Raw genomic sequence first — 106,338 nt, forward strand, 5'->3', positions numbered from 1 at the left:
ACAAAAATGTTGCAGCTTATGGACACTTTGGTAGAACTGATTTAGATTTACCATGGGAAAGAACTAATAAAGCTGAAGCTTTAAGAGAGCAAGCTGGATTATAATAAATATTTATATTAGTAAGTAAGAAGACTGTAGATTTACAGTCTTCTATTTTTTTTATATAAATTTAGCTGTATAATAATAGTAAATTATGTAAACGCTAAAATTAGCATTTTTATGCTTAAGGAAATTATATATAGGAAAGAATTATTAATGATTCAGTGAGATTACTTAAATCAATATATTATTTTTGAGAGCAAAAACTTACATACATACATAGTTGTTAAAGAGAATCGAATTTTTATAGGAGATTATTTATGGAAAAGATTGAAGGAATGGTAAGTGATATTATATTTAAAAATGAAGATAATGGATATGTTATAGCTCATTTATCAAATGAAAATAACGATATAGTTATAGTTGGATGTATGCCTACTTTAACAGTTGGAGAGAGTATAGAAGTTGAAGGTAAGTGGATAAATCATAAAACTTATGGAACTCAATTTGAGGTTAACTCATTTCTGCCAGTGACACCATCATCTATAGAAGGTATATATGTATACTTATCCTCTGGAGTAATAAAAGGGATAGGAGAAAAGATGGCAAAGAGGATAATAGAAAAGTTTGGAGTAGATACCTTGGATATTATTCAAAATTCTCCACATAGGCTTTCAGAAGTTGAGGGTATAGGGAGCAAAAAAATTGAGCAGATAGCTAAAAGTTATGAAGAAAATAGAGAATTAAGAAATATAATAATGCATTTATCTCCTTATGGAATAACTCCTAATTTTTGTTTAAAGATATATAAAAGATATAAGAATAAAGCAATAGATATAATAACTAAAAACCCATATAAGTTAGCAGAAGATATAAGAGGAGTAGGATTTAAAGTAGCAGATAAAATAGCGTCAAATTTAGGAATAGATAAATTTTCTAAAGATAGAATAATGCAAGGTATCTTATACACATTAAATCAATCTTTAGGAAGTGGTCATACATATTTACCCAAGGATATCTTAATAGATGAAGCTAGCAAGTTGTTAGGGGTAGATAATGAATATATTTCAGATTCAATTTTAAGCTTAGCTTATGATCAAAAAATTCATATTGAAAGAAATTTTGGAGATGAAGAGCACATATATCTAATACCATATTATCTATCTGAGAATGGAGTTTGTAAGCAAATCATAAAATTATCTCAATCTCAATTTAAAGAATTAAATATAGATATAGATGAAGAAATAGAAAAAATAGAAAAAGAAACTGATATAAAGTTAGCCACAAATCAAGTATTAGCAGTAAAAGAAGCTGTTGAAGGTGGATTAGTAGTTATTACTGGAGGTCCCGGAACAGGAAAGACGACGACTATAAATACTATAATAAAAGTATTTGAAAATAATAAACAAGAAGTTCTTTTAGCCGCACCTACAGGGAGAGCAGCAAAGAGGATGAGTGAGACTTCTAATAAAGATGCGAAAACAATTCATAGGCTTTTAGAAATGGGATATGCAACAGATTCAGAAGAACTGGTTTTTTTAAAAGATGAAGAAGACCCTATAAAAGCAGATGTAGTTATTGTTGATGAAGTTTCAATGGTAGATATTGTTTTAATGTATAGCTTATTAAAAGCAATAAAACCAGGAACTAGATTAATTTTAGTTGGAGATAGTGATCAGTTGCCATCTGTTGGAGCTGGAAATGTTTTAAAAGACATTATTGATTCAGATGTTATAAATGTTGTTAGATTGAATGAGATTTTTAGACAAGCTCAGGAAAGTATGATAGTTGTAAATGCACATAGAATAAACAAAGGATTGCCACTTCACCTAAATGTTAAAGGTAAAGATTTTTTCTTTATAAAAAAAGATACAAATGAAGCAATTTTAGAAGAAATAGTTGGCTTAGTTAGCCAAAGGCTACCTAAATTTTATAACTTAGACAAGCTACAAGATATACAAGTTCTTGCACCTATGAGAAAGGGTGATTTAGGTGTTACAAATTTAAATATAGAGTTACAAAAATATTTAAATAAAGAAGAAAAGTTTAAAGTTGAAGAAACACTACAAAAAAGGATTTTTAGAGTTGGCGATAAAGTTATGCAAATAAAAAATAATTATACTAAAAAATGGGAAAATGAAGATAAGAGTGAAAGTGGAGAAGGTATATACAATGGAGATATAGGTTATATTTATCATATAGATAAGGAAAACAAAATTATATATGTTCTATTTGATAAAACTAAAATAGTGTCTTATGAATACTCTGAGTTAGATGAACTGGATCACAGTTTTTGTACGACAATACACAAAAGTCAGGGAAGTGAATTTCCAGCTATTGTAATTCCAGTAACTTGGGCTCCGCCTATGCTATTAAATAGAAATCTACTTTACACAGCAGTAACTAGAGCTAAACAATTAGTAGTTTTAGTCGGAGATGTTAAATACTTAGAATTTATGATAAAAAACAATAGGATAAATGATAGACACTCTAATTTAAGTAAAAAATTGAATAGATTAAAAAAAGAAGGGGTGCTGATAAAAAATTAAATCAATTTTTTATAAAATTTTAGATATAATATATCCTGAAAATATTAAATGTATTATATGTAATAAATCTATTAGTAAAAATAATACATACTCATTATGTAAAGATTGTTTCAATGAACTAAATTTTATAAATGATGGATGTATAAAATGTGGAAAAACTATATTAAATGAAACTATAGAAACATTAAAGCCTGAAGACTTATTAAATGGATGCCCGTCTTGTATAAATAAAACGTATTATTTTGAAAAAGCTATAGGATGTATAGAATATAGTGAAACTAGTAAAAAGATAGTATTTGGGTTTAAATATAATGATAAAACATTTATGGCAAATATTATATCTAAGATAATGAAAGAAAAGTTAGATACTCAAAATATAAATTATGATTACATACTATATGTTCCATTACATAAGAAAAGGGAAAGAAAAAGAGGGTTTAACCAATCAAAACTTATTGCAAAAAAGCTTGGTAAAATAGAAAATATAAAGGTTTTAGATTCTATATACAGGAATAAGAATACTACTAAATTATTTAAATTAACAAATGAAGAAAGATCGAGAGAGGTAAAAAATGCATTTGGTTTTTATAAGAGCATAAATTTATGTAAAAATAAAAATGTATTACTTATAGATGATATATTTACTACGGGAAGTACTGTAAATGAAATATCAAAAATATTGAAACTTAAAGGTGTTAAAAAAATTTATATATGTACATTTTTAACTAGAATAAATTGTTATTGACATATTAGTCTTAAGATATTAAAATGTATTAGTAATGTGTTAGGTCTGTGGTTGAAAGTTCATGCCAGTTGCAGGCGAAAGGACCCACGTAAGTTAACCCTAAAAATGGGGTTAATGATCATGGTGCAGCTTAGAAGTAAGACCTGCCGATATTAAAATCGAGAGAGTCAGTAGTGCGGCGAACCCAAGCGAAATCTCCAGCAGGCGAGTGTGGGGGCAAAGACCAGGTCAGCTAAAATATTACTAAAGTACCTTTAGAGGTGCTTTTTTTTTGCTTAAATACAATTTTTTTGTAATTTATTCGAAAATATGACAACAATAAACAAATTAATAACAAATAAACATTAGTTCTGTGGATAGAAATTGAGTAAAGAATGTGTAAAAATAAATAAATACAGACTTATTAACATTTTTATCCACATTATCCACAGGTTATAATGATAAATCAATCCACATGTTGGTCAAGGTTTACGATTAATCGACAAAAATAAATTTATTTACTTTGCATATTATGATTCCAAGAAGCTAACAATAAAAATAAAGGAAATTGAATTTAAACATAGAAATTATAAGTATAAGTTATTGTACTTATATATACCTGAAGGGAGATGTTCTTATGAATATAACAATATCTGGGAAACAAATGGATTTAACAGATGCAATAAAGGATTCAGTAGCAGAAAAATTAGAAAGATTAGACTACTACCTTCACCCAGAAACAGAAGTAAAAGTTACAGTAAGTGCTAAAAAGGCAAGACAAAAAGTAGAAGTAACTATAATACCAATAAGTGGTCCTATAATAAGAGCAGAAGATACAGAGGAAAATTTATATGCTGCTATAGATGTAGTATATGATAAGTTAAACACTCAGTTAAGAAAGTATAAAAAAAGAGTACAAGATAAACATCAATCAAATGAAAGTATAAGATTTAGCCATATAGAAGATTTATCAGAAGAAGAGTTAAATGATGAAAATGAAAATTCTATAAATATTTCAATAGAAAGAAATAAGAAATTTAATATGAAGCCAATGAGTCCAGAAGAAGCAGTTTTACAAATGGATTTATTAGGACATGACTTTTTCATATTTACAAACACTCAAACTGATGATATATCAATAGTGTACAAAAGAAAAAATGGCGGTTATGGAATGATAGAACAAGCGTAGAATTTAAATTAGTTATTAAAGCTATCGATAAAAATAATAATCGATAGCTTTTTAAATATAAAATGCAAAGATTTTATGGTAGAATGTATATTATACATATAATGGACGAGGAGAGATAAGTATATGGGTTTTTTAGATAATATATTTAATATGGCTGATAAAAGAGAAATGAAAAAATTCAGCAAAACAGTTGATGAGATAGATGCTTTAGAATCGAAGTTTCAAGGAATGTCAGATAGTGAATTAAAAAATATGACTAATGTTTTTAAAGATAGACTTAATAATGGGGAAACAGTAGATGACGTATTAGCAGAAGCATTCGCGGTTGTAAGGGAAGCTTCAAAAAGAGTACTTGGGATGAGACAATATAGAGTTCAGCTTATAGGTGGAATAGTTCTTCACCAAGGAAGAATAGCTGAGATGAAAACTGGAGAAGGTAAAACTTTAGTTGCAACAGCTCCAGTTTATTTAAATGCGTTAACTGGTAAAGGTGTACATGTTGTAACAGTAAATGATTACTTAGCAAAACGTGATAAAGAGCAAATGGGTAAAATATATGAGTTTTTAGGAATGACAGTTGGGGTTATAGTACATGGACAAAATCCTCAAGAAAGAAAAGAACAGTATGAATGTGATATAACTTATGGAACAAACAATGAATATGGATTTGATTATCTAAAAGATAATATGGTTATACATAAAGAGCAAAAGGTTCAAAGAGAATTAAACTATGCAATAGTCGATGAGGTCGACTCTATATTAGTCGATGAAGCTAGAACACCTCTTATAATATCAGGACCTGGAGATAAATCAACACATCTATACGGTGATGCAAATACATTTGTACATACTTTAAAAGAAGATAATTATGAGATAGATGAAAAACAAAAATCAGTTTCTTTAACTGAAAGTGGTATACAAAAAGCAGAAGTTTATTTTAATGTTGAAAATATAACAGATATAGCTCATATAGAGTTATACCATCATATAAATCAAGCATTAAAAGCTCATAAAATAATGAAGTTAGATGTAGATTATGTTGTAAGAGATGGCGAAATAGTTATTGTTGATGAATTTACTGGAAGACTTATGTTCGGTAGAAGATATTCTGAAGGATTACATCAAGCAATTGAAGCTAAAGAAGGATTAAGAATACAAAGAGAATCTAAAACTTTAGCAACTATAACATTCCAAAACTACTTTAGAATGTACAATAAGTTATCAGGAATGACAGGTACAGCTAAAACAGAAGAAGAAGAATTTAAAGCAATATATAAAATGGATGTTGTACAAATTCCAACTAATAAGCCTATACTAAGAGAAGATTTAGCAGATTGTGTTTATAAGAGCGAACTAGGAAAGTTCAATGCAGTCGTTGAAGATATTATAGAAAGACATAAGAATAATCAACCAGTACTTGTTGGTACAGTATCTATAGAAAAATCTGAAGTTCTATCTATGCTTTTAAAGAGAAAAGGTGTAAAGCATGAAGTATTAAATGCTAAAAACCATCATAAAGAAGCAGAGATAGTAGCGCAAGCAGGTAGATTAGGTGCAGTAACTATCGCCACTAACATGGCGGGTCGTGGTACCGATATAGTTTTAGGAGGGAACCCTGTATTCTTAACTAAAAAAGAAATGAAGAAGATAGGATATCCTGAAGATATAATAAACAAAGTAGATGCTGATATAGAGAGTTTAGGCATAGAGTTAACTGATGAAATAGTGAAAGCTAAGTCTGATTTTGATAAAATACTTAAAAAATATAAATTACAAACTGAAGAAGAGCAGAATAAAGTTAGAGAAGCTGGCGGATTAGCTATAATAGGTACAGAAAGACATGAGTCTCGAAGAATTGATAATCAGTTACGTGGTCGTGCTGGGCGTCAAGGGGACCCAGGAAGTTCAAGATTCTATATAAGTTTAGAAGATGAGCTTATGAGACTATTCGGAAGTGATAGAATTTCTGGAATGGTTGAAAAAATAGGATTAGATGAAGAAACACCTATAGAAGCTAAGATGTTAACTAAATCAATAGAAAATGCTCAAAAGAAAGTTGAAGGAAGAAACTTTGGTATAAGAAAGCACGTTCTTCAGTATGATGATGTTATGAATAAACAAAGAGAGATAATATACGAACAAAGAGGACGTGTATTAGAAGGAGAAGACTTAGAAGAGCAAGTGCAAACAATGATAATGGCTATAATATCAGATGGATATGATATATATGTGACAGACCAAGGATTTGATTTACATGCATACAAAGATTATTTATATCATATGTTTATGCCTAAAGGCAGCTTAGAAGCTGAAAATCTTGAAAACATGAAAAAAGAAGAAGTTATAGACGCAGTATATAACTTAGCTAAAAAAATATATGAAGAAAAAGAAAATATGGTTGGATCTGAAAGAATGAGAGAAATCGAGAGAGTTATACTTTTACAAGCTGTTGACTCTTATTGGATAGACCATATAGATGCCATGGATCAATTACGTCAAGGTATCGGACTTAGAGCTATAGGTCAGCAAGACCCGGTTGTAGCTTATAAGTTAGAAGGATTTGATATGTTTGATAATATGACAAAAGCTATACAAGAAGATACTGTAAGATATTTATATAACTTTACAATAGAAGAACCGATACAAAGAAAACAAGTAGTAGATGTGGAAAAAATATCTTCAAATGCAGAAGAAGGTCAAGGAAATAAACCTGTTAAGAAAGATGAAGAAACAGGAAGAAATGATGAATGTCCTTGTGGAAGTGGTAAAAAATATAAAAAGTGTTGCGGTAGATAGTTTGGAGGTTGTATATGCTTAATGTACAAGAATATAGACATAGAATAGAAGAGATGTCTAATAATATAGAAGAATTGAGGGCTTCTCTTTGACATAGAAAGCCTGAATGAAAGAATTATTAGAAGTGAAAAAATAATGAGTGAACAAGACTTCTGGAATGATAATGAAAAAGCACAGCGTGTACTTCAAGAAAATAAAAATCTAAAAGATATTTTAGATGAGTACAATCATCTACAATCATCTGTAGAAGATGCAGAAGTGCTTCTTGAGTTAGCTCAAGAAGAAGCTGATGATTCATTAGAGAAAGAAGTTGAAAGTACAATAACTTCACTTGAGAAAGAGATTGATAAAGTTAAAATAAAAACTTTATTGAGTGGAGAATATGATAGAAACAATGCGATTTTATCTATAAATGCAGGTACAGGTGGATTAGATGCTCAAGATTGGGCCGAAATGTTACTGAGAATGTATGATAGATGGGCTAATTCTAAAGGATTTAAAGTTAAAACATTAGATTTACAATCAGACACAGAAGCTGGTATAAAAAGTGCAACTATACAAATTGAAGGACTTAATGCATATGGATATTTAAAAAGTGAAAAAGGAGTGCATAGAATTGTAAGAATATCTCCTTTTGATCCATCTGGAAAAAGACATACTTCTTTTGCATCAATTGATGTAATTCCAGAATTAGATGAAAGTATAGAAATTGATATAAACCCTTCAGATTTGAAAATAGATACATATAGAGCATCTGGTGCTGGAGGACAGCATATAAACACTACTGATTCAGCAGTAAGAATAACTCATATACCAACAGGTGTAGTTGTTCAATGTCAAAATCAAAGATCTCAGCACAGCAATAAAGATACTGCTATGAGAATGTTAATGGCTAAACTTATAGAGTTAAAAGAATTAGAACAAAAGGAAACTATAGAAGATTTACAAGGTAAATATTCTCAAATAACTTGGGGAAGCCAAATAAGATCTTATGTATTCCAACCATACAAGTTGGTAAAAGATCACAGAACAAATGCTGAGATAGGAAATGTTGACAGTGTTATGGATGGTAATATAGATTTATTTATAAATGAATATTTAAAAATGACTAAAGTAAATAATGTATAGAACATAAGGGTGTGTTTCAAAATAGTATGAAAAATGCATAAGTTTTGCTTCCAAAGCTTTAATGGTTGCAAAAGCTTATGTATTTATTCTTATCTATTTATTTTGAGGCACGCCCCTTTTTAGGAGGGATTTAAATTGGATATAAATAAAATTTTAAAAGAAGAGTTTAACTTAAGAGATTCTCAAGTTGAAAATACTATAAAGCTTATAGATGAAGGTAATACCATACCATTTATAGCCAGATATAGAAAAGAAATGACTGGTGAAATGAGTGATGTTATACTTAGAGCTTTTTATGATAAATTAGTTTATTTAAGAAATTTACAAAGTAGAAAAGATGATGTACAAAGGATAATAGATGAACAAGGTAAGTTAACGGATGAAATATTAAAAAATATAAAGCTAGCTAAAACGCTTCAAGAAGTTGAAGATATTTATGCTCCATATAAACAAAAGAAAAGAACAAGAGCAACTATTGCAAAAGAAAAAGGTTTAGAAAATTTAGCTATAGCTATATTAAATGATAAAGTAGATATAAATTTAGAATGTAAGAAATATATAAATAAAGATAAAGATGTAAACTCTGAAGAAGATGCATTAAAAGGAGCTAAAGATATAATAGCAGAATTAGTTTCAGAAGATGCCAAGCTAAGAAAGTATATAAGAGAGTTAGCTTTAAGAGAAGGCGTTATATCAAGCAAAAACTCAAAAGATGAAAAATCGGTATATGATATGTATTACGAATTTAGTGAATCTGTAAAAACTATAGCTCCACATAGAGTGTTGGCTATAAATAGAGGAGAAAAAGAAGAATATTTAAAAGTTAAATTAGAAATTAATAATGAAAAAGTAATAAGCCATATAGTTGATGTATATGTTAATAAAAACAACCAAGTAAATAAAGAAGAAATAATTTCTGCTATAGAAGATTCATACAAAAGGCTTATATTCCCTTCAATAGAAAGAGAAATAAGAAATCATCTAACTGATTTAGCGCATGAAAGAGCAATAAGTGTTTTTGGACAAAATGTTAAGAGCTTATTACTTCAACCTCCTGTAAAGGATAAAGTAGTTATGGGGTTTGATCCAGCATATAGAACTGGATGTAAGATAGCTGTTGTAGATAAGAATGGTAAGTTATTAGATTATACAACTGTATATCCAACTAAACCTCAAAATGATGTAGATGGATCTAAGAAGACTTTAAAAGGACTTATAGAAAAATATAATATAGATATAATTTCTATAGGTAATGGTACAGCATCAAGAGAATCAGAACAATTTGTATCTGAAATGATAGGCGAAATAAATAGTAATGTTCAATACACTATAGTAAGTGAAGCTGGTGCATCTGTATATTCAGCATCAGAGCTTGCTAATGAAGAACATCCAGATATAAATGTATCTATAAGAGGAGCTATATCTATAGCAAGGAGATTACAAGATCCTTTAGCTGAGTTAGTAAAAATTGATCCTAAAAGTATTGGAGTAGGACAATATCAACATGATCTTAATAAAAAAAGATTAGAAGAAGTTTTAAGTGGAGTTGTAGAAGATGCAGTAAACTCTGTAGGTGTAGATTTAAATACAGCCTCATATTCATTACTTGAACATGTAGCTGGAATCAGCAAAACGATAGCGAAAAATATAATTGAGTATAGAGAAGAAAATGGAGATTTTACATCAAGAGCTCAAATTAAAAAAGTTAAAAGATTAGGGCCACAAGCATTTACTCAATGTGCAGGGTTTATGAGAATAACAAATTCAAAAAATCCTTTAGACAATACTGGTGTACATCCTGAAAGTTATGATACTTGTAAAAGTTTACTGAAGATACTAGGATACTCATTAAATGATTTGAAAAATAGAAATGTAGATGAAATAGATTCTAAGATAGCAGATATCGGAATAAACAAATTAAGTGAAGAATTAGAAGTAGGAATTGTTACTTTAAAGGATATTATATCTGAAATAAAAAAACCAGGAAGAGATCCAAGAGAAGAAGGGATTAAACCTGTACTTAGAACAGATGTATTAAAAATTGAAGATATAAAAGAAGGTATGGTTTTAAAAGGAACTGTAAGAAATGTTGTAGATTTTGGAGCATTCGTTGATATTGGAATAAAAAATGATGGCTTAGTTCATAAATCACAAATGAGCAATAAATTTGTAAAAGATCCTATGACAGTAGTAACTGTAGGGGATGTAATAGATGTAAAAGTAATAGGGATAGATTTAAAAACACAAAAGGTTTCTTTAACTATGAAAGATATAAAAGAAGTATAGGAGGAATAAATGCTTTTTATAAAAAATGGAATTATAAACACAGTCACTAATGGAATTATACAGGGTGACATACTTATTGAAAATGGGAAAATAATAGAAATTGGAGCAGATATAGTTGCACCATTAGATGTAGAAGTTATAGATGCAAATGGAAGTTTAATTTTTCCTGGATTTATAGATGCTCATACACATTTAGGCTTATGGGAAGATGGTATGGGATTTGAGGGAGCTGATGGAAATGAAGAAACAGATCCAATAACACCACATTTAAATCCTATAGATGGAATAAATCCTATGGAAAGAAGTTTTGAAGAAGCTAGAAACGGTGGAATTACATCTGCATGTAGTACACCAGGAAGTGCAAATGTTATGGGAGGACAATGTATCGCTATAAAGACTGTTGGTAGAAGAATAGATAAGATGATAATAAAAAATCCTGTGGCATCAAAAATAGCTTTTGGTGAAAATCCAAAAAGTTGTTATGGACAAGAAGAAAAAGCTCCACAAACTAGAATGGCAATTGCTGCAATGTTAAGAGAAACATTAAAAGAAGCTGAGCAGTATCTAGAAGATATAAGATTACATGAAGAAGATGATGAAAATGAAAAGCCTGATTATGATATGAAAATGGAAAGTTTACTTCCAGTATTAAATAGAGAAATTCCATTTAAAGTACATGCACATAGAGCTGATGACATGTTTACAGCGATAAGAATTGCAAAAGAATTCAATTTAAAGTTAACATTAGATCATTGTACAGAAGGACATTTAATAGTTGAAGATTTAGTAGAAGAAGCGTACCCAGTTATAGTAGGACCTTCGCTTTCTGAAAGATCAAAAATAGAATTAAGAAATTTAACTTTTGATACAGCTGGGGTTTTATCAAATGCAGGAATGCAAGTTTCACTAACTACAGATCATCCTGTAGTTCCTCTACACTACTTACCTGTATGTGCAGGAATAGCAGTTAAACATGGAATGGATTCTAAAAAAGCTATAGAAGCAATAACTATAAATCCTGCAAAAACATTAGGTATAGACAATAGGGTAGGTTCTATAGAAGTTGGTAAAGATGCAGATATAGTTATATGGGATAATAATCCTTTAGAAATTCAAAGTAATGTACTGTATACTATAATTGATGGAAAAGTTGTATATAGAAAACAAGCTTAATTAATATTGACATATTTAAATTTTATTAATAATATATAGATATAAGGAAAATTAAATAGCACGTAAGATCTTCGGGGCAGGGTGAAATTCCCTACCGGCGGTATAGCCCGCGAGCTACATTTGTAGCATGACTTGGTGAAATTCCAAGGCCGACAGTAAAGTCTGGATGAGAGAGGATTAGTATATATGTATAAGAAAGATATTATTGCTTTAATATACTTAAAAAACTAAGCTCGAAGAGATTCTTTGGGCTTTTTCTTTTTCCTAAAATTAAAATTAGGAGGTTTTTTAAATGGATAATATATTCAGCAATAAAAAAACTATGAGTACAAATACAATGACAAAGGTAGCTATTTTATCAGCAATTTCTTATATTTTAATGTTTATAGCAATACCTATTCCAGGTATATTTCCTGATTTCTTAAAACTAGATATATCAGATGTTCCTGCTATATTTGGAGGTATGGCATTAGGGCCAGTGGCAGGTTTTACAATAGTCCTTATTAAAAATTTATTTCAAGCTATGACTGCATCAACAACAGCTTGGATAGGTGAAACATCAAACTTACTAATTGGGGGTTCTTATGTAGTGATTTTATCATTAGCATATAGACACAAAAGAAATATAAAGGGATTATTTTTAGGATTTTTCTTAGGAACAATAGTTATGATAGTAATAGGGTGTTTAACTAACTATTACATGATACTACCTTTTTATGGGAAAGTAATGCCTATGGAAGCTATAGTAAATATGGGACATGTAATAAATCCTAATGTTGTAGATTTAAAGAGTTTTGTTATTTGGATGATAGCTCCATTTAACTTAGTTAAAGCAATACTAATGTCAGTAATTACATTACCTCTTTATAAAAAGATGGAGGTAATATTAAAAAAATAAATTAATTAAAGAGATATACCAAAAACTAGGGTGTTCATAGATAAATATATAAGTTTCGCTCCATGAAAGCTTAAAAGATGCTTTCAAAATGTCGCTAAAACTTATATATTTATCATTCACTACCTATTTTGATATATCTCCTTTTTTATGAGCAACGGACGAAGTCGCTCAAGCGAAGCGAATTTTATTTTTCATCGTAAACATAATAGACACAATCATTTTTAAAATTAGACATTGATTCAAAATTATTTTCTTTAAGCTGATTTATAAGATTATCATATGGATTTGTTATATAAATTTCAGCCTCTTTTGATTTATATTTCAGCAAAGAATAATTAGTAGCATCATTAATTCCTTCAAATGTGTTATCTATGCATATAATAGATGGACATCCTTTCATTTTTATAATACATTTATGACCATTAACTATTAATAAAGAATCACTTTTAACTAAATCAATAAAAATATTTTCGCAAATATTTAAAAATGTAAATCCATAAGTTAATTTACTATTACAAGTTTTAAAATAATCGAGATTTTTAAATTCTTCATAAGAAATATTCCATTTTTCAACTTTAAAATCTGATAAATTTAAGTTAGATTTTTTTATGAAATCATAATCTTTAAAAACTATTAAGCAACTTTGAGCTAAATAAAAATTCTTAGCTTCCATCATTTTTATACTAGCTTGAGTGTCTATATGAGTACACATTGCTATATTAGTTATTTTATTATTTCTTAAATCTTCTCTTGCTAAATTAAATAGCATATCAGAAATAGCATGGGCAAGTTGCTGTCCCCTATAATCTATATGTACTCTAAGTCCTTCAAGCCATCCTTGTCTATCTGGTAAAACTGTATACTTACCAACTGCTACAACTTTACCTTCTTTAACTAATCCAATAAAACAACCTTCTTTATCATCAACCCATTTGTGAAAGACTTTGGGTAAATAGTCATGTCCATCCCAAATGTTTCGAGATATATCTACTATATCATCGAAATCATCGTGTGTTAGAACTTTATAATTCAAAAATATCACCCCTTTTAATAAATAATATTACCATAAGTTGTAAAATATATGGTATATAATAAAAACTTTGTGAATGTAAGGCTTTATAATAGTAATTTGTTATAATATAATAATATCTGTTACGTTAACAATTTAGATAAACAAGTCTTACTTATGGAGATGATATAGATGATTAAAATATATTTAGAAAATGAAGAGCAAACAAGAGCTATAGGATTTAAATTAGGTAAACTTTTAACACCAAGAAGTGTAGTATGCTTAATAGGTGATTTAGGTGCAGGAAAAACTACTATGACTCAAAGCTTAGCACAATCTTTAGAAGTAGATGATTATATAACTAGTCCTACTTTTACAATAGTAAATGAATATGAAGGGAAAATGCCTTTATACCATTTTGATGTGTATAGAATTGGAAGTAGTGATGAAATGTATGATATAGGATTTGATGAGTATATAAATGGAGATGGAGTTTGTATAATTGAATGGGCAAACTTAATCGAGGATATACTACCAGACGAATATTTATATATAGAAATGAACTATAAAGAAAATGGAAGAGAAATGATACTAACTCCAAAAGGAGAAAAGTATGAAGAAATAGTTAAGGAGCTGACTAAGTAATGAAAATTTTAGGGATAGATACAGCTACACACTCAACAAGTGTATGTATTGTAGAAGATGATAAGTTAATATGTGAATACACAGTGAATACTAAAAAAACACATTCACAAAAACTAATGGTTATGATTGAATCAATGATAAAAGAAAGTGATTTAAATATAAAAGATATTGATGCAATAGCTATATGCATAGGCCCAGGATCATTTACAGGATTAAGAATTTCTATGGCTACAGCTAAGGCTATATCACAAGTTAGAAACCTACCAATAATATCTGTTGATTCACTAGAATCTTTAGCCTTCAACATGAATCTTTGTGAGAGAGTAATTTGTCCTATACTAGATGCGCAAAGAAACCAAGTGTACACAGGAAAATATAGATTTGAAAATGGAGAATTCAAAACATTAGAAGCTGTAAAAGTAGTTACAATAGATGAATTAGTAGATGAACTATCTAAATCAAATGAAGAGTTTATTATTGTTGGAGAAGCTACAAATTTATATAAAGAAAAACTTGATGAAGTTAAAAATTGTTATATAGCAGCTGTATCTAACAATGTAAGTAAAGCTAGTAGTTTATGTGCTGTAGCTGGAATTAAATTTAAAAAAGATGTAGATGTACATAATTGCTATACTATAAATCCGATGTACATAAGAAAGTCTCAAGCGGAAGTTCAGTATGAGGAAAAAATGAAGAGGCTAGAAAATGATAAATAATAATTTAATAATAAGAGATATGATAAGCAGTGATGTAGATGGAGTTTTTGAAGTTGAAAAGAATTGCTTTGAACATTACTGGTCTAAAGGTGAATTTGAAAAAGAGATGAAAAATGATGTTGCTAATTATTTAGTAGCAGAAATTGATAAAAAGATTGTGGGTTACGTAGGTATATGGTTTATAGCTGGAGAAGGTCATATAACAAATGTAGCTGTACATAGTGATTTTAGAGGACAAAAGATAGGTGATGAACTTATCAAGCATCTTGTTAAAAAATGCAAAGAAAATCACATATTTGCAATGACATTAGAAGTTAGAGTATCTAATGGAGTAGCTCAAAATTTATATAAAAAATATGGATTTAAATTAGCAGGGATAAGAAAAGAGTATTATAGTGACAATAAAGAAGATGCAATGATAATGTGGAGCCAATTAAAAGAGGTGTAATATGAAAAAAGATATAATAACATTAGCTATAGAATCTAGCTGTGATGAAACAGCATGTGCAATTTTAAAAAATGGAAGAGAAGTTTTAAGTAATATAATTTCTACGCAAATAGAATTACATAAAAAATTTGGAGGAGTTGTTCCTGAAGTAGCATCTAGAAAACATATAGAAAATATACCAATGGTAGTACAACAAGCATTGGATGAAGCAAATGTAACTTTTGATGATATAGATCATATCGCGGTTACTCATGGACCAGGATTAGTAGGAGCTGTTTTAGTAGGACTTTCATATGCTAAGGCATTAGCTTATACTTTAGATATTCCTTTAGTTGGAGTTAATCATATTGAAGGACACGTAAGTGCAAATTATATAGAAGATAAAAATTTAAAACCACCGTTTATAACTTTAATAGTTTCAGGTGGACATACGCACTTAGTAGAAGTTAAAGACTATGGTAAGTATGAAATTTTAGGAAAGACTAAAGATGATGCATCAGGAGAAGCCTTTGACAAAATTGCAAGAGCTATGAATCTAGGTTATCCAGGTGGACCTATAATAGATAAATTAGCTAAAAAAGGAAATAAAAAAGCAATAGACTTCCCAAGAGCTTGTATGGATGAAGGATATGATTTTAGTTTTAGTGGATTAAAATCAGCAGTTTTAAATTACTTAAATGCTAAGAAAATGAAGAATGAAGAAATAATAGTTGAAGATGTTGCAGCATCATTCCAAGAAGCCGTAGTAGAAGTTTTAGCAACAAAAGCTATAAAGGCAACTAAAGAAAAAGGATATAACACAGTTGCATTAGCGGGAGGGGTTGCTGCAAACTCTGCATTAAGAGAAAAGTTAACTTTAATGGCAAAGAAACAAAATATACAAGTTAAGTATCCATCAATTATATTATGTACAGATAATGCGGCTATGATTGGTTGTGCTGGATATTATAATTTTATAAACGGAAAAATTAATGATATGAGTTTAAATGCTGTTCCTAATTTAAAAATAGGTCAGTAGTAAAATCGGAGTGATTCAAAACTTTAGGCGCTCAGATACAATTATAAATTTTACTACCAAAGCTAAAATGAAGCTTTAAAGGTATTTAAAATTTACAATTGTATCTTTTGGGTAAATAATGTTTTGGATTAACTCCGATTTTTTTGTATACACAATTTGGGAAAATGTTTTCTTTGGTTTATAAAAATGTATATTTTTGTAATTATATATACAAAAAAGGATTAATAGATTGAATGATGTAAATTTGTAGCTATCATCGTCTAAATTTTTAGAACAATACTTTTTATAATAAAGTAAAAGTTAATATATAATTAAAAATAAGCGAGTAATCGGTTTTAAAATACATTTAATATATGCTTAAAGATGGGGGATTTTATGTTGAAGAAATATGAGGATATAATTAACAGCTATAATATAAATTTATTTAAAGAGGGGAAACATTTTAGAAGTTATGAATTTATGGGAGCGCATAAAGTACAAAAGGGAAAAGAAAAAGGAGTTACTTTTACAGTATGGGCGCCAAATGCAAATCAAGTATATTTATCTGGAGAATTTAATGATTGGAATAAAACCTCCCATCCTATGAAAAATTTAGATAAGAGTGGAATATGGAATATATTTATACCTAAAATGGATTTTAGGGATTTATATAAATTTAATGTTGTAGATAAAAACGGTAATAGTAAGTTAAAATCTGATCCTTTTGCATTTTATTCGCAAATGAGACCTGAAACAGCTTCAATTGTATTTGATATAGACAATTATTCTTGGAAGGATAAAAAGTGGATAGAAAAAAGAGAAAAGACAACATACAAGGATTTACCTATGAATATATATGAAGTTCACTTGGGATCATGGAAAAGAAAATGGGATGGAGAATTTTTTAGTTATGAAGAACTATATGAATTAATAGACTATGTATGTGAAATGGGATATACACATATAGAGATTTTACCAATAACAGAACATCCATTAGATGAATCATGGGGTTATCAAACCATAGGATATTATAGTCCTACTAGTAGATATGGGGATTGTACTAGTTTAATGAAATTTATTGATAGATGCCATAAAAAAGATATTGGAGTAATTCTAGATTTTGCATATAGTCATTTTTGTAAAGATGATCATGGATTATATAAATTTGATGGAACACCTCAATTTGAATATGAAGATAAGTTGAAAGCTGAAAATATTGGTTGGGGAACAGCTCATTTTGATTTAGGAAAACCTGAAGTGCAAAGTTTCTTAATATCTAATGCAATTTATTGGCTAGAAAAGTTTCATGTAGATGGTATTAGAATGGATGCGGTTGCAAGCATGCTTTACTTAGATTACGATATAGGTCCTTGGAAACCTAATAAATACGGTGGTAGAGAAAATATAGAAGCTATTGAGTTTTTAAGAATGTTTAATGAAGTTATTCATAAGGAGATAAAAAATCCAATTATAGTTGCGGAAGAATCCACATCTTGGCCAATGGTATCGGGACCTTCGTACAAAGGTGGATTAGCATTTGATAGTAAGTGGAATATGGGATGGATGAATGACACGTTAAAATATATGGAAATGGATTCTATATATAGAAAGCATCATCATGAGTTAATAACTTTTTCCTTTATGTATGCTTTTTCTGAAAACTTTATACTTCCATTATCTCATGATGAAGTTGTGCATGGGAAAAAATCTCTTTTAGATAAAATGCCTGGAGATCCATGGCAAAAATTTGCAGGAGTAAGATTACTTTATGCTTATATGATGTTGCATCCAGGAAAAAAATTATTATTTATGGGATGTGAATTTGCACAAGGATTAGAATGGAGATTTGCATATGGATTAGAATGGGAACTATTAATGAATGAACCACATAAATTAATGCAAACGTATACACGAGATTTGAATTTACTATACAAAAATGAAAAAGCTATGTATGAAATAGATGAACATAACTCAGGATTTGATTTTATAGATCCTCATAATATAGATCAAAGTGTAATTGTTATTATGAGAAAAGGTAAGAAGAAAGAAGATTTTATAATAGGAGTATTAAATTTCACACCAGTATTTCATCCTGAATATAGGATAGGAGTGCCATATGAGGGTGTTTATGAAGAAGTTTTAAGTAGTGATGATAAAGAATATTGGGGATCAGGACAAACTATGAAGGGTATAGATTTAGAATCAGAAAATATAGCATGGCATAATAAACAGTATTCTATAAATATAAAGGTTCCACCTATGGGAGCTACTTTTATAAAAGGTAAAAATATAAATATATTATAAATTTTATTAATTTAGTAGGGGGATTAGGAGTAAATTATGAAAAAAGAAATGATAGCAATGATATTAGCAGGGGGACAAGGATCAAGATTAGGAGTGTTTACTAAAAACATAGCAAAACCAGCAGTTTCATTTGGAGGTAAATATAGGATAATAGATTTTGTTTTGAGCAATTGCTCAAATTCAGGTATAGATACAGTTGGAGTATTAACGCAATATAGACCTTTATTATTAAATTCGCATATAGGGATAGGAAGTCACTGGGATTTAGATAGAAGAAATGGAGGATTATCAATACTTCAACCATATATGAATGAAAAAGAAGGAAACTGGTATAAAGGTACAGCAGATGCTATATACCAAAATATGAATTATATAGATAGCTATGATCCAGAATATGTTTTAGTTTTATCGGGAGATCATATTTATAAAATGGACTATAGCGATATGTTAGAAGAACATAAATCAAAAAATGCAGATGTAACAATTGCGGTAATGGAAGTTGACTGGGATGAAGCTAGTAGATTTGGAATAATGAATGCAAATGAAGATGGAAGTATATATGAATTTGAAGAAAAACCTGAAAATCCTAAGAGTAATTTAGCATCAATGGGAATTTACATATTCAACTGGGCAAAGATGAAAAGCTATTTTAAATCAGAAAAAGAGTACGTAGACTTTGGTAAAAATTTAATTCCTAAAATGTTAGATGATAAAGCTAGTATGTATGCATATGAATTTAATGGATACTGGAGAGATGTAGGAACTATAGAAAGTTTGTGGCAAGCAAATATGGATTTAATTAATCCGGGTAATGGGTTTAATTTAAACGATTCTAATTGGAGAATTTATACAGACACAATGGCTATGCCTCCACAATACCTAGGAAAAAATTCTAATGTAAAACAATCTATTGTTGTAGATGGATGCAGAGTTTTTGGAACTGTTGAAAATTCAGTTGTATCTCATGGAGTTAGTATAGGAGAGGGAAGTATAGTGAAAGATTCAGTAATAATGTCAAATGCAAAAATAGGTAAAAATGTGATCATAGAAAAGGCTATGATAGGAGAAGGTGCGGTAATAGAGGACGATTGTAAGATTTCTAGTGATGACGATAGTATAAGTATAGTATCTGAATTTGATGTTGTTTCTATGGAATTAGTATAGGGGGATTAAAAAATGAATAAAGAGTGTATGGGAATAATTAATTTAAATAGAAAAGGTGATAACTTAAAAGAACTAAGTGATTCAAGGGTAGTAGCATCAATACCTATAGGAGGAAGATATAGAATAATAGATTTTGCTCTTTCTAATATGGTTAATGCAGGTATGAAAAATATAGGTATTTTTTCAGACCAAAAATATAGATCTTTGACAGATCATTTAGGAAATGGTAGCCATTGGGATTTATCAGCAAAGAATGATGGATTATTTGTATTTAGTCCTGAAAATACTAAAAAACAAATTTGTAGAGCAATAAAAAAAGGAGACGTTCATAATGTTTTTTCTAATATAGACTATATAGAAAAAAGTAAGCAAGAATATGTACTTATATCTCCTAGTTATATGATTTGCAATATAGATTATAAAAAAGCACTAAACTATCATAAGTTGTCAGGCAACAACATAACTGTTATTTATAAAACTATAGATAATGCAGATGAAGATTTTTTAGGAACTACAAAATTAAATATAAATGATAAAAATCAAATTACTAGCATGGGAATAAATATAGGAAGAGAAAAGAACGCAGATATATCGATGGATATGTATATCATGAAAAAAAGCTTATTTATAGATATGATATATGATGCAGTATCACGAGGTGAATATGCACATATAGAAGATTGTATAAATGAAAATACAGAAGAGATAAGAATAGGAGCATATGAATATAAAGGATATTTAAAATGTATAAATTCTACTAAAAACTATTTTGAAGCTAATAAAGACTTATTAGATGTAGATGTAGCAAATGAATTATTTTATTCAGATAGAAAGATATATACAAAAGAAAAAAATGAGCAGCCTACACTGTACACAGAAACATCTAATGTGAAAAATTCATTTGTAGCTACGGGTTGTGTAATAGAAGGAGAAGTTCAAGATAGTATTATATTTAGAAAAGTTCATGTAAAAAAAGGAGCAGTTATAAAAAATTCTGTAGTTATGCAAAGTGGAAATATACAAGAAAATGTGAAACTAGATAATGTAATACTAGATAAAAATGTATTTATATCAAAAGATAAAGAATTAAAAGGAGATATTAAACTACCATTAGTAGTAGAAAAAAATGTGATTTTATAGAGGGGGATAAGTTTTGAGAGTTCTTTTTGTAACGGCAGAGTGTTGGCCTTTTGTAAAGACTGGGGGATTGGGAGATGTTTCTTATGCACTTCCAAAGGCTTTAAAAAGAGAAGGAGTTGATATAAGGGTTATAATGCCCAAGTATGTCAATATTCCTAAATATTTAAAAGATCAAATGAAAACAGTAGCAGTATTCAATGTAAACGTAGCATGGAGAAATCAATATTGTGGATTAATGGAACTAGATCTAGATGGAGTTAAATTTTACTTTATAGATAATGAATTCTACTTCAAAAGAGATGGAGAATATGCATATTTATATGGATATGACGATGATGTAGAAAGATTTACTTTCTTTAGTAATGCGGTACTAGAATCTTTAAAAAGAATAGATTTTTTCCCAGATGTAATAAATTTAAATGATTGGCACACTGGTATGATACCTTTATTTTTAAAAGAAAATTATAGTCAAGATGAAAGATATTCTGAAATAAAAACTATATATACTATACACAACCTTCAATACCAAGGTGTATTTTCAAATAAAAATATAGAAGATGTATTATCTATACCAAGACATTATTTAGATGATGGGAATATAGAGTATTACGGTGGTATCAACTTTATGAAATCCGGAATAGTATATTCAGATAAAGTAAGCACAGTAAGTCCTACTTACGCTAATGAAATACAAACAAAGTTTTATGGAGAAAGCTTAGATGGATTAATCAAATCTAACTCACATAAGTTAAAGGGAATTGTAAATGGAATTGATTATGAAATAAATAACCCTGAGACAGATAAAAATATAGTATGCAATTATAATATAAATTCAATAGGTGATAAAGTTAAAAATAAATTAGAATTACAAAAAATTCTTGGATTAGAAGTTAATCCAGATATTCCTATGATAGGCATAGTTTCTAGACTGGTATCTCAAAAAGGATTGGACTTAATATCATATATGATGCCAGAAATAGTAGGAGAAAATTTACAATTAGTAGTTTTAGGTACTGGAGAAGAACAATATCAATCTATGTTAAATTACTATTCAGGTAAATATCCAAATAAAGTAGTGGCTATATTAACATTTGATGCTGCACTTGCGCAACAAATTTATGCATCATCAGATATGTTTTTAATGCCATCTTTATTTGAGCCGTGTGGAATTGGGCAGATGATAGCAATGAGATATGGATCTATACCTATAGTAAGAGAAACAGGAGGATTAAAAGATACTGTAAAACCTTTCAATAAATATACAGGAGAAGGAAATGGATTTAGTTTTGCAAATTACAATGCACATGAAATGTTTTACTGTATTAAAAGCGCAATAGATACTTATAAAAATGATAAAAGTGCATGGTTAAAAATAGTTAAAAGTGCTATGAGTACTGATAGTAGTTGGGCTAAGTCCGCAAATGAATATATAAAAACGTATAATGAAATAGTTTGGCAAAGGAGTTGGTAATATTGACTCTCATAAATAGGGAGGAATTTAAGCTAGAATTTAAAAATCAAATGGATTTTTTATATAAACAAAGTATTGAAGAAGCTAACAATGAGCAGTTACTAAATACATTAGTAACTGTTCTTAAATCTAAAATAGCAAATACATGGAAAGAAAATAGATTAAAAGAGGAAAAGGAAGTTTACTATTTTTGCATAGAGTTTTTATTAGGAAGACAACTACAGTCAAATCTTTTAAACTTAGGAGTAATGGAGGAAGTAAGAGCTATATTAGCTACTATGAACATAAATCTGGATGATTTAATAGATGCAGAATCTGACCCTGCATTAGGAAATGGTGGATTAGGTAGATTGGCTGCATGCTTTCTAGATTCGATGGCATCTACTAAAATAAGTGGGCATGGTTATGGTATTAGATATGAATATGGATTGTTTGAACAAAAGTTTGTAAATGGTCACCAAGTTGAGGTCCCTGATAATTGGCTAAAAGAAGAATCCTATATTTGGGAAACTGTAAGACCAAATAAAGCGGTTATCGTTAAATTTGGAGGAGAAGTAGAACTTGTAAGTAATAATGGAAAGCTAAAGGCTATTCATAAAAATTATATACCTGTAATGGCTCTACCTTATGATATACCTATTATAGGGTATGAAAATAAGTATATAAATACATTGAGGCTATTTAAATCAGATATACCTAGAAAAGATTTTGAACCAATATTAAAAGATTCAAAAAACAGCTATGGTAGCTATCATGATGCACTCCAATATAGATATTACGTAGACGAGATATCACAAGTATTATATCCAAATGATTCTAATGATGCAGGCAAAATGCTAAGATTAAAACAGGAGTATTTTTTAGTTAGTGCAGGATTGCAGGATATATTAAGAAAGTGTAAAAAAAATAAAATCAATATTAATACGTTAAATAAAAAAATAGCTATTCATATAAATGATACTCATCCATCATTATGTATACCTGAATTAATGAGAATACTTATGGATGAAGAAGCTCTTGGATGGGATGAAGCTTGGGAAATTACAAAAAAATGCACTTCATATACGAATCACACCATAATGACAGAAGCCATGGAAAAATGGCAAATATCAATGATAAAAGAATTACTTCCAAGAATTTATATGATTATAGAAGAAATAAATAAAAGATATTTAAATAAGTTAAAAACTAAATATTCAAATGACAGTGAAAAAATAAATAAGATGGCTATTATTTATAATAATAATGTAAATATGGCTAATTTAAGTATAGTTGGAAGTAGCAGTGTAAATGGAGTTGCAGACCTTCATACTAAAATTTTGAAAAAAGAAGTATTGAAAGAATTTTATGAGGATGAGCCATATAAATTTAATAACAAAACAAATGGAATTGCTCATAGAAGATGGCTAATTTTATCAAACCCTCAGTTATCTAGTTTAATAACTAGTCTTATAGGTAGCGACTGGGAAAAGGACACTATGAAACTAAAGCAACTTGAAAAATATAAGAATGAAAAAAATGTATTACAGGAACTAGAAAAAATAAAATATAACAATAAGATAAACTTATCAAAAATTATAAAAGAAAGAAATAATATATCAATAGATCCAAATTCTATATTTGATATACAAATAAAAAGGCTACATGCATACAAACGACAACTTATGAATGCACTTCACATACTTCATTTATATCATGAATTATTAGATAATCCAAACCTAGACATAAAGCCAAGAACATTTATATTTGGAGCAAAGGCTGCTCCTGGATACTACTTTGCCAAATGCGTTATTAAATTTATAAATGAATTAGCTCAAAAAATTAATAATGATAAAAGAGTTAATGAAAAATTAAAAGTAGTATTTATAGAAAATTACGGGGTTTCATTAGCAGAAAAAATAATACCAGCTGCAAATGTAAGTGAACAAATATCAACAACTACAAAGGAAGCTTCAGGAACTAGTAATATGAAATTTATGATGAATGGAGCTATAACTTTAGCTACTTTAGATGGAGCAAATATAGAAATACATGAACAAGTAGGCGATGAAAACATAATAATTTTTGGGTTATCAGCAAATCAGGTGCTAGAATACAATAAGTTTGGAGGATATTCAGCAGCAGATATTTATTCTAATAATTTCTATATAAAGAGGGTTGTAGATGATTTAGTTAATGGATTCATACCAAATATAGGTGAAGAAGGTAGAGAAATATATAATTCTTTAATAACATATAATGATGAATTTTTTGTATTAAGAGACTTTGAGAACTATATAGAAGCACAGAAAAAAATAAATAATTTATATAAAGATAGATATAAGTGGAATGAAATTTCTTTAACAAATATAGCAAATTCAGGAATATTTTCAAGTGATAGAACTATAAATGAATATGCTAAGGATATATGGTATAAAAAATAAACAGTTCAAAAGATAAAAGGTGGGAGATCAAAATGAGTATAACATATAATTCTTGGTTAGAAAGTTATAAAAAGCCTTTCGGAGCTTTGGAATTAGGAGAAAAATTAAGTTTAAGTGTAAAAGCTACAGAAAATGTAAAAGAAGTATATTTAATTATAGAAAGAGATGGAAAAAATTTAGAAGAAATAAAAATGACAAAAGCATCCGATTGTATGTTTAACATATATAAATATGAATTTCAACAAGCAGATGTTTATTTTTACTTTTTTAAAACGATAGAAAGTATAAATGGAAATAACGAATTAAAGTACTATGGTAAGAGTAAAAGAAATGGTATATGCGAAGAAAATTTTGATATTGATAGTTTAAGTAAGTATCAAATTACAGTTAGTAAGAATACTAAATCTCCAGATTGGTTTAAAGAGGGAGTTTTATACCATATATTTGTAGATAGATTTAATAAAAGTGGTAAAATAAATAACCCTAAAAAGAATAGTTTTGTATATGCAAATTGGGAAGATACTCCTATGTATATAAAAAATAGTGAAAATGAAATATTTAGATGGGATTTTCATGGAGGAAATCTAAAAGGAATAATAAGTAAATTAAGTTATTTAAAAAATTTAGGGGTTAGCATAATATACTTAAGCCCTATATTTGAATCACAGAGTAACCACAAGTATGACACAGGAGACTATAAAAATATTGATCCGATGTTTGGAAATGAAGAAATATTTAAAGAGTTAATAAGTGAAGCAAATAAAAAGGGAATAAATATTATATTAGATGGTGTATTTAGTCATACAGGAGATGATAGCGTATATTTTAATAAGTATGGAAATTATGATTCTGTAGGCGCATATCAATCACAAGATTCACCGTATATTTCTTGGTACAAATTTGAAAACTATCCGCAAAAATATGATTGTTGGTGGGGGGTTAAATCTTTACCAAATGTAAACGAAACTGAAACTTCATATATTGACTATATTATAAAAGGTGATAACAGTGTAATAAAAAAATGGATGGGATATGGAGTTAAAGGATGGAGACTTGATGTAGCTGATGAATTACCTTCTAAATTTATAGAGGAGTTAAAGAATGAGACTTTAAAACTAGATAAAGAATCTATTCTTATAGGTGAAGTTTGGGAAGATGCATCTAATAAAATTAGTTATGATGAAAGAAGAAAATATCTTTTAGGTGACCAACTAAATGGGGTTACAGGGTATGTGTTTAAGAATATATTTGTAGATTTTTTAAATTATAAAATTGATTCAAATGATGTATACAATAGCCTTATGACTATAAAAGAAAATTATCCAAAAGAATCTTTTAAATCTAATTTAAATATATTAGGTACGCATGATACAAGAAGAATACTTACAGAATTAAATGAAGATAAAGAACTTCTTAAATTAGCGGTTGCTATACAAATGACTTTTGAAGGAGTGCCATATATATATTATGGTGATGAAGCAGGACTTTTAGGTGAAACAGATCCAGATAATAGAAGAACTTATCCATGGAAAAATGAAGATAAAGAAATTTTGAATTTCTATAAAAATATTATTAAGGATAGAAATAAAAATAAAGTGTTAACTTGTGGAGAGACTAAATTTTTAGAATTAGAAAATCCTAATGTATTTGGTTATGTAAGATATATTGAAGGTATAAATGATGATAATATTTTAGTTTTAGTAAATAGGTCAGAACGAGAAGAAGTTATAAAAATAGATATGAAAGAATGTCTTAATAGTAAATATACAAATCTAGTTGATGGGCTTATCCAGGTAAATTATGATAATGTTGAATTTAAACTAGAGCCTAAATCACATAAGTTAGTTAAATTAGAAAAAGCTAATAATTAATCTAAATCACAATAAAGAAAATTTCTTTATTGTGATTTTTTAGTTGGTTATATGAGTGTGCTAGATATAAATATATAAATTTTACTCCCAAAGCAAAGAGATGCTTTAAAGGTCGTTAAAACTTATATATTTATATCTTGATAGGGCATCATAAAATCACTAGTAAAATATGAATAATAAAAGAGGTACTATTATAAAATTATTTTATAATAGTACCTTTTTATTTACTTAAAAATATCGAAGTTGGAAAATATTATTGTTGAAGTAGCGTTAAAGGCTACGTTTTATCGGTCTTTCAGCGAATGAAACAATGATATTTTCCAATGAGCACTACCTAATCAATTTCTTTTACAATATTAGCAACCCATCTTTTAGATAGAGCCCTAGGAACACCAAATATGAACTTAACAATCTCTTCAGAGTAAGTAAGAAGGACAAGTACATAAATAGGAGCTCCTTTAATTGCAAATATAAAAGTAAGAGGAAGCGATACTAACCACATACATCCCAATTCTAAAAATAAAGAATACTTAGTATCTCCACCACTTCTTAAAATACCTATAATTAAAAGCGTATTAAAAGATTTTAGGCCCATTAATAATCCCATAATAGCAAATATTTTAATAATATCAGGTGCTAGATTATCTGAAACACTAAACATTTTAAGTAGAGTCGGTATGTTTAGTATAAGAAGTATACCAAATAGAGTTCCTACTATAAAAACTATTTTAGAAAACTTTTTAGCATAATCAATAGCAACTTCTTTATTATCAGCACCAAGTTCATTACCTAGCATAATAGATGCGCCGATAGCAACGCAAACAGCTGTCATAATAAAGAAATTTCCAGTACTAGTAGCTATTTGACTAGCTGCAATTGCAGAAGTACCAGCTTTTGCATAAGCAACAGAATATAAAACTGTACCTATTGCCCATCCACTATCATTTAATAATATAGGTGTACTTTTTTCAAAGAAAGCATTTATAAACTGTTTATCTATAGACTTTAAATTTTTAATAGTAAACTTTAAAACATAATCTTTCTTTATGATATATACATATCCTATTAAAAGTGAAAACTCTATAAATCTAGCTATAACAGTTGCTATGGCAGCTCCACGAACTCCTAATGCAGGTAATCCTAAATTTCCAAAGATTAATCCGTAATTTAATACAATGTTACTTATAAGTGCAATTGCACTACAAATCATTCCAAGCTTAGGATTTCGAATACTTCTAGACCCCATACTAAATACAGTACTAACTGCTATTAAAGGATAACAAAAAGCGATAATGCTAAAGTATTGAATACAAAGCTTAACTACCTCAGTATCATAAGAGAAAAAATGAATTATGAACTTAGGAAATATAAAAGCAGGCATAAAAAATAATAGACCTAATATTATTCCAAGTAAAACATTTAATCCGGTAACCTTTTTTATATTATTTGCATCATTTTTCCCAAAAAACTGAGATATAAATAAACCAGCTCCACCTGTTAATCCAGATAAAGTCATATTAAATAAGAAAAAGTATTGGTTAGCAACTCCTATTGATGCTACGGATGCTTCTCCTAAGCTACTTATCATTACTGTATCTATAATGTTTACAGAAGTTGATATAAGGTTTTGTATTATTATAGGAATACAAAGTGAAACTAGTAATTTATAAAATTTCTTATTTTCATCATTTAAATTAAAAATATTTGTCAATCAGACACCCCCTTAAATTTAACATCTATAATATGTTAATATAAAAAGCATATATATATCAACTAATTTATTATATAAATTTCAGAATTATCAAAAATAAAGAACAGCCTACATTAGCTGTTCCCATTCTTCATATAAATTATTTAATCTATCTTCTAAAGAAGACTTACTTTGACTAACTTCTTTAGATTTTTCAGGATTAGAATATATTTCTTCTTGGCACATAAGAACATTAAGTTCTTCGATTTCAAGTTCTATTTCTTCAATTTCCTTTTCTATGTTCTGCCTCTTGACTCTAGCTTTTTTCTCTAACTCTCTTTGTTCTCTTTCTTTTCGTTTTTCATCTTTTAATTGAGTCTTCGTTTTTTCCTCAGTTGTTTCTATAGAGCTCATCTCTAAAGTTTGCTTTTTCTTATCCATATAATAATTATAATTACCTAGATATTCTGTTATTCCATCAGAATCAAGAACAAGTATTTTATCAACAACTGTGTTTAAGAAATATCTATCATGAGATATTGTAAATAAAGTTCCTGTATAATTTAATAAAGCTTCTTCAAGAACTTCTTTAGAGTCTATATCAAGGTGATTTGTAGGCTCATCTAGTAATAAAAAGTTAGAATTAGATAAAATTAATTTCAATATAGCAACTCTAGCTCTTTCTCCACCACTTAGTGTAGATATTTTTTTAAAGACTTCTTCATCTTCAAATAAAAAAGATCCTAACATATTTCTAAGGGTGGTTTGATTTAGACTAGGGTGATCATTCCAAATTTCATCAATAATAGTATTATCTAGGTTAAGAGTTTTTTGCTCTTGGTGGAAGTAGTCTACATGAACATTTGCACCAAGTTTAGCAGTACCAGTTAACGGTATTATTTCATTCATTATTATTTTAAATAAAGTAGACTTTCCTATTCCGTTAGCTCCTATTAAAGCAACTTTTTCTCCTCTGTATATATTAAAGTTTATGTCCTTAAATAGGATTCTTTCACCATAACCCATAGAAAGATCTTCTACTTGTAAGACATCATTACCACTAGATACAGAAGGACTAAATTGAATACTAGCTTTTTTTCTGAACACATCAGGTTTATCTAATACATCAACTTTATCTAACATCTTCTCTTTACTTCTAGCCCTTTTTAAATGTTTTTCTCTTCCGTAAGCTTTTAATCTATCAATTGATTCTTCTTGTTTTTTAATTTCTTTTTGTTGGTCTTCATATTTTTTAACTTCTAATTCTTTTTCTACTTTAGATAACTCTATAAATTTAGAGTAATTTCCATTATATGTTTTAAGTCTTTTATTATGAATTTCAAATACTCTATTTACAACTTGATCTAGGAAATATCTATCATGAGATATGATAATTACTGTTCCTTTATATTGCTTTAAGAATACCTCTAACCATTCGATGGCATCTGAGTCAAGATGGTTAGTTGGTTCATCTAGAAGTAGAAGTGAAGGGTTTTTTAGTAGTAGCTTAGAAAGTAAGACTCTGGTTTTCTCTCCTCCAGATAATATATTTATTGGAGTTTCCATATCAGAATCAGAAAAACCTAGCCCTTTTAAAATACCTTTTACTTCTGATTTATAACCATAACCATTTAGTTCAGAGAAAAGTTCTAGCTTTTGAGAATACTCATTCATAAGTTTATCTAGAATCTTTGAGTTAGGGTTAGAACCTTCTTCTGCTATTTTAATTTCTAAATCTCTTATATAGTTTTCCATATCCATTAAATCAGAAAAAACTTCTAAAACTTCTTCATAGATAGTTTTTTCCGATTGGAAATTTGTATTTTGTTCAAGATATCCTATTTCTACACCTTTACCAAGATATATATCTCCGCTATCATACCCATAAATACCAGAAAGTACTTTAAATAAAGTAGTTTTACCCGTTCCATTTACGCCTATAATACCAACCTTATCGCCTTCATTTACAGTGAAGCTAATATTTTCTAATATAGTATCTATTCCAAAACTTTTATTTAAGTTATTACACGACAAAACAATCATAAAATTATACCTCCTTTAAACTATCTAAAATTATAATGTTTTGGTATAATATAATCAAGGATATATGCATTTTGTTAAAAAAATAGCATATTATATAAAACAGGGATAATGAATATATAGGAGGTGATGAGATGAGTAATAAAAATATTTCTATGGCTGTAATAAGAAGATTACCTAAATATCACAGATACTTAGGAGATTTGTTAGATAGAGATATACAAAGAATATCTTCTAAAGAATTAAGCGATATAATTGGCTTTACAGCATCTCAAATAAGACAAGATTTAAACAACTTTGGTGGATTTGGACAGCAGGGATACGGATATAATGTCGAAGAATTATATAATGAAATAGGTAAAATATTAGGTTTATCTAGAACTTATAATTCTATAATAATTGGGGCTGGAAACTTAGGACAAGCAATAGCTAATTATTCAGGTTTTACTAAAGCAGGGTTTAAGATAAAAGCTTTATTTGATGCAAACCCAAGAATGATAGGATTAAAAATTAGAGATTTTGAAATATTAGATTCTGATGACATCGAGGAGTTCGTAGCTGAAAATGATATCGATATAGCGATATTATGTATACCAAAAAATGGGGCGCAAGAAGTTGTCGATAGATTAGTTAAATCAGGTATAAAAGGAGTTTGGAACTTTGCACCGTTAGATTTAGAAGTACCAAATGATGTTATAGTTGAAAATGTAAACTTAACTGAAAGTTTATTTACTTTATCATATCTTATGAACGAAGATAAATAAATTAAAATAAAAAAGCTACCTACAAAATAGGTAGCTTTTTTATTTTAATTTATTATTATTCTGGTTGTGGAGCATCTACTGGACAAACTCCGTTACAAGCACCACACTCTATACAAGTATCTGCATCTATAACATATTTGTCATCTCCAGCTGATATACAGCTAACTGGGCACTCAGCTTCACAAGCACCACAGCTTATACAAGCATCATTAATTTTGTAAGCCATTTTCAATCTCCTCCTAAAATATGTAAAATTATGTTCATTAGTATTATAACAAAAAAAAATATATATAACAATAATTAGAATACATACAAAAAAACAAACATATTACATAAACCGATTTATTTTGACAAATGTATAAGTTATAATATGTTTAGGGCTTATTACTTTTATGGAGGTAGATAGATGAAAAAAAAGATTAATAAAAAGAAGCTAGCACTATTGATATCTGGAACAATCATTTTAGTGGTAGCTATTTGTATGCTTATTTTTAAAATTGTTGTAGGAAGTAATAAAATTAAAGATATTAATGAACAATCAAAGAAAGTTGATGAAGTAACAGAGGTAAAAAAGGAAAGCATAACTATTAATTTTGTAGGGGATATAACTATGGGGAATTATAAAGGAGCTTCATATTATGGGTCTTTTGATAATGAGTTTGAAAATCAAGGGCAAGATTATGGATACTTTTTGAAAAATGTTAAGAAAATTTTTGAAGAGGATGATTTAACGGTAGCAAATTTAGAAGGTCCTTTAACTAGTGCGAGTAATGCAAAAGTTAAAAAATTTGCATTTAAAGGAGATCCTTCTTATGTAAATATACTTAAAGAAGGTGGAATAGATGCTGTAACATTAGCAAATAATCACTCGGAGGATTATTTTGACGAGGGTATGAAACAAACTAAATTTATATTAAAAGAAAATAATATAGATTATTTTGGTTTAGGAGAGAAAAGTATAGTAGATGTTAAAGGTGTAAAGGTCGGATTATTAGGTTACAATGGTTGGCCTGAAAATTATAATGAAGAATTTTTAAATAACATGAAAAAAGATATACAAAGTATGAAAAAAGAATCGAATGTAGTATTTGTATATTTCCATTGGGGAACAGAGCGACAATATTATCCTGATCAAGTTCAAAAAGATTTCGCACATTTTGCTATAAATAATGGAGCTGATGGGGTGTTAGGAAGTCATCCTCATGTTATGCAAGGAATAGAAGAGTATAAAGGAAAGTATATTGCATATAGTCTAAGTAATTTCTGTTTTGGAGGTAATAAAAACCCTCAAGATAAAGATACTTTTATATACAAACAAACATTTAATTTTGAAGACAGCAAACTGATAAGTATAAACAAACCTGAAATTATACCTTGTTCTATATCATCTGAAAGTAATGTTAATAATTATCAACCAACACCACTAAACGGAGCAGAAGCAGATAGAGTAAAAAATAAATTGAAAAATATAAGCGAAGGCTTAAACAAATAGATTATAAAAAACTTATTTAATTATTGGATCTTTTCAAAATTGAATAAGTTTTTTTAATTAGGAAAACTTTTTCAAAAAATATGTTTAACTATTAACAATGTATGGTATATATAAAAAGAATTACCATAAAAATAAATTTAGGGGGAAGTAATTTATGTCTTGTGTTAGTTGTAAAATGTGCGAAAGTGCAGATAAAAGGTTAGAAAGTTTTGTAGCGTCGAAGGATGTTGAAACGGCATTCCATAGAACTGAAGATCAAAAAATTAAATGTGGTTTTGGACTTCAAGGTGTATGTTGTAGATTATGTGCAAATGGACCATGTAGAATAACGCCTAAATCTCCAAGGGGAATTTGTGGAGCAGATGCTGATACAATAGTTGCTAGAAACTTTTTAAGAGCAGTTGCAAGTGGAGCTGCATGTTATCTGCATGTTGTTGAAAATACAGCTAGAAACTTGAAAAAATTAGGTGAAGATAAAGGAATAATAAAGGGAGAAAAGACAATAGATGAATTAGCTGAAATATTTGGGGTTGAAGCTAATGATAGACATGAAAAATGTATAAAAGTTGCACAAAAAGTTTTAGATGATTTATATAAATCTAGAGATGAGAAAATGGAGTTAGTAGAGAAAATAGCTTATGCTCCAAGAGTTAACAAGTGGAAAGAAATAGGAATAATGCCAGGAGGAGCTAAGTCAGAAGTTTTTGATGCGATAGTTAAGTCATCTACAAATTTAAATAGTGACCCTGTTGATATGCTTATAAACTGCTTAAATTTAGGAATATCTACAGGATTATATGGACTTACACTAACTAATCTTTTAAACGATGTTATTTTAGGAGAGCCAGTTATAAGAACTGCACCTGTAGGATTTAGAGTTATAGATAAAGATTATATAAATATAATGATAACAGGACATCAACATTCAACATTTGCTCACTTCCAAGATAGATTGAAAGATGAGGATGCTGTTAAATTAGCAAAAGAAGCAGGAGCAAAAGGGTTTAGATTAGTTGGATGTACTTGTGTAGGGCAAGATTTACAGTTAAGAGGTGAGCACTATCAAGAGGTATTTGCGGGTCATGCTGGAAATAACTTTACAAGTGAGGCTGTACTTTCTACAGGAGCAATAGATATGATTGCATCTGAATTTAACTGTACTATACCAGGGATAGAGCCTATAGCAGATAAATATAAAGTTAAAATGGTTTGTTTAGATGATGTAGCTAAAAAAGTTAATGCAGAATATGTACCATTCGATAGAGAGAATATAGAATCAATTTCAGAAAAATTAATAAATGAAGCCTTAACAAGCTATAAATCAAGAAGAGGGGAAGTTGAAATAGACATACCTAGTGACCACGGACATGATGTTTCATTAACAGGTGTAAGTGAGAAGAACTTAAAGGCATTTTTAGGGGACTCATGGAAACCTCTTATAAACTTAATTGCAGAAGGTAAAATAAAAGGAATAGCAGCAGTTGTTGGATGTTCAAATATGACAGCAAAAGGACACGATGTATTTACTGTAGAATTAACTAAAGAGCTTATAAAAAGAGATATAATCGTTTTATCTGCAGGATGTTCAACTGGAGGCTTAGAAAATGTTGGATTAATGTCTCCTGGAGCTGAAGAATTAGCAGGTGAAAATTTAAAAGAAGTTTGCAAATCTTTAGGAATACCACCAGTATTGAACTTTGGACCATGTTTAGCTATAGGAAGACTTGAAATAGTTGCTACTGAAATCGCTAAAGAATTAGGAATAGATATACCTCAGCTTCCACTAATTTTATCTGCACCTCAATGGTTAGAAGAACAAGCTTTAGCAGATGGAGCATTTGGATTAGCTTTAGGGTTGCCTCTTCATTTAGCATTACCGCCATTTATAACAGGTGGCAAATTAGTTACACAAGTTTTAACTGAAGGGTTAAAGGACATAACTGGAGGTCATGTTATAGTTGATTCAGAGGTTGTATCTTCAGCTGATACATTAGAAAAGATAATTATAGATAGAAGAGAAAAATTAGGCTTAAAGGATGTGGAATGTTATGCATAGGATTCTAATTAATAAAGAATTATGTACCGGATGTAAGAGTTGTGTTTTAGCATGCATGTTAAGAAACGATTTACAAAAAGATATGTACTCTTTAGATTTAGAAGACCTAGATAACGAAAGTAGAAACCACATAGAGTTAAATAAATTTAATAATCCGATTCCTATTATTTGTAGGCATTGTGAAACTCCAGAGTGTGTACTTACATGTATGAGTGGAGCTATGACAAAAAATAAAGAAACTGGAATAGTAAGTTATGACAAAGATAAGTGTGGAGTTTGTTATATGTGCGTTATGGCATGTCCATATGGACTTTTAAAGCCTGACGATAAAACAAAACAAACTATTTTAAAATGTGATATGTGTGAAAGTATAGGATATCCCAAGTGTGTAGCTAATTGTCCAACTGGAGCAATAACGCTACAAGAGGAGGTAAAAAATGAATTATGTAGTTCTGGGTGCTAGTGCAGCAGGCATTAACGCTATAAAAGTATTAAGGGAGTTAGATGAAAAAGCTAATATAACATTAATATCAAAAGATGAACACATTTACTCAAGATGTATGTTGCATCATATTATATCTGAACATAGAACATTAGATAGCTTAAACTTTGTAGAAACTAAATTTGATGAAAAATATAATATAAGTTGGAAAAAGTCATGCACTGTAAATAATATAGATATAGAAAATAAAGAAGTATCTATACTAGAGACTGGTGAAAAAGTTAAATATGATAAACTATTAATTGCAACAGGCGCATCATCAGCTATGCCTCCTATAAAAAACTTAAAAAAAGCAAAACATGTGTATGGACTTAGAAATATAGAAGATGCTTATGAAATAAAAGAAAAAGCAAAGGATTGTAAAAAAATAGCCATATTAGGAGCTGGGCTTGTAGGAATAGATGCTCTTATAGGGTTATTAGAATATAAAAATTTAGATATATCTGTAATATATAGAGAACCTTTTATACTAAATAGGCAGTTAGATGAATACTCTGCATCAGTATATGAAAATAAATTTAAAGAATTAGGTGTGAAATTCTTTAAGGGTGCAAGTGTTAATGAAATTTGCATGGATAATAATGAAAATATAATTGGAGTCGTATTAGATGATGAAACTTATATAGAATGTGATATGGCAATTGTAGCAACAGGGGTTATTCCAAATGCTGAATTTATAAATAAAGAGTTTATAAGTTATGAGAGAGGAATAATCATAGATGAGAATTGCAAAACTACTGCAAAAGACATATTTGCGGCAGGTGATGTTGTTGGTAAAAATGCAATTTGGCCTTTAGCTGTGAAGCAAGGAATAGTAGCTGCCTACAATATGGCTGGAAGAGAAGAAAAAATAGATGATTCATTTGTATACAGAAACACAATGAATTTTTTAGGTATACCTACAGTTTCGCTAGGTATAGTTGATATGGAAGAAGACTGTATCGTAAATGTTAGAAAAGATGAAATAGGGTATAAAAAGTTTATAATAAAAGATAATGTTATTAAAGGAGTGATAGTTCAAGGAGATATATCTTATGTAGGGGCTCTTACTCATTTGATAAAAAATAATATAGAAATACCAGATTTAGAAAAAAGAATTTTTGAAATAGGATATGCAGATTTCTTTTCTGTTAAAGGAAATGGAGAGTTTTGCTATAATATATAATTAAGGGAGTGTCTCAAAATAGTATAGTGTGAAAGAATGAATATAAGTTTTGCTCCTAAAGCTGAAAAGATGCTTTGAAAGTCGCTAAAACTTATACTTATTCTATCCCTACTTATTTTGAGACACTCCTTTTTAAATATATATTATAGGAGTGTAAATATGAAGGTTTATGCATTAGTAGGAGAGAGTGGTTCTGGAAAAAGTTATAAAGCATTAGAGTTAGCCTATGAAAAAAATATAAACTATATAATAGATGATGGAATTTTAATTTTTAAGAATAAAATAATTGCTGGAATATCAGCAAAACAAGCAAGTACCAAAATTCAGGCAGTTAAAAGAGCTATATTTCACGATGAAAACCATAGAAATGAAGTGAAATTTAAAATAGTGGAAGAAAATATAGAGTCTATTTTAATAATAGGAACATCAGATAAAATGGTAAATCAGATAGCTAGTAAATTGAATTTAGGTAAAATATATAAAACTGTTTATATAAATGAAATATCGACACAAGAAGAAATAGATATTGCGAAAGAGTGGAGAAGTAAAGGAAATCACATAATACCTCTTCCGACATTAGAGGTTAAATCTATTGCTAGTGGACTTAGTATAAATCCGATCAAAAAATTATTTAAAAGAGAAAATAAAGAATCTATATTAGTTGAAAAAACTATTATTAGACCGACATTTAGCTATATGGGAAATTTTTATATTAAAAAAAATGCAATAAATCAAATAATATTTTTTGAACTATCAAAATTTGATTACATAAGCAAAATTAATTCAGTAAAATTTAACAATAAAAAAGGAAATTTAGAAATATTTATTATTTTAGAATTGGATTTATTTAACTGTATTGAAACTATTTTTAAGCTTCAAGAACATATAATAAAGGCATTGTATGATGTTACTTTAATAAATGTAAGTAGGCTAGATATAAGAGTAAACAAGATAAAAAGTGTTAAATAAAAAACTAATATAAATTTTATACAAATACATAAAAAACTGTGCTATAATCAAACTGTAAGTGGAGGAAATCATTTTCCGACAAATAACAAAGGGGATTTAAAAAATTAAAATATTTTTAAGGGGGCTTTTAAAATGGCTGAAAAAACTTTAAATGTTCTAGAGATAGCAAGATCTCAAGTAAAAACTGCTTGCGATAAATTAGGGGCAGATCCAGCAGTATATGAAATATTAAAAAATCCAATGAGAGTGTTAGAAGTATCATTCCCAGTTAAAATGGATGATGGGACTGTAAGAACATTTACAGGATATAGATCACAACATAATAATGCTTGTGGACCATTTAAAGGAGGATTAAGATTCCATCCAGCAGTTTGTATGGACGAGGTTAAAGCTTTATCTACTTGGATGACTTTCAAGTGTTCAGTAGTAGGAATACCTTATGGTGGAGGTAAAGGTGGTATGGCCATCGATCCTACAGAATTCTCTCAAGCTGAGTTAGAAAGAATATCTAGAGGATTTGCTAAGTCAATAGCTCCAATAATAGGAGAAAAAGAAGATATACCAGCTCCAGATGTTAATACAAATGGACAAATAATGGCTTGGATGGTTGATGAATATGCAAATGTTACAGGAGAATTCCAACCAGGAGTATTTACTGGAAAACCAGTTGATTTCTATGGATCTTTAGCTAGAAATGAAGCTACAGGATATGGAGTTGCTACAATTGCAATGGAAGCAGCTAAGAAAAAAGGAATAGATGTATCAAATGTTACTGTAGGACTTCAAGGATTTGGTAATGTTGGAAGCTTCGCTGGTATGTACATAGATGAAGCAGGAGCTAAAGTAATATATGTAGAAGATCATACAGGAACTATATATAATAAAGATGGAATAGATATGAAAGCTTTAATGGCTTACAATAAAGAACATAGATGTATAAAAGGATTCCCAGGTGCAGAAGCTGTTGACCAAAGTGTAATAACTGCAGAAGTTGACGTATTAATGCCTTGTGCACTAGAAAATCAAATAACTTCAGCAAATGCTGGAGATATAAAAGCTAAAATAGTATGTGAAGGAGCTAATGGACCAACTACTCCAGAAGCAGATAAAATACTATTTGAAAAAGGAATAACTTTAGTACCAGATATATTAGCTAATAGTGGTGGAGTTACAGTTTCTTACTTTGAATGGGTTCAAAACTTAATGAGATACAACTGGAGCTTTGACGAAGTTCAAGAAAAACAGAGAGCTTTAATGAAAAAAGCATTTGAAGAAATATGGGCATTAGCAGGAGACCACAATGTTGAAATGAGAACAGCTGCATACATGATGTCAATTAAGAGAATAGCTGATGCTATGAAATTAAGAGGATGGTATACAGAAGCTCCTGTTAAAGAAGATGCTAAGAAAGAAGCTACATCTTTAGCTTAATAAATAATATTAAAATAAATAAAATTTAGAATAAAAAAAGTGTACATTTAATCAGTCTTATACTGATTAAATGTACACTTTTATTTTTATACAAAAAATAAAAAAAGCATATAAAAAAAATTATATACTAGATATAAAAAATTCCATGCTAATATCTGCTAAAATATCCAAATTTATTTACTTTTTGAAAAAAATAGTATATAATTAATATAAAAATGTATATTAAAAGTTATTTTTGGATAAAATAATAAATTTTTAAATATTATATACAAGATATAAGTTAAATATTGTTAATATAAGAATACTATATAACTTGTAACAATTATTTACAAAACAGTTACAAAGTTGTGACATATAAATACAAAAATGAAAATATCTTGTGTATTAGTATTTTATCCTACATAGGTTTCAGCTATGAAAATAACACGTAAGAATACTTATGGTGAATTTTTGGAGGGAAAAACATTATGAAGAGAAAAATATTAGTACCAGTATTTGCATCATTTATGGCATTATCAATGAACGGGATAGCGCATGCAGACGATGCAAAAGTTGAGAAGGCAACAGATAAAAAAGACGTTAATGAAAAGAATGTAATAAATTTAAAAGACTATAAAGATGTAGATTTTAAAGTTGCAGAAGTTAAAGATGGAGTTGCTGTAAAAGTAAGAAAGCAAGGATCAGTTCAAACTATAGCATACACAGGTGACCAATTTAAAATAGTTGGAGAGCAAGATGGATGGTATAAAGTTCAATTAGATGATGAAACTGAAGGATGGATAGCATCTAGATACGTTGATGTTAAAGCAGCTAATGCTTATATAACAGCAGATAAAGTAAACTTAAGAAAAGATGCTCATGTAGAGTCTGATGTAAAAGATAATTTACCAGCTTCTACAAAAGTTCAAGTTTTAGGAACTGAAGGTAACTGGGTAAAAGTTAAAAATGGAGAAAATGAAGGATTTGTAAGAGATTTATACGTATCTGATAAAGCTCCAGTAGTAGAAGAAGAAAAGACTCAATCAGATGTTAAAGATCAAAATGATGGACAAGTATCTGATAACAATCAAACAACAAACAATGATGCTACTAATGAAAATGAAAGCAACAATGTTGAAAACAACAATAACAACAATAATGATGCTGTTGAAGACAACAATGATAACAGTACAACTAACAATGACAATAATAACAACAGCAACAATAATGTAGATAATGACGAAAATAATAATGATAACAACAGTAATGTAGATAATAACGATAATACAAATAACAATAATAATAACAATAATAATAACAATAATAATAATAACAATAATAATAATAACAATAATAATAACAACAATAACTCAACTGAAGAAGAAAAGCCAGCACCACCAGTTAATAACTCAAATGCTGCATCAGCTGTAGTTGACTTAGCTTATGCTAAGTTAGGATCTCCTTATGTATGGGGAGCTGAAGGACCTAACAGCTTTGACTGTTCAGGACTTACTTCATACGTATTTAGAAATGCTGCAGGAGTATCTTTACCAAGAACTTCATCTTCTCAATACGGAGTTGGTAGATCTGTAAGTAAAGCTAATTTACAAGCAGGAGACTTAGTATTCTTCGCAACTGGTGGCGGAGGAATAAGCCACGTTGGTATATATGTTGGTGGAGGAAACATGGTTCATGCACCAAACTCAGGAGATGTTGTTAAAGTTAGTAACATAAACTCATCTTACTGGCAAAAAGCTTACGTAGGAGCTAAGAGAGTATTATAATATAGGATTTAAAAGGATATATTTAAATAAATATATCCTTTTTTTTTGCTTAAGTAAGGCCGATTTTTTATAAACTCATATTGACATCGTTTCTTAAAGGTGATAATATTCTATAAAAGAAAAAAATTAAAATACTTTTAAATTTAGTCCAGAGAGGCTAAAAAAGGAGGAACATATATGAAATTACAGGGAAGAAATTTAATCCAACCAGAAGACTTTTCGATAAATGAAATAGATGAAATTCTATCTTTATCTCAAAATATAATTGACAATCCGTCAAAATACTCACGAGTTTGTGAAGGTAATTTACTAGCAACTTTATTTTATGAACCATCAACAAGAACAAGATTTAGCTTCGAAGCTGCAATGAACAGATTAGGTGGAAAGGTAATTGGCTTTTCAGAACCAAATTCTTCATCAACAGCAAAAGGAGAAACATTAGAAGACACTATGGAAACAGTATCTTGTTATGCTGATGCTATAGTCATGAGACACCCAAGAGCCGGTTCAGCTTTAGAGGCGTCAAGGTTTGCTAGAGTACCATTTATAAATGCAGGAGACGGAGGAAATCAACATCCAACTCAAACACTTACAGATATTCTTACAATAAAATCACTTAAAGGAAATTTAGAAAATCACACTATCGGATTATGTGGAGATTTAAAAAACGGAAGAACAGTACATTCACTAGTTAAAGCTATGGCAAGATATAAAAATACTAAATTTGTATTTATATCACCTAAAGAGTTAGAAATGCCTCAATATATAAAAGAAGTTATAGCTGGACACGAATATGTGGAAACTAATAGTTTAGATGAGGTTATAGAAGACTTAGATGTTCTTTATATGACTAGAGTCCAAAGAGAAAGATTTGAAGATCAAGAACAATATGAAAGACTTAAAGATTGTTATATATTAACAACAGAAAAAATGAAAAAAGCTAAACCAGATATGTTAGTTATGCATCCATTACCAAGAGTAAATGAAATTGATACAGAGGTAGATAAAGATGATAGAGCGGTATACTTCGATCAAGCAAAATATGGAATGTACGTTAGAATGGCATTAATAATGAAACTTCTGGGGGTAGATGCAAATGAGTAAACTTCTTATAAAAAACGTAAAAATGATTGATTCTAGTATGAACTTTAAAGGAGATTTACTTATTGAAAATGGTAAGATTTCTAAAATAGACTCGAATATAAATCCTACTGATATTGAAGGTTTAAAAATTATAGATGGAAAAAATAAGATTTTAATGCCGGCATTTATAGATTTGCACACACACTTAAGAGATCCAGGGTTAACACATAAAGAAGATTTAGAAACAGGACAAAAGGCAGCATTAAAAGGTGGATTCACAGTGCTTTGTCCAATGGCAAATACTAAGCCAGTTTGTGACAACGAACAGGTTATGGAATATGTGTTAAGCAAAGCTAAGGAATTAGATTTATGTGATATAAAGCAAGTTTGTGCTATAACAGAAAACCTTGAAGGTGAAGAAATTATAGATATAGAAAAAATGAGAACGTATACAGACTTATTCTCTGATGATGGATACACCCTTCACAATGAAAAAATAATGAGAGATGCACTTAGTTTATCTAAAAAATTAGATTTTAAAGTTCTAACTCATTGTCAGCCGGAGTTTGAAATAGTAAAAAGAGATTTGAACATGCTTAAAGAGGTTGGAGGAAACCTGCATATCTGTCATATAAGTTTAAAAGATACTTTAGATGAAATTAAAAAGTATAAAAATGATGGATATAAGTTCACTTGTGAGGTAGGACCTCATCATATATTCGGATATGGATTAGAATATAGAGTTAACCCAGCTTTTGCAGAGGAAGAAGACATGAAACACTTAATTCAAGGAATAAAAGATGGATATATAGATATGATAGGAACGGATCATGCCCCTCATACAAAAGAAGACAAAAAAAAGGGAGCTCCTGGAATATCTAATATAGAAGTTGCATTCCAAATGGTAAACAAAGTATTTAATGAAAATAATATATCTTTAAATAAATTAAGTGAGATGATGAGTGCAAATCCTGCTAAATTACTAGGGTTAAACCAAGGATTAATAAAAGAAGGTTTAAGAGCAGACTTAGTTATAGTAGATTCGGAACAAGAAGAAGTTATAGATGTATCTAAGTTTATATCTAAAGGAAAAAACAATCCATTTGATGGTCAAAAAGTTAGAGGGAAAATAATAATGACTATAAAAGATGGAAGAGTTATGTATGACGTAAAGGGGGATATGCAATAATGTACAAAATTTTAGAAAATAAATATATAGGCGAAGATATGTATTTTATGAAGGTAGAGGGTAAATTTGAAGCTAAGATGGGTCAATTTTACATGCTTAGAGCCTGGGATACATACCCATTACTTTCAAGACCGATAAGTGTTCATGATGTAAATGAAGATAGTATATCTTTTTTATATAAAGTTGTGGGAGAAGGAACTAAAATATTAAGTAATTTAAGAGTAAATGATGAAATTAAATTAGAAGGCCCTTATGGAAATGGGTATGAAAATGTAAAAGGGAAGGTTGCGTTAGTAGGAGGAGGCATAGGTATAGCTCCACTATACCTAGTAGCTAAAAATATTGAAAACTGTGATGCATATCTAGGATTCAGAAAAGAAGCTATATTAGAAGAAGAATACAATGAAGTGTGTAATGAAGTAAACATAGCTATAGGAGACACTTTTGTTACAGATACATTAGATGTAGAAAAATATGATTATATATTAACTTGTGGGCCTACACCTATGATGGAAAAGTTAGTAAAGATGACAGAAGGAACTAATACAAAAATAATGGTATCTTTAGAAAATCATATGGCATGTGGGGTAGGAGCTTGCTTAGTTTGTACTTGTAAAACTAAATTTGGAAATAAAAAAACATGCAAAGATGGTCCAGTGTTCTGGGGAGAGGACGTGATATTCAATGGCTAATTTAAATGTTAAATTCGGAAATATAGAATTTAAAAATCCTTTAGTTATGGCATCGGGGACTTTTGGATTTGGAAAAGAATATGCAGAAATTTATGATATAGAAAAATTGGGTGGAATAAGTAGCAAAGGGCTTACATTGGAAAAAAGAGATGGAAATAAAGGTATGAGAGTTCACGAAACTCCATCAGGGATGATGAATAGCGTAGGACTTGAAAATCCTGGAGTAAGAGGTTTCATAAAAAATGAACTTCAGTTTTTTAAAGAACTAGATACGGTTAGAATTGCAAATTTAGGTGGAGGAACATTAGATGACTATATAAGAGGTGTAGAGTTACTAAACGACCAACCTATAGATATGATAGAATTAAATATTTCTTGTCCAAATGTTAAGGCAGGAGGTATGGCCTTTGGGATAAAAAACGAGGTTGCAAGGGAAGTTGTAAGAGCTGTAAGAGCAAAAACTAAACTACCATTAGTTGTAAAGTTATCACCTAATGCTGAAGATATAGTTGGGATGGCAAAGGTATGTGAGGAAGAAGGCGCAGATGGAATCTCATTAGTTAATACTTTCAAAGCTATGGCTATAGATATAAATAAGAAAAAGCCGGTATTTGAAAATATATATGCTGGGTTATCTGGACCTGCAATAAAGCCTATAGCTTTAAGAATGGTTCATGAAGTTTGTAAAGCAGTAAACATACCAGTAATGGGAATGGGTGGAATAACTAATTGGCAAGACGCTATAGAGTTTATAATGGCTGGAGCTACTTGCGTACAAGTTGGAACTGCTAACTTTATAAATCCTAGAATTGGATTAGATATAATCAAAGGAATAGAAGATTATATGGATAGAGAAGGAATAAAAAGATTAGATGAAATTAGAGGTATAGTTTAGGTAATTTTAAATAGGTTGCTTCGGATGATAAATAGTTTACCTCAGTCGCTAAAGACTGGGAAAAATAGTCTTTAACGCTTCTTCACCAAACTATTTATCATCCTTCGCAGAGCTTAAGTTAAAATTACTGTGGATGAGGAAAAAGAAAAATTAACTATAAGGGAGAATATAATTATGAGTAATGTAAATGTTGTTGAAATATTAAAAGAATGTGATGCTTTATTAGAAGGGCACTTTTTATTATCTTCAGGAAAGCATAGTAATAGATATGTACAATGTGCTAAAGTTTTAAGATTTCCAAATCAAGCTGAGAAAGTCTTAAGTACTGTAGTTGATCAAATAAAAGATTTAGGAATAGACTTAGTTGTTGGACCAGCTATGGGAGGCGTTATAGTTTCATATGAATTAGGTAGACAATTAGGAAAAGAATCTGTATTCACAGAGAGAAAAGATGGAGAAATGCAATTAAGAAGAGGATTTGAAGTTAAGCCAGGGGCTAAGATAATAATAGCTGAAGATGTTGTTACTACTGGAAAGTCTACAATAGAGACAAAGAAAGCATTAGAAGCTTTAGGGGGAGAAGTTATAGGGGTTGCATGTATAGCAGATAGAACTAATCATGATATAGGAATGCCTATATACAGTGCAATAAAATTAGATATACAAGTTTATGAAGCTGATGGATGTCCTTTATGTGAAGCTGGAGAGATAGATTTAATAAAACCAGGAAGTAGAGAATTTAAAGAACTAGGTATGTAATATAATTAGTGGGGTTAATTGGAGTATTAATTATCTCAGTCGCTAAAGACCTGAAAATACAGTCTTTAACGCTCATTCAATAATAAATACTCCAATTAAAACATAACCATATCTGCATTTGGTGAGGAAAAAAGTAGGTAATAAATGATTAGTCATTTATTACCTACTTTTTTGCGCAACGGATGAAGTCGTTGGCGACATGAAGTGGTTCGCAGACGTAGTCGCTTAAGCAAAGCGAATTTTATTCGGAACGATTATCCTTATTTACGCATATAGATAAAAGTATATCTTGCCTACAAGATTATACTTTAAAGAGCATAAGGAGGCACTATGAAGAAGAGACATCCTAAGTTTTTGATTTTTACTTTAGCTTTAGCTTTGGTTTTAACTAATTTAACATTCATTTCATTTGCAAATACTCAACCACCTAGTTCTAGTAATATTCCAGGTGATATAAACGCTATGCCTTTCCATATAGGTCAAAAGATTAAGCACGATACTAAGGAAAATCAGTTCAAGAAAGATTTAAATGTTGAGCCTTTAGGAAAGCAAGATACAGACACAACACTTAAGTCAGGTAAGTCTGCAAAGCTAAGTAAGTCTGCTACCTATACCTATAATGACCTTAATAAATTAAGTTATAAGGAATTAACAGATTTACTAGTTACGATAGATTGGTTTCAAATAAAAGATATTTTTGTTTATAATGAAGATGCTTACAAATTTTATAATGATGAAGCTCGTGTTAATGCAATTATTAAGGAGTTAGAAGATAGAGGAGCAACTTATACTGCTACTGATGATAAAGGAATACCTACTTTGGTAGAAGTTTTAAGATCTGGTTTTTACTTAGCTTACTATAACGATTCACTTAGTCATTTATACGATAGAGCTTATAGAGAAAAGTGTATTCCTGCCATGATTTCAATTCAGAAAAATCCTAATTTCAAGATTGGGGAGTCTGGTCAAAATAATGTTATTCAGTCTTTGGGTATGTTAATTGGAAATAGTGCTTGCAATGTTGATATTGTGAACAATTGTATGCCTATTTTAAATCAGTTTAATAGCAGTTTAGATGCTAATTTAAAAGATTACTCAAAAACAAATGCTGTATTCCAAATCACTAAGGGGATAGAATATGATTTAAATTCTTATTTGTACAATTCTAATACAACTGCAGACAAATCACCTTGGTTTTCTAAAGTTGATGGATATATAGATGCTGTTACAAACTTTGCTATATTAACAAATGTAACTGATGATAATGATTGGTTAATTAATGCAGGAATGTATTATTGCGCTAAATTATCGAATTTCCATTCAAATTCAAGAAGTATTCAAAAGAAACTTGATAGCTGCTTAGAAATTTATCCATATTTATCTCTTCAATATTTTGATGCAGTTGACTTTATTTCATATTATTTCAATGGAAAATTAGCTGATGGAACTATTCTAGATATTAATAAAATAAGAGAAGAAGGAAAATCACACTATTTACCTAATGTTTATACTTTTGAAGATTCTTCTATGGTAATACGCACTGGAGATAAGGTTACGAAGGAAAAAGTTCAAAGATTATATTGGGCATCTAAAGAAGTAAAAGCTCAATTCCATAGAGTTATAGGGAATGATAATGAACTAGAAAAAGGAAATCCAGATGATGTTTTAACTATGGTTTTATATAATAGCCCTAAAGAATACAAACTTAACCAACCTCTATACGGATATAGTACTGATAATGGTGGTATGTATATAGAAGGTGATGGCACATTTTTTACTTATGAGAGAACTCCTGAGGAGAGTATATTTAGTTTAGAAGAGTTATTTAGACATGAGTACTGTCACTATTTACAAGGTCGTTACATGGTTCCTGGTATGTGGGGAACTGGTGATTTTTATCAGGGGAAAGATTGGAGATTGACTTGGTTTGAAGAAGGTAGTGCAGAATTTTTTGCAGGGTCTACTAGAGATAATGATGTACTTCCTAGAAAATCTCAAGTTTCTGGTTTAGCAACTGATCCAGCGGAAAGATTTTCTACAGATAAATTACTTCATTCTAAGTATGGATCTTGGGATTTCTATTATTATGGTTTTGCATTTTGTGATTATATGTACAATAATAGATTAGATATATTTAATAATTTAGTTGATAACATTATATCTAATAATGTATCTGGATATGATTCTTATATAGAAACTTTAAGTAAAAGTACTGCAGTAGATCAAGGTTATCAAACTCATATGCAAAACTTAGTTGATAAGTATGATTCTTTGACAGTTCCACTTGTTTCTGATGATTATTTGGCTACTCATGATGCTATTGATTTAAGTAAAATTTCTTCTGATATTAAAAATATAGTTCCATTAAAAAATGTAAATATAGTTAGAGAAAAAGGCGAGTTTTTTGATACATTTACTTTAACAGGAACTTATACAGGAGATACTTCTAGAGGAGAAGCTAAAGATTGGGAAGCTATGAATAACAAATCTAATGAATTTTTAAATTCCTTAGAAAAACTTCCTTGGTCTGGTTATAAGACTGTTACTAATTACTTTGTTGACTATAAGGTTAATAATAATAAATATGAATTTGAAGTTGTGTTTACCGGTATTTTACCAAAAGGTGAAGTTGTAGAAGGTGATATTAAAGAAATTGAGCCAAATGATAGTTTTGAAACTGCTAATAAAATATCTTTAGGAAGTGAAGTAAAAGGTTCTTTAAGCAAAGATGATACTAATGACGTTTTTTATTTTGAAATTAAAGATCCTAAAACTATAGATATAGTTTTAGATAATTTAGATGGTCATGGTATTAACTGGATACTATATAAGTCTACTGATTTAAATAATTATGTTGCTTACCCTAGCATTGAAAACAATTTATTAAAAAATACTTATAATGCAGATGCTGGTTTATATTATTTATATGTCTATAGTTATGACTCTTTAGATAGTAACTATACAATTAATATCAAATAAGTTATAAAATTTGAAAATAGATTAAAAGTGATAGTGTATATTAATTAAATAATAGACCTCGGAAGTGTGTTAGTTATAAGACATTTCCGAGGTATTTGATTTTCTTCTATTTTTCAAAATTTGAAAATTTATTTAACTCATCTATAAATAAAGTTGTTGTACTTGATGGTTTTATATCTTTTGGTGTTATAAAAGAGAAGTATCTATTGTAAGTATCATTTAAACTAACAGTTGCTAAAGAATCTCCTTCTGAGTCTGTTACCAATTTAGATATAATTGAAACTCCAAGATTGCTTTTTACAGCTTCTTTTACAGCATGATTGCTTCCTAATACCATTATTTGTCTAGGTGTTATTTTATTATTACTTAAGAATATGTTTAAATATTCTCTTGTTCCAGAACCTTCTTCTCTTACTATCCATTTTTTATTTTTTATTGAATCTATATTAAAGTTTAATGGATCAATCTCTAAATCTGGAGAAAATGTCAAAATCATACTATCTTCAAAGAAGAATTTTTGATTGAAATCAAATGAAGTAAGGCTTCCTTCAACCAACCCAATATCTAGGTTTGAACTTTTTACTTTTTCACAAATTTTATGTGTATTTTCAACAAGCATTTCAACTTCTATATCTGGATATTTTTCAGAAAATACAGCTAAGAAGTTAGGTAAAAAGTATTCGGCAATAGTTAAACTAGCACCTATCTTTATATGACCTTTGATTGAACTAGAAATACTGTTTAGTTCATCCTTTACCGACTCTATAGATGTTATTATTTCTCTAGCTCTTTTATATAATAAGTATCCATTATCAGTTATAGATATGTTTTTCTGCTTAATAGATCTGTTTATTAGAGTTGTATTAAAATAATTCTCTAAATTTTTTATATGAGTACTTACTGTTGGTTGAGATAAATTTATACTTTCACCTGCTTTAGTAAAATTTTGATGTTCAACAACTGCTATAAATGTTTTAAACTCTTCTATCATTAAAAATTCCTCCTTGGATTAAATCATCAAAAAAAGTAATGGTTCATGAAATATATATCTATTTTACCAATAATCATAAGTTTCATATACTGTTTTAAGTAAAAAAATAAAAAAATAATAAAAAAGATAGAAATACAATTTTAAAAATTTAATAAATTATATTTCTATCCTAGTTAATTCACTATTTTAAATTTTATATATTTAATAAGCTTTTTATTTCATTACATAAAGCATCTAAGTGTTCTGGGTTATTTTTCAAGTCAATTTCATTTATATTTACATAAAGAACAGGGGACTGGTCGTACTCAGCAATCCATTTTTTATATCTGTTGTGAAGATTAGTCCAGTAATCTAAATCAACAGACTTCTCCATCTCTCTACCTCTCATATTGATCCTATTTACGATAGTATCTATAGATCCATCTAGATAGATCATTAAATCGGGTCTTCTTAAGTGAGGAACCATATCATTAAATAAATCTCTATAAGTTATATAATCTCTTTTACTCATCTTTCCGTTATCATATAAGTTTCTAGCAAATATTTCAACATCTTCATATATACTTCTATCTTGAATATTATTAAGTCCGTTACTGTCTATTTCTTTTTGTTGTTTGAATCTTTGAGCTAAAAAATATAATTGTAAGTGAAATCCCCAAGTATTTTGATCTTTATAAAAATCTTCTAGGTATGGATTTCCATTAACTTTTTCGAAATGAGTTTCAAAACCTAATTTTTCACCAACTAATTTAGTAAGTGTAGATTTACCCGCACCAACATTTCCTGCAACAGTTATAAATAAATCTCTATTTAACGGTTTATTACACTGATTTACCAATTTAAACATTTTCATGTCCTCCTAAGCTGTTAATAGCATCTTCTACTTTTTTTATTATAAATTTTCTATCATTGTCATTATTTAGAAAATCTAAATTAGAGTTATCTATTTCTAATATAAGAGGTTCTTTACCTACAAAATTATGTTTTATAGATAATGGATTAAAGTAATATTTATACTCTGTACTTAATTCTTGTATATAGTTTCTATCCATTTGTCTTTCAAAGCTTCTATCCCTCATAGCTATTCTATTCATTAATACATCTGTATTTGAGTTAAGATAGATTATTATATCTGGTTGAGGCAGGTCATTAATAAAAATATTATACATTTGTTTATATTTATAAAACTGCATATTATCAAGAGTTATTCCTGCGAATATAAGATTTTTAATAATGTGATAATCACTAACAACACTTGTGCCTTGACTCAATAAATTTTTCTCAGTATCTTCTAATTGTTTGATTCTATTAAATAAAAAAAATGATTCCGTTTGTAATGCGTATTCTTTAATATCTGTATAAAATTTTGATAAAAATGGATTTTCTTCTACTATTTCCCTTAGCAAAGTACAGTTAAAATGATTGTTTAAAATATTAGCTAATGTTGTTTTACCAACTCCGATAGGACCTTCTATAGCTATAAATATACCTCTACTATTCATATAATCACCCTCTAAAAATAATGTCTTATGTATTTTAGCAAAAAAGAATCACTAATTCTACTCTAGACTTTTTAAATTAAATTTGTATTAAAAATAAATAGTTAATTTAAATTTAACGAAATATGGGTAGAATTAAAACTATAAGTTTATATAAAAAGGAGCGAAATTTATGAAAGTTTATGAAAAAGAAAATTCAGTGGTTATAGAAGGGGCATTAGATTTTGATCCTAAGCATATATTTGAATGTGGACAATGTTTTAGGTGGAAAGCAGAAGATGATGGTTCATATACAGGGGTAGCTAAAGGTAGAGTAATAAATGTATCTAGAGAAGGAAATACAGTTTATTTAAAGAATACTAATTTAGAAGATTTCAATAAAATATGGAAATCTTACTTTGATTTAGATACAGATTATGCAAAAATAAAAAATGAACTAAAAAGTATGGATGAGTATTTAGAAAAGGCAACAGAATTTGGATGGGGAATAAGAATTCTACGTCAAGATCCATGGGAGATGTTAATTTCATTTATAATATCATCTAATAATAGAATTCCTATGATTCAAAAAGCTATATCTAATTTATCAAGGGAGTATGGCACTTATATTGGAAAGTTCAATGGAGTAGACTATTACGATTTTCCAACACCAGAGCAATTAAGTAAAGCCAGTATAGCGGATATAAGAGCTTGTTCTACAGGGTTTAGAGATAAATATATAAAGGCAACTACAGAAAGAGTTATAAGTGAAAATGAGGATGTACACAGCTATGAGAATTTAGGAACAGAAGATTGCAGAAAAAAACTTATGGAATTTAATGGAGTAGGTCCAAAAGTGTGCGATTGTATAGCGTTATTCGGTATGCAAAAGTATGATACATTCCCTGTTGATGTATGGGTAAAAAGAGTTATGCAAGAATTTTATGTAGAAGATGATATGAGTTTGCCTAAAATAAGAAAGTATGCGATAGATAAATTTGAAGATTTATCAGGATTTGCACAACAATATCTATTCTATTATGCTAGAGAATTGGGAATAGGAAGATAAAAATAAGGAGGATATATGAGTGCTTTAGACATACTAGTTTTAAGTTATGTAGGAATATCTTATCTAGCTAGTATTGTGGTTGCTATAAATATAATACTCGAAAATCGAGATCCAGCTAAGACTATGGCATGGTTACTAATATTTATGGTACTTCCTGGGATTGGGCTAGTTATATATGGGGTGCTAGGCCGAAATATAAGAAAGAGAAAAATATTTAAAACTCAGAAACTAGCCACAGATATAAAAGAAAATAATTTATTTCAAAATTTGAGGTCAATAGAAGAGTTAGTAGACCTTGAACAAGAAGCTATAAAAAATAAAGAGTTATCAAAATTAGATGATTCTGAAGGATTAAAAAAGAAAGTTATAAGTTTGCTTTTAAATACAGGAAAGTTCCCATTTACAGCTAATAATAAAGTAGAAATATTTATTGATGGGAATGAAAAGTTTGAAAGGCTAATAAAAGATATAGAAGAAGCTAAAGAACATATCCATTTAGAGTACTTCATAATAAAAGATAGTGAAATTGGAAGAAAGATTAAGGATTTGTTGATAAAAAAAGCTCGAGAAGGTCTGAGTATAAAAATTGTATATGATGATGTAGGATGTTGGAGGTTTTGGTTTCATAGAAAATTCTTTAAAGAGATGAAAAGAGAGGGCATAGAAATAGTTCCTTTTTTACCTGCAAAATTCCCTCTAATGGGAGGTAAAATTAACTATAGAAATCATAGAAAGATTGTTATAATCGATGGATGCATAGGATATACAGGTGGTATAAATATAGGTGATGAGTATATGGGTAAAAACAAAAAATTTGGATATTGGCGTGATACTCATATAAGAATTGAAGGAAGTTCTGTTTATATGCTACAAATGGTATTTTTAATAGACTGGTATTATACAACTCAAAAGTCAGTTTTTGATGAAAAATATTTCCCTAAACTAGATTACAAAGGAAATAGCATGATACAGGTGGTAGCAACAGGTCCTGATAGTGACTGGGAAGCTATACACTATGCATATTTTTCAGCTATCTGTAATGCTAAAGAAAGAGTTTATATAGAAACTCCATACTTTATACCAGATGAAAGTTTATTAAGAGCATTAAAGAGTGCAGCATTAAGAGGCGTTGATGTAAGAATTATATTCCCTGGTATAGCTGATCATAAAATAGTACATCAAGCATCATATTCATATTTTGATGATATTTTAAGGTCTGGGGGAAAAGTTTACTTATATAAAAAAGGATTTATACACGCTAAAGTAGTAATTATAGATGATAAGATTGCATCAACAGGTTCTGCAAATATGGACTTAAGAAGTTTTATGTTAAACTTTGAAATTAATGCATTTATGTATGATGAACAGATAGTAAAAAAAATAACTGAAGACTTCTATGAGGATTTAAAAAATAGTAAAGAAATACACCTTAAAGATTTTGAAAAAAGACCTTTAATAAAAAAATGGGTTGAATCAGTAGCAAGATTATTTTCACCAATTTTATAAGTTTATAATATGCGAGGATGTTTGTCGATAACAGTAAAATTTCCTCGCATAAAAATTGCATAAAATTAATTAAGGGTATTGAAAAATAAGTAAATATAATATATTATAAAATTGTTAGCACTCTAAGCAATAGAGTGATAAAATACATAAATTTCATTAGGAGGGATAATTATGAAAATAAGACCATTAGCTGACAGAGTAGTAATAAAGAAAGTAGAAGCAGAAGAAAAAACTGCAAGTGGTATAGTTTTACCTGGAACAGCTAAAGAACAACCTCAGATAGCAGAGGTTGTAGAAGTTGGACCTGGTGGAATAGTAGATGGTAAAGAAATTAAAATGGAATTAAATATTGGAGATAAAGTTATATATTCTAAATATGCAGGAACAGAAATTAAGTTAGAAGGACAAGAATATACTATATTAAAACAAAGTGAAATATTAGCGGTAGTTGAATAAGTATAAAGGGAGGATTATGAGATATGGCTAAAGAAATAAAATTCGCACAAGATTCAAGAACAGCTTTAGAAGCTGGTGTAAACAAATTAGCAGATACAGTTAAGGTAACATTAGGGCCAAAAGGAAGAAATGTTATATTAGATAAAAAATTTGGGGCTCCACTTATAACAAATGATGGAGTTACTATAGCAAAAGAAATAGAATTAGAAGATAGATTTGAAAATATGGGAGCTCAATTAGTTAAAGAAGTTGCAACTAAGACTAATGATGTAGCTGGAGATGGAACTACAACTGCTACAGTTTTAGCTCAAGCTATAATAAGAGAAGGGTTAAAAAATGTAACTGCTGGATCTAACCCAGTACTTTTAAGAAAAGGAATTCAAAAAGCTGTAGAAGTAGCTGTTGCAGAACTAAAGAAACAATCAAGAACTATAGAGACTAAAGAATCTATATCTCAAGTTGCATCTATATCTGCAGGAGATGAAGAAGTAGGTAATTTAATAGCTGAAGCTATGGAGATAGTAGGTAAAGATGGAGTTATAACAGTTGAAGAGTCTAAAACTATGCATACAGAGCTAGATGCAGTTGAAGGTATGCAATTTGATAGAGGATTTGTTTCAGCATACATGGTAACAGATGTTGATAAAATGGAAGCTGTTTTAAATGATCCATATATATTAATAACAGATAGAAAAATAAATAATATACAAGATATATTACCTGTACTTGAGCAAATAGTACAACAAGGTAAAAAATTATTAATAATAGCTGAAGATGTAGAAGGGGAAGCTTTATCTACATTAGTAATAAACAAATTAAAAGGTGTATTTGATGTTGTTGCAGTTAAGGCTCCTGGATTTGGAGATAGAAGAAAAGCTATGTTAGAAGATATAGCTATACTTACTGGAGGAACTGTCATATCTGAAGAATTAGGATATGACTTAAAAGATGCTGATATATCTATGTTAGGTAGAGCTGGATCTGTAAAAATAACTAAAGATAACACTACAATAGTAGATGGATCTGGAGATAAAAAAGCTATAGAAGACAGAGTAAGTCAAATCAAACATCAAGTAGATCAAACTACTTCTGATTTTGATAAAGAAAAATTAATGGAAAGATTAGCTAAACTTGCAGGTGGTGTTGCTGTAATAAAAGTTGGAGCAGCTACAGAGGTTGAGCTTAAAGAAAGAAAATTGAGAATAGAAGATGCATTAAATGCTACAAGAGCAGCTGTTGAAGAAGGTATAGTTGCAGGTGGTGGTACTGCATTAGTTAGTGTAATACCAGTTGTAGATAAGTTAATAGAAGAACTTGAAGGAGAACTTCAAGTAGGAGCTAAGATAATAAGAAGAGCTTTAGAGGAGCCATTAAGACAAATAGCAATTAATGCTGGTCTTGAAGGAGCAGTTATAATACAAAAAGTTGTAAATGAAGATCCTGAAATAGGATTTGATGCATTAAATGAAAAATACGTGAACATGGTTGAAGTTGGTATAGTTGACCCAACTAAGGTTACTAGAACTGCGTTACAAAATGCAGCATCTATAGCAGGTGTATTCTTAACTACAGAAGCAGCTGTTGCAGACCTTCCTGAAAGTGATCCAGTACCAGGAATGGGTGGAGGAATGCCTCCAATGATGTAGGTTGGTAAAGTCTGAACGGTACTTGGCTTCGTGTTGATGATATTGCTTCATGCACTAAAGACCTGAAGAACGCAGTCTTTAACGTTTATTCAGCAAATATAATCAACACTTCGCTTTTAGAAAAGTTCAACACTTTACTGAGGTTAAGAGAAATAGAAATAGGAAGGGATTATATCTAAATGATATAATCCCTTTTTTACGTGTTTTATCAGCTGGAAAAGGTATGCTTAGTGTGTTAAAATTAATATTAACAACTTAGAATAATGGGGGGTACTTATGGATATTAGAGGTTTATTAGAGCAAGTTAAAAATAAGGATATAGATATAGATATAGCTATGGAGAAGCTTAAAGATTTACCTTATGAAGATATTGGGTATGCAAATATCGATCATCATAGACAAATAAGAAATGGGTATCCGGAAGTTATTTACTGTGAAGGTAAAAGTGATGAACATATATTGGGAATTATAAAAAAGATGAGTGAAAAAGGTTCAAATATATTAGGAACTAGATGTAGAAAAGAAACATATGAAAAAATTAAATCTTTATATCCGCATTGTGAATATGAAGACTTATCTAGAATATTAAAGATTCAAAATAAACCTATAGATAATATAGGAAAAGGAAAGATTGTAGTTGTTACAGGTGGAACATCTGATATTCCTGTTGCAGATGAAGCATATTATACTGCAACATTTCTAGGCAATGATGTTGAGAGAGTTTACGATGTAGGAGTTGCAGGCATACATAGATTACTAAATAAAATGAATATAATTAGAGACGCTAGAGTATTAATAGTTGTAGCTGGGATGGAAGGCGCTTTACCAAGTGTGGTAGGAGGGTTAGTAGATGTTCCTGTTATAGCAGTACCTACATCAGTTGGATATGGTGCTAATTTTAATGGTCTTTCAGCTTTATTAACGATGCTAAATAGTTGTGCATCAGGCATATCTGTAGTTAACATCGATAATGGATTTGGGGCTGGGTATCTAGCAGCTACAATAAATAAATTAGACTAAAATATGAAAGAAGGTATTCACATGGAAGAGAGAATTTTGTATTTTGACATAGTAAATGGTATATCTGGAGATATGACTATTGCGAGTTTACTAAACTTAGGGGTACCTAAAGAAATTTTTTTAGAGGAATTAAAGAAATTAAATTTAAATGATGAATTTACTATAGAAATAGATTCTAAAAATGAAAGTGGTATAGTTGGAACAAAGGTTAATGTAATAGCTAAAGAATCTAATGCACACAGACATTTAGTAGATATTTTTGACATTATTGATAAATCTAATTTAAACGATAGAACAAAAGATAGAGCTAAAAAGATATTTATGACGGTAGGAGAAGCAGAAGCTAAAGTTCATGGGACAACTATAGATAAAATTCATTTTCATGAGGTTGGAGCTATAGATTCTATTGTAGATATTGTTGGATGTTCTATATTAATAGATTTATTAAATATAGATAAAGTGTACTCTAGTTGTGTTCCAGTTGGATCTGGATTTGTAAAATGTGATCATGGGATTATGCCAGTGCCAGCACCTGCAACTATTGAAATATTAAGAGGAGTACCAGTTAGACTAAATAGTGTAGAAGGAGAGTGTACTACACCTACAGGGGCAGCTATAATAAAAACATTATGTAGCGAGTTTATAGATAAATTAGAATTTGAAGTTAATCAAATTGGATATGGGATAGGACATAAGAAATTTGAAATACCAAATATGTTAAGAACTATAGTAGGTATAAAAAAAAAGAAGAAGTAATATATGAAATAAGTTGTAATATAGATGATATGTCGTCAGAGATATTTTCATATTTATATGATAAGGTCATAGAAGAAGGAGCGCTTGATATATACACTGAAAGTATACATATGAAAAAAAATAGACCAGCGATAAAACTGTCTATATTATGTGAAAAAAAGGATTTAGATAAATTTACTGAAATTATATTGATGGAAACTAGTACCTTTGGAATTAGGTATAAGGAGTATAAAAGAAAAACTTTATTAAGAAAGTTTGAAAAAATAAATTGCGAATATGGAGAAGTAACAGTTAAAATTGGGTATTACAAAAATAAAATTATAAAAGTTACTCCAGAGTACGAAGAGTGTAAAAACATAGCTAAAAAGGCTAATATATCCATAAAATTTGTATATGATAGCATAAATTGCTCAATAAAAAATAAATTTTTTTAAAATTGTTGACACAAGTAAGAAAATTTGATAAATTAATAAACAACTCATACAACATTGTATACAAAATCATAAATAAAAAATCACTCATATATACTCAGAAATATGGTCTGAGAGTCTCTACCGGAGTACCGAAAATACTCTGACTATGAGTGAAATTATTATAGACAAAACTCTATCATTAATAAAGTAAATCTATAGGCTGAGCATATTCCCTATAGGTTAGCTACAAGTTAAAAGAGTTTTGAGAACCTGTATAGTAATTTCACTTATAAAATGAAGTTATTATACAGGTTTTTTTGTACCCATTTTTAAGGAAATTAAAGTTTCAGGGTAGAAACAGTATAAAAACAACTGATTATATAAAAAATAATAAATAGTAAAAAAATATATATAAAATAACGAAGGGGGCAACCGATATGGCAAAGATATTAAAAGAAGGATTAACATTTGATGATGTACTTTTAGTTCCACAAAGATCAGAAGTGTTACCTAAAGATGTTTGTACACAAACACAATTAACAAAGAGCATTAAATTAAATATACCTCTAATGAGTGCAGGTATGGATACAGTCACTGAATCGAAAATGGCTATTTCAATGGCGAGACAAGGTGGTATAGGCATAATACACAAAAATATGTCTATAGAAGCACAAGCTTTAGAAGTTGATAAAGTAAAAAGAAGCGAAAGTGGTGTTATCGTAGACCCATTCTTCTTAACAAAAGACCATACAATACAAGATGCTGATGATATAATGGCAAGATATAAAATATCGGGTGTACCAATAGTAGATGATAATAATAAATTAATCGGAATAATAACAAATAGAGATATAAAGTTTGAAGCTGATTTTACTAAAAAAGTAGAAGATGTTATGACTAAAGAAAATCTTGTTACAGCAAGAGAAGGAATAAACTTAACTGAAGCTCAACAAATATTAAAGAAACATAAGATAGAGAAATTACCTATAGTTGATGCAGAAGGAAACTTAAAAGGATTAATAACAATAAAAGATATAGAGAAGAAAATACAATATCCAAACTCTGCAAAAGATTCTCAAGGAAGATTATTATGTGGAGCTGCTCTTGGAATAAGTGCTGACTTAATGGATAGAGTTGCTGCATTAGTTAAAGCTAATGTTGATGTAGTTGTACTAGACAGTGCACATGGACACTCTATGGGTGTTATAAATGCTCTTAAACAAGTAAAAGAAAAATATCCAAACTTACAAGTTATAGCTGGAAATGTTGCAACTGCAAAAGCTACAGAAGATTTAATAAAAGCTGGAGCTGACTGTGTAAAAGTAGGAATAGGACCAGGGTCTATATGTACAACAAGAGTTGTTGCTGGTATAGGTGTTCCACAAGTAACAGCAGTTATGGACTGTGCAGAAGTTGGACATAAGTATGGAGTACCAGTAATTGCTGATGGAGGATTAAAATTCTCTGGAGATATAGTAAAAGCATTAGCTGCTGGAGCATCGATATGTATGATGGGATCTATGTTTGCAGGAACAGAAGAAAGTCCTGGAGAAACAGTTCTATATAGAGGAAGATCATATAAAACATATAGAGGAATGGGATCTATCGGAGCTATGGAAAAAGGATCTAAGGATAGATACTTCCAAAATGATGCTAAAAAATTAGTTCCTGAAGGTGTTGAAGGAATGGTTGCATATAAAGGTAAAGCTGAAGATATAGTTTACCAAATGATAGGTGGAATAAGAGCTGGGATGGGATACTGTGGTGCCGCTACAATTAAAGACTTAATGGAAAATGCTGAGTTTATAAAAATAACAGCTGCTTCATTAAAAGAAAGTCACCCACATGATATAACTATAACTAAAGAAGCACCAAATTACAGCACTCAAGGGGAGGTATAAGAATGAAAAAACAACATGAAATAGTTTTAGTAATAGATTTTGGTGGTCAATACAACCAATTAATAGCAAGAAGAGTTAGAGAAAACAACGTATATTGTGAAATATTACCACATACTACAGATATAGAAGTAATAAAAGCTAAAAATCCAAAAGGAATAATCTTTACAGGAGGACCTAACAGTGCATATTTAGAAGAGTCTCCAAAGATAACTAAACAAATATTCGAAATAGGAGTACCTATACTTGGAATATGTTATGGAGTTCAGCTAATGGCTCACTTATTAGGTGGTAATGTAAGAAGAGGAAATAATAGTGAAAAAGAATATGGAAAAACTTCTATAACATATAACGCTTCAAACATATTTGAAGGAATTTCTACTAATACTGTTTGGATGAGTCATACAGATTTAATAGATGTTCTTCCTGAAGGATTTGAAGTTGCTGCATATACTGAGGATTGTCCAGTAGCTGCAATGCATCACCCAGAAAAGAAATTATACGGAGTTCAATTCCATCCAGAAGTTGAACATTGCTTAGAAGGAGATAAAGTTTTAAGAAACTTCTTATATAATGTATGTGAAGTAACTGGAGATTGGACAACAGATTCATTTATAGAAGAAAAGATAAAAGAATTAAAAGAAACTATAGGAGATAAGAAAGTACTTTGTGCTTTAAGTGGTGGAGTAGATTCATCAGTTGCAGCTGTACTTGTTCATAAAGCTATAGGAGATAACTTAACTTGTGTATTCGTAGATCATGGATTACTTAGAAAAAATGAAGGTGATGATGTTGAAAGAATATTTAGAGATAAGTTTGATATGAACTTAATAAGAGTAAATTGTGAAGATAGATTCTTATCTAAGTTAAAAGGTGTAACAGAACCTGAAGCTAAGAGAAAAATAATAGGTGAAGAGTTTATAAGAGTATTTGAAGAAGAGTCTAATAAATTAGGAAAAATGGATTTCTTAGCTCAAGGAACTATATATCCTGACGTTGTAGAAAGTGGGCTTGGAGAATCAGCTACAATAAAATCACATCATAATGTTGGTGGAATACCTGATGATATAGAATTTGAAATAGTTGAACCTTTAAGAGAATTATTTAAAGATGAAGTTAGAAAAATAGGATTAGAACTTGGAATAGATTATGATTTAATATATAGACATCCATTCCCAGGACCAGGTCTTGGAATAAGAGTTATAGGTGAAGTAACTAAAGAGAGATGTGATATATTAAGAGAAGCAGACGCTATATATATGGATGAGCTTAAAAAAGCTGGTTTATATAGTGAAATATGGCAAGCATTCGCAACTTTACCAGATGTAAAAACTGTTGGAGTTATGGGAGATGAAAGAACTTATGCTTATTTAGTAGGTATAAGAGCTGTTACTTCTTCTGATGGAATGACTTCTGATTGGTACAAAATGCCTTACGATGTATTAGAAAAAATATCTAATAGAATTGTAAATGAAGTTGATGGAGCAAATAGAGTAGTTTACGATATCACTAGTAAGCCTCCAGGAACTATAGAATGGGAATAAAACCAGTTTATTCAAACACTTACAATAAATTATAAAAAAATAAAAAGCTTATGCTTTTTATTTTTTTATAAGGATTTTATCACAAAAAACTTAGCATCAATGGAGGAAAATATGCAAAATTCAAGTGTTAAAGGCTCTAATAATGGATTATTAGAGAAAGTTTTTAAACTAAGTGAAAATAACACAAATGTAAAAACAGAAGTATTAGCAGGAATAACAACATTTATGACAATTGCTTATATATTAGTTGTAAATCCTACTATATTAGGTGAAGCTGGTATGGATAAGGGCGCTGTTTTTACAGCAACTGCAATAGCTTCAGCAATAGGATGTATAATAATGGGATTCTTAGCTAATTATCCTATAATATTAGCTCCTAGTATGGGAATAAATGCGTTCTTTACGTATACAGTAGTTTTAGGTATGGGATATACTTGGCAATTTGCACTATGTGCTATGTTTATCGAAGGTATTATATTTATTTTATTAACAGTAACTAATGTTCGTGAAAAGATAATAGAGTGTATGCCAGATGTCTTAAAACATGCTATAACAGCTGGAATTGGGTTGTTTATAACATTTATAGGACTTGTTAATGCAGGTATTGTTCAACAAGGTGGAGCTATAATATCATTAGGAAATGTTAAGTCACCAGTTGTATTATTATCTATAATAGGATTAATGATAGCTGCAACTTTATTAATAAAAAATGTGAATGGAGCATTTTTAATATCTATAATAATTACATCTGTAATTGGGATGGTATTTTCAATAGTTCCTATGCCAACAGGAGTTATAGACTTACCACCATCAATACAGCCTGTATTTATGAAAGCATTGGATGTAGGTAAAAGTCAAATATTTAGCTTAGATATGTTAGTAATAGTACTTACATTATTATTTGTTAATATGTTTGACTCAATAGGATTTTTATTAGGAATTGCAGATAAGGCTAATTTATTAGATGAAAATGGAAATATGCCTAATGTAAAAAAAGCATTATTAGCAGAATCTGTTTCAACTACTATATCTTCAGTATTAGGAACATCAACGCTAGCTACAACAGTTGAAAGTGGATCTGGAATAGCAGTTGGAGGAAGAACGGGATTAACAGCAGTAATTACTGGAATTTTATTCTTAATTTCATTATTTTTTGCTCCATTATTTGTTTCTATACCACCTCAAGCTACAGCTCCAATACTTATACTTGTAGGATTCTTAATGGCAAGTTCAATATTAAGAATTAACTTTAATGATTTTACAGATGCAATACCAGCATTTATAACATTTGTAATGATGCCTTTATCATACAGTGTTGCAGATGGTATTATGTTCGGAATCATATCATATACATTTTTAAAGTTAGCTAGTGGTAAGAAAGATCAAGCAAAACTGTCTTTAATTATACTTAGTTTAGTATTCATACTAAAATTTGGATTATTATAAAATGAAAAAGATATGTAAATATAAATATTTACATATCTTTTTTTTATTTATTTTTATTATTTTAAAAAAGTTTGAATTTTGTTTAAATATGATGAAAATATGAATTATATAACTTAAAGGTAGATGAACAGTGCGTTTCAGAAAAATATTTGTGTATTTTATAAAATTTTATTAGTTCTTAATTTTCTTTATTTTTAAAATAAAACATAAATTTTGATGTGTTAAACAGTTTAAAAAATAGTTTTTATATTTTTTATATGTAATAATTATGTAAACAAAAATATAGGTAAACGTTTTCAAAAAAGGTGTATAATTAAAAAAAACGCTCAAGGGGGAACTTGTATGGAAGAAAGATTAGTAGGTTTTGTTACTAGCAATGATAAGAATTGGGACAAAAGATGGAAGTATAATTGTGCAATTTTCATTATTAGTTACATTTTTATGGGAGCCGTTACAGGTATAACCAATGACTCTTATATATCTTACTTGAATTTAACTGTACCCGATGTTGTTAAAGCTTTACCTATGTACACATCAATAGGAACATTTATAATGGCTATGATGCTTTTATTGGTACATAAGTTAGGGTATAAAAAGATAATAGTATTTGCACCAGTTGTTTTAATAGGGGCATTATTATCTTGTATATACAGTAGTAATGGTAAAGTAATCTTAGTAGCTAACATATTAGTTAATGTAGGTGCAGGGTTATTTGACTTTATATATCCTTTAATGTTCACATCATACACACCTAAAGAAAAAAGAATTTCAATGTTTTCAAGAGTAATGTATTGCAACTTAATCAGTCAATCAATATTAACATTTTTAAATGGTAAAATAGTTGTTTGGAAGTTTAGTAAATATCTAGGTATAAGTTATGATAAAGCATCTGCTTTATCAGAGAATGCAAGCAAACTAACTTCTACACAAATGAGTTATTATATTAATTCATATGAATTTGCATTATGGATAGCAATTGTATTTGCAGTTTTAGCTTTAGGATGTCTATTCTTCTTAAGAGAAAAAGTAGAAGATTATAGAGAAACTGAAGAAGAGATTGCAGCTAGAAAAGCTGAAAATAAATTTAGTTTAAAAGTATTTTGTAATAAATATATAATAATGTGGGTTGTAATATTTAGTACTATAAGATTTGGAGCTCTTTTAATAACTCCTTACTTCCCAATATATTTAAACAATTTCTTACATATAAGTAGAGGTACCGTATCAACAATAATAACATTCCAGACAGTAGCTATGGTATTAGGATTTTTAGCAGCACCGTATTTAGAAAAGAAATTAGGATCAATCGTAACAATATCATTATCCATGATATTATGTATACCGCTTATGTTAATAATGGCAAATGGAACTATATTTGGAGGAAATATAGCTTGGATAATAGGAAGTGTATTATTCTTAAGATCAGGACTTGCAAATGCTTCAAACCCTATTCAACAATCATTGCCACTTACATTTGTTCCTAAAAATTTAGCTCCTGCATATAGTTCAGTTATACTTATATCAAATTCTATAGTAGGTATATTTGCAGGTTTATTTGCTAGATACTCTTTATTAAAAACAGATGCTGGATACGGAAAGGCATATTATATAGCTAGTACGTTATATTTTATTGCATCTGTTGTGCTACTAATTGTATTTATTAAAAAATATAATAGAGGTTTAAGCGAAGAAGAAATAAAAATAAATGAAGTAAAAGAAGAGTTTATAGAAGAAAAATAAATACTTTATATAAAAATAAGTTACTTTTATAGATAATACAGCTAAGTATATTGTATCTTGAGGTAACTTATTTTTATATAAAGAATAAAAACGAATAAAAAAACTGAAAAATATAAAAATATTCGTAATTTCTATTGCTTAAAACCGAACTACATTATATAATCAACATGTAAGATAAGTTAAAAGACGAACGAAATCATAATTATATTTTATAAAATAAGGAGGAAGGATATGCAAGCAGCGCAAACTTCAAATAATAAGAAATCTATGTTAGATAGAGTTTTCAAATTAACAGAGAATAACACGAACGTAAAAACAGAAGTTATAGCAGGAATGACAACATTTATGACAATGGCATATATACTAGTTGTAAATCCTAGTATATTAGGAGATGCTGGTATGGATAAAGATGCTGTATTTGCAGCAACTGCAATAGCAGCATTTATAGGAAGTTGCATAATGGGATTTTTAGCAAATTATCCAATTGCTTTAGCACCAGGTATGGGACTTAATGCATTCTTCGCATACACAGTAGTTTTACAAATGGGATATAGCTGGCAATTTGCATTATGTGCAGTTTTAATAGAAGGAGTAATATTTATATTATTGACATTAACTAATGTAAGAGAAAAGATTATAGATTGTATACCTGGAGTTTTAAAACATGCAGTTACAGCAGGTATAGGATTATATATAGCATTTATAGGATTAGTAAATGCAGGAATAGTGCAAGGTGGAGGTGCAATATTACAACTTGGTAATATGCAAAGTCCAACAGTAGTATTAGCTATATTAGGTCTAGTAATAGCGGCAGTTTTACTTTCAAGAAATGTTAAAGGTACATTTTTATTAGCTATGGTAGTAACTACAGCTATAGGAATTATAGCAGGATTAGTTCAACTACCACATGCTTTAGTTTCATCAGTTCCATCACTTAAGCCAGTATTTTTACAAGCATTTTCAGTTCCAGTTGATCAAATATTTAGTTTAGATATGCTGGTAGTAGTATTTACATTCTTATTTGTTGACTTATTTGATACAGTAGGATGTTTAGTAGGAGTAGCATCAAAAGGTAATATGTTAGATGAAAACGGGAAATTACCAAAGGCTAAAGAAGCATTATTTGCAGATGCAATAGCAACTACTACAGGATCTTTATTAGGAACTTCAACAGTTACAGCATATATTGAAAGTGCAGCTGGGATAGGAGAAGGAGGAAGAACTGGATTAACAGCAGTAACGACAGGAATATTATTCTTACTATCGTTATTCTTTGCCCCGATATTTACATCGATACCTCCACAAGCTACAGCTCCAGTACTTATATTAGTCGGAGTTATGATGGCAAGTTCATTACTTGAAATAGACTTTAGCGATTTTACAAATGCAATACCAGCATTTTTAACATTTGCAATGATGCCGTTAGCTTATAGTATAGCAGATGGTATTATATTCGGAATAATATCATTTACAATATTAAAATTAGCTACAGGAAAGAAAAAAGAAGTTAATATATCATTAATATTCTTATCAATAATGTTTATACTAAAGTTTGTATTATTATAAAATATAATTAAAATAATCGGATAAATTAAATGCTGAGATTAATTTTAAAATTAATCTCAGCATTTTTATTTTAAATATAAAAAAAGGTTAAACACATATACATATATGTACTTAACCCTTTTTTATACTTAGCTTTAGATTTTAGAAGTTTTCAGCTTTTATTTCATAATATCCTTGAGGATGTTTACATGCTGGACATACTTGTGGAGCTTCAGTTCCTACATGAACATATCCACATACTGTACATACCCACTCATGAACTTCTGGTTTTTCGAATACTATATTTTCTTCTATATTTTTAGCTAATCTTAAGAATCTATCTCTATGATGAGCTTCAATTGAATGTATATGAGTGAATGAAGATGCTATTTCTTCAAAACCTTCTTCTCTAGCTTCTTCAGCAAATTTTAAATACATTGTATCTTCTTCATCTTCGCCTTTTGCAGCACCTTTTAGATTTTCTAAAGTAGAACCCATTCCAACACCATAAGAACCTGTTACTTGAACATCATTTCCAGTAAAGTCATTTAATAAATATCTAAAGAATATCTTAGCATGCATTTCTTCGTTATGAGCAGTTTCATCAAATATATCACCTATTTGAACATATCCTTCTTTTCTAGCTATTTTAGCATAAAATTGATATTTATTTTTTGCTTGAGATTCTCCAGCAAAAGCATTCATTAAATTTTGTGCAGTTTTAGTTCCTTTTAAAGATTTCATCTTTAATTCATCTCCTAAGTATAAAATTTATTTTTAATTATAGTAAATAAATACCACTTTAATTTAGCTTAAAACAAAATAATTATTTTTCATATAAAGTTGTAATTTTACAAATTGATAGAATTTTGAATGAAATTCATAAATATGTAAATCATATTAGATAGTAAATTTTGTAAGATGGAGGGCTAAAGATGAAACTATATGGAGTTTTGATAACTAGTATATTTATATCAGGTTTTTTAATAATTGGATATGCTAGTACTTCAGATAAAAACTTAAATTTAGTTGAAAAAAGTGCAAAAGAAGTAGTATATGAAAATAAAGAAAGTAAAACTGAAAAGTTAACAGAAAAGGAAGCTGTTGATTTGGTTAAAAAATATATGAAAGAAAAAAATATGTATATACCTAATTTTGTAGAAGTAGATAGCAAATCTAAAGATATATACACAATACATGCATATGATGTTATTACAAATGAAGAAGAAAGCCATGTTGCTACAAGTGGATGGTTTGAGGTTAATGTTAATACAGGTAAAATAAAAGATATAATGAATGAGTAGAAGAGTTGAATTAATAGTAGTACAATTAAATTATAAACTTAATAGGAAGTGATATTTTGCATAGTATTAAAAAGAAATCTATAATATTTTGGTTTATTGATTTAGTTTATGCTATTGTATTTGGATTAATAATAGGCGCTGATTTAGGGTTTGATGTAACTAAAAAGTTAAATAAGTATTTCGGATAATTAAGCATAAAAAAGGAGCAATCTAGAAATGGATTGCTCCTTTTTTGAGCTTTAAATAAAAATCCGAACAAAATTAAAAATAAGGTTGATAATATACGTATAATAGTATATTATTTAAATATAAAGTTCGTTATATATAACGTATATTCAAAAAAACAAAAAAATATATATACGTAAAAATAGGGAGGATTATGATGAAAGTAGCAGTAGTTATGGGTTCAAAGTCAGATTATCCAAAGTTAGAAAAAGGAATAGAGCTTTTAGAAATGTTCGGAATAAAAATTGTAGCAAGAGCACTATCAGCACATAGAACACCTAAGCAATTAACAACTTTTTTAAATGAAATTGAAAATGATACAGATGTAATAATAGCAGCTGCAGGAAAAGCGGCACATTTACCAGGAGTAATAGCATCACATACTTTAATACCTGTAGTAGGATTACCAATAAAATCATCTACAATGGATGGGTTAGATTCTCTTCTTTCAATAGTTCAAATGCCACAAGGTATACCAGTAGCTACTGTAACTATAGATTCAGGAATAAATGCAGCATTAATGGCAGCACAAATAATGAGTATAAAATATCCAAATATAAAAGAACAATTGAAAAGTTATAGAGAACAAATGGAACAAAAAGTATTAGACGATGATAAAAACTTAAGGGGGTAATTGAAATGTTATTATACGAAGGAAAAGCAAAACAAATATTTAGTACAGAAAATGAAAATGAGTATTTAGTTTATTATAAAGATGATGCAACAGCTTTTAATGGAGAAAAGAAAGCTTCAATAAACTCAAAAGGAATTTTAAATAACAAGATTTGTACAGTTATGTTTGAGATGTTAGAAAAAGAAGGTATAAGTACACATTTCATAAAAGGTGTATCAGATAGAGAAATGATAGTTAAAAAGGTTGAAATATTACCACTTGAAGTAATTGTAAGAAATATAACTGCTGGATCATTTTGTAAGAGATATGGAATAGAAGAAGGTATTGTACTAGATGAACCTATATTTGAACTATCTTACAAAAATGATGATTATGGAGATCCTATGCTAAATGATGATCATGCAGTTGCTATGAAACTTGCAACTAGAGAGGAAATAGCATTTTTAAAACAAGAAACTTTAAAAATAAATGAAATAATGAAGAAATTTTTCTTAAAGTTAAACTTTAAGTTAGTAGATTTTAAATTAGAGTTTGGGAAAGATGAAAATGGAAATATAATACTGGCAGATGAAATATCACCAGATACTTGTAGATTATGGGATGTAGATACAAATGAAAAATTTGATAAAGATAGATTTAGAAGAGATTTAGGTGATTTGGTTGAAGGGTATACAGAGGTTTTGGCTAGGATAGAAAATTAATCAGGGGGATATTTAAATGTGCGGTGTAGTAGGAATATACTCAGATAGAGATATATCTAAAGAATTGTATTATGCGTTATACTCGATACAACATAGAGGTCAAGAGAGCTGTGGAATATCTGTTTTAAATGATGGTCAAATAAACCATAAAAAAGACATGGGTCTTGTGGGTGATGTTTTTAAATCTAGTGAGTTAGAAAAGCTAAAAGGAAATATAGGAATAGGACACGTAAGATATTCAACTGCAGGAGGCAGCAGTTTAGACAATTGCCAGCCACTTGTAGGAAGATGTAGAAAAAGACAGTTATCAATAGCTCACAATGGAAATCTTGTTAATGCAAATTATTTAAGAAATATGTTAGAAGAAGAAGGGTATATGCTTCAATCAGATTCGGACACAGAAGCTATTCTTTGTATATTAGCTAGATACTATAAAGGTGATATAGTTGAAAGTTTAAAAATAACAATGGACTATATAAAAGGTGCATATTCATTAGTTGTATCAAGTAGTGAAAATGAACTTGTAGCAGTTAGAGATCCTCATGGGTTTAGACCATTATTATTAGGAAAAAAAGATGATATGTATATAGTAGCATCAGAAGATTGTGCAATAAATATTTTAGGTGGAGAAGTTATTAGAGATATTGAACCTGGAGAGATAGTAGTTATAAAAGACAATAAATTAACTTCTTATCATTATAGAGAAAATTATAAGCCTGTTAAATCAAGTTGCATATTTGAACATATATACTTTGCAAGAAATGATGCAACTATAGATAATGTAAACGTATATGAGTTTAGAGTTAAATGTGGAGAAATTTTAGCTAAAGACGAAAAAATAAAAGCTGATATAGTAGTACCCGTTCCAGACTCAGGATGGGCTGGAGCAATAGGATATTCAAATGCTAGTGGAGTTAAACTTACAGAAGGATTAGTAAAAAATAGATATGTGGGAAGAACATTCATAAAGCCTACTCAAAAAGAACGAGAAATAGGAGTTAAAATAAAGTTAAATCCTTTAAGCAATGTAGTAAAAGGTAAATCAATAGTTTTAGTAGATGACTCTGTAGTAAGAGGGACAACATCTAAGCAAATTGTTAAATCATTAAAAGATGCAGGAGCAAAAGAAATTCATTTAAGAATAACTTCACCACAAGTAACACATTCATGTTACTACGGTATAGATACTCCGCATAGGTCTAATTTAATAGCATCTAAAAATAATTTGGATCAGATAAGAGATTATATAGGTTGTGATACACTAAAGTTTTTAAGCATAGAAGGAACTTTAGAAGCAGCGGAAGATAAAACAACTTTCTGCAAAGCATGTTTTGATGGAAAATATCCTGTTGAAAAAATTGATGAGGGGGAACTAATATCATGTTAACATATAGAGCTTCAGGTGTAGATATAGATGAAGGAAACAGAGCTGTAAATCTTATAAAAGATAAGATAAAAGGAACATATGATAAAAATGTTATAGGAGATTTAGGAAACTTTAGTGGTTTATATAGTTTAAAGGATTTTATAAATATGGATGAACCTGTACTGCTATCTTCTACAGATGGAGTTGGAACAAAATTAAAACTAGCTCAAATGATGGATATTCATAATACTGTAGGTATAGATTTAGTAGCAATGTGTGTCAATGATCTTATATGCCAAGGAGCTAAGCCATTGTTTTTCTTAGATTATATAGCTACTGGAAAATTAATTCCTGAGAAAATAGATGATATAGTATCTGGAATAGTTGAAGGATGTAAGATGGCAGAATGTGCTCTTATCGGAGGAGAGACAGCCGAGATGCCTGGTATGTATTCAGAAGATGATTATGATTTAGCAGGTTTTTCAGTAGGAATAGCAGATAAATCTAAAATAATAAGTGGTCAAGATGTTAACTCTGGAGATACATTAATAGGAATATCATCAAGCGGAATACACAGTAATGGATATTCATTTATAAGAAAAATATTTCTAGAAGAATATAAGTATGAACTAACTGATTATATAGAAGAATTAGAAATGACTTTAGGAGAGGCGCTTCTTATTCCGACAAAGATATACGTGAAACTTGTTATGGATTTAATAAAAAAATACGAGTTAAAAGCTATAGCACACATAACAGGTGGAGGTGTTATAGAAAATATCCCTAGAGTTATACCAAATGGATTAGGTATAGATATAGAAAAAAATTCTTGGGAAAAACCAGCTATATTTAAAATGATAGAAAAGTTTAATGCAATAGATGAAGTTGAACTTCATAAAAGTTTCAATATGGGTATAGGACTTGCAATGGTAGTAGATTCAGATAAAGCAGAGGAAATAGTTAGCTATTTAAATGAAAGTGAAAAACAAGCATATATAATTGGAAAAGTTGTAGATACCCATGAAGGAGTAAAGCTATGCTAAACATTGCTGTTTTAATATCTGGAGGAGGAAGCAATTTACAAAGTATTATAGATGGATGTGAAAGTGGATATATAAATGGAATTGTTAAATTAGTTATCTCTAATAAGGATAATGTTTATGGATTAGAAAGAGCAACAAAACACAATATCAAAACTTTTGTAGAAAAAGAAGATGAAAAAATAATAGATTTACTAAATAAAGAAAATATTGATTTAGTTGTTTTAGCAGGGTATTTAAAAATTATAAGCCCTAAATTTGTAGAAGCTTTCAGAAATAAAATAATAAATATACACCCATCATTAATTCCTGCATTTTGTGGAGAAGGATATTATGGTAAGAAAGTTCATGAATCTGTAATAAGTTATGGTGCAAAGTTAAGTGGAGCTACTGTGCATTTTGTAGATGAGGGAGCAGATACAGGTCCAATAATAATGCAAAAAAGTGTAGAGGTTAAGGTTGATGATAACCCACAGAGTTTATCTGAGAGGGTACTAGCAGTGGAGCATGAGATACTTAAAGAAAGTGTAAGACTATATTGTGATAATAAGTTAACTGTAAATGGAAGGGGAGTAATTGTAAATGACTAAAAGAGCATTAATAAGTGTAACGGATAAAAGTGGTGTAGTAGAGTTTGCAAGAAGCTTAAATGAATTAGGGTATGAAGTAATATCAACAGGAAATACATTTAAAACTCTGAAAGAAGAAGGGTTAAAAGTTATACAAATAGATGAAGTTACAAACTTTCCTGAGATATTGGATGGAAGAGTTAAAACATTAAATCCATATATACATGGAGGAATATTATACAAAAGAGATAATGAAAAACATGTTAATACAGTTAATGAGCATAAAATAGGAGCAATAGATTTAGTAGTAGTAAATTTATATGATTTTGAAGGAAATTTAAAAGATAACAAACCTCATGATGTAATGATAGAGAATATAGATATAGGTGGACCATCTATGATACGTTCAGCAGCTAAAAATTATAAAGATGTTTTAATAGTAGTTGATACAAAAGATTATGATTCTATAATAGAAAGCTTAAAAGCTGGAGAAGTATCATTAGAAGATAGAAGAAAACTAGCATATAAAGCATTTTCAACAACTGCTAGATATGATGCATTAATATCAAACTATTTCAGAGAGCAATTAGGAGATAAGTTCCCTGAAAGTCTAACAATGACATTCCAAAAAGAAGATACTCTAAGATACGGAGAAAATCCTCATCAAGGAGCAGTATTATATAAACAGTCTAATGCAAAAAATCCAATATTAAATTATGAACAGTTAAATGGAAAAGAACTTTCTTTTAATAACATAAATGACCTACATGGATGTTTAGAAATAATGAGAGAGTTTAAAGACAGTGAACAAGTAGCTTGCGTAGCTATAAAGCATACAAATCCATGTGGAGTAGCGGTAGCTAAGAATAGCTTTGAGGCTTACACAAAATGTTATGAGGCAGACAAAGTATCTATATTTGGGGGAATTGTAGGATTTACATCTGTAGTAGATGTAGAAACAGCTAAAAAATTAAATGAAATATTTTTAGAAATAGTAGTAGCTTATGATTTCACAAAAGAAGCACTTGAAGTTTTAACTCAAAAGAAAAACTTAAGAGTATTAAAATTATCAAATATAGAAAATAGTCTTCAAGGATTTGACCTTAAATACTTAGATGGCAAATTACTAGTTCAGGATAGAGATGAAAAATTAGCTAATGAATACAACTGTGTTACAAATGAGATAGCAGATGAACAAATATTAAAAGATATGGAATTTGGAATGAAGATAGTTAAAAACATGAAATCTAATGCAATAGCTATAGTAAAAGATGGACAGACACTAGCACTTGGATGCGGTCAAACTTCAAGAATATGGGCATTAAAAAATGCTTTAGAAAATAACCAAGATAAAAACTTTGAAGGCGCAGTATTAGCATCAGATGCATTTTTCCCATTTGATGACTGTGTGAAGTTAGCTAATGATTATAAAATAAAATCTATAGTTCAGCCTGGAGGGTCTATAAAGGACCAAGATTCAATAGATGCTTGTAATGAAAATGATATGGTTATGGTGTTTACAGGAATAAGACACTTTAAACACTAGGAGGTAAATACATGAAGATTTTAGTTGTAGGATCAGGTGGAAGAGAGCATGCGATTTGCTATAGTTTATTAAAAGGAAAAAAGGTTAACGCGATTTATTGTGCTCCTGGTAATGCAGGAATAAGTGAAATCGCTCAGTGTTTAAGTATAAAAGATAATGATATTGATAATTTATATAAATTTGCTAAAGAAAATAAAATTGATTTAACTATAGTTGGACCAGAAGTTCCATTAGTAGATGGAATAGTAGATAAGTTTGAAAAAGAAAACTTAAGGATATTTGGGCCGAATAAAAAGTGCTCAATGTTAGAAGGTAGTAAAGCTTTTTCAAAAGAGTTTATGATCAAACATGATATTCCAACTGCAAAATATAAAGAATACATGGACTTAGATGAAGCTATAAATGAAATTGATTCATTTGGATATCCGGTAGTTATAAAAGCAGATGGTTTAGCCGCAGGTAAAGGTGTTGTAATAGCAAAGGATAAAGAAGAAGGTATAAAAGCTTTAAAAGAAATGATGAGTGACAAAAAATTTGGTATAGCTGGAGAAAAAATAGTTATTGAAGAGTTTTTAAAAGGAATAGAGACATCTATACTAGCGTTTGTTGACAATAATACTATAGTACCTATGGAAAGTGCTAAGGATCATAAAAAGGTCTATAACAATGAAGAAGGACCTAACACAGGAGGAATGGGGACATTTTCTCCAAGTAATATATACGATGAACAATTATCTAATATAGTAAAAAAAGAAGTTTTAGATAAGACATTAAAAGGATTTAAAGATGATAACTTAAACTATAAAGGTATTTTATTTATAGGACTAATGATAACAGAGGATGGACCAAAGGTATTAGAATATAATGTTAGATTTGGCGATCCTGAAACACAATCAGTACTTTTAAGATTGGAAACAGATTTAATTGAAATAATAGAAGCTATTTTAGAAAATAGACTAAATGAAATTCACATAAAGTATGATGAAAAAAATGCAGTATGTGTGATGTTAACATCAGGGGGTTATCCTGAAAGTTACGAAAAAGGTAAGGTTATAACAGGCCTTGATAAAGTGGATGAAGATATAGTTATATTCCATAGTGGAACTAAAATAATAAATAATAAACTAGTTACTAATGGTGGTCGAGTTATAGGAATTAGCGCAAAAGGAAACTCACTTGAAGAAGCTAGTAAAAAAGTTTATGAAAACATAGGAAAGATAAAATTTGAAGGCATGCATTACAGAACTGACATTGGAGTATTATCAAATTAGTATAAATATACTTAAATAAAAAATTATGGGGGTATACTATGACTACTAGTAATAGTTTGAAATCTACTGTAAAAAGAATATTAGTTGAGAAAAAACAAGGATTTGACTTAGAAGCAAAACATCTAAAATGTGAAATCGAAGAGAGTTTACATATAGATGGAATAAAAAGTCTAAGACTTTTAAATAGATATGATATAGAAGGAATAGAAGAATCTGTATATGAAAAAGCAGTTAGAAATATATTCTCTGAGCCTAATACAGATAATGTATATCAAGAGGAAGTAAACATAAATATAGATGATAAAGTATTTGCAATAGAATATTTACCAGGACAATATGATCAAAGAGCTGATTGGGCAGCTCAATGTATTCAAATTATAAATGAAGGTGAAAGACCTATAATAAATACTTCAAAGCTAGTAATAATCAGTGGAGATATAACAGATAAAGATCTTAAACAAATAAAATCATATTGCATAAACCAAGTAGATAGTAGAGAAGCTGACTTAGAAAAACCTGAAACATTAAAAATACAAACTGAAATACCTACAAGTGTAGAAACTATAGATAAATTTATAAGCTTAAGTGATGAAGATTTAATGGAATTCATGGATTCTATAGGACTTGCTATGACATTTGAAGATTTAAAGCATGTGCAAATGTATTTTAAAAATATAGAAAAAAGAAATCCAACTATAACTGAAATAAAGGTATTAGACACTTATTGGTCAGATCACTGTAGACATACTACATTCATGACTAAAATAGAGGATGTAGTTATAGAAGAAGGCAAGTACACTGATGTTGTAAAAGAAGCATATGATATGTACTTACAATCAAGGGATTATGTATATGGAAAAACAGATAGAGATATTTGTTTAATGGATATAGCAACAATTGCTATGAAGGAATTAAGAAAATGTGGCAAATTAGAAGACTTAGATGTAAGTGAAGAGATAAATGCTTGTAGTATAAATGTTGATGTTGATATAGATGGTAAAAAAGAAGAATATTTAGTAATGTTTAAAAATGAAACACACAACCATCCTACAGAAATTGAACCTTTTGGAGGAGCGGCTACTTGTTTAGGAGGCGCTATAAGAGATCCTTTATCAGGTAGAAGTTATGTTTATCAAGCTATGAGAGTAAGTGGAAGTGCAGATCCAAGAACATCATTAAAAGATACATTGCCAGGAAAGTTAATGCAAAAGAAAATAACCACAGAAGCAGCTAATGGGTATAGCTCTTATGGAAATCAAATTGGACTTACAACAGGTCAAGTAGCAGAAATTTATGATGAGAATTTCGTAGCTAAAAGAATGGAAATAGGGGCTGTAATTGCAGCAGCGCCAAAAGAAAATGTAATAAGAGAAACTCCTCAAAATGGAGACGCTGTAATATTATTAGGTGGAAAAACTGGAAGAGATGGATGCGGAGGAGCTACAGGATCATCAAAAGAACACAGTGAAAAATCTTTACAAACATGTAGTGCAGAAGTTCAAAAAGGTGATGCACCAAATGAAAGAAAAATACAAAGATTTTTTAGAAATAAAGAAGTTGCACAAATGATAAAAAGATGTAATGACTTTGGAGCTGGTGGAGTTTGTGTAGCAATTGGAGAGATAGCCGAAAGTATAGATATAAACTTAGATTTAGTACCTAAAAAATATGACGGATTAGATGGAACAGAGTTAGCTATATCTGAGTCTCAAGAGCGTATGGCTGTAGCAATAAAAAAAGAACATATAGATAAGTTTATAGAAATGGCTATAGAGGAAAACTTAGAAGCTACTCATGTTGCGAATGTAACTGATAGCGGCAGAGTTAGAATGTATTGGAATGGAACAGCTATAGTAGACATGTCTAGAGATTTTATAGAAACGAATGGAGTAAAACAAAAAATAAATATAAAAGTAAGAAATGTTGAAGAAATGTCTTTATATAAGTCAGAAGAAAATTTAGAAATAGCAATAAGTAGTGAATTGAGTTTAAAGGATAAATTTATAAATAATATTACTGATTTAAATGTTTGCTCACAAAAAGGTCTTGTTGAGAAGTTTGATAATACTATAGGAGCAAATACTGTGTTGATGCCATTTGGAGGAAAGTATCAAGCTACTCCAGCTCAAGGTATGGTTGCCAAAATACCTGTTTTAAATGGAGAGACTAATACATCCACAATAATGACATATGGATATAACCCGAAGATAGGAAAAGAAAGTCCATTCCATGGTGCGCTTTATGCAGTTGTAGAATCTGTGTGTAAAGTTGTGGCTATTGGGGGTAACTTTAGCACTATAAGACTTACTCTACAAGAATATTTTGAAAAACTGGGGATAAGTGAATATAAGTGGGGGAAACCATTTTCAGCATTACTTGGGGCATATTACGCTCAAAATAAATTACAAATACCTGCAATAGGTGGAAAAGACAGTATGTCAGGAACTTTTAAAGACATAGATGTACCTCCAACACTAGTTTCATTTGCTGTTGATACTGTGGATGCAAAACAAGTGTTATCCCCAGAATTTAAAAAAACAGGTTCAACAGTAATAATGTTATTAACAAATGTGTTGGAAAATAAAGTTATAGATTTTGAAGAATTAAAGAAAAATCTTTCAAAAATAACAGAGCTTATAGAAAATAGAAAGGTACTTTCTGCATATTCAGTAGGTTATGGAGGGGTAAGTGAAGCTATAAGTAAAATGAGCTTTGGAAATAAGATTGGATTTAAATTTAATAATGAAAATAATATAAATGATCATTTGTTATTTAATGCATCTTATGGAAATATGATTCTTGAATTAAAAGGAAATGATATAGATGTAAACGAGTTATTGAAAGAGTTGGATGGATACAATTATCAAATATTAGGAAATACTATAGAAGAAAAAAATATAATCATAGAAGATGAAAGCATAGATATAGATTATTTATATGATAAATATAACGGTGTTTTAGAAAGTATATTCCCTGTTCAAACTGAAGAAATAAAAGAAAAAATAGAAACTATAAACTTTTTAAGCACTGAAGAAAGAAGAAATAGTGTTATAAGCTTAGCTAAACCAAAAGTATTTATACCAGCTTTCCCTGGAACTAATTGTGAATATGATTCAGCAAGAGCATTTGAAAAAGCAGGAGCCAAAACATCAGTTAAAGTATTTAAAAACTTAACTTATAAAGATGTAGAAAGCTCTATAGATACTATGGTAGAAGAAATTAAATCATCTCAAATAATAATGTTACCAGGTGGATTCAGTGCAGGAGATGAGCCAGATGGATCAGGTAAATTTATTGCAACTGTATTTAGAAATCATAAAATTGCTGAAGCTATAAATGAATTTTTAAATAATCAGGATGGATTAATGTTAGGTATATGTAATGGGTTCCAAGCTCTTATAAAATTAGGATTAGTGCCTTATGGAGAAATAAGAGATATAAATGAAAGCTGCCCAACTCTAACTTATAATAAGATAGGAAGACACCAAGCTAAAATGGTTAATACAAGAATTGCATCTAATAAATCTCCTTGGTTGTATGATACAGAAGTTGGTGACATTCACAGTATAGCAATCTCACACGGTGAAGGAAGATTTGTAGCGAGTGAAGATGTAATGAGAAAATTAATACAAAATGGACAAATTGCAACTCAGTATGTAGATTTTGAAGGAAAAGCAACTTATGATATAGAGTTTAATCCAAATGGATCAACATATGCAGTTGAAGGTATAACAAGTTTAGATGGAAGAGTATTTGGGAAAATGGGTCATTCAGAAAGAATTGGAGACCAAGTTGTTAAAAACATCATAGGTGAAAAAGATCAAAAGATTTTTGAAAGTGGAGTTAAATATTTTAAATAAAAATATATAAGGTATCTCAAAGTAAACATTATAGTACTTATTTTGAGGTACCTTTTTTCGTTGAAACAAATGATTTTTACTAAAATGATGTTGAATGAATATGCTATGTTCTGAATGTAAATAAGTGTCTAAAAAATATATAGAGGGAATTTATCGATTAATGGAGAATAAACTTAAGTAAAGTAAGATATTTGGGTATTAGTGTATATACATGTATAAAGTGAAATTTTTATATAATTTTCGACAAGTTTTTCAAAATTAATATGGTAATATATATATGCCATACGCGGAGGGTATGATATGGAAATAAAGGTTTGTGACACTTTATGTTATCAAGGAAGTGCAAAATACAATGAAGATATAATAGGATTTAATCCATTTGGAGCGTGGGTTTTAGATGGAGCTACTGGGCTAAATAATAAAAATCTAATTTCATGTAAAAGCGATGCAAATTGGTATGTAAACTGGTGGAATAATTACTTACACAAAAACATACATAATGAAATGACTTTAAAAGAATTGATGATTAATGGAGTTAAATGCATAAGCGATGAATATTATAAAAAAGTTGATAAGAATGATATTGAGAGGTTAGATACTCCATCCAGTTCTATTGCAGTTATAAAATTTTATAATAATAAACTAGAGTATTTTTTACTTGGAGATTGTACATTTTATTTTAAATTAGGAAATGAAAACTCTGTAATAAAAGATAGAACTTTATGTGTTTTAGATAAATTGGTTTATGATGAAATGGAAAAACTACCTAATTTAGACAGGCTTACATTTGAAGAAATAAAAAATAGTGTGATGAGTACAATAATAAGCAATAGATTGAAAAAAAATACAAAAAATGGATATTGGATATTAGATTTTGATGAAAATGCTATAGACAACGCTATAAATGGATTTATAGATATAAATGATAATATAAAAATAATGCTTACAAGTGATGGATTTTCATGTATTAGTGATAGATATAAAACCATAGAAGAGGAAAACTTAATAAATGAGGTAGAAAAATATGGAGCAGGAGAAATTTACTCTAAACTTAGAAATATAGAATCAGAAGATTTTTCAACAACTAGATTTCCAAGATTTAAAGTAAATGATGATTCTTCTTGTATATATTTAGATATAGATTTTAGTTGACAATTGAAGGGAGAACTATGAAAATACTACATATAATAACACAAAAACCAAATAGCACAGGTAGTGGTATTTACATGAGTGGAATGATAAAAGGGTTTAAAAAGATGGGATATAATCAAGGGGTAATAGCAGGAATAGATACTGATGACCCAAAGGAATGCTTTGGGGAAGATATAAAATTTTACCCTGTAACTTATAATACAAAAGAGGTCCCTTTTAACGTTGTAGGGATGAGTGATGTCATGCCATATAATAGTACTTTATATAAAAATATGAGCGAAGATATGATATTTAAATTAAAGGATGCGTTTAAAAAAAGGATAGACGAAGCTATTAAAGATATAAAACCTGATTTAGTAATATGTCATCATTTATATTTAATAACTGCATTTGTAAGGGAAACTATCAAGGATATACCTGTAGTAGGAATTTGCCATGGAACATGTTTAAAGCAATTTCAAAGCAATGAATTAAAAAGTAGTTATATAAAAAATAATATATGTAACTTAGATATGATATTTTCGTTGCACAATGAGCAAAAAAAAGAGATTGAAGATATATTTAATCTAAGTGAAGATAAAGTATATACTCTTGGAAGTGGGTATGATGAAAATATATTTTTTGATAAAGGAATAGATAATGATATTATCAATATTACTTTTGCAGGTAAAATTTGCAGATTAAAAGGCGTGGAGTCTTTAATAAAATCACTAAATTATATAAGTTATAAAAAAGATATTATAAAAATAAATATAGTTGGGGATGGCAGTAATGAGAAAGAATTTAATTCTATTAAAAAGCTTAGTGAAAAAAGTAAATTTGATATAAAGTTTTTAGGAAAAGTAAAACAAAATGAATTAGCAGAAATACTTAGAAAAACTCATATATTTATGCTCCCATCATTTTTTGAAGGGTTACCTTTAGTAGTTATAGAAGCTTTAGCAAGTGGGTGTACTGTTATAACTACTGATATACCGGGGGTTAGTGAATGGATTGGAGAATATATAAATACATCAGGTAAAATTAAATATATAAATTTACCTGAAATGCGAAAAATTGCTGAACCCTTTGAAGATGAACTTCCTGGATTTGAGAAGAATTTGGGTATTGAAATAGATAGAATGATAAATAATATACTTCAATTTAACGTTAGAAAAAAACGTTTAAATATGGAAGATAAAACATGGACTGGTCTATGCTTAAGATTAGAAAATGCAATATCGAACAAATGGGGCATAGCAAAAAAACAAAAATTAGAATTATCTTAAATGTTTATTGTGTAACAATTTATTTTATATTAGTTAATAACAATATTAAAATATAAAGTTTAGAAAAATTAAATATAAAATATAAAAATCTGAAAAGGAAAAATATAAAAATTTAAAATTTGTGTTTTTCCTTTTTGTGTATAAGGAATGTTTTATAATTGGCATTTGACAATAAATAAAAATATAAGTAAAATTAAATTAGCAAATGCCAATTATATGTAAGGGGATGAAATTATGTCAATGTGCAAAACATGTCCATCTAATAACGGATGTACAAAAGACAAAAACAATTGTGGAGTTAAAAATAATAATTTGAATAATGTGAAAAAAATTATTGGGGTTATGAGTGGAAAAGGAGGTGTAGGAAAGTCTTCTATTTCAGCAATTATAGCAAAACAGTTAAATCAATTAGGATATAAAGTAGGGGTTTTAGATGCAGATATAACAGGGCCTAGTATTCCTAGATTACTTGGAATTAGTGGGAAAAAAGCAATTATGTCAGAAGATATGATTTTACCAGTTAACACAAATGATGGGATAAAAGTTATGTCATTAAATTTTCTTATGGAAAATGAAGGTGATCCTGTTATATGGAGAGGACCTATGATTTCAGGGGTTGTTGAACAATTTTGGAAAGATGTTCTTTGGGGAGAACTTGATTATCTAGTAATCGATATGCCGCCAGGTACAGGAGATGTTGCTTTAACTGTAATGAATTCAATTCCGATAAGTGGAATAGTAATGGTTTCAGTACCGCAAAATCTTGTTTCCATGATAGTTTCAAAGGCTGTAAATATGGCTAGAAAAATGGATATTAATATATTAGGTGTTATAGAGAATATGAGTTATATAACTTGTCCTGATTGTTATAAAAAAATAAGATTATTTAATGGAGAAAATACTGATAAATTCTTAGAGGAAATGAATTTAAACTTGCTAGCAGAATTACCTATGTTAAATAGTGTAAGTAATTTAAGTGATGGAAATACAGCAGATGAAGAAAATAATCTTAAATTAGTGTTTGAGCCTATAGTAAACAAGATAATAGGTGAGTTGGAAACTATTCAAAGGTAGAAATCTCATATGGGTTACAAAAGACAAATTATCTAAAATATGGTAAAATTATTATTCGGATATAAACTATTAATGTGATATTATCACATATAATTTATTTTAAATAGGGTAATATTATTTAAGAAAAGTTAATTTGAAAAGATTATAACATTGATTATTTAAATAATAGAGGAAATTGGAGGATAATAAAATGACAAAACCATCAGAATATCATAAACAAGGATATACATGTGCAGAAGCTATAATAAAATCATATAATGAAGAATATAACACTGATATACCAGTTGCGCTAGGAAGCGGAATGGGAACAGGAGTTACAGTTGGAAGTTTATGTGGAGCTGTAAATGCAGCTGTATTAGTATTAGGATATATAAAGGGTAGAGAAGATAACTCTCAATCAAACGATGCCAGAGCTTACTCAAGAGAATTAATGAATAGAGTTAGAGACAAATATAACAGTGAGATATGTTTAGACCTAAAGAAAAATAAAGTTAGCTGTTCAGAAATAATAGATTTTTCATATGATGCATTAAAAGAAATTTTAGCAGCATAAAAAAAGATGACATTTAGTCATCTTTTTTTTTATAGATTAATATTTTTTTCTTTTATTCTTTTATTTACATATCTAGATAATAGCGTGTAAATTACACTAAAAAGAGGAACTCCTATTAAAATACCTAAAACACCGAACATAGAAGAACCTACAAATATAGGTACTAATATCCAAAATGAGGATAGTCCTATAGAGTTACCCACAACAAATGGATATATTAAGTTACCTTCAATTTGCTGAATTACAAGCATCATTATTAAATAATATAATGCCGTTATAGGTTTAACCATAAATATGATAAAAACTGAAAGTGCAGTTCCTATAAATGTTCCGAATATAGGTATTAATGCAGCTATCGCCACTATAGTACTAACAAGCAATGCATAAGGCATACTAAATATAGTCATACCTATGAAACATAAAATACCTAATATAGCACCATCCATACATTGTCCAGCTATAAATTTTGAGAATTTAAATTCTACTAAATGAGAAATTTCTACTAACTTATTTGCATATTTTTCATCTAAAAAAGCAAAAGTGAATTTTTTACATTGAAGTAAAAGTTTTTCTTTACTTAAAAGTATATAAATTGCAATTATAAATCCTATAACAAAATTAGTTATCGCAGATGTAACACCAACTGTAAATCCTAATATATTTGAGATAAAATAGTTTGCAAATTTAATTACAAAACTTGAAACTTTATCTAATCCAGATAAGATATTAGCATGAATACTATTTGGAATATTTATATGTGAAAAATAATTTGTAACATAAGATTCTAGTGAATCTATATACTGAGGAACCGCACTTATTAAACTAGAAGTACTTTTACCTAATTGAGGAATCACAAAGTTTACAAATGAGTTCACTAATACAAATAAAATAAGTAAAGTAACTAAAAGAGATAATGCTCTGGCTAAAGTTTTTGGATTTTTTAATTTTGTCTTTTTTAAATAGGGTTCTATAATTTTCTTTTCAAAAAACTTCATAGGAATATTTATTAAAAATGCTATTGCTATACCTATTATAAAAGGTTTCGATATAGAAATTAGTTGAAGAAACATATTTCCAACAGACTTTATATTTAAAAGTAAAAAAGATAAAATTATTATATAAGTTGAGAGTAAAATTTGATTTTTAAATTTGAGATTTTTCATAAAATTACAACTCCTTTCATAAATTTATAATTATACAATCAGTATACAGTATAAAAGTATTTTTTAAAAATCATATTACATATATTGGGAAAAAATTATGATAAAATTAATTGTATAAAAAGTATTATTTTAATTGGGAGGTGATATAGTTGAACACTTATTTAGGGATAGATGTTGGAGGAACTTCTATAAAGTATGGAGTTTATGATAAATATGGTAATGAAGTAAAAAAAGGTAAAAGTAAAATAAGAACACCTAAGTACGATATGTCAAAATTTATAAAATCAATAAAATCAATAATGGATGAATGTGGACCTGTAGATGGAGTAGGTCTTAGTGTACCAGGGTGCGTAAATCCCAACAATGGATATATCCAAGATGGAGGGTCTATACGGATTTTAGATAAGATAAATATAAAATATATTTTAGAAAAAGAGTTAGGCAAAACAGTAGAAGTAGAGAATGATGCAAACTGTGCACTATTAGCTGAAAAATGGATTGGAAATGCAACTGAATGTAGTAATTTTGTATGTATTACATTAGGTACTGGAATAGGTGGAGCTTTGTACATAAACAATGGATTGGTAAGTGGAAATAATTATTTCTCAGGAGAATTTGGATATATGATTTTAGACAATATACATGAGAAATATAGGCTGAAAACTTTGAATAAAACAAGTTCAACTGTATCATTCGTTAGAGAAATAGCTAATAAAAAGGGAGTAAACTCTAAAAGTTTAGACGGAGTATCTGTATTTGATATGATTCAGAATAAGGATAATGAAGTTTTAGAATTATATAAAATGTGGATAAGAAGAGTAGCAATTTGTATTTACAATGTGGGGTTTATAGTTGATCCAGAAAAAATTCTTATTGGAGGAGGAATAAGTAATCAACCTATTTTTATAGAAGATTTGAAATCTGAAATGAAAAGACTTTCTATAGAGCTTATAAAAGAAACTGGAAAAATTGAGAATTTATATAAAAAATGGAATATTGGACCTTGTAAGTTTTTTAATGATTCAGGTCAGATAGGAGCTATATATAATTATATAGTTAGAAATGAGCTTTAGGAAATATACATTTATTTTAATTTTACTTATTATGTATAAATAACCACACTTATAACAATAATGGTAGATAGAGTTAAATTTATTGAGGAAAGGGTGTTTATTTAGATGGAAATTTTAAAAACTAGAAAGTTAAAAGAATCAGTTTTTTGTGATAACTGTGAAAAAGAAAGAAAGCATACTATAGTAACATACCAAAATATCAATGAAAATAACGAAGAGTGCATAGTTGAAATGAGAAGATGTAAAGCTTGTGGAAAAGAGCAGTCACTAATGTAATTTATTACTTAAACGTATATAGCAAAGGAAAAAGACTATCTAATAAGATAGTCTTTTTCCTTTTATTCGATACATTTAAAATTTATATGTGTATACCCTTCAAATGCAGGTTGAGATTGGATTTCAGTTATTATACATTTTTTAATTTCACCATCTAATAGTAAATCAACACTAAGATTGTTATTATCTTCTGCAAATCTTAAAAACGGAGTTTTAGGTATTTGAATAGGGATGTCTTTATCAAGATTAGGACCATAAATTAATCCTAAAATGTAACCAGATTTTCTAAGTTTTTTATTATTTTGACTTAAATCTCTTTTAAATACTTCTAACATAAGTTTCCCCCTAAAATTTTTTTATAGCTTAAAAACTATATTAAATAATATTTAAAATAAATTTAATATATTCGTAAATTTACAAATATAGCGTAAATTAATAAGATATAATAATATATGTTAACTTTAACAGAATACAGTTATATGAAGTTATAAATATATATGCTATAGATATAAAGGTTTTATATGAATAAAAGTGATCAAATAAAGGGTCTATGGGGTGATTTATGAATTTTAAAATTAAAAAAAATTATGTAATAGTATTTGCATTTGCAGTAATTTTATTAATTTTTATACTGAAATTAAATAATTTAAATAATTTTAAGCAAGAAGAAAAAATAAAAATTCAAAATGCAAATGCCCTTATACAAGATGGAGATTATGATTTAGCTGAAAAAAAATTAGAACAAATTGAAAAAAATAAAAAAATATTTAATAGATTAGATAAATCAGATAAATTTAATTTATATAATTATCTTGGAATTATAAATACATTTCAAGGAGAGACTGTAAGTGCAATACTTATGTATGAAAAAGCTGAAAAATATGTAAGTAAAGAAAATAAGTATAAAGTTGAGATAAATTCCTCTATAGCATACAGGCACATGGGAGAATACATAAAAAGTGCGGAATCTCTTATAAAAATAATAAATTCATTTAATGAAAATAAAACTGAAAATGCTAGAATAAAAGCTTATGCATTATTAAATTTAGCAGAAATTTACTTTCAAGTTGGAAGTATGGATGAATATAGTATAATTTTATCTAAAATTGAGCCATTTATTGACTATTTACCTAAATCTCATAAAGATGATTTATTAATAATGTATTATTCAGATTTAATAATAAAAGAATTAAATAAAAAAGATTTTAGTAAAATTGATTTTTATTTTAAAAAAATAGATAAACTAGAAAAAGAAAATAAAGATGTTAAATACACTGAAAGTAAAATGCTAAAAACTAGGGCATATGCATTGTATTTTAAGAAAACTAGAGATATTGATAAGACTATTGAGTACTTTGAGCAATTAGAGGAGTATGGTAAAAAAGAAGGGGATATATATATATGTCAATTTTCTATAAAGGAAAGGATAGAAATTTATAAAAAGTTAAAACATCATGAGGAATATGATAAATTGGTACAAAAATTTTATAAAAATGAATTGGACATGTCAAAAATAAATAATGAGCAATATGAATTTCATTTGAATAACAAGATAAAAGAAGAAGAAGACATAAGTATTATGAAAAAAACTAGCACATTAATAATAATAAGCAATTTGTTTTTAATTGGAATTATTATACTAGTATATAAAAAGATGAAAAAATCTAGATATGAATCGATGAAAGACCCGTTGTGCAATGTTTATAATAGACGATATTTAGAACTATATAAAAAAAATGTGAAAATTAAAGATGTTCCAATATCAGTATTTATGATAGATGTAGACTATTTTAAATTATATAATGATAACTATGGTCATCAGCGTGGAGATGAAGTTTTAAAATCTATATCAGAAGTTTTAAAAAGCAGTTGTAGAAAAAGCGATATGATATTTAGATATGGAGGAGAAGAATTTTGCATTATTCTTAAAAATACTGTAAAAAAAGAATCTATGTTTTTTGCAGAAAGAATACTTAAAAATATTTCAGATAAAAAGATAAAGCATGAATATTCAAAAGTAAGTAATTATATTAGTCTAAGCATAGGTATTTCAACAATATATTCAAATAAAGATATAAGAAATGCTATAAATTTAGCAGATAAAGCATTATATATATCAAAGGAAAATGGTAGAGGTAAATGTACGCATATAGAAGATATATAATTAAAATAATAAAGTGATATTAATAGCTTTTAATAAATATAATTTATTAAAAGCTTTATTTAATATGGAGGTATATATGAGGATAGTTTCAAAGCCTGCAAAATCAAAAAGAGCAAGTATGAGTAATATACCTAATACTTTTGCATTTACATTTATTAGAAATTGGCTTTCAGACAAACAATATGAAAAAGAAAGAGAAGAGTACTTTATAGGAAATTTGTCATCACAAGAGGTGAGTTTAGCTATGAAGGAAATCAAGTGGCTTTCAAGAAACTTTAAAGATTTAGATATAATAAGTGTTGAAGATAGTAGTGGAAACATAACTCAAGTAATACTTTAAAAAAAGAAGACACCTAAAAGATGTCTTCTTTTTTTCTTATATAGAAAGACCTATATAAGATATTTTTAACAAACAAATAAAATAAAACAAAGTCAGGAGTATGATATTTTATATATCACACAATGTTCATGTATTAAAAATATAATGAACACTTTTATTATATTCCTAATGTTAAAATTTGTAAATGGTAAAAAATCTAATAATCTGATATACCTATTTGTTTTTATAACCGTCTACAACTATCGATAGTTCACCTGTACTAGGAGACATAACTAAACCATGAACTATCATGTCTTTAGGTGTTAAAGGATGCTTTTTAACCATTTTAATACTATCTATTATAGAGTCTTCTACAGACTCGAATCCATGAAGCCATTTTTTTACGTCAATTCCTGAGTTAGAAAGAGTATTTATTGTTTCAATTGATACACCCTTATTTATAATTTTATTTATAAGATTTTCTGTATTTAGATTACACATACCACAGCCTTCATGACCAACTATAAGAACTTCATCGACTTCAAATTCGTAAATAGCAACTATAATACTTCTCATTATACTTCCAAAAGGATGTAAAACAGTAGCACCTGCATTTTTTATTATTTTAGCATCTCCATTTTTTAAGTTCATAGCCTTTGGAAGCAAATCTGTAAGTCTTGTGTCCATACAAGATAATATAACTATTTTTTTATCGGGATCTTTAGATGTTTCATATTTTTCATACTCTTTATTTTCGATAAAAGCTTTGTTAAAATCTAATATTTTATCTAATTTTCTGTTTTCTATACTCATATTCATATACTCCCTTATCAACTAGATTTATTTTTACTAATTTTATAGCATATAAAATAGTTTTACAAGCAACAAAGTAATATATACTTATTATTGTGTAAATAATTTAGAATGATTATTACACACAATGGGTATAAATGAATATAAATTCAAAAATACATAGAATAAGTAATATTTTATAAAATTTAAAATATAGGATGGAATTTAAGATGAAAAAACAATTAATGAATATAGTTGTATTTTTAATAGCTATAATATCAATAATGTCATTTTATATGTTTGGTAAAGATAATGTACTAATTGGTATTGGTTCGATTACGATAGCTATAACTATGCTTCGTGAAAATCACACAAATAATATACCTCGTACATTTTTAAAATTGAGTGTAGCAGAGATAATCATAGGGTGCTGTGCTTATATTGCAAATTACAACTCAATTTATGCAGTAATTACTACATTTGTATTAAGTTTTTCAGTTTATTATATAGGAAGTAGTGAAGTAAGGGGATCTAAAAGTAATGCTTTTATGATGCTTTATGTGTTATTGCTTTATGCACCTGTATCTATAGAACAAATGCCAAAAAGAATATTAGCATTAGTGTTCTCAGCAGCTGTTATATTATTTCTATACTTTGTTTTTACTAGATATAATTTTAAGAAAATTACAGATAAAAAGCTTAATCAAACTATTCAATTAATAAAAAATCAATTAAATTTAATTGAAGAAAATGAATTCATAGAAAATGAAAATAAAAGAGTGAATATTTTATTAAAAAATTTAGAATTGGATTTACATGAATCTATAGAAAAATCAAATAAGGTAATAAAAAGCATATATAATAAACAAATTATTGTTATTTTATTAAAGAAAATAAATACAGGCTTAAATTATATAAAAAGCAATAGCTATAGTGAGGATTTATTTAGTAATTTAAATTATGTTTTGGAAGATATAAATTTATATGTTTCCGGTAATTTGAATTTAGAGGAATTAAAAAACAATTTTTGTAAATATGATGAATCAATAGATATAAAAAATATGGACGAAAATATAGATAAATACAATTACTATAGCTTAAGAATAGCTATTAAAGAGCTATACAATTGTTTAGACGATGAACAGAAGATAGAGACTATATCTAAAAAAATAAATATAAGAAAAAAATTAAAAAATGATATTAATTTAATAACCAATAATTTTAGTATGGATTCTTTAAGATTTAACTTAGCTATAAAAGCTTCAATATTAATATCTATAGCAGTTTTTATAGTAGATTATTTTAATATCTATGAAGGAAAATGGGTAGTTTATACACTGGCAGTTGTATTACTTCCATATGCAGAAGAAAGCACAAAAAAATCTATAGACAGAGCAATAGGAACTATTTTAGGAGCTATAGTACTTGGAATAATATATAAAGTAATTAATGGAAATTCAACATTAATGATATTTATATTTATGATATCACTATATTTAAATATATCTATTAGAAAATATAATATAAGATGTATATTTATAACTATGACAGCTATAACTGCAGTTAAGTTGATTTATCCAAATACAACAATTTTTACTCTATTGGAATACAGAGTAATATTAATATTATTTGCATCTATGTCTGCTATAGTTATAACAAATTTAGTATTTCCATATAAAATTAATAATGATATGAAAAGTACAATAAATAGTTACATAAATTTTAATAAAGAAATATGTAACTTTATATCTTCAGAAGGTATAGGTGATATAGACATTGAAAAAGTAATTGTGAAAAATAATTATTATTGGATGAGACTTAATTTTATAAATAATAAGCTAAAAGAAGAAAATATCGAGGAAATTTTAAAAAAACAAAATGACTTTTTTACAAATATAAGTTTCTCTATACTTTTAAGTGGAGGAATAGAAAGTGAAGTTAAATTAGTAAATAAACTATATAAAGAACTGAAAGAAACTACATATAAAGATCAGAGTTTATATGAATTTTATAAAGTATTTCTTAATTCAAGAAAAAGCGATTTAGAAAAAGCAATAATGATAAGTTTATATAGGATATATCTAGATATGAAAGAAATTAGTTCTTTAGGAGATTTAGTTATTAAAGATAAAAAACAATAAATTTACATATATCACAAAAATAATAGATAGAGGTTAGCTCTATCTATTATTTTTTAACTATAAATTTTCATTTGCATCTTTGAAGTTTTTGCTCATTTTTTTTAATAATCGTAAAAATTCTTCTTTTTCTTCATTAGTAAAATCTTTATATGCAGTTTCTTTTACTTGAGAAGAAATTAAATCAAAGCGGTCTTTTATACTTAATGCCTTTTCAGTTAAGCTTATATAAGTTACTCTTTTATCTATTAAACATTTATCTTTTTTTACATATCCTAAAATGATTAATTTATTTACCAATGATGTAACTGTAGATTTATCTTTTCCTATTTTTTTTGAAATTTCTTTCATTGTTAGCTGTCCATTACTTTCATAAAGTGCAGTTAATATATTTCCGTGAGTAGGAATTAAGTCATTTAAATTATTAAGTTTCAAATTTTTATCTATAAATTTAATCATATTATCTTTAGTACGACTTATAAAATATATGATGTATTTATCTTTCAAAATCTCACCTCCAAATTAAGTTGAGTTTATATTTATTTATTATAATACAAAGTTTAGTAGGTATACAAATCTATAAGCGATTATGATTTGTAAAAACAGGGAATATATATATAAATAAATAAGTTGGAGGTAGTAACATGAAAAAATTAGCGACTTTTGCAGGTGGATGTTTTTGGTGTATGTTTAAACCTTTTAGTAAGTATGAAGGAATTGAAAAAATTGTAGCTGGTTACACAGGAGGATATGCAAAAAATCCTACATATGAAGAAGTATGTTCAGAAAATACAGGACATTTAGAAGCAATACAGTTAACATATGATGATGAATTAGTTAAATATGATGAATTATTAAAAATATATTGGAGACAAATAGATCCAACTGATGGGGGAGGACAATTTAATGATAGAGGAAATAGATATAAAACTGCAATTTTTTATCACGATGATAAACAAAAAGAAGAAGCTATAAAATCAAAACAAGAATTACAAGAAAGTGGGATTTTTAAAGAAGAAATAGCAACTAAGATACTTCCGGCAGAAACTTTTTATACAGCAGAAGAATATCACCAGGATTACTATAAAAAAAATTCAATACATTATGAAATGTATTTTAAGGTATCAGGAAGATATGATTTTATAAAAAATTTCTGGGATAAAAACAATAAAAAAAGAGAAGAAGTAAAAAATAAATTAACGCCTATTCAGTTTGAGGTAACTCAAAATGATCAGACAGAACCTCCATTTGATAATGAATATTGGGATAATAAAGAAGAAGGTATATATGTAGATGTTGTCAGTGGAGAAGTATTATTTACATCAAAAGAAAAGTTTGACTCAGGCTGTGGTTGGCCAAGTTTTACAAAGCCAGTAAAAGAGGACGTTATAATTGAAAAAAGAGACTTTTCTCATGGAATGGTTAGGACAGAAGTAAGAAGTGAAAAAGCAAACTCTCATTTAGGGCATGTTTTTGATGATGGACCAAAAGAACATGGAGGACTTAGATATTGTATAAACTCAGCATCTCTTAAATTTATACCTAAAAGTAAAATGAAGGAAATGGGATATTATGATTATATAAAGCTTATTGAGTAAACTATTTTGTAACTATAATTTAACCAAATAATGTATAATGTGAGGTTATAATTATATTATAATTTTAAATAGGAAGTGAAAAAAATGAATAAAGTAATTCAAAATCCGATAGCGGATGTGTTTAAATATTTAGCTATATCAATACTATTTTGTTTTTTAGGATATGGATTTGGAGTAGCATTTGTACCGGAAAGTGTAGCTATGATTGCAAATATTATTGTTGTAGTGATGGTAGTAGCACTTTTAATACTATGTTTAGTTTCTAGAAAAGGAATTATACCGGATAGATTTAGCATGAACTGGGTATATTTATTTACCTTTATAGATGGAATAATCTTATACCCTATAATTCAAATGTATGTAGGTAGCTTAGGCAAAGAAATTGTAATAAGTGTTTTATTTATTACAGCTTTAATATTTCTTGTATTATCAACAATAGCAAGAAGAGAAAAAAGCGATAAGTATCTAAAATTAGGAAATACATTATTTGTAGGATTAATAATTTTAATTCCATTTACAATAATAGCTTCATTTATAGGATTTGGAGCATTTAATATAACCGTTACTGTATTTAGTATAATTATATTTAGTGGATACATACTATATGATGTAAGTTTAGTGAAATATGCAATAGAAAGTGGAAATATTAATGATAGCAAAGATTTATCTATACATGTTTTAAACTTATACTTAGACTTTATAAATATATTTTTAGATATATTAAATTTATTTTATGATTTTAAAGAATAATAAATACCCCCTAATTTTTTAGGGGGTATAGTTTTGCAGAAAGAAGGTGTTAAGGTGAAGATAGGATTAATATCTGATACACATAGTATGATAAGAAAAGAAGTTTTAAATCACTTTGAAGGGTGTGATTTAATTATACATGCAGGGGATATTGGGAGTATGGAAGTTATAGAGGAACTAAGAAAAATTTCTGATGTTAAATTTATAAAAGGGAATTGTGATAAAAAAGCTGAATTTGAAAGTATTAGAGAAGATATTTTGATACAATTTGATAGTATCAAAATATATGTAGTACATGATATAAAGACTATTGAGAAGGATTTAAATAAAATTGGCGTAGATATAGTTATATATGGACATTCTCACAAAAGTGAAAATTATATAAAAGATAAAATATTATATATAAATCCAGGATCAGCGGGACCTAAGAGATTTAAATTACCTACTACAATTGCGACACTTAACATAATAAAAGATAAAGATGCTGAAATAAATTTAATAGAATTATAAAGGAGTATATTAAAGATGGAAAAATATAATAAATTTATAGATAAAATTATAGAGAATTCACCAGATTTTTTAACTATTGAGGAAGACAATGAAATTTATTTATCATTTGATTACTTTGTAAATAATTTAAGTGAAAAAGCCATGCCGTGGTTATTTAAGGTTTATTTAGATAAAAATTTTAATATAATAGTTGAAGACAAAATAAGCAAATATGCAGAAGACAAATACAGCAAATACAATTTGAAAATTAAAGATTTAAAGGGGAATATATTTTTAAACTCAGATTTAATGATTATCATTTTAAATGAATTAAATGAAGCAAATCAATTAGAATACAATGATATTGAAAAAACGTTTTCGTTAAAGTAGGCGTTATTTTACCAAATTATAGGGTTTTAGTGTTATAATTATATCAAAGGGAAGTTTTTAAGCATAAAAATTTATTATGGAGGGTTTTAAGATGTCTTTTAAATTAAGGGAATATAGAGAACCAGATTTTACACAAGATGTATTTGTTAATGCTCCTGATGCAAGCTATGGAGTTGTAGAAAAAGATGGTGTAGCACCAGAAAATTATCATGCAATGTCGATTTACCCAGAATATTTTAAAGTAAATGGTAAATGGGTGTTAGCTGAAGAAACTAGAATGGACTGCGTACCTATAATAACTAATGATAATAAAATAGATGTAGTAGAGTTTAGAAGACTTAAAGTTGGGGACAAAGTTATAGTAGGAAGAACAGAAAATGCAAAAGATGGAATTTACTTATATCCTAATGGATTCCAAACAGAAGAAGAAGCTCAGGGAGATGTTTTTGCATTTAGATCAGGAAGATCAAGAGAAACTTCTTACACTAAAGATTATGAAAATCTATATGAATTATTAAAATATGAAAAAGAACATGGATACATAGTATGGGTTCTAGGGCCTGCAGCTGTATTTGCTAAAGGAGCTAGAGATTCTATGGCATCATTAATAGATAATGGTTATGTAAATGCATTTTTAGGTGGAAATGCAGTTGCAACTCATGACTTAGAGGCAGGAGTATTTGGAACTGCACTAGGACAACATGTATATACACAGGAATCTATACAGAATGGACACTATCACCATCTAGATTTATTAAATAAAGCTAGAGGAGCAGGATCTATAGAAAAATTAATAGAAAATGAAAATATACAAGATGGAATAATCCATGCTTGTGTTAAAAATAATGTACCTATAGTTCTTGGGGGATCTATAAGAGATGATGGACCATTACCAATAGTTTATGGGGACGTTTACCAAGCACAAGATGCTATGAGAAGTCATGTAAAAAAAGCTACAACAGTAATTTGTTTAGCTACTCAACTTCATACTATAGCTGTAGGAAATATGACTCCTTCTTATAGGGTTGTAGATGGAAAAGTAAGACCTGTTCATTTCTATACTATAGATATATCTGAATTTGCAGTTAATAAGTTAAGAGATAGAGGTAGCTTAGAAGTTATAACTATGGTGACAAATGTACAAGATTTATTAGAAAAATTAGCTAAAAACTTAGTTGACTAAGACTTGAAAATAAATAAATTTGCATAAAAGAAGCTATAAGAATTATATAATTCTTATAGCTTTTTATTTTTAATATAACTAATATTATATAGTATAAAGCGCATTTATTTGTATATGATTGCAATATGTGATAAAAATAGAGATATATGATTAAATTTATAATAAATTTTAAACTTTATATAAATTGATATAATGCAAAAAAATGTATATTATATAAAGAAAAAGATATTATATTTATAGAATTTAAATTCATAGATATAGAAAGGATAATAATGTTTGGATATGTTAGAATAAATAAGATGGATTTAACATTTAGAGAGTTTGACACATATAAGGGATATTATTGTGGTTTGTGCAAGTATTTAAAGGAAAATCATGGAGAGATATCTAGACTGTCTCTAAATTATGATATAACTTTTTTAATTTTACTTTTAACTTCTGTTTATAGGCCTAAAGCTACTATAACTAAAGAGGTGTGTATAGCTAATCCTATAAATAAAAAAATGAGAATAGTTAATGAGATAACGGAATACGCTGCTAGCATGAATGTACTTTTAACTTACTATAAGTTAGAAGATAATTTAAATGATGATAAAGGAATCAAAGATATACTAGCTTATACTATATACAAAGGAAAGCTAAAAAAAGCTTATGATAAATATCCTGAAAAAGCAGATTATATAAAACAACAATTGGAAAATCTAAAAAAGCTAGAAGATGAAAAGAGTACCAACATAGATGCAGTTTCTAATACATTTGGAAATCTTATGGGGGAAATTTTTTCTTACAAGGACGATCAATATAGAGATGATTTAAGAAATATTGGATTTAATATAGGTAAATATATATATACATTAGATGCTTATGAAGATTTAGATAAAGACGTAAAAAAAGGAAGATATAATCCTTTTATTGAATACATAGATAAAAAAGAAGAACTAAAACAAAAGGTGGATAGACTTATATCTATAAGCTTAGGATATTTAGCACAGTCTATAGATAATCTACATATAAAAGCTAATATAAACATTATAGAGAATATAGTTTATTCAGGTGTTTATCTTAGATATAAAAATATTTTAAATAAAGGGTGTGAAGTTAATGTACAACAATCCTACTTATAATGAAAAGTTCAACTTGGCAAAAGAATTTATAAGCAATAAAGAATTTCAAAAGGGATATGACATATTAATATCTATAGTTGATAAAAGTAGTGCTAGCTGGAATTATCTTATAGGAATAGCATCTTTAAATTTAGGTTATTACGAGCAAGGAGAATCATACTTAAAAAAAGCTATAAGCATAGAACCTGAAAATAAAGTTTATGAAGATGCAATTACAAGATATAACAATAACTATGACAACTATAATAGGAGAGCTCATAATTACAATAGAAGAAGACATAATGGCTTAGATGGATGCTGTTGTTGTTGCTGTTGTGATGATTGTTGCTGCTGTGGAGACGATTTCTGTGAAGTTTGTACGAAATTATGGTGCCTAGATAGTATATGCGAATGCTTTGGTGGTGACTTTATAGAGTGTTGTTAGGATATGGATATGAGTAAAAAAATAGCATATACTGGAATTTTACTGTCTTTAAACATAATTTTATTAATTTTATCAAACATAATTCCCATTAATACTTTGTTTTTTATGGGGGCAGCTTCTTTTATAGTTTCTATAGTAATAATAGAGTATGGAGGAAAATATGGAGCGATATTTTCTATAGCATCGATTCTATTGAGCTTCTTTATTATACAAAATAAATCCCAGTGGATTTTTTATGTATTTACATTTGGAATTTATGGATTAGTAAAATATTTGATAGAAAAAAATCAAAGGGTATATATAGAACTAGTTTTAAAAATAGCTTTTGCTAATCTAGTTGCAGTGTTGCTATATATAATTCTCAAAGCGTTTATATTCATACCGATGAACTTATTCACTGTAATTGGATTTGAAATAGGTTTTATTGTATATGACTATGTATATACTCTATTTATTGAATACTATGATGTTAAGATTAAGAAAATAATTAAGTTTAAATAAAAATTCGCTTCGCTCATGTCGCTCAAATTATAGTATATTTATATAATTAAGTTTGAGGGTTTATTAAGAGTTTTTTCGATAATCATGATTTGCTTAAGCGTAAAAAATCCCACTCTTTAACAGATAAAGAGTGGGATTTTAAAATTTCCTGGGAAATTTTAAATTAAATTAGATTAAAATGTCTTAACTGGATATCTTCTAAAGGTTTTCTGCAAGATTTGCAACAAAATGTAGAATTTGCATCCTCAAAAACACCAGTTGATTTATTAAAGTTTGAATTTACTTCTTTTAAAATTCCTATTGTAGGTATGTGAGATCCACATGTACCACAGTTTTCTACTGTTGTTAAAGTTTCTAATTGTTTAGGTGTAATATCATTTATTTTATTATTACAGTTAATGCAAGTTACGTAATCTAATTCTTCTGGATTTGATCTAATGATTTTTCTATCATATGCTGAATATGTGCAATTAGAAGAAATTAGAACTTTGTATCCTGTCTCATATATATTAGAATTACAATGAGGACAGTTATACGAAACAGTTAATTTTGTATTTTCATGTAAAGTATTAGGTTCGTAGACTGAATCTACTATATCAGATACTTCCTCATCAGATAAATAAGCTAGTACGTCTATTGAATTTTCAGAACGAGCTATATCTATTAAATGGTTTTTAACACAATTAAATGATATGTTTTTAGATTTAGAATTTAAATTAAAATTATTTACTTCCACAGCAAATTTTATAATCGAAACATAATTATATTTAGCTGCGAAAAATAAAGACATTTCATCAAAGTCTTTATCTGTTGATTTTTCTAAAAAATCTAACCATAAATCAGGATTATCTAAGTATAGTGTTTTACTTAAATGTTCTATATCATCTTCTAATCTTTTCATAAAATCGCTATCATTTGTTAAAGTCATTAATACCTCCTAAAATTATATATCTAGAACATCGACAGATGCAGGTAGTTGGTAAACTAAATCTTTTCTCTCTATTATTATTTTAGATATATCCTTTATATTTTCATCATTACTTATTTGGTGAAGAAGTTCTTTAGTAGGATTTATAGCAACAGGATTACCTACTCTTCTAAGCATATTTATATCTCCATTTGTATCTCCATATGCATATGATTTAGATAAATCAATATTATACTTTTCAACAAAGTCATTAATAGCTACATTTTTACTAGCTGAGTCCCACATAGGAATCACTTCTCCATTAAATTTACCGTCTTCAAAGACATAAGTACTACCTATGAAATCGGTAGCATTATATTTAGTTGCCATTTTAGAAACTAAGAAATCCGGACTTCCAGAAATGAATATTACAATGTGACCTTGGTCTAAATGCCATTTTATTTGAGAACGAGTATATTTATAAACTCTATCAGATTTTAACTTTATAACTTGATTACTAGTAAAATGTATAGAACATAAGTCTAAACCTTTTAGAGATTCAACATATATATCACAAACCTCAAATAAATAATCATCATAGTTCCCCTGTCTCTTGTCCCAGTTAACAAATGTATCTCTAGCATTAGTTAACCATACCTTTTCATCTACGATTTCATAGCGTATTAGTTTCTTGAAGTGCTCAACCATTAGAGAATCTCTATACAGAGTCCCATCTATATCAAAGAAAGCTGCAGTTTTTTTCATATATATCACCTCAATTAATGCGATTTTTCTTTTATCTATTATATTATAAATTTAGCATATAGTTGTAAAAATATAAGAAATAATTTAAAATTAATTTTTAAATGGGTATATTGTTATTATATAAACTGAATATATCAATAGGGTTTATTATAGATTTGGATTGAAAATAAACAGGTTCAAGGAAGGATGTTTGATAAAATGGATTTCATTTTTGCAAAGGTTACGAATTCAAGACTTATGGGAAGTATGGGACTTATAATTGGATGGGAAGATAATGATGACATTGTGTATCAGTATTTTTTAATAGATGCAGAAGGGTTAGGAATAGCGGACTATGTAAGTTTAAGAAACGCTTCATATGAAGAATTAAATAGAGAGCAAGAGAGATTAATGGGAGGACTAGGAGCTGATAGAATCCAACTTACAGAAGAAGAAGCTCTTAGTTTAGTCAATTACTATGGTAAAAAAACATATTATTGGGAAAAAGAATTACCTGGTAACATTGAAGAATATATAGACTTCATAGATAAATATGAATCGAAAATTAATATATTTGATTTGTATCCAAAAATATGTAAAAAAGTTGATAATGATATAGAATTTATCAATTACATGACTATGAGATTTATTGCATGGGATAAAGATAGTTTAAAATACTTTTCTAATAATGAAAAAATTTCAGAAATGCATATAACAAATATTAATGGGGCTCTTTTAAAGAATAAAGTTACTAAAAAAGAGGATGGTATGTATTTATGTGATGTTTTATATGAAGATAGTGACGGATATTACACTTGTAAGTTAGCTTTCCATATAACTTACAAAAACGATGAATATAAAATAGATTCTCTAATGTTTACAGATAAAGCTGATATTTATGACTTTGAAGTATTTGATGAAATATCAAAGCCAGAATATATAGCTATATATGATTTAAAAGATAAAACAGAGTTCTTAGATAAATTTTATAAATTAAATCCATTTGTATTAAAAAGTCAACTTGATTTAGGAATGTTATTTACAAGATTTAATTTTGATAATAATCATGTAAAAAAAGAAATTTATGTAATAAATAATGATTTAAGTGCACTATATTATCAAATGAACGATAAGTTTTTTGTTGCTACATACAATGAAAAAGATAGACTATATATAAATAAATTAATACAATGTAACTTTAAAAATTATGTAACATTAGAAGAAGAAATATTTTTTGAACAAAATGTTCTATATGATTTTGTTGAGTCTGAATCTGAAGATTTTTATGATTTCTTAGATTAATTTGGCAAAAATTGACAAGAAAGGTTATAAATCTTATAATTTGGGTATAAAGTGATTATTAAAAGTTATAGGAGGGGTTAAGATGAGTTTAGCAAAAAAAATAGAACAAAAAAGAAGAGCAAAAAAAGTAGCAGAAAGAAATAAAAAAATGAAAATAGCTACAGTAGGAGTAGCAGCAGGTGTTACAGCTGGAGCACTAGGTGGAATATTATTAGCACCTAAGTCAGGGAAAGAAACTAGATTAGATTTAAAAGATAAATCTCAAAAAGTTGCAACTACTGTAAATGAAAAATCTCAACAGGCAAAAGTTAAAGTAAATGAGAAATTAAACAATGGAAAAGCAAATTTCCAAGAATCTAAGAATAAAATAAAAGAGTACTTACAAAGTAAGAAAAATTTAAATGAAAATGAAGAGATAGAAAATGAAGATGTTATTAAGCTAGAACAAAGCGAAACACAAGGAGCTTAATATGTATATAGATATAAATGCAATATATTTTGTATTAGCTGTATTAGGATGTATAGCAATTTTATACTTGATATTTACATTAAAGAATTTAAATGAATTTATAAAAAATATAATGAATTTAATTTCTTCTAATTCTCAAAACATAACTACTACAATCAATAGATTGCCGGAAGTAGCAGATAATTTTAGTGAGATAAGTGATAATTTAAAAGATGTTACAGAAGTTATAACAGATACAACTGCGGATTTTATAGTAGCGAAAGAAAGCGTAAAATCTAACGTTGAAATTGCGACAGATATATTAAAGATTGTAAAAGGCGTTGTTAGTAAATAGAATAAACATAAAAAAAGCCCTAGTAAACTCTAGGGCTTTTTTCTTGTATTTATAATATTGGGGGAATATTATGAGGAATACATTAATAGTATTAGCTCAATTTTTAAACTTTATACATAAAATTTAAAAAAATTTCCCTTATTATAAATTTACATTTCCTCTTCATCGAATTCTTCTATGTTTATATTAGGCATGCCGGGCATACCAGGCATACAACCCATCATAGGCATCATCATAGGCATACCACCCATTTGTTGTTTTGAAGGGTCTGGATAGCCTCCTCCCATAGAATCCTGCATTAAGTTATCCATACCAGGATTTCCCATAGGATTCATATTTGGCATACAACCCATCATTTGCATCATCTGCATCATTTGCATGTACATTTGCATAAGCATATTAGGATCTATACCACCACTCATCATAGGATTCATCATATAAGGGTTCATATACATCATAGGATTATTTTGATAAGGATTTTGTAACTGATCAGCTTGATTATCAGTACTAGGTTGTTTTTTAGTATTTTGACAATTAGGTTGATTCATCATGTAAGGGTTCATATATATCATAGGATTAACATAAGGCATAGGATATATATATTTATTATCCATGTCAGAAAACATAGGGTTCATATAACCATCGAAATTCATAAGTTAATAACCTCCTAAATAAAAGACTTTCGAATCTTACTTCTGAAAACACTTTATTATATATATATAATAAAAAAACTATTATTATGTGCATTAAAAAATAAATTTATATAATTGTTGCAAAAAAATAAGTAGAGTTCTATAATATTATATATGAACAATTATTCATATATTTGTATATATAATATTGAGGAGGAAATATAAATGAAATATGACATAGAAGAAATTAAAGACTGTTCTTGTGAAGAGATACATGAAGAACTAATATGTAAAGCTAAGGATCATATGCCTCAAGAAGAAACTTTATATGATTTAGCAGAGCTTTTTAAAGTATTTGGAGATACAACAAGAATAAAAATTTTATACGCTTTATTTTCAAGTGAAATGTGTGTATGTGATATAGCTGATTTATTAGGAATGACACACTCTGCAATATCACATCAATTAAGAGTTTTAAAACAAGCAAGATTAGTTAAATTTAGAAAAGAAGGTAAGGTAGTTTACTATTCTCTAGATGATAACCATATAAGTCAGATATTTAACTGCGGATTATCTCATATTCAAGAGACTTACAATAAATAAATCAATTAAAAAGGAAGGGGATATTATGAGTACAAGTGCTATCAAAAAAAGAGAAATAGTACTAGACGGTTTAAATTGTGCACATTGCGCAGAAGTTATAAATGAAAAAGTTAATAAATTACAAGAAGTAGATTCAGCCAATTTAAACTTTATAAATAAAGTACTAACAGTAAATATAGATTCTGAATTTGATCAAGAGGAAGCAATAAACAAAATAATAAAAATAATAGATGATACAGAGCCAGGTTTAAATATTAAGGTAAAAGAAGAAAAGACTAAGGGCAAAAAGAAAGAGTTAATTCTAAATGGATTAAATTGTGCACATTGTGCAGAGGTAATCTGTGAAAAAGTGGATAAGTTAACTGATGTAGAAAGTGCGAATCTTAACTTTATCAACAAGGTTTTAACAGTTAATTTAGTATCTACATCAAATTCAAAAGAAACTATGGATAAGGTAATAGATATTATAAATTCAACAGAGCCAGGATTAGACATTCAATACAAAGAGAAAAAAGCTACTGTAAGTAAAAAAGAAGAAAAAACAGTAGAAAATGATAAAAAAGATTTAATTAAACTTGTAATTGGAGTTTTAGTTTATATATTTGGAATATATGAAATTGCTACAGGAAGCGAGTCAAGTTTTAGTACGGTAGTTTTCATAGTTGCATATTTAATAGTTGGTTCAGATGTACTATTAAAAGCCATTAAAAATATAGGAAAAGGACAAATCTTTGATGAAAACTTTTTAATGTCAATAGCTACAGTAGGTGCATTAGCTATAGGAGAGTCAGCAGAAGCAGTAGGAGTTATGGTATTTTATAAATTAGGAGAGTTCTTGCAAGCTAAAGCTGTTGGTAAATCTAGAAAATCTATAGCTTCTCTTATGGAGATTAGACCAGATTATGCTAACCTAAAAATAGGTTCTGAAATAAAAGAAGTATCGCCTTACGATGTAGAAGTTGGAGATATTATAATAGTTAAACCAGGTGAAAAAATACCTTTAGATGGTGTTATAGTTGATGGATTTAGTATGGTAGACACATCTGCATTAACTGGAGAATCTTTACTTAGAGAGGTTGGTAAGGGTGAAGATGTTTTATCTGGGTTTATAAATAAAAATGCAGTTTTAACTATATCTGTTCAAAAAGAGTTTGAAGAGTCTACGGTTTCTAAAATTTTAGACTTAGTAGAAAATGCAAGTGCTAAAAAATCTAAAACAGAAAACTTTATAACTAGATTCTCTAAATATTATACGCCGATAGTTGTTATATCAGCTCTTTTAATTGCTATAGTTCCACCGGTTATTATACCGGGAGCATCATTTAACGATTGGTTCTATAGAGGGCTTATATTCTTAGTTGTTTCTTGCCCTTGTGCACTTGTTTTATCTATACCATTAAGTTTCTTCAGTGGAATTGGATACGCATCAAAACAAGGAATACTTATAAAAGGAAGTAGTTATTTAGAAGCTTTAAGAAATGTAGATACAGTTGTGTTTGATAAAACAGGAACTCTTACAAAAGGTGTATTCGATGTAACATATATAAAACCTGTAGGAATAAGTGAAGATGAATTACTAAAATATGCAGCTATTGCAGAAATAAACTCAAATCATCCTATAGCTAAATCTATAGTTAAACATTATAAAGAAAATGTAGATCTAGATAAGGTAAATAACTATGAAGAAATAGCAGCACATGGGATTAAAGTAGATTATGAAGGAGAGCATATATTAGCTGGAAATGAAAAATTAATGTTAAGTGAAAATATATTCTTTTCAAAAGCTAAGGAAGTAGGTACAGTTGTATATATAGCTGTTAATAAAAGATATAGAGGATATATAGTAATATCTGATACAGTTAAGGATGATTCTAAAGTTTGTATAGAAGGACTTAAAAATATAGGAATTAAAGAAACTGTTATGTTAACAGGGGATAATCAGGCAGTAGCTAATGATATATCTGAAAAATTAGGCTTAGACAAGGTTTATTCGAATTTACTACCAACAGACAAAGTTGATAAATTAGAAGCATTATATGATGGAAGACAAGAAAATGAAAAAATTGCATTTGTTGGAGATGGTATAAATGATGCTCCTGTTCTTGCTAGAGCAGATGTAGGTATTGCAATGGGAGGATTAGGATCTGATGCAGCAATTGAAGCTGCAGATGTTGTTCTTATGACAGATGAACCTAGTAATATTGTTAAAGCTATCAAAATTGCTAAGAAGACTAATAAAATAGTATGGCAAAATATTGTATTTGCTTTAGGTGTTAAAGTAATAGTGTTAATACTAGGAGCAGGTGGAGTAGCAACTATGTGGGAAGCTATATTTGCAGATGTAGGTGTTGCTTTAATAGCTGTACTAAATGCAATGAGAGTTATGAAATAAATTTAGATAATAGTGAACAGGCATAAATTTATAAATTTATGCCTGTTGTTTTATTATCTTTAATATTTGGGCAGGATAATAGATAGTTTAAAAGGTCTGGAGGGGTTAGCGATGGGAAGTCGGGATAATAATGAAATGACAAATGAAATTATTGAAATTTTAAAGGCAAAGTTAGTTAAGGATTATGAAAAGGGGTTTACAAAAAGAGATGCACATCCAAAAGGTCTAGGGGTATTAAAAGGAACATTTATTGTAGATGATGATTTAAATAAAGATTTAGAAACAGAAGTTTTTCAATCTGGAAAAAAATATAATTGTTTTATAAGATTTTCTAGTGGTGGAAATAAGGTTAAAAGTGATAAGAGTAAAGATATTAGAGGCATGGCTATTAAATTAATTGGAGTAAGTGGTGATAAATTAATAGATGATGAAAAAATGACTCAGGATTTTGTTATGCTTACTATACCAACTATGCCTATAGGAACATTACCTCTATTCAGAGATTCTATATATTATATGGTTAAAAAAAAGAATCCAATTGCTTTGATGTATAGTTTATACAAATCAGATAAATTAAATATAATTAAAGACCTTATAGAAGGAAGATCAAACCAAACAAGTCCGCTAGATGTAAGCTATTTTAGTACGACTCCATATGCTTATAAAAATAAAATAGTTAAGTTTTGTGTGAAACCAAATTCGAAATATAAAAGTGAATTACCTAAAAGACTTACATACAACTATCTTTCAGAAAATATGCAAAAACATTTAATTGATAATGAAGCTAGTTTTGAATTTTATATCCAAATTCAAACGAATTCGAAGTCTATGCCTATAAATGATTCATCTATTGAATGGGATGAAGAAGAGTCACCTCTTATTAAAATTGGTAAAATAATAATTCCAAGACAATGGTTTATAACAGATACTAGAAGTGAAATGGGAGAAAAGTTATCTTTCTCGCCAGGGCATTGCAATGTGGAACATAGACCATTAGGAGATATAAACTTAGCTCGTGTAAAAATATACAGAGAACTTAGTGAATTTAGACATAAAAGAAATTATAGAGAATGTATAGAGCCGACGATAGAAGATTTTAAAAATCTTAAATAAAATTAAAAAAGCCCTACTTACCTATGATGTAAGCAGGGCTTTTTATTTATATTACATATTTAAATACACAATAAAAATGAGTTAGGCTTCCTAACATAACGAATATATGGAAAATATCATGAAAACCTAAATATTTAAAATCAAGACATTTAGGTTTAACTCCATATATTATTCCACCTATAGTGTAGAAAACTCCACCAAGAGCTAAATAAAAAACTCCTTGAGGCGATATTGCTTTAGATAAAGGTCCTATTATAAAAATAGATATCCATCCCATTCCTATATATATAGAAGTAGATAGCCATCTAGGGCAATTAAACCAAAGCATTTTAAATAAGACACCAGCAACAGCTATTCCAGATACTACACCGAAAAGAGTGAATCCTTTAGCTCCGTTTAAAGCAATTAAGCAAAATGGCGTATATGAACCTGCTATTAAAATGAAAATCATAGAGTGATCAAGCTTTCTTAAAAACTTAATTACTTTTTCAGATGAAACTACCAAATGGTATGTTGCAGATGCAGAGTATAAAAGCATCATACTTATACCGAATATTATAACCGCAGTTAGATTTACTATAGTAGGACTAGTAATTGTTGTTTTTATAACTAATGCTAGTAATCCAACAAATGAAAGTATAGCTCCTGCTAAATGAGTAAAACCACTTACGGGTTCTCTAAGGTACGTACCCAACGCAATCCCTCCTTAATTAGAATGATACATTATTGTATTCATAATTATGTCCAATATATATCTGTTTAAAATATTTTAACATATTTATTCTGAATTTTATGTTAAATCTGCTGAATATTAAATAAAAAAATAAAAAAGTTTAAAAAAACTGTTGACGTTATTTTAAAATGGTGATAAAGTATTACTTGTCCTTAAGAAACGGACGAAACACAAAAGAGAAAATGAACTTTGAAAATTAAACAGTAGGTTAATTA

At 28.4% G+C, this 106,338-nt stretch carries 91 protein-coding genes, 2 pseudogenes and 2 riboswitches; of the genes and pseudogenes, 77 read left to right on the forward strand and 16 right to left on the reverse strand.

Features of this window, described 5'->3' with window-relative positions; genetic code table 11:
• Positions 1-359: 359 nt before the first annotated feature.
• The 9 genes and pseudogenes from recD2 (at position 360) to GFJ41_RS14080 (ending at position 12,782) form a co-directional block, all read left to right on the forward strand.
• The gene (recD2, locus tag GFJ41_RS14045) at positions 360-2,588 is read left to right on the forward strand and encodes an SF1B family DNA helicase RecD2 (protein WP_021428241.1); all 2,229 of its coding nucleotides are present in this window, start codon (positions 360-362) and stop codon (positions 2,586-2,588) included.
• Positions 2,589-2,616: 28 nt separating this feature from the next.
• Positions 2,617-2,745 (forward strand): annotated as a pseudogene (locus tag GFJ41_RS20325) (double zinc ribbon domain-containing protein); the annotation flags it as partial.
• A 168-nt stretch (positions 2,746-2,913) separates the two neighbouring features.
• The gene (locus tag GFJ41_RS18765; RefSeq protein WP_226887884.1) at positions 2,914-3,333 is read left to right on the forward strand and encodes a ComF family protein; all 420 of its coding nucleotides are present in this window, start codon (positions 2,914-2,916) and stop codon (positions 3,331-3,333) included.
• Between the two features lie 616 nt (positions 3,334-3,949).
• A complete protein-coding gene (gene hpf / locus GFJ41_RS14055) occupies positions 3,950-4,501 on the forward strand; it encodes a ribosome hibernation-promoting factor, HPF/YfiA family (RefSeq protein WP_035117693.1) in 552 nt (183 codons plus the stop codon).
• A 123-nt stretch (positions 4,502-4,624) separates the two neighbouring features.
• On the forward strand, positions 4,625-7,297 hold the full coding sequence (gene secA / locus GFJ41_RS14060; RefSeq protein WP_150886818.1) for a preprotein translocase subunit SecA: 2,673 nt from the start codon (positions 4,625-4,627) through the stop codon (positions 7,295-7,297).
• 14 nt (positions 7,298-7,311) lie between these two features.
• Positions 7,312-8,425, forward strand: a protein-coding gene (gene prfB / locus GFJ41_RS14065) for a peptide chain release factor 2 (RefSeq protein WP_438943021.1) whose coding sequence is annotated in 2 segments (ribosomal slippage) — positions 7,312-7,374 and positions 7,376-8,425 — 1,113 coding nt in all. Because the reading frame shifts where the segments join, the coding sequence is not laid out codon by codon here.
• Positions 8,426-8,560: 135 nt separating this feature from the next.
• Positions 8,561-10,711, forward strand: coding sequence for a Tex family protein (locus GFJ41_RS14070; protein WP_170075676.1), 2,151 nt, complete (start codon positions 8,561-8,563; stop codon positions 10,709-10,711).
• A 9-nt stretch (positions 10,712-10,720) separates the two neighbouring features.
• On the forward strand, positions 10,721-11,884 hold the full coding sequence (locus tag GFJ41_RS14075) for an amidohydrolase (RefSeq protein WP_021428294.1): 1,164 nt from the start codon (positions 10,721-10,723) through the stop codon (positions 11,882-11,884).
• 63 nt (positions 11,885-11,947) lie between these two features.
• A riboswitch (FMN riboswitch) is annotated at positions 11,948-12,066 on the forward strand.
• A 110-nt stretch (positions 12,067-12,176) separates the two neighbouring features.
• Positions 12,177-12,782 (forward strand): ECF transporter S component, encoded by a 606-nt coding sequence (locus GFJ41_RS14080; RefSeq protein WP_170075677.1) that lies wholly within the window; start codon positions 12,177-12,179, stop codon positions 12,780-12,782.
• Positions 12,783-12,966: 184 nt separating this feature from the next.
• Here GFJ41_RS14080 and GFJ41_RS14085 read toward each other — a convergent pair whose 3' ends face one another.
• Positions 12,967-13,815: a GNAT family N-acetyltransferase gene (locus GFJ41_RS14085; RefSeq protein ID WP_170075678.1), complete on the reverse strand. Its 849-nt coding sequence runs from the start codon at positions 13,813-13,815 to the stop codon at positions 12,967-12,969.
• A gap of 168 nt (positions 13,816-13,983) precedes the next feature.
• Here GFJ41_RS14085 and tsaE point away from each other — a divergent pair, with 168 nt between their 5' ends.
• The 10 genes from tsaE (at position 13,984) to GFJ41_RS14135 (ending at position 26,970) form a co-directional block, all read left to right on the forward strand.
• Entirely contained in the window at positions 13,984-14,436 is a 453-nt protein-coding gene (tsaE, locus tag GFJ41_RS14090; protein WP_170075679.1) for a tRNA (adenosine(37)-N6)-threonylcarbamoyltransferase complex ATPase subunit type 1 TsaE, read from the forward strand.
• A complete protein-coding gene (tsaB, locus tag GFJ41_RS14095) occupies positions 14,436-15,152 on the forward strand; it encodes a tRNA (adenosine(37)-N6)-threonylcarbamoyltransferase complex dimerization subunit type 1 TsaB (RefSeq protein ID WP_170075680.1) in 717 nt (238 codons plus the stop codon). The genes tsaE and tsaB overlap by 1 nt, the downstream gene beginning before the upstream one ends.
• Entirely contained in the window at positions 15,142-15,600 is a 459-nt protein-coding gene (gene rimI, locus GFJ41_RS14100) for a ribosomal protein S18-alanine N-acetyltransferase (RefSeq protein WP_226890268.1), read from the forward strand. Before tsaB ends, rimI begins: the two co-directional genes overlap by 11 nt.
• Position 15,601: 1 nt before the next feature.
• Positions 15,602-16,618 (forward strand): tRNA (adenosine(37)-N6)-threonylcarbamoyltransferase complex transferase subunit TsaD, encoded by a 1,017-nt coding sequence (tsaD, locus tag GFJ41_RS14105; RefSeq protein WP_021428234.1) that lies wholly within the window; start codon positions 15,602-15,604, stop codon positions 16,616-16,618.
• A 375-nt stretch (positions 16,619-16,993) separates the two neighbouring features.
• On the forward strand, positions 16,994-18,901 hold the full coding sequence (gene glgB / locus GFJ41_RS14110) for a 1,4-alpha-glucan branching protein GlgB (RefSeq protein WP_170075681.1): 1,908 nt from the start codon (positions 16,994-16,996) through the stop codon (positions 18,899-18,901).
• A 36-nt stretch (positions 18,902-18,937) separates the two neighbouring features.
• Complete coding sequence (locus GFJ41_RS14115) at positions 18,938-20,065, forward strand: glucose-1-phosphate adenylyltransferase (RefSeq protein WP_206001565.1); 1,128 nt, start codon at positions 18,938-18,940, stop codon at positions 20,063-20,065.
• Between the two features lie 12 nt (positions 20,066-20,077).
• Positions 20,078-21,205, forward strand: a complete 1,128-nt coding sequence (glgD, locus tag GFJ41_RS14120; protein ID WP_170075682.1) for a glucose-1-phosphate adenylyltransferase subunit GlgD — start codon at positions 20,078-20,080, stop codon at positions 21,203-21,205.
• Positions 21,206-21,218: 13 nt separating this feature from the next.
• A complete protein-coding gene (gene glgA, locus GFJ41_RS14125) occupies positions 21,219-22,676 on the forward strand; it encodes a glycogen synthase GlgA (RefSeq protein WP_170075683.1) in 1,458 nt (485 codons plus the stop codon).
• Between the two features lie 2 nt (positions 22,677-22,678).
• A complete protein-coding gene (locus GFJ41_RS14130) occupies positions 22,679-25,099 on the forward strand; it encodes a glycogen/starch/alpha-glucan phosphorylase (RefSeq protein WP_170075684.1) in 2,421 nt (806 codons plus the stop codon).
• Between the two features lie 32 nt (positions 25,100-25,131).
• On the forward strand, positions 25,132-26,970 hold the full coding sequence (locus GFJ41_RS14135) for a glycoside hydrolase family 13 protein (RefSeq protein ID WP_170075685.1): 1,839 nt from the start codon (positions 25,132-25,134) through the stop codon (positions 26,968-26,970).
• A gap of 334 nt (positions 26,971-27,304) precedes the next feature.
• Here the strand turns inward: GFJ41_RS14135 and GFJ41_RS14140 are convergent, their stop codons facing one another.
• Together GFJ41_RS14140 and GFJ41_RS14145 are read right to left on the reverse strand one after the other, a co-directional pair.
• A complete protein-coding gene (locus GFJ41_RS14140; RefSeq protein ID WP_170075686.1) occupies positions 27,305-28,681 on the reverse strand; it encodes an MATE family efflux transporter in 1,377 nt (458 codons plus the stop codon).
• A gap of 108 nt (positions 28,682-28,789) precedes the next feature.
• Entirely contained in the window at positions 28,790-30,703 is a 1,914-nt protein-coding gene (locus tag GFJ41_RS14145) for an ABC-F family ATP-binding cassette domain-containing protein (protein WP_035117680.1), read from the reverse strand.
• Between the two features lie 131 nt (positions 30,704-30,834).
• Between GFJ41_RS14145 and GFJ41_RS14150 the strand changes: the two genes are divergently transcribed.
• Entirely contained in the window at positions 30,835-31,464 is a 630-nt protein-coding gene (locus GFJ41_RS14150; protein ID WP_021428264.1) for a redox-sensing transcriptional repressor Rex, read from the forward strand.
• Between the two features lie 55 nt (positions 31,465-31,519).
• Here GFJ41_RS14150 and fdxA read toward each other — a convergent pair whose 3' ends face one another.
• On the reverse strand, positions 31,520-31,690 hold the full coding sequence (gene fdxA, locus GFJ41_RS14155) for a 4Fe-4S ferredoxin (protein ID WP_021428309.1): 171 nt from the start codon (positions 31,688-31,690) through the stop codon (positions 31,520-31,522).
• 180 nt (positions 31,691-31,870) lie between these two features.
• Between fdxA and GFJ41_RS14160 the strand changes: the two genes are divergently transcribed.
• The 13 genes from GFJ41_RS14160 to GFJ41_RS14220 all read left to right on the forward strand — a co-directional run bounded on the left by GFJ41_RS14160 (position 31,871) and on the right by GFJ41_RS14220 (position 48,439).
• Positions 31,871-32,956 (forward strand): CapA family protein, encoded by a 1,086-nt coding sequence (locus GFJ41_RS14160; protein WP_226890269.1) that lies wholly within the window; start codon positions 31,871-31,873, stop codon positions 32,954-32,956.
• A gap of 154 nt (positions 32,957-33,110) precedes the next feature.
• A complete protein-coding gene (gene cooS / locus GFJ41_RS14165; RefSeq protein WP_170075687.1) occupies positions 33,111-35,012 on the forward strand; it encodes an anaerobic carbon-monoxide dehydrogenase catalytic subunit in 1,902 nt (633 codons plus the stop codon).
• 55 nt (positions 35,013-35,067) lie between these two features.
• Positions 35,068-35,475 (forward strand): 4Fe-4S dicluster domain-containing protein, encoded by a 408-nt coding sequence (locus tag GFJ41_RS14170; protein ID WP_332841157.1) that lies wholly within the window; start codon positions 35,068-35,070, stop codon positions 35,473-35,475.
• Entirely contained in the window at positions 35,450-36,679 is a 1,230-nt protein-coding gene (locus tag GFJ41_RS14175; RefSeq protein ID WP_170075688.1) for an NAD(P)/FAD-dependent oxidoreductase, read from the forward strand. Before GFJ41_RS14170 ends, GFJ41_RS14175 begins: the two co-directional genes overlap by 26 nt.
• 159 nt (positions 36,680-36,838) lie before the next feature.
• A complete protein-coding gene (locus GFJ41_RS14180) occupies positions 36,839-37,648 on the forward strand; it encodes an ATP-binding protein (protein ID WP_035117673.1) in 810 nt (269 codons plus the stop codon).
• Positions 37,649-37,780: 132 nt separating this feature from the next.
• Positions 37,781-39,079, forward strand: a complete 1,299-nt coding sequence (locus GFJ41_RS14185) for a Glu/Leu/Phe/Val family dehydrogenase (RefSeq protein WP_052169250.1) — start codon at positions 37,781-37,783, stop codon at positions 39,077-39,079.
• Between the two features lie 467 nt (positions 39,080-39,546).
• Complete coding sequence (locus GFJ41_RS14190) at positions 39,547-40,842, forward strand: C40 family peptidase (RefSeq protein ID WP_170075689.1); 1,296 nt, start codon at positions 39,547-39,549, stop codon at positions 40,840-40,842.
• Between the two features lie 177 nt (positions 40,843-41,019).
• Positions 41,020-41,946 (forward strand): aspartate carbamoyltransferase, encoded by a 927-nt coding sequence (pyrB, locus tag GFJ41_RS14195; protein WP_021428336.1) that lies wholly within the window; start codon positions 41,020-41,022, stop codon positions 41,944-41,946.
• Entirely contained in the window at positions 41,939-43,114 is a 1,176-nt protein-coding gene (locus GFJ41_RS14200; protein ID WP_170075690.1) for a dihydroorotase, read from the forward strand. Before pyrB ends, GFJ41_RS14200 begins: the two co-directional genes overlap by 8 nt.
• Positions 43,114-43,806, forward strand: coding sequence for a dihydroorotate dehydrogenase electron transfer subunit (locus GFJ41_RS14205; RefSeq protein WP_170075691.1), 693 nt, complete (start codon positions 43,114-43,116; stop codon positions 43,804-43,806). Before GFJ41_RS14200 ends, GFJ41_RS14205 begins: the two co-directional genes overlap by 1 nt.
• Positions 43,799-44,701, forward strand: coding sequence for a dihydroorotate dehydrogenase (locus tag GFJ41_RS14210; RefSeq protein WP_035117665.1), 903 nt, complete (start codon positions 43,799-43,801; stop codon positions 44,699-44,701). The genes GFJ41_RS14205 and GFJ41_RS14210 overlap by 8 nt, the downstream gene beginning before the upstream one ends.
• A 174-nt stretch (positions 44,702-44,875) precedes the next feature.
• On the forward strand, positions 44,876-45,460 hold the full coding sequence (gene pyrE, locus GFJ41_RS14215; RefSeq protein ID WP_021431594.1) for an orotate phosphoribosyltransferase: 585 nt from the start codon (positions 44,876-44,878) through the stop codon (positions 45,458-45,460).
• Between the two features lie 330 nt (positions 45,461-45,790).
• Complete coding sequence (locus GFJ41_RS14220; protein WP_206001566.1) at positions 45,791-48,439, forward strand: collagenase; 2,649 nt, start codon at positions 45,791-45,793, stop codon at positions 48,437-48,439.
• 106 nt (positions 48,440-48,545) lie between these two features.
• Here GFJ41_RS14220 and GFJ41_RS14225 read toward each other — a convergent pair whose 3' ends face one another.
• From GFJ41_RS14225 to GFJ41_RS14235, 3 genes are all read right to left on the reverse strand, one after another.
• Positions 48,546-49,430: a LysR substrate-binding domain-containing protein gene (locus GFJ41_RS14225; RefSeq protein ID WP_025161362.1), complete on the reverse strand. Its 885-nt coding sequence runs from the start codon at positions 49,428-49,430 to the stop codon at positions 48,546-48,548.
• A 193-nt stretch (positions 49,431-49,623) separates the two neighbouring features.
• Positions 49,624-50,277: a deoxynucleoside kinase gene (locus GFJ41_RS14230; protein ID WP_021428315.1), complete on the reverse strand. Its 654-nt coding sequence runs from the start codon at positions 50,275-50,277 to the stop codon at positions 49,624-49,626.
• On the reverse strand, positions 50,270-50,932 hold the full coding sequence (locus GFJ41_RS14235) for a deoxynucleoside kinase (RefSeq protein WP_021428329.1): 663 nt from the start codon (positions 50,930-50,932) through the stop codon (positions 50,270-50,272). The genes GFJ41_RS14230 and GFJ41_RS14235 overlap by 8 nt, the downstream gene beginning before the upstream one ends.
• Positions 50,933-51,101: 169 nt before the next feature.
• Between GFJ41_RS14235 and GFJ41_RS14240 the strand changes: the two genes are divergently transcribed.
• The 11 genes and pseudogenes from GFJ41_RS14240 (at position 51,102) to GFJ41_RS14295 (ending at position 65,968) form a co-directional block, all read left to right on the forward strand.
• The gene (locus tag GFJ41_RS14240) at positions 51,102-51,977 is read left to right on the forward strand and encodes a DNA-3-methyladenine glycosylase family protein (protein ID WP_170075692.1); all 876 of its coding nucleotides are present in this window, start codon (positions 51,102-51,104) and stop codon (positions 51,975-51,977) included.
• Between the two features lie 15 nt (positions 51,978-51,992).
• Entirely contained in the window at positions 51,993-53,483 is a 1,491-nt protein-coding gene (gene cls, locus GFJ41_RS14245; RefSeq protein WP_021431603.1) for a cardiolipin synthase, read from the forward strand.
• Between the two features lie 171 nt (positions 53,484-53,654).
• Positions 53,655-53,939, forward strand: a complete 285-nt coding sequence (locus tag GFJ41_RS14250; RefSeq protein ID WP_021428256.1) for a co-chaperone GroES — start codon at positions 53,655-53,657, stop codon at positions 53,937-53,939.
• A gap of 23 nt (positions 53,940-53,962) precedes the next feature.
• Complete coding sequence (gene groL, locus GFJ41_RS14255; RefSeq protein ID WP_053832705.1) at positions 53,963-55,585, forward strand: chaperonin GroEL; 1,623 nt, start codon at positions 53,963-53,965, stop codon at positions 55,583-55,585.
• Between the two features lie 276 nt (positions 55,586-55,861).
• Positions 55,862-56,605, forward strand: coding sequence for a nickel pincer cofactor biosynthesis protein LarB (gene larB / locus GFJ41_RS14260; RefSeq protein ID WP_170075693.1), 744 nt, complete (start codon positions 55,862-55,864; stop codon positions 56,603-56,605).
• A 21-nt stretch (positions 56,606-56,626) separates the two neighbouring features.
• A pseudogene (larC, locus tag GFJ41_RS18770) lies at positions 56,627-57,795 on the forward strand (nickel pincer cofactor biosynthesis protein LarC).
• A gap of 64 nt (positions 57,796-57,859) precedes the next feature.
• Positions 57,860-57,961: riboswitch (purine riboswitch) on the forward strand.
• Positions 57,962-58,211: 250 nt separating this feature from the next.
• A complete protein-coding gene (gene guaB, locus GFJ41_RS14275) occupies positions 58,212-59,675 on the forward strand; it encodes an IMP dehydrogenase (protein WP_021428322.1) in 1,464 nt (487 codons plus the stop codon).
• A 2-nt stretch (positions 59,676-59,677) separates the two neighbouring features.
• Entirely contained in the window at positions 59,678-61,216 is a 1,539-nt protein-coding gene (gene guaA, locus GFJ41_RS14280) for a glutamine-hydrolyzing GMP synthase (protein WP_170075695.1), read from the forward strand.
• A 111-nt stretch (positions 61,217-61,327) separates the two neighbouring features.
• Positions 61,328-62,662: an NCS2 family permease gene (locus tag GFJ41_RS14285; protein ID WP_035117651.1), complete on the forward strand. Its 1,335-nt coding sequence runs from the start codon at positions 61,328-61,330 to the stop codon at positions 62,660-62,662.
• A gap of 342 nt (positions 62,663-63,004) precedes the next feature.
• Positions 63,005-64,402 carry an MFS transporter gene (locus GFJ41_RS14290; RefSeq protein ID WP_025161350.1) on the forward strand — a complete coding sequence of 466 codons (1,398 nt, stop codon included), beginning with the start codon at positions 63,005-63,007 and terminating at the stop codon, positions 64,400-64,402.
• A 231-nt stretch (positions 64,403-64,633) separates the two neighbouring features.
• Positions 64,634-65,968 (forward strand): NCS2 family permease, encoded by a 1,335-nt coding sequence (locus tag GFJ41_RS14295; protein WP_081949280.1) that lies wholly within the window; start codon positions 64,634-64,636, stop codon positions 65,966-65,968.
• Between the two features lie 141 nt (positions 65,969-66,109).
• On the opposite strand, the gene rbr is transcribed toward GFJ41_RS14295, so the two are convergent.
• On the reverse strand, positions 66,110-66,691 hold the full coding sequence (gene rbr / locus GFJ41_RS14300) for a rubrerythrin (protein ID WP_021431612.1): 582 nt from the start codon (positions 66,689-66,691) through the stop codon (positions 66,110-66,112).
• Between the two features lie 191 nt (positions 66,692-66,882).
• Here rbr and GFJ41_RS14305 point away from each other — a divergent pair, with 191 nt between their 5' ends.
• The 14 genes from GFJ41_RS14305 to GFJ41_RS14365 all read left to right on the forward strand — a co-directional run bounded on the left by GFJ41_RS14305 (position 66,883) and on the right by GFJ41_RS14365 (position 82,510).
• A complete protein-coding gene (locus GFJ41_RS14305; RefSeq protein ID WP_170075696.1) occupies positions 66,883-67,251 on the forward strand; it encodes a hypothetical protein in 369 nt (122 codons plus the stop codon).
• A 56-nt stretch (positions 67,252-67,307) separates the two neighbouring features.
• On the forward strand, positions 67,308-67,439 hold the full coding sequence (locus tag GFJ41_RS18895) for a hypothetical protein (RefSeq protein WP_264318551.1): 132 nt from the start codon (positions 67,308-67,310) through the stop codon (positions 67,437-67,439).
• Between the two features lie 194 nt (positions 67,440-67,633).
• The gene (gene purE, locus GFJ41_RS14310; protein ID WP_206001567.1) at positions 67,634-68,110 is read left to right on the forward strand and encodes a 5-(carboxyamino)imidazole ribonucleotide mutase; all 477 of its coding nucleotides are present in this window, start codon (positions 67,634-67,636) and stop codon (positions 68,108-68,110) included.
• Positions 68,111-68,115: 5 nt separating this feature from the next.
• Entirely contained in the window at positions 68,116-68,811 is a 696-nt protein-coding gene (gene purC, locus GFJ41_RS14315; protein WP_021428354.1) for a phosphoribosylaminoimidazolesuccinocarboxamide synthase, read from the forward strand.
• A gap of 16 nt (positions 68,812-68,827) precedes the next feature.
• On the forward strand, positions 68,828-70,198 hold the full coding sequence (purF, locus tag GFJ41_RS14320; RefSeq protein ID WP_021428326.1) for an amidophosphoribosyltransferase: 1,371 nt from the start codon (positions 68,828-68,830) through the stop codon (positions 70,196-70,198).
• A complete protein-coding gene (gene purM, locus GFJ41_RS14325) occupies positions 70,192-71,220 on the forward strand; it encodes a phosphoribosylformylglycinamidine cyclo-ligase (protein WP_170075698.1) in 1,029 nt (342 codons plus the stop codon). The genes purF and purM overlap by 7 nt, the downstream gene beginning before the upstream one ends.
• Positions 71,214-71,807 (forward strand): phosphoribosylglycinamide formyltransferase, encoded by a 594-nt coding sequence (gene purN, locus GFJ41_RS14330; RefSeq protein WP_170075699.1) that lies wholly within the window; start codon positions 71,214-71,216, stop codon positions 71,805-71,807. Before purM ends, purN begins: the two co-directional genes overlap by 7 nt.
• Positions 71,800-73,332, forward strand: coding sequence for a bifunctional phosphoribosylaminoimidazolecarboxamide formyltransferase/IMP cyclohydrolase (purH, locus tag GFJ41_RS14335; RefSeq protein WP_170075700.1), 1,533 nt, complete (start codon positions 71,800-71,802; stop codon positions 73,330-73,332). The genes purN and purH overlap by 8 nt, the downstream gene beginning before the upstream one ends.
• Before the next feature lie 11 nt (positions 73,333-73,343).
• Complete coding sequence (purD, locus tag GFJ41_RS14340) at positions 73,344-74,603, forward strand: phosphoribosylamine--glycine ligase (RefSeq protein WP_035117634.1); 1,260 nt, start codon at positions 73,344-73,346, stop codon at positions 74,601-74,603.
• 38 nt (positions 74,604-74,641) lie between these two features.
• A complete protein-coding gene (locus GFJ41_RS14345; protein WP_170075701.1) occupies positions 74,642-78,463 on the forward strand; it encodes a phosphoribosylformylglycinamidine synthase in 3,822 nt (1,273 codons plus the stop codon).
• A gap of 300 nt (positions 78,464-78,763) precedes the next feature.
• Positions 78,764-79,615, forward strand: a complete 852-nt coding sequence (locus GFJ41_RS14350; RefSeq protein ID WP_170075702.1) for a hypothetical protein — start codon at positions 78,764-78,766, stop codon at positions 79,613-79,615.
• A 17-nt stretch (positions 79,616-79,632) separates the two neighbouring features.
• Positions 79,633-80,883 carry a glycosyltransferase family 4 protein gene (locus tag GFJ41_RS14355; protein WP_170075703.1) on the forward strand — a complete coding sequence of 417 codons (1,251 nt, stop codon included), beginning with the start codon at positions 79,633-79,635 and terminating at the stop codon, positions 80,881-80,883.
• Between the two features lie 234 nt (positions 80,884-81,117).
• Positions 81,118-81,957 carry an Mrp/NBP35 family ATP-binding protein gene (locus GFJ41_RS14360; protein ID WP_170075704.1) on the forward strand — a complete coding sequence of 280 codons (840 nt, stop codon included), beginning with the start codon at positions 81,118-81,120 and terminating at the stop codon, positions 81,955-81,957.
• Positions 81,958-82,147: 190 nt separating this feature from the next.
• Complete coding sequence (locus GFJ41_RS14365) at positions 82,148-82,510, forward strand: C-GCAxxG-C-C family (seleno)protein (protein WP_170075705.1); 363 nt, start codon at positions 82,148-82,150, stop codon at positions 82,508-82,510.
• Between the two features lie 29 nt (positions 82,511-82,539).
• Here the strand turns inward: GFJ41_RS14365 and GFJ41_RS14370 are convergent, their stop codons facing one another.
• Positions 82,540-83,673, reverse strand: a complete 1,134-nt coding sequence (locus GFJ41_RS14370; RefSeq protein WP_170075706.1) for an AI-2E family transporter — start codon at positions 83,671-83,673, stop codon at positions 82,540-82,542.
• Positions 83,674-83,822: 149 nt separating this feature from the next.
• On the opposite strand from GFJ41_RS14370, the gene GFJ41_RS14375 reads away from it, so the two are divergent.
• Positions 83,823-84,746: an ROK family protein gene (locus GFJ41_RS14375; protein ID WP_035117626.1), complete on the forward strand. Its 924-nt coding sequence runs from the start codon at positions 83,823-83,825 to the stop codon at positions 84,744-84,746.
• Positions 84,747-84,851: 105 nt separating this feature from the next.
• Positions 84,852-85,022 carry a hypothetical protein gene (locus tag GFJ41_RS14380; RefSeq protein ID WP_021431629.1) on the forward strand — a complete coding sequence of 57 codons (171 nt, stop codon included), beginning with the start codon at positions 84,852-84,854 and terminating at the stop codon, positions 85,020-85,022.
• A gap of 62 nt (positions 85,023-85,084) precedes the next feature.
• Here GFJ41_RS14380 and GFJ41_RS14385 read toward each other — a convergent pair whose 3' ends face one another.
• A complete protein-coding gene (locus GFJ41_RS14385; RefSeq protein WP_035117625.1) occupies positions 85,085-85,357 on the reverse strand; it encodes a hypothetical protein in 273 nt (90 codons plus the stop codon).
• 227 nt (positions 85,358-85,584) lie between these two features.
• On the opposite strand from GFJ41_RS14385, the gene GFJ41_RS14390 reads away from it, so the two are divergent.
• Both GFJ41_RS14390 and GFJ41_RS14395 read left to right on the forward strand, forming a co-directional pair.
• Positions 85,585-87,186 carry a GGDEF domain-containing protein gene (locus GFJ41_RS14390; protein ID WP_035117624.1) on the forward strand — a complete coding sequence of 534 codons (1,602 nt, stop codon included), beginning with the start codon at positions 85,585-85,587 and terminating at the stop codon, positions 87,184-87,186.
• 76 nt (positions 87,187-87,262) lie between these two features.
• Positions 87,263-87,526 (forward strand): hypothetical protein, encoded by a 264-nt coding sequence (locus tag GFJ41_RS14395; protein WP_035117623.1) that lies wholly within the window; start codon positions 87,263-87,265, stop codon positions 87,524-87,526.
• 213 nt (positions 87,527-87,739) lie between these two features.
• On the opposite strand, the gene GFJ41_RS14400 is transcribed toward GFJ41_RS14395, so the two are convergent.
• The gene (locus GFJ41_RS14400; protein WP_035117621.1) at positions 87,740-88,318 is read right to left on the reverse strand and encodes a beta-class carbonic anhydrase; all 579 of its coding nucleotides are present in this window, start codon (positions 88,316-88,318) and stop codon (positions 87,740-87,742) included.
• A 209-nt stretch (positions 88,319-88,527) separates the two neighbouring features.
• Here GFJ41_RS14400 and GFJ41_RS14405 point away from each other — a divergent pair, with 209 nt between their 5' ends.
• Entirely contained in the window at positions 88,528-90,438 is a 1,911-nt protein-coding gene (locus tag GFJ41_RS14405) for an FUSC family protein (protein ID WP_170075707.1), read from the forward strand.
• 57 nt (positions 90,439-90,495) lie between these two features.
• On the opposite strand, the gene GFJ41_RS14410 is transcribed toward GFJ41_RS14405, so the two are convergent.
• The gene (locus GFJ41_RS14410; protein ID WP_021431635.1) at positions 90,496-90,942 is read right to left on the reverse strand and encodes a MarR family winged helix-turn-helix transcriptional regulator; all 447 of its coding nucleotides are present in this window, start codon (positions 90,940-90,942) and stop codon (positions 90,496-90,498) included.
• A gap of 137 nt (positions 90,943-91,079) precedes the next feature.
• Between GFJ41_RS14410 and msrB the strand changes: the two genes are divergently transcribed.
• The 8 genes from msrB (at position 91,080) to GFJ41_RS14450 (ending at position 96,894) form a co-directional block, all read left to right on the forward strand.
• Positions 91,080-92,033, forward strand: coding sequence for a peptide-methionine (R)-S-oxide reductase MsrB (gene msrB / locus GFJ41_RS14415; protein WP_170075708.1), 954 nt, complete (start codon positions 91,080-91,082; stop codon positions 92,031-92,033).
• Between the two features lie 84 nt (positions 92,034-92,117).
• Positions 92,118-92,783: a Bax inhibitor-1/YccA family protein gene (locus tag GFJ41_RS14420; RefSeq protein WP_021428253.1), complete on the forward strand. Its 666-nt coding sequence runs from the start codon at positions 92,118-92,120 to the stop codon at positions 92,781-92,783.
• A gap of 33 nt (positions 92,784-92,816) precedes the next feature.
• On the forward strand, positions 92,817-93,293 hold the full coding sequence (locus GFJ41_RS14425; RefSeq protein ID WP_170075709.1) for a metallophosphoesterase family protein: 477 nt from the start codon (positions 92,817-92,819) through the stop codon (positions 93,291-93,293).
• A gap of 15 nt (positions 93,294-93,308) precedes the next feature.
• Positions 93,309-93,662 carry a hypothetical protein gene (locus GFJ41_RS14430; protein WP_170075710.1) on the forward strand — a complete coding sequence of 118 codons (354 nt, stop codon included), beginning with the start codon at positions 93,309-93,311 and terminating at the stop codon, positions 93,660-93,662.
• Between the two features lie 91 nt (positions 93,663-93,753).
• Positions 93,754-94,845, forward strand: coding sequence for a putative NPN-dependent ornithine cyclodeaminase (locus tag GFJ41_RS14435; protein ID WP_170075711.1), 1,092 nt, complete (start codon positions 93,754-93,756; stop codon positions 94,843-94,845).
• Positions 94,846-95,117: 272 nt separating this feature from the next.
• Positions 95,118-95,969, forward strand: a complete 852-nt coding sequence (locus tag GFJ41_RS14440) for a DUF5685 family protein (protein ID WP_170075712.1) — start codon at positions 95,118-95,120, stop codon at positions 95,967-95,969.
• Positions 95,947-96,393: a 'four-disulfide core' protein gene (locus tag GFJ41_RS14445; protein WP_035117608.1), complete on the forward strand. Its 447-nt coding sequence runs from the start codon at positions 95,947-95,949 to the stop codon at positions 96,391-96,393. Before GFJ41_RS14440 ends, GFJ41_RS14445 begins: the two co-directional genes overlap by 23 nt.
• 9 nt (positions 96,394-96,402) lie before the next feature.
• The gene (locus GFJ41_RS14450) at positions 96,403-96,894 is read left to right on the forward strand and encodes a hypothetical protein (RefSeq protein WP_035117719.1); all 492 of its coding nucleotides are present in this window, start codon (positions 96,403-96,405) and stop codon (positions 96,892-96,894) included.
• A 163-nt stretch (positions 96,895-97,057) separates the two neighbouring features.
• Here GFJ41_RS14450 and GFJ41_RS14455 read toward each other — a convergent pair whose 3' ends face one another.
• Both GFJ41_RS14455 and GFJ41_RS14460 read right to left on the reverse strand, forming a co-directional pair.
• Entirely contained in the window at positions 97,058-97,822 is a 765-nt protein-coding gene (locus GFJ41_RS14455) for a hypothetical protein (protein ID WP_170075713.1), read from the reverse strand.
• 15 nt (positions 97,823-97,837) lie between these two features.
• Positions 97,838-98,566 (reverse strand): HAD family hydrolase, encoded by a 729-nt coding sequence (locus tag GFJ41_RS14460; protein WP_021428285.1) that lies wholly within the window; start codon positions 98,564-98,566, stop codon positions 97,838-97,840.
• Between the two features lie 198 nt (positions 98,567-98,764).
• Between GFJ41_RS14460 and GFJ41_RS14465 the strand changes: the two genes are divergently transcribed.
• The 3 genes from GFJ41_RS14465 (at position 98,765) to GFJ41_RS14475 (ending at position 100,650) form a co-directional block, all read left to right on the forward strand.
• Entirely contained in the window at positions 98,765-99,847 is a 1,083-nt protein-coding gene (locus tag GFJ41_RS14465; RefSeq protein WP_170075714.1) for a hypothetical protein, read from the forward strand.
• A gap of 82 nt (positions 99,848-99,929) precedes the next feature.
• Positions 99,930-100,316 (forward strand): YtxH domain-containing protein, encoded by a 387-nt coding sequence (locus GFJ41_RS14470; protein WP_035117604.1) that lies wholly within the window; start codon positions 99,930-99,932, stop codon positions 100,314-100,316.
• A gap of 1 nt (position 100,317) precedes the next feature.
• Complete coding sequence (locus GFJ41_RS14475) at positions 100,318-100,650, forward strand: ANIS5 family metal-binding protein (protein ID WP_021428347.1); 333 nt, start codon at positions 100,318-100,320, stop codon at positions 100,648-100,650.
• Between the two features lie 149 nt (positions 100,651-100,799).
• Here the strand turns inward: GFJ41_RS14475 and GFJ41_RS14480 are convergent, their stop codons facing one another.
• Positions 100,800-101,303, reverse strand: coding sequence for a hypothetical protein (locus tag GFJ41_RS14480; RefSeq protein WP_035117603.1), 504 nt, complete (start codon positions 101,301-101,303; stop codon positions 100,800-100,802).
• A 204-nt stretch (positions 101,304-101,507) separates the two neighbouring features.
• Here GFJ41_RS14480 and GFJ41_RS14485 point away from each other — a divergent pair, with 204 nt between their 5' ends.
• The 3 genes from GFJ41_RS14485 to GFJ41_RS14495 all read left to right on the forward strand — a co-directional run bounded on the left by GFJ41_RS14485 (position 101,508) and on the right by GFJ41_RS14495 (position 105,390).
• Positions 101,508-101,885, forward strand: coding sequence for an ArsR/SmtB family transcription factor (locus GFJ41_RS14485; RefSeq protein WP_021428286.1), 378 nt, complete (start codon positions 101,508-101,510; stop codon positions 101,883-101,885).
• Positions 101,886-101,910: 25 nt separating this feature from the next.
• Positions 101,911-104,277: a heavy metal translocating P-type ATPase gene (locus tag GFJ41_RS14490; protein ID WP_206001568.1), complete on the forward strand. Its 2,367-nt coding sequence runs from the start codon at positions 101,911-101,913 to the stop codon at positions 104,275-104,277.
• 111 nt (positions 104,278-104,388) lie between these two features.
• Complete coding sequence (locus tag GFJ41_RS14495; RefSeq protein ID WP_035117600.1) at positions 104,389-105,390, forward strand: catalase; 1,002 nt, start codon at positions 104,389-104,391, stop codon at positions 105,388-105,390.
• A gap of 46 nt (positions 105,391-105,436) precedes the next feature.
• Here the strand turns inward: GFJ41_RS14495 and trhA are convergent, their stop codons facing one another.
• Positions 105,437-106,084 (reverse strand): PAQR family membrane homeostasis protein TrhA, encoded by a 648-nt coding sequence (trhA, locus tag GFJ41_RS14500; protein WP_021428350.1) that lies wholly within the window; start codon positions 106,082-106,084, stop codon positions 105,437-105,439.
• Positions 106,085-106,338 lie beyond the last annotated feature (254 nt).

Origin of the sequence: Paraclostridium dentum, assembly GCF_012922555.1 — a bacterium.
Classification (GTDB): domain Bacteria; phylum Bacillota; class Clostridia; order Peptostreptococcales; family Peptostreptococcaceae; genus Paraclostridium; species Paraclostridium dentum.

Coding starts and splice junctions, on each gene's coding strand:
- rimI (WP_226890268.1), top strand. CDS start 15,142: ATGATAAATAATAATTTAATAATAAGAGATATGATAAGCAGTGATGTA.
- GFJ41_RS14365 (WP_170075705.1), top strand. CDS start 82,148: ATGACAAAACCATCAGAATATCATAAACAAGGATATACATGTGCAGAA.
- GFJ41_RS14210 (WP_035117665.1), top strand. CDS start 43,799: ATGGCTAATTTAAATGTTAAATTCGGAAATATAGAATTTAAAAATCCT.
- GFJ41_RS14305 (WP_170075696.1), top strand. CDS start 66,883: ATGAAACTATATGGAGTTTTGATAACTAGTATATTTATATCAGGTTTT.
- tsaB (WP_170075680.1), top strand. CDS start 14,436: ATGAAAATTTTAGGGATAGATACAGCTACACACTCAACAAGTGTATGT.
- GFJ41_RS14445 (WP_035117608.1), top strand. CDS start 95,947: ATGTACAACAATCCTACTTATAATGAAAAGTTCAACTTGGCAAAAGAA.
- GFJ41_RS14225 (WP_025161362.1), bottom strand. CDS start 49,430: ATGATAGAAGAGTTTAAAACATTTATAGCAGTTGTTGAACATCAAAAT.
- purF (WP_021428326.1), top strand. CDS start 68,828: ATGTGCGGTGTAGTAGGAATATACTCAGATAGAGATATATCTAAAGAA.
- GFJ41_RS14360 (WP_170075704.1), top strand. CDS start 81,118: ATGTCAATGTGCAAAACATGTCCATCTAATAACGGATGTACAAAAGAC.
- GFJ41_RS14395 (WP_035117623.1), top strand. CDS start 87,263: ATGAGGATAGTTTCAAAGCCTGCAAAATCAAAAAGAGCAAGTATGAGT.
- GFJ41_RS14480 (WP_035117603.1), bottom strand. CDS start 101,303: ATGAATTTCGATGGTTATATGAACCCTATGTTTTCTGACATGGATAAT.
- GFJ41_RS14220 (WP_206001566.1), top strand. CDS start 45,791: ATGAAGAAGAGACATCCTAAGTTTTTGATTTTTACTTTAGCTTTAGCT.
- GFJ41_RS14475 (WP_021428347.1), top strand. CDS start 100,318: ATGTATATAGATATAAATGCAATATATTTTGTATTAGCTGTATTAGGA.
- purD (WP_035117634.1), top strand. CDS start 73,344: ATGAAGATTTTAGTTGTAGGATCAGGTGGAAGAGAGCATGCGATTTGC.
- GFJ41_RS14080 (WP_170075677.1), top strand. CDS start 12,177: ATGGATAATATATTCAGCAATAAAAAAACTATGAGTACAAATACAATG.
- purC (WP_021428354.1), top strand. CDS start 68,116: ATGTTATTATACGAAGGAAAAGCAAAACAAATATTTAGTACAGAAAAT.
- GFJ41_RS14235 (WP_021428329.1), bottom strand. CDS start 50,932: ATGAATAGTAGAGGTATATTTATAGCTATAGAAGGTCCTATCGGAGTT.
- hpf (WP_035117693.1), top strand. CDS start 3,950: ATGAATATAACAATATCTGGGAAACAAATGGATTTAACAGATGCAATA.
- GFJ41_RS14380 (WP_021431629.1), top strand. CDS start 84,852: ATGGAAATTTTAAAAACTAGAAAGTTAAAAGAATCAGTTTTTTGTGAT.
- GFJ41_RS14465 (WP_170075714.1), top strand. CDS start 98,765: ATGGATTTCATTTTTGCAAAGGTTACGAATTCAAGACTTATGGGAAGT.
- secA (WP_150886818.1), top strand. CDS start 4,625: ATGGGTTTTTTAGATAATATATTTAATATGGCTGATAAAAGAGAAATG.
- GFJ41_RS14135 (WP_170075685.1), top strand. CDS start 25,132: ATGAGTATAACATATAATTCTTGGTTAGAAAGTTATAAAAAGCCTTTC.
- GFJ41_RS14455 (WP_170075713.1), bottom strand. CDS start 97,822: ATGACTTTAACAAATGATAGCGATTTTATGAAAAGATTAGAAGATGAT.
- tsaD (WP_021428234.1), top strand. CDS start 15,602: ATGAAAAAAGATATAATAACATTAGCTATAGAATCTAGCTGTGATGAA.
- GFJ41_RS14075 (WP_021428294.1), top strand. CDS start 10,721: ATGCTTTTTATAAAAAATGGAATTATAAACACAGTCACTAATGGAATT.
- GFJ41_RS14350 (WP_170075702.1), top strand. CDS start 78,764: ATGGAAATAAAGGTTTGTGACACTTTATGTTATCAAGGAAGTGCAAAA.
- GFJ41_RS14370 (WP_170075706.1), bottom strand. CDS start 83,673: ATGAAAAATCTCAAATTTAAAAATCAAATTTTACTCTCAACTTATATA.
- GFJ41_RS18765 (WP_226887884.1), top strand. CDS start 2,914: ATGGCAAATATTATATCTAAGATAATGAAAGAAAAGTTAGATACTCAA.
- GFJ41_RS14460 (WP_021428285.1), bottom strand. CDS start 98,566: ATGAAAAAAACTGCAGCTTTCTTTGATATAGATGGGACTCTGTATAGA.
- GFJ41_RS14250 (WP_021428256.1), top strand. CDS start 53,655: ATGAAAATAAGACCATTAGCTGACAGAGTAGTAATAAAGAAAGTAGAA.
- purN (WP_170075699.1), top strand. CDS start 71,214: ATGCTAAACATTGCTGTTTTAATATCTGGAGGAGGAAGCAATTTACAA.
- GFJ41_RS14400 (WP_035117621.1), bottom strand. CDS start 88,318: ATGAGTATAGAAAACAGAAAATTAGATAAAATATTAGATTTTAACAAA.
- GFJ41_RS14420 (WP_021428253.1), top strand. CDS start 92,118: ATGAATAAAGTAATTCAAAATCCGATAGCGGATGTGTTTAAATATTTA.
- fdxA (WP_021428309.1), bottom strand. CDS start 31,690: ATGGCTTACAAAATTAATGATGCTTGTATAAGCTGTGGTGCTTGTGAA.
- GFJ41_RS14295 (WP_081949280.1), top strand. CDS start 64,634: ATGCAAGCAGCGCAAACTTCAAATAATAAGAAATCTATGTTAGATAGA.
- GFJ41_RS14355 (WP_170075703.1), top strand. CDS start 79,633: ATGAAAATACTACATATAATAACACAAAAACCAAATAGCACAGGTAGT.
- GFJ41_RS14240 (WP_170075692.1), top strand. CDS start 51,102: ATGAAAGTTTATGAAAAAGAAAATTCAGTGGTTATAGAAGGGGCATTA.
- GFJ41_RS14200 (WP_170075690.1), top strand. CDS start 41,939: ATGAGTAAACTTCTTATAAAAAACGTAAAAATGATTGATTCTAGTATG.
- cls (WP_021431603.1), top strand. CDS start 51,993: ATGAGTGCTTTAGACATACTAGTTTTAAGTTATGTAGGAATATCTTAT.
- GFJ41_RS14160 (WP_226890269.1), top strand. CDS start 31,871: ATGAAAAAAAAGATTAATAAAAAGAAGCTAGCACTATTGATATCTGGA.
- GFJ41_RS14345 (WP_170075701.1), top strand. CDS start 74,642: ATGACTACTAGTAATAGTTTGAAATCTACTGTAAAAAGAATATTAGTT.
- GFJ41_RS14430 (WP_170075710.1), top strand. CDS start 93,309: ATGGAAAAATATAATAAATTTATAGATAAAATTATAGAGAATTCACCA.
- rbr (WP_021431612.1), bottom strand. CDS start 66,691: ATGAAATCTTTAAAAGGAACTAAAACTGCACAAAATTTAATGAATGCT.
- pyrE (WP_021431594.1), top strand. CDS start 44,876: ATGAGTAATGTAAATGTTGTTGAAATATTAAAAGAATGTGATGCTTTA.
- GFJ41_RS14285 (WP_035117651.1), top strand. CDS start 61,328: ATGCAAAATTCAAGTGTTAAAGGCTCTAATAATGGATTATTAGAGAAA.
- purE (WP_206001567.1), top strand. CDS start 67,634: ATGAAAGTAGCAGTAGTTATGGGTTCAAAGTCAGATTATCCAAAGTTA.
- GFJ41_RS14145 (WP_035117680.1), bottom strand. CDS start 30,703: ATGATTGTTTTGTCGTGTAATAACTTAAATAAAAGTTTTGGAATAGAT.
- GFJ41_RS14450 (WP_035117719.1), top strand. CDS start 96,403: ATGAGTAAAAAAATAGCATATACTGGAATTTTACTGTCTTTAAACATA.
- GFJ41_RS14435 (WP_170075711.1), top strand. CDS start 93,754: ATGTCTTTTAAATTAAGGGAATATAGAGAACCAGATTTTACACAAGAT.
- GFJ41_RS14390 (WP_035117624.1), top strand. CDS start 85,585: ATGAATTTTAAAATTAAAAAAAATTATGTAATAGTATTTGCATTTGCA.
- GFJ41_RS14175 (WP_170075688.1), top strand. CDS start 35,450: ATGAATTATGTAGTTCTGGGTGCTAGTGCAGCAGGCATTAACGCTATA.
- glgB (WP_170075681.1), top strand. CDS start 16,994: ATGTTGAAGAAATATGAGGATATAATTAACAGCTATAATATAAATTTA.
- groL (WP_053832705.1), top strand. CDS start 53,963: ATGGCTAAAGAAATAAAATTCGCACAAGATTCAAGAACAGCTTTAGAA.
- GFJ41_RS14440 (WP_170075712.1), top strand. CDS start 95,118: ATGTTTGGATATGTTAGAATAAATAAGATGGATTTAACATTTAGAGAG.
- GFJ41_RS14185 (WP_052169250.1), top strand. CDS start 37,781: ATGGCTGAAAAAACTTTAAATGTTCTAGAGATAGCAAGATCTCAAGTA.
- recD2 (WP_021428241.1), top strand. CDS start 360: ATGGAAAAGATTGAAGGAATGGTAAGTGATATTATATTTAAAAATGAA.
- GFJ41_RS14470 (WP_035117604.1), top strand. CDS start 99,930: ATGAGTTTAGCAAAAAAAATAGAACAAAAAAGAAGAGCAAAAAAAGTA.
- GFJ41_RS14205 (WP_170075691.1), top strand. CDS start 43,114: ATGTACAAAATTTTAGAAAATAAATATATAGGCGAAGATATGTATTTT.
- msrB (WP_170075708.1), top strand. CDS start 91,080: ATGAAAAAATTAGCGACTTTTGCAGGTGGATGTTTTTGGTGTATGTTT.
- GFJ41_RS14150 (WP_021428264.1), top strand. CDS start 30,835: ATGAGTAATAAAAATATTTCTATGGCTGTAATAAGAAGATTACCTAAA.
- GFJ41_RS14180 (WP_035117673.1), top strand. CDS start 36,839: ATGAAGGTTTATGCATTAGTAGGAGAGAGTGGTTCTGGAAAAAGTTAT.
- GFJ41_RS14495 (WP_035117600.1), top strand. CDS start 104,389: ATGGGAAGTCGGGATAATAATGAAATGACAAATGAAATTATTGAAATT.
- GFJ41_RS14485 (WP_021428286.1), top strand. CDS start 101,508: ATGAAATATGACATAGAAGAAATTAAAGACTGTTCTTGTGAAGAGATA.
- guaB (WP_021428322.1), top strand. CDS start 58,212: ATGGCAAAGATATTAAAAGAAGGATTAACATTTGATGATGTACTTTTA.
- purM (WP_170075698.1), top strand. CDS start 70,192: ATGTTAACATATAGAGCTTCAGGTGTAGATATAGATGAAGGAAACAGA.
- GFJ41_RS14190 (WP_170075689.1), top strand. CDS start 39,547: ATGAAGAGAAAAATATTAGTACCAGTATTTGCATCATTTATGGCATTA.
- purH (WP_170075700.1), top strand. CDS start 71,800: ATGACTAAAAGAGCATTAATAAGTGTAACGGATAAAAGTGGTGTAGTA.
- tsaE (WP_170075679.1), top strand. CDS start 13,984: ATGATTAAAATATATTTAGAAAATGAAGAGCAAACAAGAGCTATAGGA.
- GFJ41_RS14170 (WP_332841157.1), top strand. CDS start 35,068: ATGTTAAGAAACGATTTACAAAAAGATATGTACTCTTTAGATTTAGAA.
- GFJ41_RS14405 (WP_170075707.1), top strand. CDS start 88,528: ATGAAAAAACAATTAATGAATATAGTTGTATTTTTAATAGCTATAATA.
- glgD (WP_170075682.1), top strand. CDS start 20,078: ATGAATAAAGAGTGTATGGGAATAATTAATTTAAATAGAAAAGGTGAT.
- larB (WP_170075693.1), top strand. CDS start 55,862: ATGGATATTAGAGGTTTATTAGAGCAAGTTAAAAATAAGGATATAGAT.
- GFJ41_RS14230 (WP_021428315.1), bottom strand. CDS start 50,277: ATGTTTAAATTGGTAAATCAGTGTAATAAACCGTTAAATAGAGATTTA.
- GFJ41_RS14115 (WP_206001565.1), top strand. CDS start 18,938: ATGAAAAAAGAAATGATAGCAATGATATTAGCAGGGGGACAAGGATCA.
- guaA (WP_170075695.1), top strand. CDS start 59,678: ATGAAAAAACAACATGAAATAGTTTTAGTAATAGATTTTGGTGGTCAA.
- GFJ41_RS14385 (WP_035117625.1), bottom strand. CDS start 85,357: ATGTTAGAAGTATTTAAAAGAGATTTAAGTCAAAATAATAAAAAACTT.
- GFJ41_RS14490 (WP_206001568.1), top strand. CDS start 101,911: ATGAGTACAAGTGCTATCAAAAAAAGAGAAATAGTACTAGACGGTTTA.
- pyrB (WP_021428336.1), top strand. CDS start 41,020: ATGAAATTACAGGGAAGAAATTTAATCCAACCAGAAGACTTTTCGATA.
- cooS (WP_170075687.1), top strand. CDS start 33,111: ATGTCTTGTGTTAGTTGTAAAATGTGCGAAAGTGCAGATAAAAGGTTA.
- GFJ41_RS14290 (WP_025161350.1), top strand. CDS start 63,005: ATGGAAGAAAGATTAGTAGGTTTTGTTACTAGCAATGATAAGAATTGG.